109 protein-coding genes and 2 pseudogenes (1 of these 111 cut by a window edge) are annotated in these 113,764 nt (G+C 60.4%); 58 read left to right on the forward strand and 53 right to left on the reverse strand.

Annotation, left to right across the window (positions count from 1 at the left end):
- From GVL50_RS02240 to GVL50_RS02250, 3 genes are all read left to right on the forward strand, one after another.
- A partial coding sequence (locus GVL50_RS02240; protein ID WP_159811594.1) for a DUF3999 family protein occupies positions 1-190 on the forward strand: 190 nt, incomplete at its 5' end.
- A gap of 310 nt (positions 191-500) precedes the next feature.
- Entirely contained in the window at positions 501-1,511 is a 1,011-nt protein-coding gene (locus GVL50_RS02245) for a class 1 fructose-bisphosphatase (protein ID WP_007909265.1), read from the forward strand.
- 3 nt (positions 1,512-1,514) lie between these two features.
- On the forward strand, positions 1,515-2,117 hold the full coding sequence (locus GVL50_RS02250) for a DUF924 family protein (protein WP_159811595.1): 603 nt from the start codon (positions 1,515-1,517) through the stop codon (positions 2,115-2,117).
- 181 nt (positions 2,118-2,298) lie between these two features.
- Here the strand turns inward: GVL50_RS02250 and GVL50_RS29350 are convergent, their stop codons facing one another.
- Both GVL50_RS29350 and GVL50_RS29355 read right to left on the reverse strand, forming a co-directional pair.
- Positions 2,299-3,063, reverse strand: coding sequence for a methyl-accepting chemotaxis protein (locus GVL50_RS29350; RefSeq protein WP_371262350.1), 765 nt, complete (start codon positions 3,061-3,063; stop codon positions 2,299-2,301).
- Positions 3,064-3,156: 93 nt separating this feature from the next.
- Positions 3,157-4,191: pseudogene (locus GVL50_RS29355) on the reverse strand (cache domain-containing protein); the annotation flags it as partial.
- A 282-nt stretch (positions 4,192-4,473) separates the two neighbouring features.
- Here GVL50_RS29355 and GVL50_RS02260 point away from each other — a divergent pair.
- On the forward strand, positions 4,474-4,728 hold the full coding sequence (locus GVL50_RS02260) for a hypothetical protein (RefSeq protein WP_053116610.1): 255 nt from the start codon (positions 4,474-4,476) through the stop codon (positions 4,726-4,728).
- A gap of 30 nt (positions 4,729-4,758) precedes the next feature.
- Positions 4,759-5,328, forward strand: coding sequence for a lipocalin family protein (locus GVL50_RS02265; RefSeq protein WP_159811596.1), 570 nt, complete (start codon positions 4,759-4,761; stop codon positions 5,326-5,328).
- Between the two features lie 122 nt (positions 5,329-5,450).
- Here GVL50_RS02265 and GVL50_RS02270 read toward each other — a convergent pair whose 3' ends face one another.
- A complete protein-coding gene (locus tag GVL50_RS02270) occupies positions 5,451-6,815 on the reverse strand; it encodes a formimidoylglutamate deiminase (protein WP_159811597.1) in 1,365 nt (454 codons plus the stop codon).
- Between the two features lie 146 nt (positions 6,816-6,961).
- Here GVL50_RS02270 and hutC point away from each other — a divergent pair, with 146 nt between their 5' ends.
- From hutC to GVL50_RS02360, 18 genes are all read left to right on the forward strand, one after another.
- Positions 6,962-7,672, forward strand: a complete 711-nt coding sequence (gene hutC / locus GVL50_RS02275; RefSeq protein ID WP_163013658.1) for a histidine utilization repressor — start codon at positions 6,962-6,964, stop codon at positions 7,670-7,672.
- Between the two features lie 9 nt (positions 7,673-7,681).
- Entirely contained in the window at positions 7,682-8,251 is a 570-nt protein-coding gene (locus GVL50_RS02280; protein WP_159811598.1) for a HutD family protein, read from the forward strand.
- 464 nt (positions 8,252-8,715) lie between these two features.
- Positions 8,716-10,386: a urocanate hydratase gene (gene hutU / locus GVL50_RS02285; RefSeq protein ID WP_178124147.1), complete on the forward strand. Its 1,671-nt coding sequence runs from the start codon at positions 8,716-8,718 to the stop codon at positions 10,384-10,386.
- 163 nt (positions 10,387-10,549) lie between these two features.
- Positions 10,550-12,022: a cytosine permease gene (locus tag GVL50_RS02290; RefSeq protein ID WP_159811600.1), complete on the forward strand. Its 1,473-nt coding sequence runs from the start codon at positions 10,550-10,552 to the stop codon at positions 12,020-12,022.
- Between the two features lie 70 nt (positions 12,023-12,092).
- On the forward strand, positions 12,093-13,061 hold the full coding sequence (locus GVL50_RS02295) for an ABC transporter substrate-binding protein (protein WP_053116616.1): 969 nt from the start codon (positions 12,093-12,095) through the stop codon (positions 13,059-13,061).
- 83 nt (positions 13,062-13,144) lie between these two features.
- Entirely contained in the window at positions 13,145-13,996 is an 852-nt protein-coding gene (locus tag GVL50_RS02300) for a proline/glycine betaine ABC transporter permease (protein ID WP_008080600.1), read from the forward strand.
- Positions 13,993-14,823, forward strand: a complete 831-nt coding sequence (locus tag GVL50_RS02305; RefSeq protein WP_064117063.1) for a glycine betaine/L-proline ABC transporter ATP-binding protein — start codon at positions 13,993-13,995, stop codon at positions 14,821-14,823. Before GVL50_RS02300 ends, GVL50_RS02305 begins: the two co-directional genes overlap by 4 nt.
- A 139-nt stretch (positions 14,824-14,962) precedes the next feature.
- On the forward strand, positions 14,963-16,486 hold the full coding sequence (hutH, locus tag GVL50_RS02310) for a histidine ammonia-lyase (RefSeq protein WP_159811601.1): 1,524 nt from the start codon (positions 14,963-14,965) through the stop codon (positions 16,484-16,486).
- Between the two features lie 118 nt (positions 16,487-16,604).
- Positions 16,605-18,137 carry a histidine ammonia-lyase gene (hutH, locus tag GVL50_RS02315; RefSeq protein WP_159811602.1) on the forward strand — a complete coding sequence of 511 codons (1,533 nt, stop codon included), beginning with the start codon at positions 16,605-16,607 and terminating at the stop codon, positions 18,135-18,137.
- Positions 18,138-18,267: 130 nt separating this feature from the next.
- On the forward strand, positions 18,268-19,473 hold the full coding sequence (gene hutI, locus GVL50_RS02320) for an imidazolonepropionase (protein ID WP_159811603.1): 1,206 nt from the start codon (positions 18,268-18,270) through the stop codon (positions 19,471-19,473).
- 10 nt (positions 19,474-19,483) lie between these two features.
- The gene (hutG, locus tag GVL50_RS02325) at positions 19,484-20,287 is read left to right on the forward strand and encodes an N-formylglutamate deformylase (protein ID WP_159811604.1); all 804 of its coding nucleotides are present in this window, start codon (positions 19,484-19,486) and stop codon (positions 20,285-20,287) included.
- 251 nt (positions 20,288-20,538) lie between these two features.
- On the forward strand, positions 20,539-21,510 hold the full coding sequence (pip, locus tag GVL50_RS02330) for a prolyl aminopeptidase (RefSeq protein ID WP_053116622.1): 972 nt from the start codon (positions 20,539-20,541) through the stop codon (positions 21,508-21,510).
- Positions 21,507-21,944 (forward strand): D-aminoacyl-tRNA deacylase, encoded by a 438-nt coding sequence (gene dtd / locus GVL50_RS02335; RefSeq protein ID WP_159811605.1) that lies wholly within the window; start codon positions 21,507-21,509, stop codon positions 21,942-21,944. Before pip ends, dtd begins: the two co-directional genes overlap by 4 nt.
- A 366-nt stretch (positions 21,945-22,310) precedes the next feature.
- Positions 22,311-24,089, forward strand: a complete 1,779-nt coding sequence (locus GVL50_RS02340) for a glucan biosynthesis protein G (RefSeq protein WP_178124148.1) — start codon at positions 22,311-22,313, stop codon at positions 24,087-24,089.
- Positions 24,082-26,652, forward strand: a complete 2,571-nt coding sequence (gene mdoH, locus GVL50_RS02345) for a glucans biosynthesis glucosyltransferase MdoH (protein WP_159811607.1) — start codon at positions 24,082-24,084, stop codon at positions 26,650-26,652. The genes GVL50_RS02340 and mdoH overlap by 8 nt, the downstream gene beginning before the upstream one ends.
- 379 nt (positions 26,653-27,031) lie before the next feature.
- Positions 27,032-27,829, forward strand: coding sequence for a transporter substrate-binding domain-containing protein (locus GVL50_RS02350; RefSeq protein WP_034152980.1), 798 nt, complete (start codon positions 27,032-27,034; stop codon positions 27,827-27,829).
- A 138-nt stretch (positions 27,830-27,967) separates the two neighbouring features.
- On the forward strand, positions 27,968-28,927 hold the full coding sequence (locus GVL50_RS02355; protein WP_053116625.1) for an amino acid ABC transporter permease: 960 nt from the start codon (positions 27,968-27,970) through the stop codon (positions 28,925-28,927).
- Positions 28,920-29,654: an amino acid ABC transporter ATP-binding protein gene (locus tag GVL50_RS02360; protein WP_159811608.1), complete on the forward strand. Its 735-nt coding sequence runs from the start codon at positions 28,920-28,922 to the stop codon at positions 29,652-29,654. The genes GVL50_RS02355 and GVL50_RS02360 overlap by 8 nt, the downstream gene beginning before the upstream one ends.
- Before the next feature lie 123 nt (positions 29,655-29,777).
- Here the strand turns inward: GVL50_RS02360 and GVL50_RS29360 are convergent, their stop codons facing one another.
- The 11 genes and pseudogenes from GVL50_RS29360 to ubiE form a co-directional block, all read right to left on the reverse strand.
- Positions 29,778-30,650, reverse strand: a complete 873-nt coding sequence (locus GVL50_RS29360; protein ID WP_371262351.1) for a methyl-accepting chemotaxis protein — start codon at positions 30,648-30,650, stop codon at positions 29,778-29,780.
- Positions 30,633-31,694 (reverse strand): annotated as a pseudogene (locus GVL50_RS29365) (methyl-accepting chemotaxis protein); the annotation flags it as partial. The pseudogene GVL50_RS29365 and the gene GVL50_RS29360, both read right to left, overlap by 18 nt.
- Positions 31,695-31,954: 260 nt before the next feature.
- Positions 31,955-32,662 carry a 16S rRNA (uracil(1498)-N(3))-methyltransferase gene (locus GVL50_RS02370; RefSeq protein WP_159811610.1) on the reverse strand — a complete coding sequence of 236 codons (708 nt, stop codon included), beginning with the start codon at positions 32,660-32,662 and terminating at the stop codon, positions 31,955-31,957.
- Positions 32,659-33,450 carry a twin-arginine translocase subunit TatC gene (gene tatC, locus GVL50_RS02375; protein WP_008080622.1) on the reverse strand — a complete coding sequence of 264 codons (792 nt, stop codon included), beginning with the start codon at positions 33,448-33,450 and terminating at the stop codon, positions 32,659-32,661. The genes GVL50_RS02370 and tatC overlap by 4 nt, the downstream gene beginning before the upstream one ends.
- The gene (gene tatB / locus GVL50_RS02380) at positions 33,447-33,902 is read right to left on the reverse strand and encodes a Sec-independent protein translocase protein TatB (protein WP_159811611.1); all 456 of its coding nucleotides are present in this window, start codon (positions 33,900-33,902) and stop codon (positions 33,447-33,449) included. Before tatB ends, tatC begins: the two co-directional genes overlap by 4 nt.
- Positions 33,903-33,912: 10 nt before the next feature.
- Positions 33,913-34,194: a twin-arginine translocase TatA/TatE family subunit gene (locus tag GVL50_RS02385; RefSeq protein ID WP_003220847.1), complete on the reverse strand. Its 282-nt coding sequence runs from the start codon at positions 34,192-34,194 to the stop codon at positions 33,913-33,915.
- A 25-nt stretch (positions 34,195-34,219) separates the two neighbouring features.
- Positions 34,220-34,552: a phosphoribosyl-ATP diphosphatase gene (locus GVL50_RS02390; protein WP_007909355.1), complete on the reverse strand. Its 333-nt coding sequence runs from the start codon at positions 34,550-34,552 to the stop codon at positions 34,220-34,222.
- Positions 34,545-34,946 (reverse strand): phosphoribosyl-AMP cyclohydrolase, encoded by a 402-nt coding sequence (gene hisI, locus GVL50_RS02395; protein ID WP_007909357.1) that lies wholly within the window; start codon positions 34,944-34,946, stop codon positions 34,545-34,547. The genes GVL50_RS02390 and hisI overlap by 8 nt, the downstream gene beginning before the upstream one ends.
- 121 nt (positions 34,947-35,067) lie before the next feature.
- Positions 35,068-36,672 carry a ubiquinone biosynthesis regulatory protein kinase UbiB gene (ubiB, locus tag GVL50_RS02400; RefSeq protein WP_159811612.1) on the reverse strand — a complete coding sequence of 535 codons (1,605 nt, stop codon included), beginning with the start codon at positions 36,670-36,672 and terminating at the stop codon, positions 35,068-35,070.
- Entirely contained in the window at positions 36,669-37,292 is a 624-nt protein-coding gene (locus tag GVL50_RS02405) for an SCP2 domain-containing protein (RefSeq protein ID WP_159811613.1), read from the reverse strand. The genes ubiB and GVL50_RS02405 overlap by 4 nt, the downstream gene beginning before the upstream one ends.
- Positions 37,292-38,062 (reverse strand): bifunctional demethylmenaquinone methyltransferase/2-methoxy-6-polyprenyl-1,4-benzoquinol methylase UbiE, encoded by a 771-nt coding sequence (ubiE, locus tag GVL50_RS02410; RefSeq protein WP_008080626.1) that lies wholly within the window; start codon positions 38,060-38,062, stop codon positions 37,292-37,294. Before ubiE ends, GVL50_RS02405 begins: the two co-directional genes overlap by 1 nt.
- A 166-nt stretch (positions 38,063-38,228) precedes the next feature.
- On the opposite strand from ubiE, the gene GVL50_RS02415 reads away from it, so the two are divergent.
- The 3 genes from GVL50_RS02415 to GVL50_RS02425 all read left to right on the forward strand — a co-directional run bounded on the left by GVL50_RS02415 (position 38,229) and on the right by GVL50_RS02425 (position 40,096).
- On the forward strand, positions 38,229-38,504 hold the full coding sequence (locus tag GVL50_RS02415) for a polyhydroxyalkanoic acid system family protein (RefSeq protein WP_038360037.1): 276 nt from the start codon (positions 38,229-38,231) through the stop codon (positions 38,502-38,504).
- A 205-nt stretch (positions 38,505-38,709) separates the two neighbouring features.
- Entirely contained in the window at positions 38,710-39,132 is a 423-nt protein-coding gene (locus GVL50_RS02420; protein ID WP_008080629.1) for a phasin family protein, read from the forward strand.
- A gap of 10 nt (positions 39,133-39,142) precedes the next feature.
- Positions 39,143-40,096 (forward strand): phasin family protein, encoded by a 954-nt coding sequence (locus tag GVL50_RS02425; RefSeq protein ID WP_159811614.1) that lies wholly within the window; start codon positions 39,143-39,145, stop codon positions 40,094-40,096.
- A gap of 260 nt (positions 40,097-40,356) precedes the next feature.
- Here the strand turns inward: GVL50_RS02425 and GVL50_RS02430 are convergent, their stop codons facing one another.
- From GVL50_RS02430 to GVL50_RS02475, 10 genes are all read right to left on the reverse strand, one after another.
- Complete coding sequence (locus tag GVL50_RS02430) at positions 40,357-40,977, reverse strand: TetR/AcrR family transcriptional regulator (RefSeq protein ID WP_038360043.1); 621 nt, start codon at positions 40,975-40,977, stop codon at positions 40,357-40,359.
- A gap of 30 nt (positions 40,978-41,007) precedes the next feature.
- Positions 41,008-42,690, reverse strand: coding sequence for a class II poly(R)-hydroxyalkanoic acid synthase (gene phaC / locus GVL50_RS02435; protein WP_159811615.1), 1,683 nt, complete (start codon positions 42,688-42,690; stop codon positions 41,008-41,010).
- Positions 42,691-42,828: 138 nt separating this feature from the next.
- A complete protein-coding gene (gene phaZ / locus GVL50_RS02440; protein WP_007909378.1) occupies positions 42,829-43,683 on the reverse strand; it encodes a poly(3-hydroxyalkanoate) depolymerase in 855 nt (284 codons plus the stop codon).
- 143 nt (positions 43,684-43,826) lie between these two features.
- The gene (gene phaC, locus GVL50_RS02445) at positions 43,827-45,506 is read right to left on the reverse strand and encodes a class II poly(R)-hydroxyalkanoic acid synthase (RefSeq protein ID WP_159811616.1); all 1,680 of its coding nucleotides are present in this window, start codon (positions 45,504-45,506) and stop codon (positions 43,827-43,829) included.
- 258 nt (positions 45,507-45,764) lie between these two features.
- A complete protein-coding gene (locus GVL50_RS02450) occupies positions 45,765-46,142 on the reverse strand; it encodes a gamma-butyrobetaine hydroxylase-like domain-containing protein (RefSeq protein ID WP_159811617.1) in 378 nt (125 codons plus the stop codon).
- Between the two features lie 125 nt (positions 46,143-46,267).
- Positions 46,268-47,605: an HslU--HslV peptidase ATPase subunit gene (gene hslU / locus GVL50_RS02455; RefSeq protein WP_053116639.1), complete on the reverse strand. Its 1,338-nt coding sequence runs from the start codon at positions 47,603-47,605 to the stop codon at positions 46,268-46,270.
- A gap of 54 nt (positions 47,606-47,659) precedes the next feature.
- A complete protein-coding gene (hslV, locus tag GVL50_RS02460; protein ID WP_016984593.1) occupies positions 47,660-48,190 on the reverse strand; it encodes an ATP-dependent protease subunit HslV in 531 nt (176 codons plus the stop codon).
- 232 nt (positions 48,191-48,422) lie between these two features.
- Positions 48,423-49,127 carry an SPOR domain-containing protein gene (locus tag GVL50_RS02465; protein WP_159811618.1) on the reverse strand — a complete coding sequence of 235 codons (705 nt, stop codon included), beginning with the start codon at positions 49,125-49,127 and terminating at the stop codon, positions 48,423-48,425.
- 1 nt (position 49,128) lies between these two features.
- Positions 49,129-50,865: an arginine--tRNA ligase gene (gene argS / locus GVL50_RS02470; protein WP_159811619.1), complete on the reverse strand. Its 1,737-nt coding sequence runs from the start codon at positions 50,863-50,865 to the stop codon at positions 49,129-49,131.
- Positions 50,866-51,075: 210 nt separating this feature from the next.
- Complete coding sequence (locus GVL50_RS02475) at positions 51,076-53,295, reverse strand: primosomal protein N' (RefSeq protein WP_053116642.1); 2,220 nt, start codon at positions 53,293-53,295, stop codon at positions 51,076-51,078.
- A 287-nt stretch (positions 53,296-53,582) separates the two neighbouring features.
- Between GVL50_RS02475 and rpmE the strand changes: the two genes are divergently transcribed.
- The 3 genes from rpmE to GVL50_RS02490 all read left to right on the forward strand — a co-directional run bounded on the left by rpmE (position 53,583) and on the right by GVL50_RS02490 (position 56,077).
- The gene (gene rpmE / locus GVL50_RS02480) at positions 53,583-53,810 is read left to right on the forward strand and encodes a 50S ribosomal protein L31 (RefSeq protein ID WP_053116643.1); all 228 of its coding nucleotides are present in this window, start codon (positions 53,583-53,585) and stop codon (positions 53,808-53,810) included.
- A 14-nt stretch (positions 53,811-53,824) separates the two neighbouring features.
- On the forward strand, positions 53,825-54,625 hold the full coding sequence (locus GVL50_RS02485) for a thermonuclease family protein (RefSeq protein ID WP_159811620.1): 801 nt from the start codon (positions 53,825-53,827) through the stop codon (positions 54,623-54,625).
- Between the two features lie 183 nt (positions 54,626-54,808).
- Entirely contained in the window at positions 54,809-56,077 is a 1,269-nt protein-coding gene (locus GVL50_RS02490) for a malic enzyme-like NAD(P)-binding protein (protein WP_159811621.1), read from the forward strand.
- 322 nt (positions 56,078-56,399) lie between these two features.
- Here the strand turns inward: GVL50_RS02490 and GVL50_RS02495 are convergent, their stop codons facing one another.
- Positions 56,400-58,838, reverse strand: coding sequence for a penicillin-binding protein 1A (locus GVL50_RS02495; protein WP_371925897.1), 2,439 nt, complete (start codon positions 58,836-58,838; stop codon positions 56,400-56,402).
- Positions 58,839-59,056: 218 nt separating this feature from the next.
- On the opposite strand from GVL50_RS02495, the gene GVL50_RS02500 reads away from it, so the two are divergent.
- From GVL50_RS02500 to hemE, 11 genes are all read left to right on the forward strand, one after another.
- Positions 59,057-60,121 carry a pilus assembly protein PilM gene (locus GVL50_RS02500; RefSeq protein ID WP_053116647.1) on the forward strand — a complete coding sequence of 355 codons (1,065 nt, stop codon included), beginning with the start codon at positions 59,057-59,059 and terminating at the stop codon, positions 60,119-60,121.
- Positions 60,121-60,687 (forward strand): PilN domain-containing protein, encoded by a 567-nt coding sequence (locus GVL50_RS02505; protein WP_159811623.1) that lies wholly within the window; start codon positions 60,121-60,123, stop codon positions 60,685-60,687. Before GVL50_RS02500 ends, GVL50_RS02505 begins: the two co-directional genes overlap by 1 nt.
- Complete coding sequence (gene pilO, locus GVL50_RS02510; RefSeq protein ID WP_159811624.1) at positions 60,684-61,307, forward strand: type 4a pilus biogenesis protein PilO; 624 nt, start codon at positions 60,684-60,686, stop codon at positions 61,305-61,307. Before GVL50_RS02505 ends, pilO begins: the two co-directional genes overlap by 4 nt.
- Positions 61,304-61,831 carry a pilus assembly protein PilP gene (locus GVL50_RS02515; protein WP_159811625.1) on the forward strand — a complete coding sequence of 176 codons (528 nt, stop codon included), beginning with the start codon at positions 61,304-61,306 and terminating at the stop codon, positions 61,829-61,831. Before pilO ends, GVL50_RS02515 begins: the two co-directional genes overlap by 4 nt.
- A gap of 13 nt (positions 61,832-61,844) precedes the next feature.
- Positions 61,845-63,917: a type IV pilus secretin PilQ gene (gene pilQ, locus GVL50_RS02520; RefSeq protein ID WP_159811626.1), complete on the forward strand. Its 2,073-nt coding sequence runs from the start codon at positions 61,845-61,847 to the stop codon at positions 63,915-63,917.
- 4 nt (positions 63,918-63,921) lie between these two features.
- Positions 63,922-64,440: a shikimate kinase AroK gene (gene aroK / locus GVL50_RS02525; RefSeq protein WP_053116652.1), complete on the forward strand. Its 519-nt coding sequence runs from the start codon at positions 63,922-63,924 to the stop codon at positions 64,438-64,440.
- A 152-nt stretch (positions 64,441-64,592) separates the two neighbouring features.
- Positions 64,593-65,693: a 3-dehydroquinate synthase gene (gene aroB / locus GVL50_RS02530; protein WP_053116653.1), complete on the forward strand. Its 1,101-nt coding sequence runs from the start codon at positions 64,593-64,595 to the stop codon at positions 65,691-65,693.
- 10 nt (positions 65,694-65,703) lie between these two features.
- Entirely contained in the window at positions 65,704-67,296 is a 1,593-nt protein-coding gene (locus GVL50_RS02535) for an AAA family ATPase (protein ID WP_159811627.1), read from the forward strand.
- Between the two features lie 349 nt (positions 67,297-67,645).
- Positions 67,646-72,091 carry a glutamate synthase large subunit gene (gene gltB / locus GVL50_RS02540; protein WP_159811628.1) on the forward strand — a complete coding sequence of 1,482 codons (4,446 nt, stop codon included), beginning with the start codon at positions 67,646-67,648 and terminating at the stop codon, positions 72,089-72,091.
- Positions 72,092-72,124: 33 nt separating this feature from the next.
- Positions 72,125-73,543, forward strand: coding sequence for an FAD-dependent oxidoreductase (locus GVL50_RS02545; protein WP_158957521.1), 1,419 nt, complete (start codon positions 72,125-72,127; stop codon positions 73,541-73,543).
- Between the two features lie 252 nt (positions 73,544-73,795).
- Entirely contained in the window at positions 73,796-74,863 is a 1,068-nt protein-coding gene (hemE, locus tag GVL50_RS02550) for a uroporphyrinogen decarboxylase (RefSeq protein WP_053116656.1), read from the forward strand.
- Between the two features lie 176 nt (positions 74,864-75,039).
- On the opposite strand, the gene GVL50_RS28710 is transcribed toward hemE, so the two are convergent.
- Complete coding sequence (locus tag GVL50_RS28710) at positions 75,040-75,276, reverse strand: hypothetical protein (protein WP_178124144.1); 237 nt, start codon at positions 75,274-75,276, stop codon at positions 75,040-75,042.
- Here GVL50_RS28710 and gbpA point away from each other — a divergent pair.
- The 11 genes from gbpA to GVL50_RS02605 all read left to right on the forward strand — a co-directional run bounded on the left by gbpA (position 75,206) and on the right by GVL50_RS02605 (position 84,816).
- Complete coding sequence (gene gbpA, locus GVL50_RS02555) at positions 75,206-76,672, forward strand: N-acetylglucosamine-binding protein GbpA (RefSeq protein WP_159811629.1); 1,467 nt, start codon at positions 75,206-75,208, stop codon at positions 76,670-76,672. The two genes, GVL50_RS28710 and gbpA, sit on opposite strands and share 71 nt — an antisense overlap.
- 74 nt (positions 76,673-76,746) lie before the next feature.
- The gene (locus GVL50_RS02560) at positions 76,747-77,295 is read left to right on the forward strand and encodes a cytochrome b/b6 domain-containing protein (RefSeq protein WP_159811630.1); all 549 of its coding nucleotides are present in this window, start codon (positions 76,747-76,749) and stop codon (positions 77,293-77,295) included.
- Between the two features lie 7 nt (positions 77,296-77,302).
- Positions 77,303-77,803, forward strand: coding sequence for a type II secretion system protein N (locus tag GVL50_RS02565; protein WP_256671808.1), 501 nt, complete (start codon positions 77,303-77,305; stop codon positions 77,801-77,803).
- 8 nt (positions 77,804-77,811) lie between these two features.
- Positions 77,812-79,701 carry a type II secretion system secretin GspD gene (gspD, locus tag GVL50_RS02570; protein WP_159811631.1) on the forward strand — a complete coding sequence of 630 codons (1,890 nt, stop codon included), beginning with the start codon at positions 77,812-77,814 and terminating at the stop codon, positions 79,699-79,701.
- Entirely contained in the window at positions 79,698-81,164 is a 1,467-nt protein-coding gene (gene gspE / locus GVL50_RS02575; RefSeq protein ID WP_159811632.1) for a type II secretion system ATPase GspE, read from the forward strand. The genes gspD and gspE overlap by 4 nt, the downstream gene beginning before the upstream one ends.
- 3 nt (positions 81,165-81,167) lie before the next feature.
- The gene (gspF, locus tag GVL50_RS02580; RefSeq protein ID WP_159811633.1) at positions 81,168-82,367 is read left to right on the forward strand and encodes a type II secretion system inner membrane protein GspF; all 1,200 of its coding nucleotides are present in this window, start codon (positions 81,168-81,170) and stop codon (positions 82,365-82,367) included.
- A 3-nt stretch (positions 82,368-82,370) separates the two neighbouring features.
- Positions 82,371-82,829, forward strand: coding sequence for a type II secretion system major pseudopilin GspG (gspG, locus tag GVL50_RS02585; protein WP_159811634.1), 459 nt, complete (start codon positions 82,371-82,373; stop codon positions 82,827-82,829).
- On the forward strand, positions 82,829-83,296 hold the full coding sequence (gspH, locus tag GVL50_RS02590; RefSeq protein ID WP_159811635.1) for a type II secretion system minor pseudopilin GspH: 468 nt from the start codon (positions 82,829-82,831) through the stop codon (positions 83,294-83,296). Before gspG ends, gspH begins: the two co-directional genes overlap by 1 nt.
- Positions 83,289-83,666 carry a type II secretion system minor pseudopilin GspI gene (gene gspI, locus GVL50_RS02595; RefSeq protein WP_178124145.1) on the forward strand — a complete coding sequence of 126 codons (378 nt, stop codon included), beginning with the start codon at positions 83,289-83,291 and terminating at the stop codon, positions 83,664-83,666. The genes gspH and gspI overlap by 8 nt, the downstream gene beginning before the upstream one ends.
- Positions 83,663-84,154, forward strand: a complete 492-nt coding sequence (gene gspJ, locus GVL50_RS02600; RefSeq protein WP_159811636.1) for a type II secretion system minor pseudopilin GspJ — start codon at positions 83,663-83,665, stop codon at positions 84,152-84,154. Before gspI ends, gspJ begins: the two co-directional genes overlap by 4 nt.
- Positions 84,151-84,816: a general secretion pathway protein GspK gene (locus GVL50_RS02605; RefSeq protein WP_371925886.1), complete on the forward strand. Its 666-nt coding sequence runs from the start codon at positions 84,151-84,153 to the stop codon at positions 84,814-84,816. The genes gspJ and GVL50_RS02605 overlap by 4 nt, the downstream gene beginning before the upstream one ends.
- Here GVL50_RS02605 and GVL50_RS29370 read toward each other — a convergent pair.
- Entirely contained in the window at positions 84,806-84,958 is a 153-nt protein-coding gene (locus GVL50_RS29370; RefSeq protein WP_371925887.1) for a hypothetical protein, read from the reverse strand. The genes GVL50_RS02605 and GVL50_RS29370 overlap by 11 nt on opposite strands.
- 38 nt (positions 84,959-84,996) lie before the next feature.
- On the opposite strand from GVL50_RS29370, the gene gspL reads away from it, so the two are divergent.
- Positions 84,997-86,091 carry a type II secretion system protein GspL gene (gene gspL / locus GVL50_RS02610; RefSeq protein WP_159811637.1) on the forward strand — a complete coding sequence of 365 codons (1,095 nt, stop codon included), beginning with the start codon at positions 84,997-84,999 and terminating at the stop codon, positions 86,089-86,091.
- Entirely contained in the window at positions 86,088-86,534 is a 447-nt protein-coding gene (gene gspM / locus GVL50_RS02615; protein ID WP_159811638.1) for a type II secretion system protein GspM, read from the forward strand. The genes gspL and gspM overlap by 4 nt, the downstream gene beginning before the upstream one ends.
- Here gspM and GVL50_RS02620 read toward each other — a convergent pair.
- Positions 86,527-87,801 (reverse strand): MFS transporter, encoded by a 1,275-nt coding sequence (locus GVL50_RS02620; protein WP_159811639.1) that lies wholly within the window; start codon positions 87,799-87,801, stop codon positions 86,527-86,529. The two genes, gspM and GVL50_RS02620, sit on opposite strands and share 8 nt — an antisense overlap.
- Positions 87,802-87,919: 118 nt before the next feature.
- On the opposite strand from GVL50_RS02620, the gene GVL50_RS02625 reads away from it, so the two are divergent.
- Positions 87,920-88,822 (forward strand): LysR family transcriptional regulator, encoded by a 903-nt coding sequence (locus GVL50_RS02625; protein ID WP_159811640.1) that lies wholly within the window; start codon positions 87,920-87,922, stop codon positions 88,820-88,822.
- A gap of 94 nt (positions 88,823-88,916) precedes the next feature.
- Here the strand turns inward: GVL50_RS02625 and GVL50_RS02630 are convergent, their stop codons facing one another.
- Positions 88,917-89,354, reverse strand: a complete 438-nt coding sequence (locus tag GVL50_RS02630) for an excinuclease (protein ID WP_159811641.1) — start codon at positions 89,352-89,354, stop codon at positions 88,917-88,919.
- A 260-nt stretch (positions 89,355-89,614) separates the two neighbouring features.
- Between GVL50_RS02630 and GVL50_RS28715 the strand changes: the two genes are divergently transcribed.
- Positions 89,615-89,866, forward strand: a complete 252-nt coding sequence (locus tag GVL50_RS28715) for a DNA-binding protein (protein WP_178124146.1) — start codon at positions 89,615-89,617, stop codon at positions 89,864-89,866.
- Positions 89,867-90,042: 176 nt separating this feature from the next.
- Here the strand turns inward: GVL50_RS28715 and GVL50_RS02640 are convergent, their stop codons facing one another.
- The 21 genes from GVL50_RS02640 to GVL50_RS02740 form a co-directional block, all read right to left on the reverse strand.
- The gene (locus GVL50_RS02640) at positions 90,043-90,846 is read right to left on the reverse strand and encodes a hypothetical protein (protein ID WP_159811642.1); all 804 of its coding nucleotides are present in this window, start codon (positions 90,844-90,846) and stop codon (positions 90,043-90,045) included.
- Positions 90,847-90,871: 25 nt separating this feature from the next.
- A complete protein-coding gene (locus GVL50_RS02645; RefSeq protein WP_159811643.1) occupies positions 90,872-92,098 on the reverse strand; it encodes a beta-ketoacyl-ACP synthase in 1,227 nt (408 codons plus the stop codon).
- Positions 92,098-92,826 carry a 3-oxoacyl-ACP reductase FabG gene (gene fabG, locus GVL50_RS02650; RefSeq protein WP_034152945.1) on the reverse strand — a complete coding sequence of 243 codons (729 nt, stop codon included), beginning with the start codon at positions 92,824-92,826 and terminating at the stop codon, positions 92,098-92,100. Before fabG ends, GVL50_RS02645 begins: the two co-directional genes overlap by 1 nt.
- Positions 92,819-93,283, reverse strand: coding sequence for a hotdog family protein (locus tag GVL50_RS02655; protein ID WP_159811644.1), 465 nt, complete (start codon positions 93,281-93,283; stop codon positions 92,819-92,821). Before GVL50_RS02655 ends, fabG begins: the two co-directional genes overlap by 8 nt.
- On the reverse strand, positions 93,280-94,476 hold the full coding sequence (locus tag GVL50_RS02660) for a beta-ketoacyl-[acyl-carrier-protein] synthase family protein (protein ID WP_159811645.1): 1,197 nt from the start codon (positions 94,474-94,476) through the stop codon (positions 93,280-93,282). The genes GVL50_RS02655 and GVL50_RS02660 overlap by 4 nt, the downstream gene beginning before the upstream one ends.
- A complete protein-coding gene (locus GVL50_RS02665; protein ID WP_256671811.1) occupies positions 94,473-95,069 on the reverse strand; it encodes a hypothetical protein in 597 nt (198 codons plus the stop codon). Before GVL50_RS02665 ends, GVL50_RS02660 begins: the two co-directional genes overlap by 4 nt.
- Positions 95,069-95,794, reverse strand: a complete 726-nt coding sequence (locus tag GVL50_RS02670; protein WP_159811647.1) for a class I SAM-dependent methyltransferase — start codon at positions 95,792-95,794, stop codon at positions 95,069-95,071. The genes GVL50_RS02665 and GVL50_RS02670 overlap by 1 nt, the downstream gene beginning before the upstream one ends.
- Positions 95,791-97,038 (reverse strand): NAD(P)/FAD-dependent oxidoreductase, encoded by a 1,248-nt coding sequence (locus tag GVL50_RS02675; RefSeq protein ID WP_159811648.1) that lies wholly within the window; start codon positions 97,036-97,038, stop codon positions 95,791-95,793. Before GVL50_RS02675 ends, GVL50_RS02670 begins: the two co-directional genes overlap by 4 nt.
- Complete coding sequence (locus GVL50_RS02680; protein ID WP_159811649.1) at positions 97,025-98,188, reverse strand: sodium:proton antiporter; 1,164 nt, start codon at positions 98,186-98,188, stop codon at positions 97,025-97,027. The genes GVL50_RS02675 and GVL50_RS02680 overlap by 14 nt, the downstream gene beginning before the upstream one ends.
- Positions 98,185-100,524, reverse strand: coding sequence for an MMPL family transporter (locus GVL50_RS02685; protein WP_159811650.1), 2,340 nt, complete (start codon positions 100,522-100,524; stop codon positions 98,185-98,187). The genes GVL50_RS02680 and GVL50_RS02685 overlap by 4 nt, the downstream gene beginning before the upstream one ends.
- On the reverse strand, positions 100,508-101,110 hold the full coding sequence (locus tag GVL50_RS02690) for an outer membrane lipoprotein carrier protein LolA (RefSeq protein ID WP_159811651.1): 603 nt from the start codon (positions 101,108-101,110) through the stop codon (positions 100,508-100,510). Before GVL50_RS02690 ends, GVL50_RS02685 begins: the two co-directional genes overlap by 17 nt.
- Positions 101,107-101,532, reverse strand: coding sequence for a thioesterase family protein (locus GVL50_RS02695; protein ID WP_141127285.1), 426 nt, complete (start codon positions 101,530-101,532; stop codon positions 101,107-101,109). The genes GVL50_RS02690 and GVL50_RS02695 overlap by 4 nt, the downstream gene beginning before the upstream one ends.
- Complete coding sequence (gene hutH / locus GVL50_RS02700; protein ID WP_159811652.1) at positions 101,525-103,069, reverse strand: histidine ammonia-lyase; 1,545 nt, start codon at positions 103,067-103,069, stop codon at positions 101,525-101,527. Before hutH (GVL50_RS02700) ends, GVL50_RS02695 begins: the two co-directional genes overlap by 8 nt.
- Complete coding sequence (locus GVL50_RS02705; protein ID WP_053116682.1) at positions 103,050-103,997, reverse strand: glycosyl transferase; 948 nt, start codon at positions 103,995-103,997, stop codon at positions 103,050-103,052. Before GVL50_RS02705 ends, hutH (GVL50_RS02700) begins: the two co-directional genes overlap by 20 nt.
- Positions 103,994-104,728: a glycosyltransferase family 2 protein gene (locus GVL50_RS02710; RefSeq protein ID WP_053116683.1), complete on the reverse strand. Its 735-nt coding sequence runs from the start codon at positions 104,726-104,728 to the stop codon at positions 103,994-103,996. Before GVL50_RS02710 ends, GVL50_RS02705 begins: the two co-directional genes overlap by 4 nt.
- 77 nt (positions 104,729-104,805) lie before the next feature.
- On the reverse strand, positions 104,806-106,485 hold the full coding sequence (locus GVL50_RS02715) for an acyl-CoA synthetase family protein (protein ID WP_159811653.1): 1,680 nt from the start codon (positions 106,483-106,485) through the stop codon (positions 104,806-104,808).
- On the reverse strand, positions 106,482-107,027 hold the full coding sequence (locus tag GVL50_RS02720; protein ID WP_159811654.1) for a hypothetical protein: 546 nt from the start codon (positions 107,025-107,027) through the stop codon (positions 106,482-106,484). Before GVL50_RS02720 ends, GVL50_RS02715 begins: the two co-directional genes overlap by 4 nt.
- Entirely contained in the window at positions 107,024-107,278 is a 255-nt protein-coding gene (locus tag GVL50_RS02725; RefSeq protein ID WP_053116686.1) for an acyl carrier protein, read from the reverse strand. Before GVL50_RS02725 ends, GVL50_RS02720 begins: the two co-directional genes overlap by 4 nt.
- Positions 107,279-107,287: 9 nt before the next feature.
- The gene (locus GVL50_RS02730; protein ID WP_159811655.1) at positions 107,288-107,563 is read right to left on the reverse strand and encodes a phosphopantetheine-binding protein; all 276 of its coding nucleotides are present in this window, start codon (positions 107,561-107,563) and stop codon (positions 107,288-107,290) included.
- Positions 107,529-108,353 carry a 1-acyl-sn-glycerol-3-phosphate acyltransferase gene (locus GVL50_RS02735; protein WP_159811656.1) on the reverse strand — a complete coding sequence of 275 codons (825 nt, stop codon included), beginning with the start codon at positions 108,351-108,353 and terminating at the stop codon, positions 107,529-107,531. The genes GVL50_RS02730 and GVL50_RS02735 overlap by 35 nt, the downstream gene beginning before the upstream one ends.
- The gene (locus tag GVL50_RS02740) at positions 108,329-109,054 is read right to left on the reverse strand and encodes a beta-ketoacyl synthase chain length factor (protein WP_053116689.1); all 726 of its coding nucleotides are present in this window, start codon (positions 109,052-109,054) and stop codon (positions 108,329-108,331) included. Before GVL50_RS02740 ends, GVL50_RS02735 begins: the two co-directional genes overlap by 25 nt.
- A 356-nt stretch (positions 109,055-109,410) precedes the next feature.
- Between GVL50_RS02740 and GVL50_RS02745 the strand changes: the two genes are divergently transcribed.
- Complete coding sequence (locus GVL50_RS02745) at positions 109,411-110,181, forward strand: ParA family protein (protein WP_053116690.1); 771 nt, start codon at positions 109,411-109,413, stop codon at positions 110,179-110,181.
- 131 nt (positions 110,182-110,312) lie between these two features.
- Here the strand turns inward: GVL50_RS02745 and trxC are convergent, their stop codons facing one another.
- Positions 110,313-110,747 (reverse strand): thioredoxin TrxC, encoded by a 435-nt coding sequence (gene trxC, locus GVL50_RS02750; protein WP_159811657.1) that lies wholly within the window; start codon positions 110,745-110,747, stop codon positions 110,313-110,315.
- 235 nt (positions 110,748-110,982) lie between these two features.
- On the opposite strand from trxC, the gene GVL50_RS02755 reads away from it, so the two are divergent.
- Both GVL50_RS02755 and GVL50_RS02760 read left to right on the forward strand, forming a co-directional pair.
- Complete coding sequence (locus GVL50_RS02755) at positions 110,983-111,252, forward strand: AbrB/MazE/SpoVT family DNA-binding domain-containing protein (RefSeq protein ID WP_159811658.1); 270 nt, start codon at positions 110,983-110,985, stop codon at positions 111,250-111,252.
- Positions 111,252-111,614: a type II toxin-antitoxin system PemK/MazF family toxin gene (locus GVL50_RS02760; protein ID WP_159811659.1), complete on the forward strand. Its 363-nt coding sequence runs from the start codon at positions 111,252-111,254 to the stop codon at positions 111,612-111,614. Before GVL50_RS02755 ends, GVL50_RS02760 begins: the two co-directional genes overlap by 1 nt.
- A 6-nt stretch (positions 111,615-111,620) precedes the next feature.
- On the opposite strand, the gene selO is transcribed toward GVL50_RS02760, so the two are convergent.
- Together selO and mscK are read right to left on the reverse strand one after the other, a co-directional pair.
- The gene (gene selO, locus GVL50_RS02765) at positions 111,621-113,084 is read right to left on the reverse strand and encodes a protein adenylyltransferase SelO (protein WP_159811660.1); all 1,464 of its coding nucleotides are present in this window, start codon (positions 113,082-113,084) and stop codon (positions 111,621-111,623) included.
- 48 nt (positions 113,085-113,132) lie between these two features.
- Positions 113,133-113,764 carry the end of a mechanosensitive channel MscK gene (gene mscK, locus GVL50_RS02770; protein ID WP_159811661.1) on the reverse strand. 2,722 nt of this gene lie beyond the right edge of the window, so the window shows 632 of its 3,354 coding nt (coding positions 2,723-3,354); its start codon lies beyond the right edge, outside the window — the gene reads right to left on this strand; it ends in the stop codon at positions 113,133-113,135.

Here is a 113,764-nt window from a genome sequence, read left to right on the forward strand (position 1 = left end):
TATAAGAGACAGGGGTAAGGCTGTGGTTGGGGGGGAAGTGGTGGCGACGCAGACTTCGACGGCCACGACGGCGGCTGTGGCGGAGACCAATTGGAAGAAGATTGGTTTGTGGGCGGTGTTGTTGCTGAGTGTGGTGTTTTTGGGGGCGATGGCGTTTAGTTTGTTGCGTAAACCGCCAACCAGCAACTGAGAATGGCTGGCGCTGCGCGCCATTCGCGAGCAAGCCCGCTCCCACACTGGATTTGTGAACGACGCAGATCCAATGTGGGAGCGGGCTTGCTCGCGAAAGCGGTCTCTCAGTCAATACATACCCCAAACCGCTCAGCCTTCGTCGGATTTCGGACTACGCTAAATCCGCTACCTGAACTCTCCACCGACAATCACGTCTCATGCAGGCAATTACACCCCAACGCACGTTACCGGGCGTCTTCGCTCGCTACGGTTTCAGACTCCCTGTAAACTGCGCGGGTTTTTAGCCCCCCATTCCACCGGAGCCGTCCATGTCCCGCGTTACCCTGAGTCGCTATTTGATTGAGCAGACCCGCAGCAATAACACTCCTGCCGATCTGCGTTTCCTGATCGAAGTGGTCGCGCGTGCTTGCAAAGAAATCAGCCACGCCGTGTCCAAAGGCGCCCTGGGTGGTGTTCTGGGCAGCATGGGCACTGAAAACGTCCAAGGCGAAGTGCAGAAGAAACTCGACGTGATCTCCAACGAGATCCTGCTCGAAGCCAACGAATGGGGCGGTCACCTGGCCGGCATGGCGTCCGAAGAAATGGACAATGCCTACCAGATCCCGGGTAAATACCCGAAAGGCGCGTACCTGCTGGTATTCGACCCACTGGACGGCTCGTCGAACATCGACATCAACGCCCCGGTCGGCACCATCTTCTCGGTACTGCGTTGCCCGAACGAATACCTGAGCCAGAACGAGCCGCTGAACGAGAAAGCGTTCCTGCAGCCAGGCACTCAGCAAGTTGCCGCCGGTTACGCGATCTACGGCCCGCAAACCATGCTGGTACTGACCCTCGGCGACGGCGTCAAAGGCTTCACCCTGGACCGCGAAATGGGCAGCTTCGTGCTGACTCACGAAGACATCACCATTCCTGAATCGACCCAGGAATTCGCCATCAACATGTCCAACCAGCGTCACTGGGAAGCCCCGGTACAACGTTACGTTGGCGAACTGTTGGCCGGTGAAGAAGGTCCGCTGAAAAAGAACTACAACATGCGTTGGGTCGCGGCGATGGTTGCCGACGTACACCGCATCCTGACCCGTGGCGGTCTGTTCATGTACCCGCGCGACAGCCGTGAGCCATCCAAGCCAGGCAAACTGCGTCTGATGTACGAAGCCAACCCGATGTCGTTCCTCGTGGAACAAGCGGGCGGCGCGTCCACCGACGGTCACCAGCGCATCCTCGACATCCAGCCTGAAGGCCTGCACCAGCGCGTAGCGGTGTTCCTCGGCTCGAAAGAAGAAGTCGCCCGCGCGACGGCTTACCACAAGGAATAAACCATGACCGCGCCCTGGCAGCCGTTGCTCGATTGGTGGTTCGGACACGCCGAATCCCCGGACGACATTTCGGCTGACAAGGGCAAGTTGTGGTTCGGTAAGCGAGACAGCCAAGACCTCGAAGCGCAGACGCGTTTCGGGGTCTTTGTCGATCAGGCCCTGGCCGGCGAATTGACCGAGTGGACGCAACGTCCAGAAGGTTGGCTGGCGCTGGTGCTCCTGCTCGATCAATTGCCGCGAATGATTTTTCGCGACACCCCCAAAGCGTTTTCCGGTGATCTGCGCGCGCAGAAACTCGTCGCCCAAGGCATTGCCGCGGATTTTGATCGGCAGTTGAAGCCGATCCAGCGAGTGTTCATTTATCTGGTGTTCGAACACTGCGAAAACCTCGCGGTGCAGAACGAAGCCGTTTCCAGGTTTATCGAACTGGTGGCTGAACAGCCGGAAGCGCAGCGCGCGGTGTTTGCCGATAACCTGGATTATGCCGAACGGCATCAGAAAGTGATCGCACGGTTTGGCCGGTTTCCGCATCGCAATGCGCTGTTGGGGCGGGAGTCTACGGCTGAGGAGTTGGTGTTTCTTTCCGAACCTGGGTCGCGGTTTTAAAGGCTTGCCCTCACCCTAGCCCTCTCCCGGAGGGAGAGGGGACTGACCGAGGTGTCTGGGCTTGATACATCGACCTGAGATATCGAGTCGAACTCAGGTTTGAACAGCGCGAAGATCTGCTCCCTTTCCCCCTCGCCCCCTTGGGGGAGAGGGCTGGGGTGAGGGGGTAAAGCCCTTGAACTTAAATGCGGAAGCTACCCACCAATTGCTTCAACCGCGCCGCCTGCTGCTCCAGATCCGAGCAAGCTCGCAACGTCGCCTGCAAGTTCTCCACACCTTCCTGATTCAGCGTGTTGATCTCGTTGATATCGACATTGATCGACTCAACCACTGCCGTCTGCTCTTCAGTCGCGGTCGCCACCGACTGGTTCATCCCGTCAATCTCGCCGATACGCTGAGTAACGCTGCCCAAGCGCTCGCCGGCCTGGTTGGCAATGCCGACGCTGCTTTCGCTCTCGCGCTGGCTCTCGGTCATGATGCTGACCGCCTGACGTGCGCCGACCTGCAGTTCTTCGATCATCTTCTGCACTTGCTGCGCCGAGTCCTGCGTGCGATGCGCGAGGTTACGCACTTCATCGGCAACCACGGCGAAACCACGCCCGGCTTCACCGGCACGCGCTGCTTCGATCGCGGCGTTGAGCGCGAGCAAGTTGGTTTGCTGCGAGATGCTGGTGATCACTTCGAGAATCTGGCCGATGTTCACCGTGTTGGCGTTCAGGGTTTCGATGTTGCCGCAGGAGTCGCTGATCTTCGCCGACAGCTGTTGCATGGCCGAAATGGTTTTATCCACAACCTGCTGACCGTCCACCGCGAGGCTGCGCGCATCGCTCGAATGCTGCGAAGCGAGGGCGGCGTTCTGGGCGATTTCCTGCGCGGCGGCGCCGAGCTGATTGATCGCGGCGGCGACGCTGTTGGTGCGGGTGGCTTGCTGATCCGAGTTGTACATCGACGAGTTCGACGCCGCGACCACGCGCAGGGCGACTTCGTTGACCTGGCCGGTGGCCGAGGACACTTCGCGGATCGAGGTGTGGATGCGCTCGACAAAACGGTTGAACGAGGTGCCCAGCGCGCCGAACTCGTCGTTGCCGTGGATCACCAGACGTTTGGTCAGATCGCCTTCACCTTCGGCAATGTCATGCATGGCGCGGCCCATGGTCAGCAGCGGCTGCATCAACACGCGGATGAGCATGCCGAGCAGGGCGATGATGATCACTACGGCGATGACCATGGCGATCAGTGCCGAGGTGCGGAATTCGCTGAGCATGGCGAACGCGGTGTCTTTATCGAGCACCAGCGCCACGTACCAGTCGGCGGATGGCACACCGTTGACGTGGGTGAAGGAGATCAACTGCGTCTTGCCGTCGAACTCGACTTCCTTCAGGCCCGGAGTGACTTTCGGCGCACCGTTCGGGTAGGCCTCGGCGAGGGTCTTGAGCACCAGTTTGCTGTCCGGGTGAATCAGGATCTTGCCGTCGGCGCTGACGATGAACGCGTGGCCATGGCCGCCGAAGTTCAGCGAGTTGATGATCGCGCTGACGCTGGTCAGGTCGATGTCCGCGCCGGCGACGCCGAGCATCTGCCCTTGGCGCTGCACCGGGGTGGCGACGGTGATCACCAGTTTGCCCGAGGAGGCGGCGATGTACGGTTCGGTGACGATGGTCTGCTGCGCGCTGTTCGCCGCTTTATACCAGCCACGTGCGCGCGGGTCGTAATCCGGCGCGCGGTTGCCGGCAGGCACGGAGAACATCACGCCGTCAGCACCACCGAAGTAGCTGAGCTGGAAATTACCGGTGTAGGCGGGCAGGTCGATGATGCGTTTGAGGCTGGCCGGGGCGTTGCCGTCGACTACCACTTGCTGGGACATCGATTGCAGCAATTGAATGCGGCTTTCCAGCCAGGTCTGGATGTTGCTGGTGGTCAGGCTGCCCAGTTCCTGCATCGACGCTTCGGTGCTGGTGCTCAGAGCTTCGCGCTGTCGATAGTCGTTGAAGAAAATGAAACAGGCGAACGCAACGGCCACCACGAGGGCGGCAGCCAACAAAATCTTGTGGCTGAATTTCATGTTTCTGGTCATCGAATGAGCTACCGCGAAGGGGCTGATCAAGAAAGGGCGGCAATTTGCCACACAGGGAGGCTTTGCGCTGCTCTTGTTTCGACCGGGGCGCGCCAAAGATTAGGCCTTTTTTGCGAATTGCGACGAAATGCTCAAAAGCGCGACAAAGTGTCTGATTTATCGGCAAAAGCCAGACGAGCGGAGCAATAAATAGGCGTCCCGGGAGGGAACCAGACACCACTTTTCTCTTCTAAGCTTCTGGTTGGCCCCATGCCATCCCCCTTCCGTTCCAGGAGTTACACCATGTCGCTGCGATCTATCGCCCTTTTGTCGTTCTGCGTGCTGTTGGCCGCCTGCGGCAAGATCAATCAGGAAAACTACTCGAAGCTCTCGGCCGGCATGGCCAAGACCGAAGTGGAGACCTTGTTGGGCAAACCGACTGATTGCTCGGGCGCGCTCGGCATGTCCAGTTGCACCTGGGGCGACAAAAACAGCTTTATCAGCGTGCAGTACGCCGGTGACAAAGTGCTGATGTTTTCCGGCCAAGGCCTGAAGTAAACCGGGGCCTCGCGCCCACGGAGAAGAAAAATGAAGCGGTTATTGCTTGTCCTTTTTGCCGGCCTGGTACTGGCCGGCTGCGCCACTTCCGGCGTAGATCCGTTGGCGCCGAAGACCGTCAACAGCGTCAATCTCAAGCGTTACCAAGGGACCTGGTATGAGCTGGCGCGTTTGCCGATGTACTTCCAGCGCGACTGCGCGCAATCCGAAGCGCATTACACCCTCAAGCCTGACGGCAACGTCGCGGTGCTCAATCGTTGCCTGACCCCGCAATGGCAGTGGGAAGAAGTGAAGGGCACGGCTTATCCACAAGTGCCGGGCAAAACCGACAAATTGTGGGTCGAGTTCGATACTTGGTTCTCGCGTCTGATACCGGGTGTGGCGAAAGGCGAATACTGGGTGCTGTACGTCAGCGATGACTACAAGACCGCCATCGTCGGCGACCCGAGTCGCAAGTACATGTGGCTGCTGTCGCGCACGCCGACCGTTAACGGTGTGGTGCGTGAAGAACTGCTGAGCAAGGCGCGTCAGCAAGGCTATGACACCACGCGATTGATCTGGCGAGCGTCAGATCGGCAGATGGCCAAGACCTCGAATTAAGCATCGCCACAGATCAAATGTGGGAGCGGGCTTGCTCGCGAAAGCGGTGTATCAGTCAACATTTCAGTCGACTGATACGACCTCTTCGCGAGCAAGCCCGCTCCCACATTTTTTGTTTTGTGTCAGCCCAAAAGGTCGCGCAGGACTTGGGTGAACGCGCGGGCGCTGTCCTCTTCCCCGGCATGCCGGCCATCGCGCACAACCCACTGGCCATTGACCAAAACGTCACGCACCTGACGATCCCCTCCGGCAAACAACCAGCGATTCAAAATCCCGTCTCCGTTCGCCGTCGCCAGATACGGATCGTTGCCATCGAGCACAATCCAGTCCGCCCGTTTGCCAACCTCCAGCGCACCAATCGGCTGCCCCAGCGCTTGCGCGCCGCCATCCAGCGCCGCGTCATACAGCGTGCGCCCGACCATCGGCTGATCCGCGCCATACAAACGGTTACGGCGCTGATCACGCAGACGCTGGCCGTATTCCAGCCAACGCAATTCTTCCACCACACTCAGCGACACATGGCTGTCGGAACCAATACCCATGCGCCCACCCTGCGCGAGGAAATCCACCGCCGGGAAAATTCCGTCGCCCAGATTCGCTTCAGTGGTCAGGCACAGCCCGGCGATGGCGCGACTCTTGGCCATCAGCGTGACCTCTTCCGGATTGGCGTGGGTGGCATGCACCAGACACCAGCGCTGATCGACTTCGGCATGCTCGTACAGCCATTGCAGCGGACGCCGACCGCTCCAGCTCAGGCAGTCGTCGACTTCTTTCTGCTGTTCGGCGATGTGAATGTGAATCGGGCATTGCTTGTCGCTGGCCGCCAACACTTCGCTGATCTGCTGCGGCGTCACCGCGCGCAATGAGTGGAAGCACAGACCCAGCGACTGCGCCTTTTGCTGCGCCAACATTGGCTGCAAACGCGATTGCAGATTCAGGTAATTTTCGGTGCTGTTGATAAAACGGCGCTGGCCATCATTCGGCGTCTGGCCGCCAAAACCGGAGTGGCTGTAGAGCACCGGCAGCAAGGTCAGACCGATGCCGCTTTCACTCGCCGCCTGACTGATACGCAACGCCAGTTCAGCCGGATCGGCGTACGGCTGACCATTGCTGTCGTGGTGCACATAGTGGAATTCGGCCACCGAGGTGTAACCGGCCTTGAGCATTTCGATGTACAGCTGACGGGCGATCACACCGAGCTGATCCGGGCTGATTTTTCCGACGAGGCGATACATCAAATCGCGCCACGTCCAGAAACTGTCGTTCGGGTTGCCGGCCACTTCGGCCAGTCCGGCCATCGCCCGCTGGAAAGCATGGGAGTGCAGATTGGGCATCCCCGGCAGCAACGGCCCGCTCAGTCGTTCGGCGCCATCTGCGGTGGAGTCGGCCTGGATTTGGGTCAGCAGGCCCTCGGCGCTGACCTCAAGACGTACATTGTTGGCCCATCCGTTAGGCAGCAGCGCGCGTTCGGCAAAGAAGGCGGACATGGTTCAGCACCCCATCGTGTGTTATTTGTATATACATATACAGACGTTTGCCTGCCCGGTAAACTCCGGCAAGCTAGCCACTCTCATCCAATGAACAGGGATCAACCGTGCCGACTCCGCCTCCAGTCTCCCCGTTGGCCGCGAACATGGGCGACAGTCCGGCGCCCTTGTACGCCCGCGTCAAACAGATGATCACCCAGCAGATCGACAGCGGAAACTGGCCGCCGCACTACCGCGTGCCGTCCGAAAGCGAGCTGGTCAATCAACTCGGTTTCAGCCGCATGACCATCAACCGCGCCCTGCGCGAGATGACCGCCGACGGTCTGTTGGTGCGCATGCAAGGCGTCGGCACGTTTGTCGCCGAACCGAAGAGCCAGTCCGCGCTGTTCGAAGTGCACAACATTGCCGACGAAATCGCTTCCCGTGGCCATCGCCACACCTGCCAGGTGATCACCCTCGAAGAAGAGGCCGCCGGTTCAGAGCGTGCGCTGGCGCTGGATATGCGTGAAGGGCAGAAGGTCTTTCACTCGCTGATCGTGCATTACGAAAACGACATTCCGGTGCAAATTGAAGACCGTTTCGTCAACGCGCTGGTCGCGCCGGAATACCTCAAGCAGGACTTCACCCTGCAAACGCCTTACGCCTACCTGAACCAAGTGGCTCCGCTGACCGAGGGCGAGCATGTGGTTGAAGCGATTCTGGCCGAGCCGTCCGAATGCAAATTGCTGCAGATTGAGAAGGGTGAGCCTTGCTTGCTGATTCGTCGCCGCACGTGGTCGGGGCGTCAGCCGGTGACGGCGGCGCGATTGATTCACCCGGGTTCTCGTCATCGTCTGGAAGGTCGGTTTCATAAATAGAGAGCATAAATGAGTGAAGTGAAGGTTTTACGCGCGGAAGGCTACCCGCGCATGCCGTGGAAAAACGGCGGCGGCAGCACCGAGGAAATGACCCGTGATGCCGGTGCCGGGCTGGATGGTTTCGGCTGGCGCCTGTCGATTGCCGACATTGCCGAGTCCGGCGGTTTTTCCACCTTCGCCGGTTACCAACGAGTGATCACCGTGTTGCAAGGTGACGGCATGGTTCTGTGCGTCGATGGCGACGATACGCGGCCGCTGTTACCGCTCGACCCGTTTGCCTTCAGCGGTGAAAGCCAGGTTTCCTGCACGCTGCTCGGCGGTGCGATTCGCGACTTCAACCTGATCTACGCGCCGCAGCGGTACAGCGCGCGGTTGCAGTGGCTGGACGGTGAACAGCGGTTGTTCAGTTCGGCGGGGACGGTGCTGGTGTTCAGTGTCAGTGAGTTGCTGGAAGTGCAGGTTGGTCATTCCGCATCGCAACTCGGTCGCCATGATTGTCTGCAACTGGACGGTAACGCCGGACTGGTTGAAGTCACCACCAATGCCGCTTGCTGTGTCATTGAGCTGACGGCGCGCTGATTCAAAAATCTTAAAAGATCGCAGCCTTCGGCAGCTCCTACAGGGTGTACCTCAATCCCACTGTAGGAGCTGCCGAAGGCTGCGATCTTTTGCTTTTGGGATGTTCCCAACCCACGCACCAACTTGTTACCGAACGCCCCAGCGTGGCGCAAAATCACGCTTTCGTAACAATCCCCAACCCTCTCCATCAATACCCTCGAAATATTTCATCCACGCCAGAACCCTTGATTCAGAAGCTCTCCAGCCCTGCCCGCGGTTTTTCTTGAACAGCCCTCCAACAAGTTGGCCGCTTGATTGCATATGCTTGTATGTACAAGTAAAGACGTATGCGTATGAGTCGTTCGAGACTCTCCGCAGCGTCCACTGATTCGCTTGTCGCGCAGCGAAGCGCACAGGCTGCTTGCCCACTGCCAGGGTTGGTTTGAATTGATCGCTGAGGAGTCTCTTTCGTGACTGATAACAAAATGACTAAGTTTCGCGACGTCGAAATCCGTGCCGCCCGCGGCAACAAGCTGACCGCCAAGAGCTGGCTGACCGAAGCGCCGCTGCGCATGCTGATGAACAACCTCGACCCGGAAGTCGCCGAGAACCCGAAAGAGTTGGTGGTTTACGGTGGTATCGGTCGCGCTGCGCGTAACTGGGAGTGCTACGACAAAATCGTCGAGAGCCTGACCAACCTGAATGACGACGAGACCCTGCTGGTGCAATCCGGCAAGCCGGTCGGCGTATTCAAGACCCACAGCAACGCCCCGCGCGTACTGATCGCCAACTCCAACCTCGTCCCGCACTGGGCGAGCTGGGAGCACTTCAACGAACTCGACGCCAAAGGCCTGGCCATGTATGGCCAGATGACCGCCGGCAGCTGGATCTACATCGGCAGCCAGGGCATCGTTCAAGGCACCTACGAAACCTTCGTTGAAGCCGGTCGCCAGCACTACAACGACAACCTCACCGGCAAGTGGGTGTTGACCGCCGGTTTGGGCGGCATGGGCGGCGCACAACCGCTGGCGGCAACCCTGGCCGGCGCTTGCTCGCTGAACATCGAATGCCAGCAAGTGAGCATCGATTTCCGCCTGAAAAGCCGTTACGTCGACGAGCAAGCCAAAGACCTCGACGACGCCCTGGCGCGCATCTACAAATACACCAAAGAAGGCAAAGCGATCTCCATCGCGCTGCTGGGTAACGCCGCAGAAATCCTCCCGGAACTGGTCAAGCGCGGCGTGCGCCCGGACATGGTCACCGACCAGACCAGCGCCCACGACCCGCTCAACGGTTACCTGCCTGCCGGCTGGACTTGGGACGAATACCGCGCCCGCGCCAAGACCGAGCCCGCCGCTGTAATCAAAGCCGCCAAGCAGTCGATGGCCGTGCACGTTAAAGCGATGCTGGAATTCCAGAAGCAAGGCATTCCGACCTTCGACTACGGCAACAACATCCGTCAGATGGCGCAGGAAGAAGGCGTCGAAAACGCCTTCGACTTCCCGGGTTTCGTACCGGCTTACATCCGTCCGCTGTTCTGCCGTGGCATCGGCCCGTTCCGTTGGGCGGCACTGTCCGGTGATCCGCAAGACATCTACAAAACCGACGCCAAGGTCAAAGAGCTGATCCCCGACGACGCGCACCTGCACAACTGGCTGGACATGGCCCGCGAGCGCATCAGCTTCCAGGGTCTGCCGGCACGTATCTGTTGGGTCGGCCTGGGCCTGCGCGCCAAGCTCGGTCTGGCCTTCAACGAGATGGTGCGCAGCGGTGAGCTGTCGGCGCCGATCGTGATCGGTCGCGACCACCTCGACTCTGGCTCGGTGGCCAGTCCGAACCGTGAAACCGAATCGATGCAGGACGGTTCCGACGCTGTGTCCGACTGGCCACTGCTCAACGCTCTGCTGAACACCGCGAGCGGCGCGACCTGGGTTTCCCTGCACCACGGCGGCGGCGTTGGTATGGGCTTCTCGCAGCACTCGGGCATGGTGATTGTCTGCGACGGTACGGACGAGGCGGCCGAGCGCATCGCGCGCGTGCTGCACAACGACCCGGCCACCGGCGTCATGCGCCACGCCGATGCCGGTTACCAGATCGCCATCGACTGCGCCAAGGAACAGGGTCTGAACTTGCCGATGATCACCGGCGGCAAGTAACACGCTTTGGCTTTATGTGGGAGCGAGCTTGCTCGCGAAAGCAATCTGTCAGCCAGCACAGATGTTGAATGTGCTGGCCAATTCGCGAGCAAGCTCGCTCCCACAGAAAAGCAGCCCTACCGAAGCTCAGTGAACAATTAAAACAATCCACAGAGGTTGAATCATGGCTGTCAACACCGATCGTGCAAGCAACAAACCGTTGATCGAAAGGCGTTCGATCGACTACATCCCGGAAGCGGAAAGACACGGTCGTCTGTTCAGCCAATTCACCCTGTGGATGGGTGCCAACCTGCAAATCACCGCAATCGTCACCGGGGCCTTGGCCGTGGTGCTCGGTGGTGATGTGTTCTGGTCGTTGATCGGGCTGTTGATCGGTCAATTGCTCGGCGGTGGCGTGATGGCGCTGCATGCCGCGCAAGGGCCGAAACTCGGTTTGCCGCAGATGATCTCCAGCCGCGTGCAGTTCGGCGTGTATGGCGCGGCGATTCCCATCGTGTTGGTGTGCCTGATGTACCTGGGTTTCACCGCAACGGGGACGGTGCTTTCCGGTCAAGCGCTGGGCCAGTTGTTTAATGTCAGCGACAGCGTCGGCATCCTGATTTTCGCCAGTGTGATCGTGGTGGTCACGGTGCTCGGTTATCGGGTGATCCACTGGATCGGCCGTGTCGCCAGTGTCATTGGCGTGATTGCCTTCGTGTTTTTGTTCTGGCGGCTGATGAGCCAGACCGACGTCGGCGCACTTCTGCAAATCCGTCATTTCAGCTGGAGCAGTTTCCTCCTCGCGGTGTCGCTCGCGGCCTCCTGGCAGATCGCGTTCGGCCCGTACGTGGCTGACTATTCCCGTTACCTGCCGAGCAACACCTCGGCGGTGAAAACCTTCTTTGCCGCCGGTGCCGGTTCAGTGGTCGGCGCGCAAGTGGCGATGATCCTCGGCGTGTTCGCGGCGGCTTCGGCCAACGGCCAATTCGCCGGTCACGAAGTTGCCTACATCGTCGGTCTGGGCGGCACCGGAGCCACCGCTGCGCTGCTGTACTTCAGCATCGCATTCGGCAAGGTGACTATCTCGACGCTGAACTCCTACGGCAGCTTCATGTGCATCGCGACCATCATCAGTGGTTTCAAAGGCCACCTGACGGTTACGCGGATGCAGCGTCTGGTGTTCGTACTGGTGATCGTTGGCGCGGCGACCCTGATTGCGCTGCTAGGGCAGCATTCGTTCCTCGGTGCCTTCAAGTCTTTCATCCTGTTCCTGCTCGCGTTCTTCACCCCGTGGAGCGCGATCAACCTGGTGGATTACTACTGCATCACCCGTGAGCGCTACGACGTGCCGGCGCTGGCCGATCCGAACGGTCGCTACGGTCGCTGGAACCTGCTCGGCATCAGCGTCTATGTGTTCGGTGTGCTGGTGCAGCTGCCGTTCATCTCCACCAAGTTCTACACCGGCCCGCTGGTGGCGGCCCTCGGTGATGTGGATATTTCCTGGATCATCGGTCTGGTGCTGCCGGCCGTCGTCTACTACGTGTGCGCGAAAAAATGGCACAGCGCGGTACCCGATCAACTGATTCTGCCGGTCGAGCAGAACAGCGTTGTACAACCTAAAACAAGCGGGGCCGGACGCGCTGCGGCGCAGGCCTGATTTGGACGTGGACAGGGCTGGATGCCTCTTGACTGCCGAAAGCCAATTCATGATTAGGAGCGTCACAACAATGAAATCGAACAAGACCCTGCTGACCACATTGCTGTCCATGGGCCTGTTGGCCAGTGCCGGCGCGACCCAGGCCGCGGGCTGGTGCGAATCGGGCAAACCGGTGAAATTTGCCGGCCTGAACTGGGAAAGCGGCATGTTGCTGACCGACGTCCTGCAAGTTGTCTTGGAGAAAGGTTACGACTGCAAGGTCGACAGCCTGCCGGGCAATTCCATCACCATGGAAAACGCCCTGAGCAGCAACGATATTCAAGTGTTCGCCGAAGAGTGGGTCGGCCGCAGCGAGGTCTGGAACAAGGCCGAGAAGGCCGGCAAGGTCGTCGGTGTCGGCGCACCTGTGGTGGGCGCTGTGGAAGGCTGGTACGTGCCGCGCTACGTGATCGAAGGCGACGCCAAGCGCAAGCTGGAGCCGAAAGCACCGGACCTGAAAAACATCGCCGATCTGGGCAAGTACGCCGCCGTGTTCAAGGATCAGGAAGAGCCGTCCAAGGGCCGTTTCTACAACTGCCCGGCCGGCTGGACTTGTGAACTCGACAACAGCGAAATGCTGAAAAGCTACGGCCTCGAAAACAGCTACACCAACTTCCGCCCAGGCACCGGCCCGGCGCTGGATGCGGCAGTGCTGTCGAGCTACAAGCGTGGCGAGCCGATCCTGTTCTACTACTGGTCGCCAACCCCGCTGATGGGCCAGGTTGACCTGGTCAAACTGGAAGAAAAACCCGGCGTCGACAAGTCCGTGAGCATCAAGGTCGGCCTGTCCAAGACCTTCCACGACGAAGCCCCGGAGCTGGTCGCCGTGCTGGAAAAGGTCAACCTGCCGATCGACCTGCTGAACCAGAACCTGGGTCGCATGGCCAAGGAACGCATCGAGTCGCCAAAACTGGCGAAAATCTTCCTCAAGGAACATCCTGAAGTCTGGCATGCGTGGGTCAGTGACGACGCAGCCAAGAAAATCGACGCGGCGCTGTAGGTCGATACCTCCCGGCTAACCGCGAGGCAGGCCGGGAGATATGCCGTAAACGCTTGATTGAGATTTCTGATTGAGAGCCGCTTATGTTTCCCGAGAGCTTTACCTTTTCCATCGCCGACTGGGTCAACGGTTGGGTCGATTCGCTAGTCACCAATTACGGTGATGTGTTCCGCCATATCTCCGACACGCTGCTGTGGGCCATCGTCAACCTCGAAGGCATGCTGCGCGCAGCGCCGTGGTGGCTGATGCTGGCGATCGTCGGTGTGATCGCCTGGCACGCCACGCGCAAAGTGGTGACCACTGCGGTCATCGTCGGTTTGTTGTTCCTCGTGGGCGCGGTCGGCCTGTGGGACAAACTCATGCAAACGCTGGCGCTGATGATGGTCGCGACGATCATTTCGGTGCTGATCGGCATCCCGCTGGGGATTCTCTCGGCGCGCAGCAATCGCCTGCGCTCGGTGCTGATGCCGTTGCTCGACATCATGCAAACCATGCCAAGTTTCGTCTACCTGATTCCGGTGCTGATGCTGTTCGGCCTGGGCAAGGTGCCGGCGATTTTCGCTACCGTTATCTATGCTGCGCCACCGCTGATTCGCCTCACCGATCTGGGCATCCGCCAGGTTGACGGCGAAGTGATGGAAGCGATCAACGCGTTCGGCGCCAACCGCTGGCAGCAACTGTTCGGTGTGCAACTGCCGCTGGCCCTGCCGAGCATCATGGCTGGGATCAACCAGACCACCATGATGGCCCTGTCGATGGTGGTGATCGCCTCGATGATCGGCGCCCGTGGTCTGGGTGAAGATGTGCTGGTGGGGATTCAGACCCTCAACGTCGGACGTGGCCTTGAGGCCGGTCTGGCGATCGTGATTCTCGCAGTGGTCATCGACCGCATTACTCAGGCGTATGGTCGGCCACGGCATGAGGTGAGCAAATGAGCAACGCAACCGTGAGCAAGATCGAAGTCAAAAACGTCTTCAAGATTTTCGGCAACCGCGCCAAGGATGCGCTGGCCATGGTCGGCCAGGGCAAGACCAAGGATCAGGTGTTGAGCGAAACCGGTTGCGTGGTCGGCGTTAACGATCTTTCGTTGAGCATCGGCACCGGTGAAATCTTCGTGATCATGGGTCTGTCCGGCTCCGGCAAATCGACGCTGGTGCGTCACTTCAATCGGCTGATCGACCCGACCAGCGGCGCGATCCTCGTCGACGGTGTGGACATCCTGCAATACGACATGGACGCCCTGCGCGAATTTCGCCGGCACAAGATCAGCATGGTGTTCCAGAGCTTCGGCCTATTGCCGCACAAGACCGTACTCGACAACGTCGCCTACGGCCTGAAGGTGCGCGGCGAGAGCAAGCAAATGTGCGCGGAACGTGCGCTGCACTGGATCAACACCGTGGGCCTGAAGGGCTACGAAAACAAATACCCGCACCAGCTCTCCGGCGGCATGCGCCAGCGTGTTGGTTTGGCTCGGGCCTTGGCGGCAGACACCGACATCATTCTGATGGACGAAGCGTTCAGTGCGCTGGACCCGCTGATCCGCGCGGAGATGCAGGATCAGTTGCTGGAGCTGCAAAAGACGTTGCACAAGACCATCGTGTTTATCACCCACGACCTTGATGAGGCGGTGCGCATTGGTAACCGGATTGCGATTCTCAAGGATGGGCGGTTGATTCAGGTCGGCACGCCACGCGAGATTCTGCATTCGCCGGCGGATGAGTACGTTGACCGGTTTGTGCAGCGGCGTGCGGCAGTGGTCTGACGCTCGTTCCCACGCTCTGCGTGGGAATGCATCCCGTGACGCTCCGCGTCACCCTGCACAGAGCAGAAATCGGACGCGGAGCGTCCCAGGCGGCATTCCCACGCAGAGCGTGGGAACGATCTAACTCAAGAGGTTTTAGATGTCCCAGGCTGAAAAAATCGTTATCACCGGCGCTCCTCTGCGTTGGCAGGACGTGGTTGCTGTCGCCCGTCACGGCGCTCAACTGGAGCTGTCGAGCGACACCTGGGCGCGCATCGAAAATGCCCAGGCGATCGTTCAGCGCATCGTCGAAAGCGGCGAGCGCGCCTATGGCGTCAACACCGGTCTGGGCGGTTTGTCTAATGTTTCCCTGAAAGACCAACAACTCAGCCAGCTCTCGCGCAACACTTTGCTCAGCCATGCCTGCGGCGTCGGCCCGGTACTCGCCGACGAGCAGACCCGCGCGATCATCTGCGCCGCCATTCACAACTACAGCCACGGCAAATCCGGGCTGCATCGCCGGGTCGTCGAAGGGCTGCTGGCGCTGCTCAATCGTGGCATCACCCCGCAAGTGCCGTCGCAAGGTTCAGTCGGCTATCTGACGCACATGGCGCACATCGGCATCACGCTGCTCGGCGTCGGCAACGTCAGCTATCGCGGGCAGATTATCTCCGCACAACAAGCATTGGCCGAAGAGGGTCTGCAACCGGTGCAACTCGGCGCGAAAGACGGTTTGTGCCTGGTCAACGGCACGCCGTGCATGACCGGCCTCAGCTGTCTGGCGATTGCCGATGCCACGCGTCTGGTGCAGTGGGCCGACGTCATCGGTGCGATGAGTTTCGAAGCGCAGCGCGGCCAGATCGACGCGTTCGACGCCGAGATCATCGCGTTGAAACCGCACCCGGGCATGCAGCAGGTCGGAATCAATTTGCGCGCATTGCTCGATGGCAGTGAAGTGATTGCGTCGAGCAAAGGCATTCGCACTCAGGATGCGCTGAGTATCCGCTCGATCCCGCAGGTACACGGTGCCGCGCGCGATCAACTCGACCATGCGATCAAGCAGATCGAAGCCGAACTCAACGGCTGCACCGACAATCCGTTGCTGCTGGGCACGCCGGATAATTTCCGGGTGATGTCGCAAGCCAATCCGCACGGCCAATCGGTGGCGATGGCGGCGGATTTGCTGGCGATTGCCATGACTGAAATCGGCTCGATCGCCGAGCGTCGCCTCGATCGTCTGGTCAACCCGCATGTCAGTGGTCTGCCGGCATTTCTGGTGGCCAATCCGGGGGTGAACTCCGGGATGATGATCGTCCAGTACGTCGCTGCGTCGTTATGCGCGGAAAACCGTCAATTGGCGCAACCGGCGGTGCTCGACAACTACATCACTTCCGGTTTGCAGGAAGACCATCTGAGCATGGGCACCAACGCCGCGCTGAAGCTGCATCGCGCGCTGGAAAACTGCACGCAGATCCTCGCCATCGAATATCTGCTGGCGGCGCAGGCGTTTGAATTCCTCAAGGTACAACGCTTCGGCGCCGGCACTGACCGCGCGTGGCGACTGCTGCGTGAAACCGTCCCGGCCTACGATCAGGATCGCTGGCTGGCGCCGGATATTGCCGCCGCCGCGAGCGTGTTGAAAAACCCGAATCTGCTGCACAACGTTCTATCGAATTTGCATTGAAAAACTACCCTGCCAGCGTGCCAAGGCGCCGGATGCCCACAAGGCTGAAAGCGACGGATAACGGAATGCTCCGGAGCGAATGGCAAGTTAATAACAAACTCTCAAAAGGAGCATTTAAATGACTGCGCTGAACCTGATTCCCGGCCAACTGAGCCTGGCCCAACTGCGTGACGTCTACCAGAACCCGGTCAAGCTGACGCTCGACAACAGCGCCTCGGCGCAGATCGAAGCCAGCGTCGCTTGCGTCGAGCAGATCCTCGCCGAGAACCGCACCGCCTACGGCATCAACACCGGTTTCGGCCTGCTGGCCTCGACGCGCATCGCCAGCGAAGACCTGGAAAACCTGCAGCGCTCGCTGGTGTTGTCCCACGCCGCCGGTGTTGGCGTGCCGATCAGCGATGAGTTGGTGCGTCTGGTCATGGTGCTCAAGGTCAACAGCCTCAGCCGTGGTTTCTCCGGCATTCGCCGCGTGGTGATCGATGCGCTGATCGCGTTGATCAACGCCGAGGTTTATCCGCACATTCCATTGAAAGGTTCGGTCGGTGCTTCGGGCGATCTGGCGCCGTTGGCGCACATGTCGCTGGTGCTGCTGGGCGAGGGCAAGGCGCGCTACAAAGGCGAGTGGATGGAAGCGGTTGAAGCGCTGAAAGTCGCGGGTCTGACGCCGCTGACGTTGGCAGCGAAAGAAGGTCTGGCGCTGCTCAACGGTACTCAGGTTTCTACTGCATTCGCGCTGCGTGGGTTGTTTGAAGGTGAAGATTTGTTTGCCGGCGCGTTGGCGCTGGGCGGTCTGACGGTTGAAGCGGTTTTGGGTTCGCGTTCGCCGTTCGATGCACGCATTCATGCGGCGCGTGGCCAGAAAGGTCAGATCGATGCGGCTGCGGCTTATCGTGATCTGCTCGGTGAGCGCAGTGAAGTCTCCGATTCGCATCAGAATTGCGAGAAGGTTCAGGATCCGTACTCGCTGCGCTGCCAGCCGCAAGTCATGGGCGCCTGCCTGACCCAGTTCCGTCAGGCCGCTGAAGTGCTGGCGGTTGAAGCCAACGCGGTTTCCGATAACCCGTTGGTGTTTGCCGCTGAAGGCGACGTGATCTCTGGCGGTAACTTTCACGCCGAACCGGTGGCCATGGCCGCTGACAACATGGCGTTGGCCATTGCCGAAATCGGCTCGCTGAGCGAACGCCGCATCTCGCTGATGATGGACAAACACATGTCGCAACTGCCGCCGTTTCTGGTGGCCAATGGCGGCGTGAACTCCGGATTCATGATTGCGCAGGTGACCGCTGCGGCGTTGGCCAGCGAGAACAAAGCGTTGTCGCATCCGCATTCGGTGGACAGTCTGCCGACTTCGGCTAACCAGGAAGACCACGTTTCCATGGCACCGGCGGCGGGCAAGCGTCTGTGGGAAATGGCCGAAAACACGCGCGGGATTCTCGCAGTGGAATGGCTGGCGGCGGTGCAGGGGCTGGATCTGCGTAACGGTCTGAAGACCTCGGCGAAGCTGGAACAGGCGCGAGCGATTCTGCGTAAGGAAGTGCCGTTTTATGAGAAAGACCGGTTCTTCGCGCCGGACATCAATGCGGCGACTGAGTTGTTGGCTTCGCGCTGCCTGACCGATCTGGTTCCGGCGAAGCTTTTGCCTAGCCTTTAACCCACCCACTGATCGTTCCCACGCTCCGCGTGGGAATGCCTCAAGGGACGCTCCGCGTCCAGTGACGCGGAGCGTCACGGGCTGCATTCCCACGCAGAGCGTGGGAACGATCACAAGACGAGGATTTGGGATGAAAACCCTCTGGCAACACTGCCACGTCGCAACCATGGCGCAAGGCGTCTACTCGATCATCGAGGATGCGGCCATCGTGACGTCCGGTGCGCTCATCGAGTGGATCGGCCCGCGCAATCAACTGCCGTCCGGCGAATACCCGGCGGTCAATGATCTGCAAGGCGCGTGGGTCACCCCCGGCCTGATCGACTGCCACACCCACACGGTGTTCGGCGGCAACCGCAGCGGCGAATTTGAAAAGCGTCTGCAAGGCGTCAGCTATGCCGAGATCGCGGCGTCCGGCGGCGGCATCGCCAGCACCGTGCGCGCTACGCGTGAAGCGACGGAAGACGAGCTGTTCGCCAGCGCCGCCAAACGCCTGAAAAGCCTGATGCGCGACGGCGTGACCACGGTCGAAATGAAATCCGGCTACGGCCTCGATCTGGTCAACGAACGCAAAATCCTCCGGGTCATCCGTCGCCTCGAAAAACAGCTGCCGATCAGCGTGCGCAGCACTTGTCTGGCCGCCCACGCACTGCCGCCGGAGTACAAGGATCGCGCCGACGATTACATCGATCTGGTCTGCAACGAAATGCTCCCCGCGCTCGCCGCCGAAGGTCTGGTCGATGCCGTGGATGCGTTCTGCGAATACCTGGCCTTCTCGCCGGAGCAGGTCGAGCGCGTGTTTATCGCCGCGCAACAACTCGGTCTGCCGGTGAAGCTGCACGCCGAACAATTGTCCTCGCTGCACGGCTCCAGCCTCGCCGCGCGCTACAAGGCGTTGTCTGCCGATCATCTGGAGTTCATGGACGAGGCCGACGCCATCGCCATGGCCGAAGCCGATACCGTCGCCGTGCTGCTGCCGGGCGCGTTCTACTTTCTGCGCGAAACCCAGTTGCCGCCAATGGACGCCCTGCGCAAGCACAAGGTGAAAATCGCCATTGCCAGCGACCTCAACCCCGGCACTTCGCCGGCGCTGTCGTTGCGGCTGATGCTGAACATGGCCTGCACCTGTTTCCGCATGACCCCGGAAGAGGCCCTGGCCGGTGCGACGATTCATGCCGCGCAAGCACTGGGCATGGCCGACACTCACGGTTCGCTGGAAGTCGGCAAGGTCGCGGATTTCGTTGCCTGGCACATCGATCGTCCGGCGGATCTGGCCTATTGGCTGGGTGGTGATCTGGACAAACGCGTCGTCCGTCACGGCGTCGAATCAAGTCTGTAGGAGAGCGGTTGTGGATAAGGTTCTGAACTTCAAACAAGGTCGCGTGCCGCTGCTGATCAGCATGCCTCACGCTGGCGTACGCCTGACGCCTGCGGTGGAAGCCGGGTTGATCCCTGACGCGAAAAGCCTGCCGGACACTGACTGGCACATTCCGCAGCTGTACGACTTTGCCGAAGAGCTGGGCGCGAGCACGTTGGCGGCTGAGTATTCACGATTCGTCATCGATCTGAATCGACCGTCCGACGATAAGCCGCTATACGCCGGGGCGACCACCGGGCTGTATCCGGCGACGTTGTTCGATGGCATTCCGTTGTTCCGCGAAGGGCACGAACCGTCGAAGGAAGAACGCGCGACGTATCTGGAGCAGATCTGGACGCCGTATCACCGCACCCTGCAAGAAGAGCTGGCGCGATTGAAGGCCGAGTTCGGTTACGCGTTGCTGTTCGATGCGCACTCGATCCGTTCGATCATCCCGCACCTGTTCGACGGCAAGCTGCCGGACTTCAACCTCGGCACCTTCAACGGCGCCAGTTGTGATCCGCAACTGGCCAGTCAGCTCGAAGCAATCTGCGCCGGCCACAGCCACTACAGCCATGTGCTCAACGGCCGCTTCAAGGGGGGTCACATCACCCGGCATTACGGCAACCCGGCCGAGAACATCCACGCCGTGCAACTGGAGTTGTGCCAGAGCACCTACATGGAAGAGTTCGAACCGTTCCGCTATCGCGCCGACCTGGCCGAGCCGACGCAAGTCGTGCTCAAGGAACTGCTACAAGGCTATCTGGCCTGGGCAAAGTCTCACTACACCGGCTGATCCACCTTTGTAGGAGCTGCCGAAGGCTGCGATCTTTTGATCGTTCCCACGCTCCGCGTGGGAATGCCTCTTGGGACGCTCCGCGTCCAGTGACGCGGAGCGTCACGGGCTGCATTCCCACGCAGAGCGTGGGAACGATCAACGATCAGGCTCCGGAGCATGCTCATTGACGTAAATCGGGTTTATGATGCCCAACGGCAGAATAATAGAAGTCCCCCCAGGGATGACCTCGACCCCTTACGGAGCGCGCAATGCAGACTTTGTTTCCGCAGATCAAACCTCACGCCCGGCACGATCTGGCTGTCGATGACACCCACACGCTGTACGTCGACGAAAGCGGTTCACCGGAGGGTTTGCCGGTTGTGTTCATCCACGGCGGCCCCGGCGCCGGTTGCGACGCGCAGAGCCGGCGCTATTTCGATCCGAATCTGTATCGCATTGTGACCTTCGACCAGCGCGGTTGCGGTCGCTCCACGCCGCACGCCAGCCTGGAAAACAACACCACCTGGGATCTGGTCGCCGACCTTGAGCGCATCCGTAAACACTTGGGCATCGAAAAATGGGTGCTGTTCGGTGGCTCGTGGGGTTCGACGCTGGCGCTGGCCTACGCGCAAACTCATCCGGAACGTGTTCATGGTCTGATCCTGCGTGGGATCTTTCTCTGCCGTCCGCAGGAAATCGAGTGGTTCTATCAAGCCGGTGCCAGCCGTCTGTTCCCTGATTACTGGCAGGACTACATCGCGCCGATCCCGCTGGACGAACGCGACGATCTGCTCAGCGCTTTCCACAAACGCCTGATCGGCAATGACCAGATTGCGCAGATGCACGCGGCCAAAGCCTGGTCGACATGGGAAGGGCGTACCGCGACCCTGCGGCCGAACCCGCTGGTGGTCGATCGTTTCTCCGAGCCGCAGCGCGCGCTGTCGATTGCACGGATCGAATGCCACTATTTCACCAACAACGCGTTCCTTGAACCGAACCAGTTGATTCGCGACATGGGCAAGATCGCGCATTTGCCGGGCGTGATCATTCACGGTCGTTATGACGTGATCTGCCCGCTCGACAATGCCTGGGAACTGCATCAAGCCTGGCCGAACAGCGAATTGCAGGTGATCCGCGACGCCGGCCACGCCGCCTCCGAACCGGGCATCACCGATGCGCTGGTGCGTGCGGCCGGCAACATGGCGCGACGCCTGCTCGACCTGCCGCCCGAAGAAGCATGAAGGGCCTTTTGCAGCGCGTCAGTCGCGCGCGGGTCGAAGTGGCGGGCGAGGTGGTAGGCGCGGTCGATCAAGGTTTGCTGGTGCTGGTGGCGGTCGAACCCGACGACACGCGTGCCAGCGCCGACAAACTTCTGCATAAGCTGCTTAACTATCGGGTATTCAGCGACGCCGAGGGCAAGATGAACTTGTCCCTGGCGGATGTTGGCGGCGGGTTGCTGCTGGTCTCTCAGTTCACCCTCGCAGCCGACACCAAGAGCGGGCTGCGCCCGGGTTTTTCCAGCGCAGCACCTCCGGCCCTGGGCGAGGAATTGTTCGACTATCTATTAGGCAAAGCGAAACAGATGCATGGCACTGTGGCATCAGGTAGATTCGGCGCGGATATGCAGGTGCACCTGGTCAATGATGGCCCGGTAACCTTCCTGTTACAGACCTGAAAGCGCTTGAAACATCTTTTTAAGGGCGTTTCGACTGAAAACAGGCATTTTTCGCGATAAATACTTGGTTACCCCCGATGCTTTGTCATGCGGGCTACTAGATAATCGCGCGCTACGGGGATCAGCGTTCGTTGGTCCGTTTTGACTTAGGTAGAGACTTGTCCGGAGCCGATTGGGGAATCATTTTGCCCCAGCGGAGTCGGAACAATGCTCGCCAACTTGGCAAGAGTGTTCTGGAAGGTCGGTTTTTCACTGCCGAAAACCCTACAGGCACTTCATCTGGCCGTTGGTTTATTGATCTGTTTTCGGCGAGGGTTGCTCGTGATTGTTAGTCCCTGTAATGCAGCAAAATTGTCTGCCAAACGCATGCGAAGTGCTCTGGTAGCGGGCTCGGCGCTCCTGTGCCTGCTCAGCGCCGGTCAGCTTTGGGCGTTCAATCTTGACGATGTATCGGCCAAGGCAAAAGAGCTGGCCGGGCAGAAGTTCGAAGCCCCGCGCAGCAACCTGCCGAACGAGTTCCGCGACATGAAGTTCGCGGACTATCAAAAAATTCGCTTCCTCACCGAAAAGGCTGAGTGGGCTGATCAGAAGACCCCGTTCAAGTTGTCCTTCTATCACCAGGGCATGCACTTCGACACGCCGGTCAAAATCAACGAAATCACGGCGAACACCGTCGAAGAGATCAAATACGATCCGACCCGCTTCGATTTCGGCGACCTGAAATTCGATCCTAAGGCCACTGAACAACTGGGTTATGCCGGTTTCCGTGTGCTGTACCCGATCAACAAGGCCGACAAGCAAGACGAAATCATGACCATGCTCGGCGCGAGTTATTTCCGCGTTGTCGGCAAGGGCCACACCTACGGCCTCTCGGCCCGTGGTCTGGCGATTGATACCGCGCTGCCGTCGGGCGAAGAATTCCCGCGTTTCCGCGAGTTCTGGATTCAGCAGCCGAAGCCGGGCGACAAGCATCTGGTGATCTTCGCCTTGCTCGACTCGCCGCGCGCCACCGGTGCCTATCGTCTGATCCTGCGTCCGGGCAGCGACACCATTGTCGACGTCAAAGCGCAGATGTTCCTGCGTGACAAGGTCGGCAAACTGGGCATCGCACCGCTGACCAGCATGTTCCTGTTCGGCGCCAACCAGCCGTCGAAAGTCCTCAACTACCGTCGTGAACTGCACGACTCCAGCGGTCTGTCGATCCATGCCGGCAACGGCGAGTGGATCTGGCGTCCGCTGAACAATCCTAAACACCTGGCCGTGAGCAACTTCAGCGTCGAAAACCTGCGTGGTTTCGGTCTGCTGCAGCGTGGTCGCGACTTCAGCCACTACGAAGACCTCGACGATCGCTACGACAAGCGTCCAAGCGCCTGGATCGAGCCGAAGGGTGACTGGGGCAAAGGCACCGTTGATCTGGTAGAGATTCCGACCGCCGACGAAACCAACGACAACATCGTTGCGTTCTGGAGCCCGGAAAAAATGCCGGAGCCGGGCCAGCCGCTGGACTTCGCTTACCGCATGCACTGGACGATGGACGAAGCGGCGATTCACGCGCCGGACAGTGCCTGGGTCTCGCAGACTCTGCGTTCGACCGGTGACGTCAAGCAATCGAACCTGATCCGTCAGCCGGATGGCAGCGTTGCTTATCTGGTCGATTTCGAAGGTCCATCGCTGGCGGCCCTGGCCCCGGACGCTGACGTTCGCAGTCAGGTCAGCGTCGGCGACAACGCCGAACTGGTCGAGAACAGCGTGCGCTACAACCCGGAAACCAAGGGCTGGCGCTTGACCCTGCGGATGAAAATCAAAGACGCAGGCAAGTCGACCGAGATGCGTGCCGCACTGGTTCAGCCGGTGGTAACGGCTGATCTGGCCAAGTCGTCGGTACCGGCGTCCAACTCGTCCGTGGCCAAGGCCGACAAGGTTGCCGCCAAGCAACAAGAGAAAGAAGACAAGGAAGCCAAGGCAGCCGAGGCCAAACAGGCTCAACAGGCCGATGCCAAGCCCGCTGCAGATGCCAAGGACAAGGCCAACAAAGACGCCAAGCAGCCTGTAGCTGCGGACGCGGCCCCAGCCACACCGGAATCGGCGCCGACTGAAGAAGTCATCACCGAGACCTGGAGCTATCAGTTGCCTGCCGATGAGTAACTCTCAAGTACAGCCAGAGACTCTGTCCGAGTATCTGGCGCATCTGCCGATGACCGACGAGCAGCGCGCGGAACTCGCGGGCTGCCAGTCTTTCAGCGAGTTGCATGAACGCCTGTCGTCTTCGACGTTCGACGCCCCTGCCGAAGCCGCCCAGGCTTCGGTGGGCAAGCGCCTGACGCTGAGCACGGCTGAAGAGCTGGAAGAAGCGGAAATGCTGGTGCTCGACGCCAGCGGTCGGGTCAGCCTCAAGGCCACCCCGCCGATCCGCCGCACCAAGGTGGTTCCGGAGCCGTGGCGCACCAATATTCTGGTGCGTGGCTGGCGCCGTCTGACCGGTCGCACCAACCCGCCACAGCCGCCGAAGGACGAAAACGTTCTGCCGGCGGCGCGCTGGCGCACCGTTGGTTCGATCCGTCGCTATATTCTGCTGGTGCTGATGCTCGGCCAGACCATCGTTGCTGGCTGGTACATGAAAGGCATCATGCCGTACCAGGGCTGGTCGTTCGTCGATCTCGACGAAGTCCTGCACCAGCCGCTGCTGCAGACCGCCACGCAAGTGCTGCCGTATGCGCTGCAAACCAGCATCCTGATTCTCTTCGGGATTCTGTTCTGCTGGGTGTCGGCCGGTTTCTGGACGGCGCTGATGGGCTTCCTCGAGTTGCTCACCGGTCACGATAAATACCGTATCTCCGGCAAAAGCGCCGGCAACGAGCCGATTGCCAAGGACGCCCGTACCGCGTTGGTAATGCCGATCTGCAACGAAGACGTACCGCGCGTATTCGCCGGTCTGCGCGCTACGTTCGAATCGGTCGCGGCTACCGGTGATCTCGATCGCTTCGACTTTTTCGTCCTCAGCGACAGTAACGACACCGATATCTGCGTCGCCGAGCAACAGGCCTGGCTGGACGTCTGTCGCGAAGCCAAAGGCTTCGGCAAGATCTTCTACCGTCGTCGTCGCCGTCGGGTGAAGCGCAAGAGCGGCAACCTCGACGACTTTTGCCGTCGTTGGGGCGGTGACTACAAGTACATGGTTGTGCTCGACGCCGACTCGGTGATGAGCGGCGAGTGCCTGACCAGTCTGGCGCGCTTGATGGAAGCCACGCCGGACGCCGGGATCATCCAGACCGCGCCGCGTGCGTCGGGCATGGACACCCTGTATGCGCGCATGCAGCAGTTCGCGACCCGCGTGTACGGCCCGCTGTTTACCGCTGGCCTGCACTTTTGGCAGTTGGGTGAATCCCACTACTGGGGTCACAACGCGATCATCCGCATGAAGCCGTTTATCGACCACTGCGCCTTGGCGCCGTTGCCAGGTAAAGGGGCGTTCTCCGGTGCGATTCTGTCTCACGACTTCGTTGAAGCCGCGCTGATGCGCCGTGCCGGTTGGGGCGTGTGGATTGCCTACGACTTGCCGGGCAGCTACGAAGAACTGCCGCCGAACCTGCTCGACGAACTCAAGCGTGACCGTCGCTGGTGCCACGGCAACCTGATGAACTTCCGTCTGTTCCTGGTCAAAGGCATGCACCCGGTGCACCGTGCGGTGTTCCTGACCGGCGTGATGTCGTACCTGTCGGCGCCGTTGTGGTTCTTCTTCCTCGTGTTGTCGACCGCGCTGCTGGCGGTGAACACATTGATGGAGCCACAGTACTTCCTCGAACCACGTCAGCTTTATCCATTGTGGCCTCAATGGCACCCGGACAAGGCGATTGCGCTGTTCTCGACAACTATCGTGCTGCTGTTCCTGCCGAAACTGTTGAGCATCATCCTGATCTGGGCCAAGGGCGCGAAAGAGTTCGGCGGCAAGTTCAAGGTGACCCTGTCGATGCTGCTGGAGATGCTGTTCTCCATGCTGCTGGCGCCGGTGCGGATGATTTTCCACACGCGTTTCGTTCTGGCCGCGTTCCTCGGCTGGGCCGCGACTTGGAATTCACCGCAACGTGACGACGACTCGACACCTTGGAGCGAGGCGGTCAAACGCCACGGCCCGCAAACCCTGCTGGGCTTCTTCTGGGCGCTGCTGGTGGTCTGGCTGAACCCGAGCTTCCTCTGGTGGCTGGTGCCGATCGTCGGTTCGCTGATGCTGTCGATCCCGGTATCGGTGATCTCCAGCCGTGTCGGTCTGGGCTTGAAATCCCGTGACGAGAGCCTGTTCCTCATCCCTGAGGAATACAATCCGCCACAGGCGCTGCTGGCGACCGATCAGTACACCCACGAAAACCGTTACCACGCGCTCAACGACGGCTTCGTCCGCGCGGTGGTCGATCCGCAGCAGAACGCTTTGGCGTGCTCGCTGGCGACTTCCCGTCACGGTCAGGCCGAACCGATTGAATGGCTGCGTCAGGAACGTGTGCGTCACGCGCTGAAGGTCGGCCCTGCGGGGTTGAACAACCATGATCGTCTGCAACTGCTGAGCGATCCTGTTGCCCTGGCGCGTTTGCATGAGCAGGTCTGGGCGGAAGGTCACGCCGAGTGGCTGGATGCCTGGCGCGCTTCGGTGAAAGCCGATCCGCATGCGCCGTTGCTGCCGTTGCAACCGGTGAGCTTGCAGGCGCAACCGGCCTGATGAAGAAACCCCGCGATGTTGCGGGGTTTTTTTTGGCCTGCTGAAAAGCCCCTCACCCTAGCCCTCTCCCGGAGGGAGAGGGGACTGACCGAGTTGGATGTTCGAGATACGCCGACCTGATCTTGCTTTACCGAATCCATAATCGACTCGATTTTTCAGGTCGACGTTTAGCTCGAGACATCTCGGTCGGCTCCCTCTCCCTCCGGGAGAGGGCTGGGGTGAGGGGGAGCGATCTTGATTGTTAAACAAATCGTCCATTAAACCTTGTGCAAAAAAACGAGTGCGTTAGCATCCGTCCCCGAATTGGCGCGCCCGGGCTTTTTTGCCTGTTTCTGTCGGTTTTTCGCGCCGCACACGCAATGGTTTTGGGGACTTGAAGATGAAGAAGTATCTGTCGATGCTGCTGGTCGGCGTCACGGCACTGGTTGCAGTCAATGCGGCGCAGGCTGGCGCAATCGATGACGCGGTCAAGCGCGGCACGTTGAAAGTCGGTATGGATCCGACCTACATGCCGTTCGAAATGACCAACAAGCGCGGCGAAATCATCGGCTTCGAAGTCGACATTCTCAAAGCCATGTCCAAAGCCATGGGCGTCAAACTGGAACTGGTTTCGACCGGCTACGACGGCATCATCCCGGCGCTGATGACCGACAAGTTCGACATGATCGGCAGCGGCATGACCCTGACCCAGGAACGCAACCTGCGCCTGAACTTCAGCGAACCATTCATCGTTGTCGGCCAGACCTTGCTGATCCGCAAAGAGCTGGAAGGCACCATCAAGTCCTACAAAGACCTGAACACCGCGGACTACCGCATCACCTCCAAGCTCGGTACCACCGGTGAAATGGTTGCCAAGAAGCTGATCTCCAAAGCCAAGTACCACGGCTACGACAACGAGCAGGAAGCCGTGCTCGACGTGGTCAACGGCAAGGCTGACGCCTTCATCTACGACGCCCCGTACAACGTGGTCGCGGTGACCAAGGTCGGCGCCGGCAAACTGGTGTTCCTCGACAAGCCGTTTACCTACGAGCCTTTGGCGTTTGGTCTGAAGAAGGGCGATTACGACAGCCTCAACTTCATCAACAACTTCCTGCACCAGATCCACGAAGACGGCACCTACGATCGCATCCATGACAAGTGGTTCAAGAGCACCGAGTGGCTCAAGGACATGGAATAACGCGCATCCGCTGATCGTTCCCACGCTCTGCGTGGGAACGCATCCTGTGACGCTCCGCGTCACGATCAGGCAGGGACGCAGAGCGTCCCGAGCGGCATTCCCACGCAGAGCGTGGGAACGATCATCCGAGAACCTGCAATGAAACAGAAAAAAGCCCAATGGCCTTGGCACGTCCTCACCGTGCTGGTGCTGGTCGGCCTGGCCGGCGCGTTGTATTACGCGACGTCGCTGATGTCCTACGAATGGCGCTGGAACCGTGTGCCGCAGTACTTCGCCTATCAGGCCGAAGAAACCCAGCGCGCCGCTGACATTTCCACCGTCACCGAACTCGTGCGCAAGGGCAGCAGCGCGCAGGTCACCCTGCGCAACGACGCTGGTGACGAGCAGCACCTGACTGTCGACGAGAACAGCCTGCAATTCGCTCAGGGCGACGATGTGGCTGAAGGCGACGTCGTGGGTGTGACTCGCCATTGGGCGGCAGGGCCGCTGTTGTGGGGGCTGTGGACGACGCTTTGGCTGTCGGTAGTGTCCGGGATTCTCGGGTTGCTGATCGGTCTGGTCACTGGCCTCTGCCGTCTGTCGAACAACCCGACCTTGCGCGACCTCTCGACCATCTACGTCGAGCTGGTACGCGGCACGCCGCTGTTGGTGCAGATCTTCATTTTCTACTTCTTCATCGGCACGGTGATGAACCTGTCCCGCGAGTTCGCCGGGATCGCCGCGCTGTCGCTGTTCACCGGCGCCTACGTGGCCGAGATCATTCGTTCCGGTGTGCAATCGATCGCCCGTGGCCAGAACGAAGCGGCACGTTCGCTCGGTCTGAGTGCCGGTCAGTCGATGCGCCACGTGGTGCTGCCGCAAGCGCTGAAACGCGTGCTGCCGCCGCTGGCCGGGCAGTTCATCAGTCTGGTCAAGGACACCTCGCTGGTGTCGGTGATCGCCATCACCGAGCTGCTGAAAAGCGGCCGTGAAGTCATCACCACCTCGTTTTCGCCGTTCGAAATACTGTTCTGCGTCGCCGGTCTGTACCTGTTGATCAACCTGCCACTGTCGAAAATCGCCAGCCGGCTTGAGCGGAGGCTCGCGCAAAGTGATTGAAGTCCGCGAACTGGTAAAAGTCTTCGACACCCGTGGGCAAGTGGTGCGCGCGGTGGATAACGTCAGCACCACGGTCGCCAAGGGCGAAGTGCTGGTGGTGATCGGCCCGTCGGGTTCCGGCAAGTCGACCTTCCTGCGTTGCCTCAATGGCCTGGAGGAATTTAACTCGGGCTCGGTGAGCATCGACGGCCTGCAACTGGCCGACTCGAAAACCGACGTCAACGCCTACCGCCGCGAAGTCGGCATGGTCTTTCAGCATTTCAACCTGTTCCCGCACATGACCGTGCTGGAAAACCTCTGTCTGGCGCAGAAAGTCGTGCGCAAGCGCGGCAAGAAAGAGCGCGAAGCCAAGGCGATGGAGTTGCTGCAAAAGGTCGGAATTGCACAGAAGGCCAACGAGTTTCCGTCACGCCTGTCCGGCGGTCAGCAACAGCGCGTGGCAATTGCCCGGGCGCTGGCGATGGAGCCGAAGGTGATGTTGTTCGATGAACCGACTTCGGCGCTTGATCCGGAAATGGTCGGCGAAGTGCTGGATGTGATGAAGAACCTGGCCGTGGAAGGCATGACCATGGTCTGCGTGACCCACGAGATGGGTTTTGCTCGGGAAGTGGCGGGCCGGGTGTTGTTCTTTGATCACGGCAAATTGCTGGAAGATGCAGCGCCGGCGGAGTTCTTTGATGCGCCGAAGGATCCGCGCGCCCAGGCCTTCCTGCGTCAGGTCTTGTAGTAACTGATCGTTCCCACGCTCCGCGTGGGAATGCCGCCCGGGACGCTCCGCGTTCCTTTCATGCATGACGCGGAGCGTCACAGGATGCATTCCCACGCAGAGCGTGGGAATGATCTGTGGGGCTTATACCTTGAAGCGCCCGACCAGCATCTGCAGATGCGTCCCCAACCGCGCCAGCTCAACGCTGGACGCCGCGGTTTCTTCACTCGCCGCCGACGTCTGATCCGACACGTCCCGCACATTCAGCACGCTACGGTTGATCTCTTCCGCCACCGCGCTCTGCTGCTCGGCAGCCGCCGCAATCTGCTGGTTCATCGCCTGAATCGCCGACACCGTGCGGGTAATGCTTTCCAGCGAACCACCGGCGCGACGGGTCAGCTCGACGCTGCTGTCGGTCAATGTGCGGCTGTTGTCCATGATCGTCGCCACTTGCTGAGTGCCGTTTTGCAGGCCGACGATCAGCTCTTCAATTTCTTCGGTGGACTTCTGCGTGCGCTGGGCGAGGCTGCGCACTTCATCGGCAACCACCGCAAAACCACGTCCAGCCTCACCGGCACGTGCCGCTTCGATGGCTGCGTTGAGGGCCAGCAGGTTGGTTTGCTGAGCGACGGATTTGATCACGTCGAGGACGCTGCCAATCTTGTCGCTTTCGCGCTTGAGCTCGCCCATGGCTTCGGTGGAGTGACCGACTTCAACGGCCAAGCGTTCGATCTGCGCAATGGCTTCGCCAACGACTTTGTCACCTTCGCGGGCCTGTTGGTCAGCGGCGACGGCGGCTTCGGAGGCTTCCTCGGCGTTGCGCGCGACTTCCTGCACGGTGGCGGCCATTTCGTTCATGGCGGTGGCGACCTGGTCGGTCTCGATCTTCTGATTGTTGACCCCGGCGCTGGTCTGCTCGGTCACCGCCGAGAGTTCTTCAGCAGCGCTGGCGATCTGGGTGACGCCGTCGCTGATCCCGCCGATCAGCTCGCGCAGGCCTTGGGTCATGCTCTGCATCGAGCGTTGCAGTTGGCCGAGTTCGTCGCGGCGCTGCGAAACCAGGTTGTGGGTCAGGTCGCCAGCGGCCACGCGCTCGGCGACTTTCAGGGTCTGGTTCAGCGGGATGATGATCTGGCGGGTGATCGCCCACGCGGCCAGCAAGCCGAAAGCGATGGCGAGCAGGGTGGCGATGATCAGCATGTTTTTCGCGTGTGCGGCGTCGGTGTCACGCACCACGGTCTGGGAAATGGTCAGTTTTTTACTGGCATCGAGGAGGATATCGCCCTGGGCTGCCATGCGAGCAACGGCGCTCCCGCTGGCGGTTTGCGCGTCGCGGAACTGGCCGACGGCGGCGCGATAGGCCTTCATCGACTCGGCGGCTTGCTGCAGGTTGGCAGCGAACTGTTCCGGCAGTTTCGACGGCAGGCTCTCAAGGGATTTCAAAGCATTTTCGATGGCGTCGAGCGCGGGTTGCTCGGCATCGGCCTTGCCGCTGTAGGTGTAACCGCGCACTTGATAGCGCGCCTGTTGCAGCAGCTTGCTCAGATCAACCACGCTGTTGAATTGCGCGACGCTGTCACCTTGCAGCAGGCCCTTTTCAACTTCCGAGACTTTGGCCACGGCGTTGTCGGCATTCGCGCCGAGTTTGCTGCGCGCGTCTTCGCGGTGCGTGGTCGCCTGGATCATGTCGGCGAAAGCACGTTTGTACTCGGCGACGGCAGCCAGTTGCTGGTCGACCATGGCGATGTCGGCCGGTTGTTCGATCAGCGTGCGCGCGGTTTGCAGGCCGCTGTCGAGTTTGCTGAGCATGTCGTTGACCGCGCCCGGGCCTTGTTCGCCACGGCGTGCATCGTAGTCGACGCGGGCCAGACGCAAGTCTTTGCTGTACTCATTGAGGCTGGAAATAAACCCGAGCTTGTCGCCCCGGCTGATGATGCCGCTCATGCCGGACCAGCCGGTGAAGGTGATCAACAGCGTCAGCAAAAGCACCAGACCGAAGCCGATACCCAGCTTGCGTTTGACGCTGACATTCCCAAGATTCTCGGCTAACCAACGGTACATGCGACAACTCCCCGACCACAAATTGGACTTATGGGGAGCGTATCGGCCGGGTGATGGCAATCTGTAACACCATTTGTCCGGGAAGGCCCTGCGCTCTGGATCTGCTCACCTGCCGATTGCCGACCTGCTGATCTGCTGATCCGCTGATCTGTAGGAGCTGTCGAGTGAAACGAGGCTGCGATCTTTTGATCTTGCTTATAAAAAAACAACATCAAAAGATCGCAGCCTTCGGCAGCTCCTACACGGGGCGCGGTGTTCGTTTAGAACAGGCGGGCGAGGAGGGCGATGACGGCGGTTTCTACGCGCAGGATGCGCTCGCCCAGTTGCACCGGTTGCAGGCCGGACTTGGCCAGCAGGTCGATCTCGTAGGGAATCCAGCCGCCTTCAGGGCCGATGGCGAGGGTGACTGGTTCGCTGAGGGCGCGCGGGCACGGCGGATAGTTGCCGGGATGACCGACCAGACCGAGCGTGCCCTCAGTGATGGCGGGCAGGCGATCTTCAACGAACGGCTTGAAGCGTTTCTCGATGACGATCTCCGGCAATACCGTGTCGCGCGCCTGTTCGAGGCCGAGGATCAGTTGTTCACGGATAGCCGCCGGCTCAAGAAACGGCGTCTGCCAGAAGCTCTTCTCGACCCGATAGCTGTTGACCAGAATCACCTTCGCCACGCCCATGGTCGCCACGGTCTGAAACACCCGACGGAGCATTTTCGGACGCGGCAGCGCAAGCACGAGGGTTAGCGGCAATTTCGCCGGTGGCGGCTGATCGAGGGTGACGCGCAACTCAGCTTCACCTGCGTCCAGCCGCAGCAATTCAGCCGAGCCCATCAACCCGTCAATGCGCCCGACGCGCAGGCTGTCACCGACTTCCGAACGGTGAACTTCCTGCATATGGGTCAGGCGACGATCACGCAGCACCACGCGGTCGGCCGCAATGAAATCGGCTTCTTCGAGCAACAGCAGGTTCATGCCTGGGTCGCTGGCGGCTGGTCGTTGTGGTCGTCGGCCGGGGTTTCTTCCGGACGTTCGCGCTTGCTGATCAAACCACCGAACAGAATGCCGATTTCAAACAGCATCCACATCGGCACGGCCAGCAGGGTCTGCGAGAAGATGTCCGGCGGCGTCAGGATCATGCCGACCACGAAGCAGCCGATGATCACGTACGGGCGGATTTTCTTCAGGTATTTGACGTCGACGACACCGATCCACACCAGCAGCACCACGGCCACTGGAATCTCGAACGCCACGCCGAAGGCGAAGAACAGCGTCATGACGAAATCGAGGTAGCTGGCGATGTCGGTCATCATTTCCACGCCGGCCGGGGTGGCGGCAGCGAAGAACTTGAAGATCAGCGGGAATACGAAGTAATAGGCGAACGCCATGCCGGTGTAGAACAGCAGGATGCTCGACACCAGCAGCGGCACCGCGATGCGCTTCTCATGCTTGTACAGGCCCGGCGCGATAAAGCCCCAGATCTGATGCAGGATCACCGGGATCGCGAGGAACAGCGAGACCATCATCGTCAGTTTCAGCGGCGTCAGGAACGGCGACGACACGTCAGTGGCGATCATCGTCGCGCCGACCGGCAGGTACTGGCGTAGCGGCGTCGAGACGAAGGTGTAGATCTGCTGGGTGAAGGCGAACAGCCCGGCGAAGATGATGAAGATCGCCGCCACACAACGCAGCAGGCGGGTGCGCAACTCGGTGAGGTGCGAAACCAGCGGCATGTGCTGGTCGTTTTCGGGGAGATCGCTCATGGGGCTCGCGGCGGCAGAGTAGGGTCGTGAGGCGCTGGTGTGATCGGCGCGGCGGTTGGAGCTACGTGTTCGACCGAAGTTTCTGCAGGCGCGGGCAGCGGTTCTGTCGGCGCTACGACGGCGGCGGGCACAGGTGTCGGAGCAGGCGCAGTCGGCGCATGAATCGTCTGCTGACCCACATGCTCAACAGTCGTCGGCTCTTGCTGAACCGGCGAGAAAATCTTCCGCGCCTCTTGCTCCAGCGACAGAATATGCTCGTTGTGCAGTTGCCGACGGATCTCGTCGGCACCGATTTCACGTTCAACTTCCTGTTTGATCGCGTTGAAGCTGCGCTTCAGCCGTCCGACCCACAGGCCAGCGGTGCGCGCAGCGCCCGGCAGACGCTCGGGGCCCAGCACCAGCAGGGCGACGAGGCCGACGAGCAGCAGTTCAGAGAAGCTGATACCAAACATTAGTCAGTGCTCACACGTCTTTGCGGATCGGCTCTTCGACTTTCTGCGCCTGCACGTCAATGGTGTGCGGCGGGTTGGCCTGAGCGGTGGCTTGCGGCTGCACCGGTGGTACCGGTTGCGCAGGCGTCACGGTTGGATCAGCGGCAGGTTTTTCGTCGTCGTTCATGGCTTTGCGGAAGCCCTTGATCGACTCGCCAACGTCAGTGCCGAGGTTTTTCAGTTTCTTGGTGCCGAACACCAACACCACGACTACCAGAATGACGATCCAGTGTTTCCAGTCAAAAATGCCCATGTTGCTGTTCCTCTCAAAAAATTGTTCAGGCGGACGGACGCGAGGCTTTCTCGACGTGTCCAGACAGACCGAAGCGACGATCCAGTTCATCGAGCACAGCCTGCGGATGCTGCCCCAGTTGGGCGAGCATGACCATGCTGTGGAACCACAGGTCGGCGGTCTCGTAGATCACATCGCTGCAGTCGCCGCTGATGGCGGCGTCTTTGGCGGCAATAATGGTTTCGACCGACTCTTCGCCGACTTTCTCCAGAATTTTGTTCAAACCCTTGTGATACAGACTAGCTACATATGAGCTGTCGGCAGCTGCGCCTTTGCGCTCTTCGAGCACTTCGGCCAGGCGGGTCAGGGTGTCACTCATGTTTGTGTCCTGCGGAATAGATGGCGTGCGGGTCTTTGAGAACCGGATCGACGGTTTTCCAGTCGCCGTTTTCGAAGACACGATAAAAACAGCTTTGACGGCCGGTATGGCAAGCGATGTCGCCGATCTGTTCAACCATCAGGATGATCACGTCGGCGTCACAGTCCAGACGCATTTCATGCAGGGTCTGCACATGACCGGACTCTTCGCCCTTGCGCCACAGCTTGCCACGGGAGCGTGACCAGTAGATGGCACGGTTTTCCGCAGCGGTCAGTTCGAGCGCTTCGCGGTTCATCCAGGCCATCATCAATACACGTCCGGTCTTGTGATCCTGGGCAATCGCCGGCACCAGGCCATCAGCGTCCCATTTGATCTCGTCCAGCCAGTTTTTCATCTTCAATTCCTGACAGAAGCAGCTTCGAGTTGCGAGCTTCACGCTGCAAGTAAAAGCAGTTGCGGTGTGCTTGTAGCTTCAAGCTTGCAGCTCGCAGCTTATAACTTGCAGCTGATTCGTGCTATCGGCGAACGACCAGATACAAGCCGACTGCCACCATGATTCCGGCTGGCCAATGCCCCAATTCGTTTAGCGGGCCACCGATGGCGAGGATCACCCCGCCGGCCAGATGCGCGCAACCGAGCAGGCGCAGGAACCAGTCGTCCTTGCGTTTATGCCACGGTGGCGGCGGGTCGTAGGCGTGCGGCTGGGACATGCGTTCGAGCAGATCGCGGGCCATATTCGCCAGATGCGGCAACTGTTCAAACTGGCTCTGCACGTTGCCGAGCAAGGCTTTCGGGCTGACGCGCTCGCGCATCCAACGCTCGAGGAACGGCTGCGCGGTGTTCCACAGATCCAGATCCGGATACAACTGACGGCCGAGGCCTTCGATGTTCAGCAGGGTCTTTTGCAGGAGCACGAGTTGCGGCTGCACTTCCATGTTGAAACGGCGTGCGGTCTGGAACAGGCGCATCAGCACCTGGCCAAATGAAATATCTTTTAACGGTTTTTCGAAGATCGGTTCGCACACCGTACGGATTGCCGCTTCGAATTCGTTGAGTTTGGTTTCTGCCGGCACCCAGCCCGAATCGATGTGCAACTGCGCCACGCGACGGTAGTCACGCTTGAAGAAGGCGAACAGGTTGCGCGCCAGATAATCCTGGTCTTCCGGGGTCAGGCTGCCGACGATGCCGCAGTCGATCGCGATGTACTGCGGGCTCCACGGATTGACGGTGCTGACAAAAATGTTGCCCGGGTGCATGTCGGCGTGGAAAAAGCTGTCGCGGAACACCTGGGTGAAGAAGATCTCCACGCCGCGTTCGGCGAGCATTTTCATGTCGGTGCGCTGATCGGCGAGGGTCGCCAGATCCGTCACCTGAATGCCGTAGATGCGCTCCATCACCAGCACCTTCGGCCGGCACCAGTCCCAATAGACTTGCGGCACGTAGAGCAGCGGCGAACCTTCGAAGTTGCGCTTCAACTGGCTGGCGTTGGCCGCCTCGCGCAGCAGATCGAGTTCGTCATAAATGGTTTTTTCGTAGTCCTGCACCACGTCGACCGGGTGCAGCAGACGCGCGTCGGCCGAGAGCTTTTCAGCAGCGCGGGCGAGGATGAACAGCCACGCCAGATCCTGCGCGATGATCGGTCTCAGGCCCGGGCGGATAACCTTGACCACCACTTCTTCGCCGGTTTTCAGCTGCGCGGCATGCACCTGCGCCACCGACGCCGAGGCCAGCGGTTCGACGTCGAATCGGCTGAACACGTCGCTGATTTTCTTGCCGAGCTGTTCTTCGATCAACTTGATCGACAGCTGCGAATCGAACGGCGGCACGCGATCCTGCAAGCGCATCAGCTCATCGGCGATGTCTTCCGGCAGCAGGTCGCGGCGGGTCGAGAGAATCTGCCCGAACTTGATGAAAATCGGCCCGAGATCCTGCAACGCCAGACGCAAACGCGCGCCCCGGCTCAGATCCAGCGGCTTGCGTGGGAACCAGCGCCACGGCAGCACATAGCGCAGCGCCAGGAGGAACCAGGGCAGCGGCAGATCGAACAGCAGGTCATCGAGACGGTAGCGGATCACGACGCGCTGGATGCGCAACAGACGGCGGACGGCAAGCAGCTTCATGCGTTATCGCTTGGGTCGAGGGATCGGGAAAGGCGCTCGAAACGCGCCTCGAGACGTTCCAGATCAACTTTGATCCGGTCCAGTTCACTGAATCGCGCTTCGGCTTCGCGCTGCCCGACGAGGGTGCGCGATTCTTCAGCGAGGTATTCGGCGAGGTTCTGGTTGAGGCTGGCAAATCCTTGTTGATACCAGCGCGCGCGGCTGCGCAAGTGACCGCCAATCAGTTGCGTGGCGACCGGGCCGAGCCAGCGCGAGAGTTCGTACTCCCAGTCCAGCTCAAGGTCTTGCAGCACGCCGGCCAGCTCCAGCAGCACGCCGCTGTCACCATCGAGTTCGACTTCCGGGGCGTGCAGCACCGCGGTCTTGTCTTTGCTCACGGCCAGTTTGATCAGGCTCGAAGCCGGCGCACGCAGGGTGCAGTCGACACCGGTTTCCCAGTGCGAGGCCAGCATCAGACCTTCGTCGCTCGGCAAAATGAACAGTTGCAGCGCCGGGCTGCGGCAGTCGACGGCAATCACTTTGCCGGTCAAATGCGCCAGCCGCGGCAGCGCCGTGCTGTCGAGACGCAGCACCCGGTTGAGGCCGAGTTCAACGCTGGCGAGCAGCCCGGTAAGTAACATCAGGGCTTGATGCCACGGTGCAGGGCGACGATGCCTGCGGTCATGTTGTGATAGGTCACGCGGTCGAAACCGGCGTCGACCATCATCGACTTCAGGGTTTCCTGATTCGGGTGCATGCGGATCGATTCGGCCAGGTAGCGATAGCTTTCCGAGTCGTTGGTGATCAGCTTGCCCATCAGCGGCATGAAGGCGAACGAGTAGGCGTCGTAGGCTTTCGACATCAGCGCGTTGGTCGGCTTGGAGAATTCCAGCACCAACAGGCGACCGCCAGGCTTGAGCACACGCAGCATCGAACGCAGGGCGTCTTCTTTGTGCGTGACGTTGCGCAGGCCGAAGGCGATGGTCACGCAGTCGAAATGGTTGTCCGGGAACGGCAGCTTTTCGGCATCCGCCTGAACAAATTCGACGTTGCCGGCGACACCCAGATCCAGCAGGCGGTCACGACCGACCTTGAGCATGGATTCGTTGATGTCAGCCAAAACGACCTGACCGGTCGGGCCGACCAGGTGCGAGAATTTTTTGGTCAGGTCACCGGTACCGCCGGCGATGTCCAGCACGCGGTTACCGCTGCGCACGCCCGACAGTTCGATCGCGAAACGCTTCCACAAACGGTGCATGCCGCCCGACAGAAGGTCGTTCATCAGGTCGTACTTGGCGGCTACCGAGTGGAAAACCTCAGCGACTTTTTCCGCTTTCTGGCTTTCCGGAACGTTTTTGAAGCCGAAGTGAGTGGTGGGTTCGGCATCGCTGCCTTTGCGCTGATCAGTCATATCGCTGTCACCAAAAGAGAATGCGCGACATTCTAATCCCCAAGCCATGCTTTGTCTTGGAATGGCTAAAGGTAAGATGGGCAACCTTCGGGACGATTTGCCGCAGCGGCGGTCAAGATTTACCGACACATCTTTTTCGCCTCATTCAAAAAGCAGGAGTCAATCAATGGCCAAAATCACTGTTGAGCGTGCCCACAACCTGGGTAAGGAAGCCGCCCGCGAGAAGGCCGACAAGCTGGCGCAAAAACTCTCCGATCAATATGGCCTGGAGCCGCAATGGTCGGGCGACACCCTGAACCTCAAACGCTCGGGCGTGAAAGGCGCGGTGCATGTGGCGGACGATTCGATCAAGGTCGACGTCGAGCTGGGCCTGATGATGTCGGCCATGAGCGGCATGATCAAAGCCGAAATCGAAAAAGCCCTCGATAAAGCGCTGGTCTGAAAATCAAAAGATCGCAGCCTTCGGCAGCTCCTACAGGGGAATGTGTACCCCTGTAGGAGCTGCCGAAGGCTGCGATCTTTTCGTTCAGGCAACACCGATTTATGTCAGTTGTTAGGGTGCCGTTTCTAATTTTTCTACCTACTTTGTGCCTGAGCCCGACACTTTCGCGGGCAGTTCCTCAAACCTTCTGCGCGTGAGGTGCACCATGGCCAAAGTAATTTTGAAGAAAAAAATCGACGCTTCGACAACAGCTCTGAGCGACGTTAAATCCTATGCCCGCAAGATCTGGCTGGCAGGCCTGGGTGCCTATGCCAAGGTCGGCCAAGAGGGCAGCGACTACTTTCAAGAGCTGATCAAAGCTGGTCAAACTGTTGAAAAGAAAGGCAAAAAAGCCGTCACCGAAAAACTCGAAGCGGCCAACGCCGAGATCGATGAAGCGAAGGGCGAAGTGAGTTCTTTCAAAGGTCGCGTCGAAGTTCAACTCGACAAGGTCGAGAAGGCGTTCGACTCCCGTGTCGCAAGCGCCTTGAATCGTATCGGCATTCCGTCTAAACATGACGTTGAGACACTCTCTGCTAAGCTCGATGAGCTGACGGCATTGCTCGAACGCGTCGCGCGTAAATCTTAAGGAGAACGGGATGGCTGGTAAAAAGAACACCGATAAAGAAGGCAGCTCGTGGATCGGGAAAGTCGAAGACTACTCCCGCAAAATCTGGCTGGCTGGTTTAGGCGTGTACTCGAAGATCGACACTGACGGCAGCAAGCTCTTCGATACATTGGTCAAAGACGGCGAGAAAGCCGAGAAGCTCACCAAGTCTGCAGTCGGCAAAAAAGTCGATGCCGCCAAGGATTCCGCTTCGTCGGCCAAGTCGCGCATCAGCGGCGTGAAAGATCGCGCACTGGGCAAGTGGGACGAGCTGGAAGGGGCTTTCGACAAGCGCCTGAACAGCGCGATTTCGCGCCTGGGCGTACCGAGCCGCAATGAAGTCAAAGCGCTCAACAGCAAGGTCGACACACTGACCAAGCAGATCGAAAAACTCACCGGTCTGAAAGCTCAGCCTGTGGCGGCGAAAACGGCTGCGGCGAAACCTGCTGCTAAAACAGCTGCGGCTAAACCTGCTGCCAAAACCGCGGCCAAGCCACTGGTAAAAGCTGCGGCTAAACCTGCAGCAAAAGCAGCGGCCAAGCCGGCAGCGAAAGCTAAGGCCGCCGCTAAACCGGCTGCAAAAACTGCCGCCGCCAAGCCTGCCGCTAAAGCAGCTGCCAAACCGGTTGCCGCTAAGGCCGCTGCGAAACCATCCGCTAAACCTGCGACAAAAGCAGCAGCCAAACCGGCCGCCAAGCCAGCAGCGAAAACCGCTGCCGCTAAACCGGCTGCCAAACCTGCGGCCAAACCGGCAGCAGCGAAAAAACCCGCAGTGAAAAAACCGGCCGCGCCGAAAGCCGCAGCGCCGAAGCCAGCAGCACCTGCTGCAGCCAAACCTGCCACCCCGGCAGCTCCGGTAAGCGCGTCGAACTCCGCCGCCGCACCGACTCCAGTGGCAACCCCGACTGCTGCATCGACCCCGTCGACGCCAACCAGTCAGTCCTGATTTTTTCAGGACAAAACAAAACGCCCGGCCTGTGAAGGTCGGGCGTTTTTGTTTGTGGCGTTTTTGAAGCTGACCCTCACCCCAGCCCTCTCCCGGAGGGAGAGGGGGCCGACCGAGGTGTCTCAAGCTATACGCCGACCTGAAAGACCTTATCGATTATGGATTCGGCAAAACAGCCGCAGGTCGGCGTACATCTCAAACATCCCCCAATCAGTCCCCTCTCCCTCCGGGAGAGGGCTAGGGTAAGGGGGCTTTTGATTTCAGTCATGATCTTCAAGGTATTGCAGGGCCATACGTTCGGTGGCGACCTTCACCGGCGGCAGCAGGTGCGGTGCCACCAACATCATGATCTGGTACACGACCAACCGCACCTCACCCTCACGATCCAGAATCCGCTGATAATCCAGCGAAAACAGCAGTGTCATGGTGATCTGCTCCACCAACTGCCCCAACGCCTGGGTATCACTGACCAACTGCCCCGCTGCTTTCAACCGCGCCAGCAACGACGCCAGCGTACGCTTCAGCGCATTGAGCAGATGACGAATCCCCTTGGCCAGTTTCGGCAACCGGCCGGCCAGGTTCGACAAGTCCTGAAACAGGAACCGATACTGCGCCAACCGCTCCACAATCAAATGCAAAAACAGCCAGTAATCCTCCGGTGCCAGTTCCACATCCGAGGGCGGATCAAGCAGCGGCGCCAGTTCATTCTGGAAGCGTTCGAACAGCCCGAGAATCAGCGGTTCCTTGCCGTGGAAGTGGTAGTAGAGGTTGCCCGGGCTGATGCCCATTTCGTTGGCAACTTCCATGGTGGAGACGTTCGGCTCGCCCTTTTCGTTGAACAGTTGCAAAGCACATTCGAGAATCCGGTCGCGGGTTTTCATCCAGTCTTCTTAGAAAAGTTCGGTTAAGCGTCAGCGCACGCGCACGTAGGTACCGGGCGCTGCCTCCATCGGTGGATAGTTCGGGTTGCCGAGGGTGAACGAGGTTTCGTGCTGCGCGCCGGAGCGTTGCTGTATCCATTCCAGCCACTGCGGCCACCAACTGCCGTCGACGTGTTTGGCGTCGTAGTACCAGGCGCGCGGGTCGCTGCTCATCTTGGCGTTCTCGACGTACGCGGCTTTCGGGTTGCTCGGCGGGTTGAGAATGCTCTGCACATGGCCGCTGTTGGACAGCACGAAACGTCGCTCGCCACCGAGCAGCAAGGTCGAGCGATACACCGCATCCCACGGCGTGATGTGGTCGTTCATGCCGGCGACGCTGAAGCTGTCGACGGTGACTTTCTGTAAGTCGATCGGCGTGCCGCACACCTCAAGTCCGCCTGGATGGGTCAGTGGGTTGTGCTTGAAGAAGTCCAGCAAGTCACCGTGAAACGCGGCGGGCAGGCGGGTGTTGTCGTTGTTCCAGTAGAGAATGTCGAAGGCCGGCGGCTCTTTGCCCAACAGGTAGTTGTTGACGAAGTAGCTCCAGATCAAATCGTTGGGCCGCATCCACGCGAAGACTTTGGCCATGTCGCGACCGTCGAGCACGCCTTTCTGATACGAGCGACGCTTGGCCGCTTCGAGGGTTTGTTCATCGGCAAACAGCGTGGCCGAGGTTTCGATTTCACTGTCGAGCAGGCTGACCAGATAGGTCGCGCTGGAGACCCGGCGCAGCTGCCGCTTGGCCTGTAAGTGACCTTGCAGGGCGGCGATGGTCAGCCCGCCAGCGCAAGCGCCCATCAGATTGACCTCGCGGGCGCCGGTGATCGCCCGGCAAATATTCATCGCCTCTTCCACGGCTTCGACGTAGGTCGACAGGCCCCATTCGCGATGGCGCACGTCAGGGTTGCGCCAACTGATCATGAACGTCTGCAAACCGTTTTTCAGCGCGTACTGGACGAAGCTGTTCTGCGGGCTCAGGTCGAAAATGTAGTACTTGTTGATCTGCGGCGGCACCACCAATAGCGGCTTGGCGTACTGCTTTTCGCTCATCGGTTTGTACTGGATCAGCTCAAGCATCTCGTTGCGAAACACCACCGAGCCGGTAGTGGTCGCGACGGTTTTGCCGACTTCAAAAGCTTGCTTGGTCACTTGCCGTGGCAAGCCGTCGTTGTGCAATAAGTCATCGAACAAATGACTGAGACCGCGCACCAGACTGTGGCCGCCGGAGTTGAACAGCTCTTTGATCGCCAGCGGATTGAGCAAGGTGTTCGATGGCGCCACGGCGTCGTTGAGCAGGGTGAAGGCGAAGTGCGCGCGGGCGCGGTCTTCCGGGTTCATGTCGCTTTCGTCGATCCAGCTTTTGACCTGTTTCTGCCAGGCCAGATACGCCTGCAGGCTACGGCGGTAAAACGGGTTGAGGCTCCACGCCGGGTCAGCGAAACGGCTGTCGTTCGGATTGGTCGGGTGCAGGGTTTCACCGAGCAGGACGCGGCCCAACTGGCCGCCGAGCTTCAAGGCGTGTTTCGCGCTGTGCACCGGGTTACGCAAACCGTGGGCGGCCACGCTGCGCAGGGTCGAGAGCAAGTCGCGACCGCGCAATCCGGTGATCGCACTCTGTGCGTTAATGAACACGGCGGGACTGGGCACCACGCCCGTCGCTGGTTTGTCGCGCATGACTCAACACTCCTTCGTCTTCAGGCCAAAAACACACTCACCGAACCAGAACACCATAGACGCTGTTACGGGTTGCTGCTTGCGTGGCGTCCTGCCACGAATTGCGGGTAAAGCCCTGCATAAAGCCTGCCGCTGACCTTAGCCGCCGAGCGGTGTCGGGTGCGGGTGCATCACCGCGCGCTGCCGTTCCTCCTGGAGGAATTTCATGATGATCGGCGCCACGGCTTCGGCGCGGGTGATCAGGAACAGGTGGCCGTCATCGATGATGTGCAGCTGCGCGTTGGGAATGCGCCAGGCGAGCATGCGCATGTTGATCAGCGGGATCAGCGGATCGTCGTCGCCGGCCAGCACCAGCGTCGGCTGATGGATCTTGTGCAGCCAGTGAATGCTCGTCCAGCCGAGGCCTGCGAACAGTTGCCAGTAATAACCGAGCTTGCCCGCCGAACGCACTTTCGCCGCGTGGCTGGCGGCCAGGGTCGGGTCGCGACGGAACGAGCCGCCATAGATCAGCGGTGCGATGCGGATCACGTGCGAGGGCTGAATGTAGCGCCGTGGGCTGGCCATCATCCACAACACTTTCGGTTTGCCCGGCACCATCACCGCACCGGCAGCGGTTGCCGCCAGCACCAGTTTCTTGCAGCGTTCCGGATAGTCGTAGGCGAACTGCTGCGCGAGCGCACCGCCCCACGACACGCCGATAACGTTGACCTGGCCGTAGTCGAGGTAATCGAGCATCCGCGCCGTCAGTTTGGCCAGACCGGGAAAACGGTACGGCCGATTAGGCGTCGAGGAGCCACCGACACCGGGGACGTCGAAAGCGATCACTTCCAGATCCGGATCCAGCGCCGCGACAAACGGAAACACCAGCTCCAGGTTGGCGCCGATGCCGTTGAAAATCAGCAAGGGCGTCAAGTGAGGCTTGCCGGGGCGTACCGCCGTGCGGAGGGTCTGGCCATCCAGATCGACGGTACGGAATATGAACGGTTGCGGCATGCGTCAGGCCCTGTGGATTTAAATTCACCACACCCCATGTAGGAGCTGCCGAAGGCTGCGATCTTTTGATCTTTGTTTTTTAAAAATCAAAAATCAAAAGATCGCAGCCTGCGGCAGCTCCTACAGGGGAGGGGTGGTGTCAGTTACCGCTCGTGTACGTATGTGCCCGGCGAAGCTTCGCCCGCCGGATGTGCCTTGTTGCCCAGTTTCAGCGGGGCCTTTTTCAGGTTGCCCGAGCGCTCGGCCTGCCAGGCCTGCCAGTGCAGCCACCAGGAATCGGTATGCTTGGTCGAGTTCTCTTGCCAGTCATCGGCATTCGCGGCCATTTCTTCGCCGGTCATGTAGCGCGATTTCGGGTTGCCCGGCGGATTGAGGATGCTCTGGATGTGCCCGCTGCTCGACAGCACGAACTCCACCTTGCCACCGAACAACTGCGCCGACTTGTAGCAGGACTTCCACGGTGTGATGTGGTCGTTGGTGCCGGCCAGCGAGAAGATATCGGCGGTGACCTGCTTGAGGTCGATCGGCGTGCCGCACACTTCCAGTGCATTCGGGCGGATCAGTGGGTTGTTTTTGAACATCTCGATCAGGTCGCCGTGGAACGCCGCCGGCAACCGGGTGGTGTCGTTGTTCCAGAACAGAATGTCGAACACTGGCGGCTCGTTGCCGAGCAGGTAATTATTGACCCAGTAGTTCCAGATCAGGTCGTTCGGGCGCATCCAGGCGAAGACCTTGGCCATGTCTTTGCCTTCGAGCACGCCGGCCTGATACGAATGACGCTTGGCGGTCTCCAGGGTCTGCTCGTCGACAAACAGGGCGACGTCGCTGTCCAGCGTCGTGTCGAGCACGCTCACCAGTAGCGTGAGGGAGTTGACCTTCTTCTCGCCGATCGCCGCGTAGTGGCCGAGCAGGGCGGTGCAGGTGATGCCGCCGGAGCAGGCGCCGAGCATGTTGATGTCTTTGCTGCCGGTGATCGCGGTGACCACGTCGACCGCTTCTTTCAGCGCATCGATGTACGTCGACAGGCCCCACTCGCGCTGCGCCTTGGTCGGGTTGCGCCAGCTGACGATAAACGTCTGCACGTTATTGCGCAGGCAGAACCGCGCCAGACTCTTGTCCGGACTGAGGTCGAAAACGTAGAACTTGTTGATCTGTGGCGGCACCACCAGCAATGGACGCTCGTGGACTTGCTCGGTGATCGGCTTGTACTGGATCAGCTCCAGCACGTCGTTGCGAAACACCACCGCGCCTTCGGTGACGCCGAGGCTCTTGCCGACCTCGAATGCGCCCATGTTGACCTGGCTCGGCATGCCGCCGTTGTGTACCAGATCCTTGGCCAGATGCGAGAGGCCGTCGAGCAGGCTCTTGCCACCGGTTTCGAAGAAACGTTTGACCGCTGCGGGGTTGGCCGCCGAGTTGGTCGGGGCCATGGCTTCGGTCATCAGGTTGATCACGAAGTGGCCGCGCGCGATGTCTTTCGGTGAGAGGTTGCTGTCATCAATCCAGGAGTGGAGTTCCTTGCGCCACGCCAGATAGGTTTGCAGATAACGTTTGTAGAGCGGGTTCTGGCTCCACGCAGGATCGGCGAAGCGACGGTCATCGCCGGCCGGTTGCAGTTCGGATTTGCCGAACAACACGTTCTTCAGCTCAAGGCCGAAATGGGTGACGTGCTTGACGCTATGGATCGGTTGTTTGATGGCCTGTTTCAGCACCATACGAGCAGAGGCGAGCAGATCCTTTCCACGTAGCCCAACGACAGGATTAAGCCCCAAGGTGTTTTCCGAGGCTTGGTACTTCAAGTCATCGTTATTCTTGTTACTCATCTACGACGCTCCATTGTCCTGAGACGAGTACCCGGTTTTCTGCTGTGCAGTTCCACAGCCAATGCCAGGTACTACTGCTCGGGTGACCGTTAATTCTGCATAGCTGTTTTACAGTCGTAGTGCACTGCAGGGAACTTGCCAGCTCCATTGGTTACCCGAGTTTAATTTTTTTCGCAAGCGGGCCGATCCTCGGCCTCACAGCGGAGCATTCAAACAGATGAAGTTAGAAAATGCCCTCTAAAGAGCGCGAGGCTCGGACTAGAGCATCAGCTTGACGATCGACTCGTCGGGATCGCGGGTTTTTCCGGCGGCTTTGAGCTCGGCGAGATAATCGGCCCAGAGTGCGTCAAATCGTCGCCCCAGCTCGTAGAGGTATTCCCAGGTGAACAGACCACTGTCGTGACCGTCGTCGAAGGTCAGTTTCAGTGCGTACTGACCGGCCGGTTCTACTTTGCTCAGACCGACGTGAATCTTGCCGAATTGCAGAATCGGATTGCCGTGGCCCTGGACCTCGGCGGAGGGAGAATGCACGCGCAGAAATTCGGCGGGCAGGGTGTATTCCTCGCCGGACGCGTATTTAAGCGTCAGGGTTTTCGAGGCTTTGTGCAGTTTGATGTCGGTGGGGATAATAGTCATTGCAGGTCATCCGACTAGAGGAACACCCTGTAGGAGCTGCCGAAGGCTGCGATCTGTTGATCTTGTTTGTTAAAAATCAAAATCAAAAGATCGCAGCCTGCGGCAGCTCCTACAGGGAAGGTGACCTACAGGATATAACGGGACAGGTCTTCGTTCTCCGCCAATTCGCCGAGGTGGCTGTTGACGTATTCGGCGTCGATCAGAATCGGCTTCTCATCGTGGGTGCTGGCCATGTCGCCGGCGCTGAACGACACCTCTTCGAGCAGACGCTCAAGCAGGGTGTGCAGGCGACGGGCACCGATGTTCTCGGTTTTCTCGTTGACCTGCCAGGCGATCTCGGCGATGCGCTTGATGCCTTCCGGCTGGAACTGGATGTTCAGGCCTTCGGTTTTCAGCAGTGCGCAGTATTGCTCGGTGAGCGAAGCGTGAGGTTCGCTGAGGATGCGTTCGAAGTCCGATGGGCTCAGCGCTTTCAGTTCAACGCGGATCGGCAGACGACCTTGCAGCTCAGGCACCAGATCGCTCGGCTTGCTCAGGTGGAACGCACCGGACGCGATGAACAGGATGTGGTCGGTTTTCACCATGCCCAGTTTGGTGTTGACGGTGCAGCCTTCGATCAGCGGCAGCAAGTCGCGCTGCACGCCTTCACGGGAGACGTCGGCGCCGCCGACATTGCCACGCTTGGCGACTTTGTCGATTTCGTCGATGAACACAATGCCGTGCTGCTCAACCGCTTCCAGCGCTTTGGCTTTCAGCTCTTCTTCGTTGACCAGACGCCCGGCTTCTTCGTCACGCACCAGCTTCAGCGCTTCTTTGACCTTGAGCTTGCGGGACTTCTTCTTGCCCTTGCCCATGTTGGCGAACAACGACTGCAACTGGTTGGTCATTTCTTCCATGCCCGGTGGCGCGGAGATATCGACGCCGGCCACTTCGGCGACTTCGATTTCGATCTCCTTGTCATCCAGCTGACCTTCGCGCAGGCGCTTGCGGAACAGTTGACGGGTGTTGGAATCGGAACTTGGCGCTTCTTCATTGCTGAAGCCCATGCGTGCCGGCGGCAGCAGCGCGTCGAGGATACGATCCTCGGCAGCGTCTTCGGCGCGGTGGCGAACGCGGGTCATTTCCTGCTCGCGGAGCAACTTGAGCGCCGCGTCGGCCAGATCACGGATGATCGATTCGACGTCACGGCCGACGTAGCCGACTTCGGTGAATTTGGTCGCTTCGACTTTGATGAACGGCGCGTTGGCGAGTTTCGCCAGACGACGGGCGATCTCGGTTTTACCGACACCGGTCGGGCCGATCATCAGGATGTTCTTCGGGGTCACTTCAACGCGCAGCTCTTCAGGCAGCTGCATGCGGCGCCAGCGGTTGCGCAGGGCAATCGCGACGGCGCGCTTGGCATCGTCCTGGCCGATGATGTGGCGGTTAAGTTCGTGGACGATTTCGCGGGGAGTCATGGACATAGTAGTTGACGGTCCTCAAGCAAAAACAAGCCGTGGCACAGGGCCGCGTCAGGCTTATTCAGCGAGATCCTGCTCCTCAATGGTCTGAGTGTGGTTGGTGAATACACAGATGTCGCCGGCGATACCGAGGGCGGTTTCGACGATTTCGCGAGCCGACAGGTCGGTCTTTTTCAGCAGGGCGCTGGCCGCAGCCTGTGCGTAGCCGCCGCCGGAACCCATGGCGATCAGGCCGTCTTCGGGTTCGACCACGTCACCGTTGCCGGTGATGATCAGGGAAGCGTCTTTGTTGGCAACCGCGAGCATCGCTTCGAGGCGGCTCAGGGAGCGGTCGGTGCGCCATTCTTTGGCGAGTTCGACCGCGGCGCGCACCAGGTGGCCCTGATGTTTTTCAAGCTGGCCTTCGAAACGTTCGAAGAGGGTAAAGGCGTCGGCGGTGGCACCGGCAAAACCGGCGATGACCTGACCGTGGTACAGGCGACGAACTTTTTTCGCGTTGCCTTTCATCACGGTGTTGCCAAGAGAAACCTGGCCGTCGCCGCCCATGACGACTTTGCCGTGACGGCGGACTGAAACGATGGTGGTCAAGGGAAGAGTCTCCACACAGCGGGGCGAAAGTGCCTTATGCCCATTCATATGGGGGTGCTGGAGAGGATTTCAAGCATAGCGCGGGAGAGGAGACGAGCGGTGACCAACTGTAGGAGCTGCCGAAGGCTGCGATCTTTTGATCCTGATCTGAAAGCAAAATCAAAAGATCGCAGCCTTCGGCAGCTCCTACAGGAGGTTTGCCTCGCCTGTGGGAGCGGTTTTCTACGGAGGGTCAGCGGCTCTGGCGTTGTTGTAACAACAGATTGCTAAAACCGCTGCCCGCCAGTTGTTTCTGTGCGGTGGTCAGTTGTTCGCGGTTGCTGAACGGGCCGACCAGCACGCGGTACCAGGTTTCATCTTTCACCGTGCCCGATTCAACCGCGACCGCCTGGCCGAGCAGAATGATCTGCGCACGCACTTTGTCCGCGTCCGCCTCTTTGCGGAACGAACCGGCCTGGAGGAAGAACTTGGTCACGGGCGCCGCTTTCACCGGTGGTGCCGGTGGCGGGGTGATCCCGGCCAGCGCCGCCTGAGCACGCGCAGTGTCGATTTTCGCCGCTTCCGCCGGGGTCACCGGAGTGGTCGGCACTTGTGGCGTCGGCAGGGTTTTCTCCGGCACGGCGTCGGGCGGCACGATCACTTCCGATTCCGGCAGCAGGGTGTAGAAGTCGTACTTCGGTTTCACAGGCTGGGTCGGGCTCGGCGGGGTCTTGTTGGCCTCGGCGATCTTCGACGCTTTCTGCTGTTGCGCTTGCTCGACTTTCTCACGCTTGACCGTGTCGCTGCCCTTGCCCGGCTCCAGTTTCATCAGAAACACGATGAACGCGCCGACCGTCAGGCCGATGGCCATCCACAGCCAACCCGGAATCGGTTGCTTCGCAGGAGCTTGGTAACGGCTGGCGCCACGCTTGGGTGCAGGTTTTTTCTTGGCAGCCAACTTACATACGCTCCAGAGTTTCCAGACCCAACAGCTCCAGGCCTTGCTTGAGGGTGCGACCGGTCAGCGCGGCCAGACGCAGACGGCTCTGCATCTGGGCCGGCGTTTCGGCGGCGAGGATCGGGCAGTTCTCGTAGAAGCTGGAGAACAGACCGGCAACGTCATACAGATAAGTGCAGAGAATGTGCGGCGTGCCTTTGTCAGACACGTTGTTCAGCACTTCGCCGAACTGCGCCAGTTTCGCCGCCAGCTCTTGTTCATGCGCCGCTTCCAGCACGATCTGGCCGTCGACTTCGCTGAAGTCCTTGCCCAGTTTACGGAACACACCGGCGACGCGGGTGTAAGCGTAAAGCAGGTACGGCGCGGTGTTGCCTTCGAAATTCAGCATCAGATCGAAGTTGAAGCTGTAGTCGCTGGTGCGGTGCTTCGACAGGTCGGCATATTTCACCGCACCGATGCCGACGACTTTGGCGATGTTGCGCAGTTCGTCTTCGGCCAGCGTCGGGTTCTTTTCTTTCACGAGGTTGTAGGCACGTTCCTGCGCTTCGGTCAGCAGGTCGATCAGCTTCACGGTGCCGCCGTCGCGGGTCTTGAACGGACGGCCATCGGCGCCGTTCATGGTGCCGAAGCCCATGTGTTCCATCTCCATCGGATGGGTCACAAAACCGGCCTTGCGCGCCACGGCGAACACTTGCTGGAAGTGCAGGGCCTGACGCTGATCGACGAAGTACAGCGCGCGATCGGCTTTCAGTTTGCCGCTGCGGTAGCGCACGGCCGCCAGGTCAGTGGTGGCGTACAGGTAGCCACCGTCGGCCTTGACGATGATCACCGGCAGCGGGTCGCCGTCGGCGTTCTTGAACTCGTCGAGGAACACGCACTGGGCGCCGTTGCTCTCGACCAGCATGCCAGCGGCTTTCAAGTCGTTGACCACGTTGATCAGGTCGTCGTTGTAGGCGCTTTCGCCCATAACGTCTGCCATGGTCAGTTTGACGTTGAGCAGTTCGTAGATCTTCTGGCAGTGCGACAGCGAGATGTCCTTGAACTTCGTCCACAGCGCCAGGCAATCAGCATCGCCGGCCTGCAGCTTGACCACCAGACCACGGGCGCGGTCGGCGAATTCTTCGGATTCATCGAAACGTTGTTTGGCGGCGCGGTAGAAGTTTTCCAGATCCGACAGCTCGTCGCTGGTGATCGGGTTTTCCTGCAGATACGCCATCAGCATGCCGAACTGGGTGCCCCAGTCGCCGACGTGGTTCTGACGGATCACTTCATCGCCGAGGAATTCGAGGACGCGGGCCACGCCGTCGCCAATGATGGTCGAACGCAAGTGGCCGACGTGCATCTCTTTGGCCAGATTCGGTGCCGACAGGTCGACCACGGTGCGCTGCGCCGGGCCGGCCTTGCGCACGCCAACATGGGCATCAGCCAAGGCAGCGTCGAGACGCGAGGCCAAAGCCTGAGTGTTCTGGAAGAAGTTGATGAAGCCCGGGCCAGCGATTTCGGCTTTGGTGACGTTTTCGTCAGCCGGCAGCGCGGCGATGATTTTTTCCGCCAGATCGCGCGGCTTCATGCCCGCAGGCTTGGCCAGCATCATCGCGATGTTGCTGGCGAAATCGCCGTGGGTTTTGTCACGGGCGTTCTCCACCTGAATCGCCGGCGACAGGCCTTCAGGCAACACACCTTCGTTGACGAGTTGGGTGAGGGCTTGTTGGATCAGCTGGCGAATGGTGTCTTTCATGGTCTTCTCTTTCGACCGCAAGCGCGGCGGCGCATCGATGCGCGGGTGGAAAAACTGGGCATTATCCGTTGCGAAGACGGGCTTGCCAACCTTAGCAGGCAGGTTATGGATATGTGGTGACAATTAGGGCCTCTTCGCGAGCAAGCCCGCTCCCACAGGTACAGCGCCGTCCTTGTGGGAGCGGGCTTGCTCGCGAAGGCAATCCTCAGATCAATACAAATCGACGGGATCGACATCCAAGGACCAACGCACCGCCCGCCCGCTCGGCATCTGCTCCAGCGCCAACAGCCAACTGGTCAACAATCGGTGCAATGGCGCCCGCGCCGACGCCTGCAATAAAAGCTGCGCACGATAACGCCCGGCCCGTCGCTCCATCGGCGCCGGCACTGGTCCGAGCAATTCAATCCCGCTCAGATTCTGCTCCGCCAGCAAGCGCTCCGCCTCGCTGCACGCCTCATCGAGAAACCCTTCCGCCTGCCCCGGCTTGTGCGCCTCAGCGCGCAACAGTGCCAAATGCGCAAACGGCGGCAGCCCGGCCGCACGCCGTTCGCTCAAAGCCTGTTCGGCAAAGGCGAAGTAACCCTGCTCGGTGAGTTGCACCAATAAAGGATGGTCGGCCAGATGCGTTTGAATAATCACCTTGCCCGGCTCCTCTGCCCGGCCCGCGCGCCCGGCCACCTGCACAATCAACTGCGCCATGCGCTCGCTGGCGCGGAAGTCGCCGGAGAACAGCCCGCCGTCGGCATCGAGGATCGACACCAGCGTCACCCGTGGAAAGTGGTGACCCTTGGCGAGCATCTGCGTGCCGACCAAAATGCACGGCTGGCCCTTCTGAATCGTCGCGAACAGCTGATTCATCGCGTCCTTGCGCGAGGTGCTGTCGCGGTCGACGCGCAGCACCGGATAGTCGGGAAACAGAATCGCCAGCCGTTCCTCGGCGCGCTCGGTGCCGGCGCCCACCGGACGCAAATCGACCTTGTTGCACTTCGGGCACTGGCGCGGCGTGCGCTCGACGTAGCCGCAATGGTGGCAGCGCAACTCGCCATAACGCTGATGCACGGTCATCCGCGCATCGCAACGCGAACACTCGGACATCCAGCCGCAATCGTGGCACAGCAGCGTCGGCGCGAAACCGCGACGGTTGAGGAACACCAGCACCTGCTGGCCGTTGGCGAGGGTCTGGCCGATGGCTTGTTGCATCGGCCCGGAAATCCCGCTGTCGAGTGGACGGCTTTTTACATCCAGGCGTAGGAAGCGTGGCTGCTTGGCGCCACCGGCACGCTCATTCAGGCGTAGGAGGCCGTAACGTCCGGTGTAGGCGTTGTGCAGACTTTCCAGCGAAGGCGTGGCGGAGCCGAGCACGATCGGGATGTTTTCCTGCCGCGCACGCACCAGCGCCAGATCGCGGGCGTGGTAGCGCAAACCTTCCTGCTGTTTATAAGAACCGTCGTGCTCCTCGTCGATGATGATCAGGCCGGGATTTTTCATTGGCGTGAACAGCGCCGAACGGGTGCCGATAATAATGTCGGCCTCGCCATCACGGGCGGCGAGCCAGGCTTCGAGGCGCTCGCGATCATTGACCGCCGAGTGCAACAGGGCGATGCGCGCGTTGAAGCGTTGCTCGAAGCGCGCCAGGGTCTGCGGGCCGAGGTTGATCTCCGGGATCAGCACCAGTGCCTGCTTGCCGGCTTCGAGGGTTTCGCGGATCAACTGTAAATAGACTTCGGTCTTGCCGCTGCCGGTGACGCCGGCCAGCAGGAAGGCGTGATAACTGTCGAAACCGGCGCGAATCGCTTCGTACGCGGCGCGTTGCTCGCTGTTCAGCGGCAGCTCCGGTTGCGCCAGCCAATGTTCATGGCGCAAGCCCGGTGCATGGCGGCGGATCTCGACTTGCACCAGACCTTTGGCCAGCAGCAGGTCGAGGCTGTCTTTGCTCAGCATCAGTTTGCTCAGCAACTGATGCGCGACGCCGTGCGGGTGCTGGGCCAATGTGGCGAGCGCTTCACGCTGACGCGGCGCGCGGGCGATACGCGGATCATCAAGGCTGGCACCGGGGGCGGCTGACCAGAAACGTTCCTGACGCGCCTCGGCCAGTTCGCCCTGACGCAACAGCACCGGCAGCGCCCAGCTCAAGGTGTCGCCGAGGCTGTGCTGATAATACTGCGACGTCCACAGGCACAGCTTGAACAGCGCTGGCGGTAGCGGCGGCGTCGTGTCGAGCAGGGCCAGCGCCGGTTTGAGTTTCTCCACCGGCACTTCGCTGGTGTCAGTGACCTCGACCAGAATGCCGATCATCTCGCGCCGGCCAAACGGTACGCGCAAACGCATGCCCGGCTGCAATTGCTCGCGCAGCACGCCGGCCGGCGCTCGATAATCGAACAGGCGGCGCAGGGGCGAAGGCAAAGCGAGGCGCAGAATGGCGTCGGGCACGCGGGGGGATCTCTATCAACACAAAAAGAAGGCTGAGCGCAGATCAATTGTGGGAGCGGGCTTGCTCGCGAATGCGGCGTGTCAGGCGCTAAATCATTGACTGGCACAACGCATTCGCGAGCAAGCCCGCTCCCACAGGGGAATGCGTTCAAGGTCGGGAGCCTAGCAGACGGTCGGTCTCGGTGACAGCTTGCGTGATTTAAAAGGTCTGGTAGAATCCGCGGCCTAATTACGTGCGGTATTCAACAATAGTGTTGGATGGCGGCACGCAGCCTGAGGAAGACATCATGAAAGCTGATATTCATCCAACATACGAAGTCACCGCAGTTACCTGCAGCTGTGGCAACAAGTTCGAAACTCGTTCGAACCTGGCCAAGCCTCTGGCGATCGACGTTTGCAACGAATGCCACCCGTTCTACACCGGTAAGCAAAAGACTCTGGACACTGGCGGCCGCGTTCAGCGCTTCGCAGACCGTTTCGGTGCTTTCGGCAAGAAGCCTGCTGCTGCAGAGTAAAGTTGAAAGGCCCGATGGGCTTTTCCTCATTGCTGAAAAAGGCGTCCCTTGTGGGCGCCTTTTTTGTGTCTGCGATTTGGCTGTCCGCCGCGCAAGCTTTCTGCCCCACGCCCGAAGGGCTGACCCGCGTCACGGTGCAACGCGTGGTCGATGGCGACACCGTTCGGTTAAGCGACGGGCGCAGTGTGCGGATGATCGGCCTCAACACACCTGAGCTGGGCAAGCAGGGCCGCAGTGACGAGCCGTTCGCGGTGGCGGCGCGCAAACGTCTGGAATCATTAGTGGCCGACAGCAATGGACAGCTCGGTTTGCGCCTCGGCAAGCAGACGAAAGATCACTACGGCCGCACGCTCGCGCACCTCTACAGCGCCAGCGGCGCCAATCTTGAAGCGCAGATGCTCGCCGATGGCCTCGGCTTTCAGGTCGCGGTCGCGCCGAATATCGATTTGGTTACGTGTCAGCAAGCCGCCGAGCGCAGTGCGCGAAAGGCAAGCCGTGGCGTCTGGCGGCAGTCGCCGGTGCTGAAAGCGGCGCGGATCCAGCGTTCCGGTTTCGCCGTGGTCAGTGGCCGTGTGAGCAAGGTTCAGCGCAATCGTGGCGGAACCTGGATCGAGTTGCAGGGTGCGCTTGTATTGCGCGTTGCACCCAATCTGGTCGGACAATTCGACAATGCCCGGTTGCAGGCGTTGAAGGGCAAGCAGATCGAGGTGCGCGGCTGGATTGTCGATCGATCACGGCGCGGCGGCTTGAATCAAGGTCAGCCACACTGGCTACTTCCGCTGACAGATTCGTCGATGTTGCAAAGCACTCGCTGAAATAAAATTGTAGACATTTTTTCTGTCGATTGTGAACAGTCCAGCCCTTGTGCGCCGTGGCTCTTGGCCCAAAGTCGTAGGGCAGGGCGCTTGACAGGGGTGACCGCTCAGTCTTGTGGGGACTTTGCGAGGCGCGTATCCTCGCTGACCAGTCTGTCCAACAGTAAAAAGCGGAATGCCAAAATGTCTGATCTGAAAACTGCCGCTCTCGAATATCATGCCAATCCTCGTCCAGGGAAGCTGAGTGTCGAGCTCACCAAGGCCACTGCTACCGCTCGCGACTTGTCGCTGGCTTATAGCCCCGGCGTAGCTGAACCAGTGCGTGAGATCGCTCGCGATCCTGAACTGGCCTACAAATACACCGGCAAGGGCAACCTGGTTGCAGTCATTTCCGATGGCACCGCGATTCTCGGCCTGGGTAACCTCGGCCCGTTGGCGTCCAAGCCAGTGATGGAAGGTAAAGGCGTGCTGTTCAAGCGCTTCGCCGGCATCGACGTATTCGACATCGAAGTCGACTCCGAAAGCCCGCAAGCCTTCATCGACACCGTAAAACGCATCTCCATCACTTTCGGTGGCATCAACCTGGAAGACATCAAGGCACCAGAGTGCTTTGAGATCGAACGTGCTCTGATCGAGCAGTGCGACATTCCGGTATTCCACGATGACCAGCACGGCACCGCGATCGTGACCGCTGCCGGCATGATCAACGCCCTGGAAATCGCAGGCAAAACCCTGCCAGACGCCAAGATCGTTTGCCTGGGCGCCGGCGCTGCCGCCATCTCCTGCATGAAGTTGCTGGTGAGCATGGGCGCTCGCATCGAAAACATCTTCATGGTTGACCGTACCGGCGTGATCCACTCCGGCCGTGACGACCTGAACCAGTACAAAGCGGTATTCGCTCACGCCACCGAGAAGCGCAGCCTGGCTGACGCTCTGCAAGGCGCTGACGTGTTCGTTGGCCTGTCCGGCCCGAACCTGCTGAGCCCTGAAGGCCTGCTGTCGATGGCGGCCAACCCGATCGTGTTCGCGTGCTCGAACCCGGATCCGGAAATCTCCCCGGAACTGGCACACGCCACCCGTAACGACGTGATCATGGCCACCGGCCGTTCGGACTACCCGAACCAGGTCAACAACGTACTGGGCTTCCCGTTCATCTTCCGTGGTGCCCTGGACGTTCGCGCCAAGCGCATCAACGAAGAAATGAAAGTGGCTGCCGCCAACGCCCTGCGTGAACTGGCCAAACTGCCAGTGCCACAGGACGTGTGCGATGCCTACGGCGGTGCTCCGCTGGAATTCGGTCGTGAGTACATCATTCCGAAGCCAATGGACAAGCGCCTGATCACCCTGATCTCCGACGCTGTGGCCAAGGCTGCTATCGAGACTGGTGTGGCAACCCTGCCGTATCCGAAGAACTACCCGCTGAAAAGCGTGGATGACGTGTTCAACGGCTAAGCCGTTGTAACGCCTCAACCGAAAGCCCTGGCTCGTGAGAGTCGGGGCTTTTTTATTGTCTGGAGATCAAGGGCTCCCTCACCCTAGCCCTCTCCCGGAGGGAGAGGGGACCGATTGGGGGATGCTGGGGAGTGACGCCGACATGAAAGTGTTGTGTTGAATCCATAGGCGCTGATGCACTTTCAGGTCGGTGTATCTCGTGAATTTTCCACGGTCAGTCCCCTCTCCCTCCGGGAGAGGGCTAGGGTGAGGGGCTCTTGATCTTCAGGCAATAAAAAGCCCCGCACTTCAACCGAAGGCGGGGCTTTTCAGTGCCGCTGGATCAGAACAAGTCGATCGGCGCCTGTTCATCCGCCGGCAACGGGCTGCCTGGCACAGCGCCGTTACCCAGCTCATTCACCGATGGCGGGGTATCCTCAGCCTTGAACAGCTCGAAGTACGCCCCCGGCGTGCTCGGCGTCGCCGCACGGCCACTCACCGGATCCACGCGCAAGCTCAGCAAGCCTTCCGGCTCAGGCTGCACGTGCGGTGGCTTGTCCTTCAGCGCCGCCGACATGTAATTCATCCAGATTGGCAGTGCCACCGTGCCACCGAACTCGCGACGACCAAGGCTTTCCGGCTGGTCGAAGCCCGTCCAGACCGTGGTCACGTAATCGGCGTTGTACCCGGAGAACCAGGCATCCTTCGATTCGTTGGTGGTACCGGTTTTGCCGGCGATGTCGCTGCGACCCATGGCCAGCGCGCGACGGCCGGTGCCGAGCTTGATTACGTCCTGCAACATGCTGTTGAGGATGTACGTGGTGCGGCCATCAACGATGCGCTCGGCGACGGCAGGCGTTTGCGGTGCCGCCGCAGTGCCCGGTGCTTCACCCGGCGTAGCGTTGACCGTGATCGCGTCAGTGTGCGGCGCGGCAATGCCGTCCGTTGCTGCAGCGCCCTGCGGGACGGTCGGCGGGTTGGCGACGAACAGCGTGTCGCCGTTACGGCTTTCGATCTTGTCGATCACATAAGGCGTGATCTTGTAGCCACCGTTGGCGAACGTGCTCCAGCCGGTCGCGATCTCCATTGGCGTCAGCGTCGCAGTACCCAGTGCCAGTGAAAGGTTCGGCGGCAGATCCTGCTTGTTGAAGCCGAAGCGCGTGATGTAATCGATGGTCTTGCTCACGCCCATCGCTTGCAGCAAACGGATCGACACCAGGTTGCGCGATTTGTACAAACCTTCACGCAAGCGGATCGGGCCGAGGAAGGTGTTGGTGTCGTTCTTCGGACGCCAGACCTTGTCCAGGTACTCGTCGACAAACACGATCGGCGCGTCGTTGACCAGCGTCGCGGCGGTGTAGCCGCTGTCCAGCGCGGCGCTATAAACGAATGGCTTGAAGCTCGAACCCGGCTGACGCTTGGCCTGCATGGCGCGGTTGTAGTTGCTCTGCTCGAAAGCGAAACCACCGACCAGCGAGCGGATTGCGCCGTTCTGCGGATCCAGCGAGACCAGCGCGCCTTGCGCCTGCGGGATCTGGCTGAATTTCAGCGAATTGTCTTTCTGACGCTGCACACGAACCAGATCGCCAACCTGCGCAACATCCGACGGCTGACGCGGATTCGGGCCCATGCTGTTGGTATTGAGGAACGGCCGCGCCCATTTCATGGTGTCCCAGGCCACGTGTTCTTCACCGGTGCGGGTCAGCACTTGCAGGCCGTTCTTGTCGACTTGCGTGACGATCGCCGGTTCGAGGCTGCTGATGGTGCGTTGTTTGGTCAGCTCGCTGGCCCAGGCTTCGCGGGTTTTGCCCGGCAGGCGCGACTCGGGGCCACGGTAGCCGTGACGCTGGTCGTAGGTCATCAAGCCTTCGTGCAGCGCGGTGTTGGCCATTTCCTGCAGATTGCTCGGTACCGTGGTGGTGACGCGGAAACCTTCGGTATAGGCGTCGCTGCCATAACGGCCGACCATTTCGGCACGGGCCATTTCGGCGATGTACGGTGCGTTCACTTCCGGGGTCGGCACGTGATAACTGGCGTTCAGCGGCTCGTTGATCGCAGCGGTGTAATCCGCTTCGGTGATCTTGCCGAGCTTGTACATGCGCCCGAGGATCCAGTCGCGGCGTTCTTTACTGCGCGTCGGGTTGGCCAGCGGATTGAAGCGCGACGGGGCTTTCGGCAGGCCGGCGATCATCGCCATCTGCGCCAGGCTGATGTCGCGGATCGACTTGCCGTAATACACCTGCGCCGCCGCCTCGATGCCGTAGGCGCGGTTACCCAGATAGATCTTGTTCACGTACAGCTCAAGGATTTCGTCCTTGGTCAGCTGTCGCTCGATCTGCAGGGCCAGGAGGATTTCAGTGGTTTTGCGCGAGAAGCTGCGTTCGCTGGTCAGGAAGAAGTTCTTCGCCACCTGCATGGTGATGGTGCTGCCGCCGGACTGAATGTGGCCGCTTTTGACCAATTGCGTCGCGGCGCGCATCAGGCTGCTCGGATCGACGCCATAGTGATTGGCGAAATTGTCGTCTTCAGCACTTAGTAACGCATTAATGAAATTGGGGGGAATGTCGGCGAAACGGATCGGAGTCCGGCGCATTTCGCCAAATTCTGCGATCAACTTGTTGTCGCTGCTGTAGACCCGCAATGGAATCTGCAACTGAATGCTTCTCAGGGCCTCCACAGAAGGCAAACCCGGACTAAGGTAAAGATAGGCGCCGCTGAGACCTAAAAGCAGTCCGCAGAAAACGGCGACGATGGACCAACCGAAAAATTTCAGCAGACGAATCAAGGCGTTTGGACATCCAGGGCAAAGAATGAATTTGGCGACGGGGTTCCGGCTACACACAGAACGCCCGCGCAGGCAGTAAAAAGCGGAAAAAATCGCTGGGCATTATAAGCACTTTTCCGTCGGAGGCGTCATTGGCGCGTCTGTCAAGGTGGGGTCAGGGAACGCAATGCGTATTACAGAGTCCGTAACTCACGGAAAGTCATAGGGAATTGGTAGTGCTAGGACTCTTCAATAAAAAGACCAATACGTTACTGGGGATCGACATCAGCTCCACCTCGGTAAAACTGCTGGAGCTGAGCCGTCAGGGCGATCGCTACCGGGTCGAGGCGTATGCGGTAGAGCCGTTGCCGGCGAATGCCGTGGTCGAAAAAAACATCGCCGAACTCGAAGGCGTGGGCCAAGCCCTCAGCCGGGTGCTGGTCAAGGCGCGCACCGGGCTCAAGAGCGTGGCGGTGGCGGTGGCCGGATCAGCGGTGATCACCAAAGTCATCGAAATGGACGCCGGACTTTCCGACGACGAACTGGAAAACCAGCTCAAAATCGAAGCCGACCAATACATTCCCTATCCCTTGGATGAAGTCGCCATCGATTTCGAAGTCCAGGGCGTATCGCCGCGCAACCCGGAACGGGTCAATGTACTGCTGGCCGCCTGTCGCAAGGAAAACGTCGAAGTCCGTGAAGCAGCGCTGGCCCTCGCCGGGCTCACTGCGCGGGTGGTGGACGTCGAGGCCTATGCGCTGGAGCGCTCGTTTGGCCTGCTCTCCACGCAACTCGCCGCCTCGCAAGAGCGCCTCACCGTGGCAGTGGTCGACATCGGCGCGACCATGACCACCCTCAGCGTTTTGCACAACGGCAAAATCATTTATACCCGCGAGCAACTGTTCGGCGGGCGTCAGCTGACTGAGGAAATCCAGCGCCGTTACGGCCTGACCGTCGAACAGGCGGGGCTGGCGAAGAAGCAGGGCGGCTTGCCCGACGATTACGTCAGCGAAGTCCTGCAACCGTTTCGCGAAGCGCTGGTGCAGCAAGTTTCGCGCTCGCTGCAGTTTTTCTTCGCCTCCGGGCAGTACAACGCCGTCGATCACATTCTGCTGGCCGGCGGCACGGCGTCGGTGCCGGGGCTCGATCGCCTCATCGAACAGCGCTTGAATACGCCGACGCAAGTGGCCAATCCGTTTTCCGATATGTCCCTGAGCAGCAAGGTCAACGCTGGCGCTCTGGCGAGTGATGCGCCGGCCCTGATGATTGCCTGCGGGCTCGCGCTCAGGAGTTTTGACTGATGGCGCGGATCAACCTTTTACCGTGGCGCGAGGAGCGCCGTGAAGAGCGGCGCAAACGCTTCCTGCTGGCGCTGACCGGCGTCATCGTCGGTTCGGTGGGCGCGGTGTTCATCGCCGATCAGGTGATCAGCGCGGCGATCGATCGACAAGTGGCGCGCAACGATTACATCGGCAAACAAATTGCCGTGGTCGACGAACGGATCAAACAGATCAGTGAGCTCAAGGCCCATCGCCAGCAACTGGTCGAACGCATGCGCATCATCCAAGACTTGCAGGGCAACCGGCAGGTCAGCGGGCGGATCTTCGATCAACTGGCGCGGACGCTGCCCGACGGCGTGTATTTCACCCAAGTGAAAATGCTCGGCAAAACCCTGTCCATCAGTGGCGCGGCGGAGTCGAACAACCGTGTCTCCGAGTTGATGCGCAATCTTGACGCCTCCGACTGGTTCGATGCGCCGAGCCTCAATGAAGTCAAAGCCACCTCCGCCGATCAGGTGGAACAGGCCAACGTCTTCCAGCTGACCGTTCGTCAGACGCAGCCGAAGACGGCGGAGGACGAGCCATGAAGCCGTCCGAATGGCTGGAGAGCCTGCGCAGCATCGACTTCAACGATCTCGACACCAGCAACATCGGCTCGTGGCCAGCGGCGGTAAAAGCCATGGCCGGCGCATTGCTGATGATTCTGGTGCTCGCGCTGGGCTACAACTTTTTCATCAGCGACATGCAAGACCAACTCGAACTCAAGCGCGAAGAGGAAGCCACGCTCAAGGAGCAGTTCGCCAGCAAGGCGCATGTCTCGGCCAATCTCGAGCTGTACACCCAACAGATGAAGGAGATGGAAAACTCCTTCGGTGTGCTGTTGCGGCAGCTGCCCAGCGACACCGAAGTGCCGGGCCTGCTCGAAGACATCACCCGCACCGGTCTGGGCAGCGGTCTGGAATTCGAAGAGATCAAATTGCTGCCGGAGGTTACCCAGCAGTTCTACATCGAGTTGCCGATCCAGATCACCGTAACTGGCGCCTATCACGATCTCGCGACTTTCGTCAGCGGCGTCGCCGGGTTGCCGCGCATCGTCACCCTGCATGATTTCGAACTGGCGCCAGCCAATCCGGAAGGCGGGACGAAGCTGCGCATGAACATCCTCGCCAAGACGTACCGCTATAACGACAAGGGGCTGCAAAAATGAGCCCGCCACGCTATTTGGCCCTGTCGATAGCCCTGCTCGCGCTCAATGGTTGTGGTGGCGGCAATGACTTCAGCGACCTTGATGCCTACATGAATGAAGTGCGGCTGCGCCCGCCGGGGAAAATTGAACCAACCCCGACATTCCGGTCTTACCCCACATTCACTTACAGCGCCGCCAACCTGCGCAGCCCGTTCTCGCGTCAGGTGCGCATCGATCTGGCCGGGCAAAAACAGGGTTCGCGCAACGTCAAACCCGACCCCAATCGGGTCAAGCAATACCTCGAAGGTTTCAACATCGAGCAGTTTGAAATGGTCGGCACCATCTCCAATGCCGGCGGCTCTTTTGCGCTGTTGCGCGGAGCCGGCGGCGTGCACCGGATGAAGGTCGGCGACTACCTGGGGCGCAATGACGGACGCATCGTCTCGATCAGCGCGACCCAGGTCGATGTGGTCGAGATCGTTCCCGACGGCGAAGGGGCCTGGCTGGAACGTCCGCGCACCATTCCTTTGAAAGAGCACTCATAGTGGAAGTCGAACAATGAACAGGATTTTCTCCACCCTCGGTTTTTCGCTATGGATAGCGTTGTTGTCGCCGATGGTTATTGCGGCCAATCTGAAGACGCTGGACGTGGCGGCCTTGCCGGGTGACCGCGTCGAGCTGAAGCTGTCGTTCGACGGCCCGCCACCGCAGCCCAAGGGCTATACCACTGAATCGCCGGCGCGGATTGCTCTGGACTTGCCCGGGGTTGCCAGCCAGTTGGCCAGCAAGAATCTCGATCTAGGCAGCGGTAATGCGCGCACGGCGACGGTGGTTGAGGCCAAGGATCGCACGCGACTGATCGTCAGCCTGACGCAACTGGCGCCGTATGACACGCGGGTCGAGGGCAATAATTTGTTCGTGGTGGTGGGGCAAGGTGCTCCGGCCGCAGCACCGCGTCCCGTTGCCGCGCCGCGCATTACGCCTGTTGCGGTACCGATAAAACCTTATGTCGCAAAAACCAAAGTCATTCGCGGCGTCGACTTTCAACGCGGCACAGCGGGCGAAGGCAATGTGGTGATTGATTTGTCCGACCCGACCATCGCCCCGGATATTCAGGAGCATGACGGCAAAATCATCCTCAGCTTCGCCCGCACGCAATTGCCGGAAAAGCTGCGCGTACGCCTCGACGTCAAGGATTTCGCCACCCCGGTGCAGTTCGTCAATTCCAGCGTCAGCGGCGATCGCGCGATCATCACCGTCGAGCCCGGCGGCACTTACGACTATTCAACTTTCCAGACCGACAACAAACTGACCGTCAGCGTTCGGCCGATGACCGTCGACGATCTGCAAAAGCGCAACGCTGATCGCCAGGCTTACGTCGGTGAAAAGCTCTCGCTGAATTTCCAGGACATCGATGTGCGCTCGGTGCTGCAACTGATCGCCGATTTCACCAACCTCAATCTGGTCGCCAGTGACACAGTGCAGGGCGGCATTACCTTGCGCCTGCAAAACGTGCCTTGGGATCAGGCATTGGATCTGGTGCTGAAAACCAAAGGGCTGGATAAACGCAAAATCGGCAACGTGCTGCTGGTCGCGCCCGCCGATGAAATCGCCGCCCGTGAACGCCAGGAACTGGAGTCGCAAAAGCAGATCGCCGAACTGGCGCCGCTGCGTCGTGAGTTGCTGCAAGTGAATTACGCCAAGGCAGCAGACATCGCCAAGCTGTTCCAGTCGGTGACCAGCGCCGAGGCGAAAATCGACGAGCGTGGTTCGATCACCGTCGATGAGCGCACCAACAACATCATTGCCTACCAGACCCAGGATCGCCTCGACGAGCTGCGACGGATCGTGGCGCAACTGGATATTCCGGTGCGTCAGGTGATGATCGAGGCGCGAATCGTTGAGGCCAACGTCGATTACGACAAAAGCCTCGGCGTGCGCTGGGGCGGTTCAATCCAGAACAAGGGCAACTGGAACGCCTCCGGGGTTAACGGTTCATCGACCACCATCGGCACGCCGGGCAGCACCAGCACCAACTCGCCGTTCGTCGATATGGGCACGGTCGGCAATACCTCGGGGATCGGCATCGCCTTTATTACTGACAACGTCTTGCTCGATCTCGAACTGACGGCGATGGAAAAGACCGGCAACGGTGAAATCGTTTCGCAACCGAAGGTTGTTACTTCCGACAAGGAAACCGCGAAGATCCTCAAGGGCACCGAGATTCCGTATCAGGAAGCCAGCTCCAGCGGCGCGACTTCGGTGTCGTTCAAAGAGGCGTCTTTGTCGCTGGAAGTGACGCCGCAGATCACCCCCGATAACCGCATCATCATGGAGGTCAAGGTCACCAAGGATGAGCCGGATTACCTGAACAAAGTGCAGGATGTGCCGCCGATCAAGAAAAACGAGGTCAACGCCAAGGTGCTGGTCAATGACGGCGAAACCATCGTGATTGGTGGTGTTTTCTCAAATACTCAAAGCAAGGTCGTAGATAAGGTGCCATTTCTTGGCGATGTGCCGTATCTTGGCCGCCTTTTCCGGCGTGATGTGGTTTCGGAGAAAAAATCCGAGCTGCTGGTATTTCTCACTCCGCGTATCATGAATAACCAGGCGATTGCTGTGAGTCGTTGATTCTGTGCGAAATTTGATTCTTGTAGGACCGATGGGCGCTGGTAAAAGCACCATCGGCCGGTTGCTGGCCAAAGAGCTGCGCCTGCCGTTCAAAGATTCCGACAAGGAAATTGAACTGCGCACGGGCGCCAATATCCCGTGGATCTTCGATAAGGAAGGCGAGCCCGGCTTTCGAGACCGTGAGCAGGCGATGATCGCCGAGCTGTGCGAGTTCGATGGCGTGGTGCTGGCGACCGGCGGCGGCGCGGTGATGCGTGATGCCAATCGCAAGGCTCTGCATGAGGGCGGGCGGGTGGTCTATTTGCACGCCTCCGTCGAACAGCAGGTCGGCCGCACCTCGCGCGATCGCAATCGGCCGTTGCTGCGCACCGCCAATCCCGAGAAAACCCTGCGTGATTTGCTGGCGATCCGTGATCCGCTGTATCGGGAAATCGCCGATCTGGTGGTGGAAACCGACGAACGGCCGCCGCGCATGGTAGTGCTCGACATTCTCGAACGTCTGGCGCAGCTTCCTCCCCGTTAAAGCATCGCTCGAAATGCGCTATCCTCGGCGTCCTGTCACAACCCGTCGCGGTTGTGGCGGCTGGCGGGCGAGCGGCGTCATACCCGCTATAGGCCGCAGATAACCAATAATTCAGGGCAGGATGCCTGCTTCCATCTTCACTGTGGGGACACATGCAGACACTCAAGGTCGATCTAGGCGAGCGCAGCTACCCGATTCATATTGGCGAAGGTTTGTTGGATCAGCCCGAGTTGCTGGCGCCGCATATCCATGGGCGGCAGGTGGCAATCATCTCCAACGAGACCGTTGCGCCGCTCTATCTCGAACGTCTGACCCGCAGCCTCGCGCAGTTCTCGGTGATCTCCGTGGTGCTGCCGGACGGCGAAGCCTTCAAGAACTGGGAAACCCTGCAACTGATCTTCGACGGTCTGCTGACCGCGCGTCATGACCGCCGCACCACCGTGATCGCCCTCGGCGGCGGTGTGATCGGCGACATGGCCGGTTTCGCCGCCGCCTGCTATCAGCGCGGCGTCGACTTCATTCAGATCCCGACGACGTTGCTGTCCCAGGTCGATTCGTCGGTGGGCGGCAAAACCGGTATCAACCATCCGCTGGGCAAGAACATGGTCGGCGCGTTCTATCAGCCGAACGTGGTGCTGATCGATACCGCCTCGCTGAAAACCCTGCCCGAGCGTGAACTGTCCGCCGGTCTGGCAGAGGTCATCAAGTACGGTCTGATCTGCGACGAACCGTTCCTCGGCTGGCTCGAAGACAACGTCGACGCCCTGCGTGCGCTGGATCAAAAAGCCCTGACTTACGCCATCGAGCGTTCCTGCGCGGCCAAGGCTGCGGTGGTCGGCGCCGATGAGAAAGAAACCGGCGTGCGCGCCACCCTCAATCTCGGCCACACCTTCGGTCACGCCATCGAGACCCACATGGGCTATGGTGTCTGGTTGCATGGTGAGGCCGTCGCAGCTGGCACGGTGATGGCGCTGGAAATGTCCGCGCGTCTGGGCTGGATCAGCGAAGCGGAACGTGATCGCGGCATTCGTCTGTTCCAGCGCGCCGGTCTGCCGGTGGTGCCGCCGACAGAAATGACCGAAGCCGATTTTCTTGAACACATGGCAATCGACAAAAAAGTGATCGACGGTCGTCTGCGCCTGGTGCTGCTGCGCCGGATGGGCGAAGCGGTAGTGACCGCCGATTATCCGAAAGAGGTTCTACAGGCCACGCTGGGAGCGGATTACCGCGCCCTGGCTCAGCTTAAAGGTTGAAAAGATTCCAATGACTAGTTTGCATGCCGACGAGGCGTTCCTCGGCCATTTCCAGTTAAGCCACGACCCCTTCGCGCCACGAGTGCCGGGTTTTAAATTCTTCCCGGCCCAGCGCAAACCAGTGTTGGGTCAGTTGCATCATCTGGCGCGTTACAGTCAGTTGTTGCTGGTCGTCACTGGCCCGCAAGGCAGCGGCAAGACCTTGCTACGTCAGGCACTGGTCGCCAGCACCAATAAGCAATCGGTACAGAGCGTGGTGGTTTCCGCCCGTGGCGCCGGTGATGCGGCCGGTGTGCTGCGTCAGGTTGCCCAGGCGCTGAACGTCGCTCAGGCCGAAGTTGGCGCGATTCTGGATCAGGTGGTGCAACTCGCGCTGACGGGTCAGGAAGTCTATCTGCTGGTGGATGACGCCGAGCAGCTCGACGAATCCGCCCTCGAAGCGCTGATGGCGCTGGGGGCCGGCGCACCGGAAGGTCGCCCGCACGTATTCCTGTTTGGTGAGTCGTCGCTGATCGCGCAACTCGAGGCGTTGCACCTTGAGGAAGAGCGTTTCCACGTCATCGAACTGCAGCCGTACACCGAAGAAGAGACCCGCGAGTATCTCGACCAACGGCTCGAAGGTGCAGGCCGTGGTGTCGAACTTTTCACCGCGGATCAGATCTCTGATATTCACGAAAGCGCCGAGGGTTGGCCAGGCAACATCAACCAGGTCGCTCGCGATGCACTGATCGAAGTCATGATTGCCAGCCGCTCTGCGGTCAAGCGTCCAAGTATGGGGTTCAACATGCCGAAGAAACACGTATTGGCGATTTCTGCCGTCGTTGTGGTTGCGGTCGCCGCCGCCTGGCTGATGCCGGGTCGCAACAAGACACCTACCACCGGCGCTCCTGCCAATGAACAGGCGCAGTTGCCTTTGGGTCAGGGCGGGGCGAACGGGGCTAATCCTTCCGTCGAATTCGCTGGCAACACCCAACCGATGCCGCTGCCGCTGGTCGGCAACTCGCAACCGGTCATGCGTGGCCCGTTGGCTGAAGCCGCCGGTGGCATCACCGAAGGCGACGACGGCGTGCCGGTCGAAGGTTCCAGCGCCACACCGCCGACCGTCACCACTTCCGCACCTCCGGCAGGCGTTCCGGCTGGCCCTGCGCCAACACCGGCTCCAGCCCCGGCCGCGAAGCCGACGCCAGCGCCAACCCAAATTGCTACCGCCAAGCCTGCTCCGGCAGCGCCTGCAGCGAAACCGGCTCCAGCGCCGGCCAAGCCAGCCGCTGCAGCCAAGCCTGCCGAGAAGCCGGTCACCGTGGCCAAAGCCGCCGGTGGCAGCTGGTACGCCGGTCAGCCGACCGGTAACTACGTGGTGCAGATCCTCGGCACCAGCTCGGAAACTGCCGCGCAAAACTTCGTCAAGGAGCAGGGCGGCGAGTACCGTTATTTCAAGAAAGTCCTCAACGGCAAGCCGCTTTACGTGATCACTTATGGCAACTTCGCCAATCGTGACGCGGCCGTTTCTGCCATCAAGGCCTTGCCAGCGAAGGTTCAGGCTGGTAAACCTTGGCCTCGCACTGTCGCCAGCGTCCAACAAGAACTGGCAACAACTCGCTGAAGATTCGGCGGCCTTACCCAGGCCGCCTCTCCAAGCACCTCAAAATTTCTACGAGTGCGCGCTTCCTTCCAGGTCGCGTGCCTTGTGGTGTCTGCGTCACAGTAGTCTTTGAGTCGTTGCGGTCAAAATTAAAAAAGTTTTGACTAGCACAGCAGATCGCTTTAAACCTTTCACAAATGCGACATGAATTTGCGACATTTCGTCGTCAAATTTGTGAGCCTCTGTGTCGCTGTGTACAATGACCACCCTTTTGCCCCCGCTAAGCCGGCGTACGTTCGGCGCGGATCGCAAGTGGTTGAATTGAAAAGAAATTTGCCTCGACAAGAGGCAGCCTGGTGAGAAAGTGTCTATGAAAGCAGGTCTGTACCAACCAGATGAATTCAAGGATAACTGCGGTTTCGGCCTGATAGCCCATATGCAGGGCGAGCCCAGTCATACCCTTTTGCAAACGGCCATCGAGGCCCTGACCTGCATGACCCACCGCGGTGGGATTAATGCCGACGGCAAGACCGGTGACGGTTGCGGTCTGCTGATTCAGAAGCCTGACGCGTTCCTGCGAGCCATTGCCCAGGAAACCTTCAGCGTCGAGCTGCCCAAGCAATATGCGGTGGGCATGGTCTTCTTCAACCAGGATCCGGCCAAGGCCGAAGCCGCTCGCGAAAACATGAACCGCGAGATCCTCGCTGAAGGCCTGCAGTTGATCGGCTGGCGCAAAGTGCCCATCGACACCAGCGTCCTCGGCCGCCTGGCCCTTGAGCGCCTGCCGCAAATCGAGCAGGTGTACATCGGCGGCGAAGGCCTGAGCGATCAGGACATGGCCGTGAAGCTGTTCAGTGCGCGTCGTCGTTCGTCGGTGTCCAACGCCGTCGACTCCGACCACTACATCTGCAGCTTTTCGCACAAGACCATCATCTATAAAGGCCTGATGATGCCGGCCGATCTGGCCGCATTTTATCCAGACCTGAGTGACGAGCGCCTGCAAACCGCGATCTGCGTGTTCCACCAGCGCTTCTCCACCAACACCTTGCCGAAATGGCCGCTGGCTCAGCCATTCCGCTTCCTCGCCCACAACGGCGAGATCAACACCATCACCGGTAACCGCAACTGGGCGCAGGCCCGTCGCACCAAGTTCACTAACGATCTGATGGATCTGGAAGAACTCGGCCCGCTGGTTAACCGTGTCGGTTCCGACTCTTCCAGCATGGACAACATGCTCGAACTGATGGTCACCGGTGGCATCGACCTGTTCCGTGGCGTGCGAATGATTATTCCGCCGGCGTGGCAGAACGTTGAAACCATGGATCCGGATCTGCGTGCGTTCTACGAGTACAACTCGATGCACATGGAACCGTGGGACGGCCCGGCCGGCGTGGTAATGACCGACGGTCGTTACGCGGTGTGCCTGCTCGACCGTAACGGTCTGCGCCCGGCGCGTTGGGTCACCACCACCAACGGTTTCATCACCCTCGCGTCGGAAATCGGCGTGTGGGACTACAAGCCGGAAGATGTGATTGCCAAAGGTCGTGTCGGCCCTGGCCAGATCTTCGCCGTGGACACCGAAACCGGGCAGATCCTCGACACCGACGCGATCGATAACCGTCTGAAGTCCCGTCATCCGTACAAGCAATGGCTGCGCAAGAACGCTCTGCGCATCCAGGCGACCATGGAAGACAACGATCACGGTTCGGCGTTTTACGACGTCGATCAGCTCAAACAGTACATGAAGATGTATCAGGTCACGTTCGAAGAGCGCGATCAGGTCCTGCGTCCGCTCGGCGAGCAAGGCTACGAAGCCGTGGGCTCGATGGGCGACGACACGCCGATGGCCGTGCTCTCGCAGCGCGTGCGCACGCCGTACGACTATTTCCGTCAGCAGTTCGCGCAGGTTACCAACCCGCCGATCGACCCGCTGCGTGAAGCGATCGTGATGTCGCTGGAAATCTGCCTCGGTGCCGAGCGCAACATTTTCCAGGAGTCGCCGGAACACGCCTCGCGCGTGATCCTCAGCTCGCCGGTGATCTCGCCGGCCAAGTGGCGCTCGTTGATGAACCTCGACCGTCCGGGTTTCGAACGGGCGATCATCGACCTCAACTACGACGAAAGCGTTGGCCTCGAAGCGGCGATCCGCAACGTTGCCGATCAGGCTGAAGAAGCCGTGCGCGCCGGTCGTACCCAGATCGTCCTGAGCGACCGCCATATCGCCCCGGGCAAGCTGCCGATCCATGCTTCGCTGGCGACCGGTGCCGTGCACCACCGCCTGACCGAAAAAGGCCTGCGTTGCGATTCCAACATCCTTGTTGAAACTGCGACCGCCCGTGACCCGCATCACTTTGCGGTGCTGATCGGTTTCGGCGCCTCGGCGGTCTATCCGTTCCTCGCGTACGAAGTGCTGGGCGACCTGATCCGTACCGGTGAAGTGCTGGGCGACCTCTATGAGGTGTTCAAAAACTACCGCAAAGGCATCACCAAAGGTCTGCTGAAGATCCTCTCGAAGATGGGTATCTCGACCATCGCCTCCTACCGCGGAGCACAATTGTTCGAAGCGATCGGCCTGTCCGAAGAAGTCTGCGACCTGAGCTTCCGTGGTGTGCCGAGCCGCATCAAGGGTGCGCGTTTCGTCGACATCGAAGCCGAGCAGAAAGCACTCGCCAGCGAAGCCTGGAGTCCGCGCAAGCCGATCCAGCAGGGCGGTCTGCTGAAGTTCGTCCACGGTGGCGAATATCACGCGTACAACCCGGACGTGGTCAACACCCTGCAAGCTGCCGTGCAACAGGGCGACTACACCAAGTTCAAGGAATACACCTCGCTGGTGGACAACCGTCCGGTGTCGATGATCCGCGACCTGTTCAAGGTCAAGACCCTCGACACGCCGCTGGACATCAGTGAAATCGAACCGCTGGAATCGGTACTCAAGCGCTTCGACTCCGCCGGTATCTCGCTGGGCGCCTTGTCGCCGGAAGCTCACGAAGCCCTGGCCGAAGCCATGAACCGCCTCGGTGCGCGTTCCAACTCCGGCGAAGGTGGTGAAGACCCGGCGCGTTACGGCACCATCAAGAGCTCGAAAATCAAGCAGGTTGCGACTGGCCGTTTCGGCGTGACCCCGGAATATCTGGTCAACGCCGAAGTGCTGCAGATCAAAGTCGCGCAAGGCGCCAAGCCGGGCGAGGGCGGGCAACTGCCGGGCGGTAAAGTGAACGGGCTGATCGCCAAGCTGCGTTACGCAGTGCCGGGCGTGACCCTGATTTCGCCGCCGCCGCACCACGACATCTACTCGATCGAAGACTTGTCGCAGCTGATTTTCGACCTCAAGCAAGTCAACCCGAAGGCACTGGTTTCGGTAAAACTGGTAGCGGAAGCAGGCGTCGGCACCATCGCTGCCGGTGTGGCCAAGGCCTATGCGGACTTGATCACCATCTCCGGCTACGACGGCGGCACCGGTGCTTCGCCGCTGACTTCGATCAAATACGCCGGCGCACCGTGGGAACTCGGCCTCGCCGAAACCCACCAGACTCTGCGCGGCAACGACCTGCGCGGCAAAGTCCGGGTGCAGACCGACGGTGGCCTGAAAACCGGCCTCGACGTGATCAAGGCTGCAATCCTCGGCGCTGAAAGCTTCGGCTTCGGTACTGCGCCAATGATCGCGCTGGGCTGCAAATACCTGCGTATCTGCCACCTGAACAACTGCGCCACCGGCGTTGCGACGCAGAACGAGAAGCTGCGTAAAGACCACTACATCGGCACCGTCGACATGGTGGTGAATTTCTTCACCTACGTCGCCGAAGAAACCCGTGAGTGGCTGGCCAAGCTCGGCGTGCGCTCCCTCGAAGAGCTGATCGGTCGTACCGATCTGCTGGAAATCCTCGAAGGCCAGACCGCCAAGCAAAACCACCTCGATCTGACGCCGCTGTTGGGCAGCGATCACATCCCGGCGGACAAGCCACAGTTCTGCGGTGTTGAGCGCAACCCGCCGTTCGACAAAGGCCTGCTGGCCGAGAAAATGGTCGAGATGGCCTCGTCGGCGATCAACGACATGAGCGGCGCCGAATTTGATCTGGATATCTGCAACTGCGACCGTTCGATCGGCGCGCGGATCTCCGGCGAAATCGCGCGCAAGCACGGCAACCAGGGCATGGCGAAAGCGCCAATCACCTTCCGCTTCAAGGGCACTGCCGGTCAGAGCTTCGGTGTGTGGAACGCCGGCGGTCTGAACATGTACCTCGAAGGCGACGCCAACGACTACGTCGGCAAAGGCATGACCGGTGGCAAACTGACCATCGTGCCGCCGAAGGGCAGCGTTTATAAGACTCAGGACAGCGCCATCATCGGCAACACCTGCCTGTACGGCGCGACGGGCGGCAAGCTGTTCGCCGCCGGCACCGCAGGTGAGCGTTTCGCTGTGCGTAACTCCGGTGCCCACACGGTTGTGGAAGGCACTGGTGATCACTGCTGTGAGTACATGACCGGTGGTTTTGTCTGCGTTCTGGGCAAGACCGGTTACAACTTCGGCTCTGGCATGACCGGTGGTTTCGCCTACGTGCTCGATCAGGACAACGCCTTCGTTGACCGGGTCAACCACGAACTGGTGGAAATCCAGCGGATCAGCGGCGAGGCGATGGAAGCCTATCGCAGCCACCTGCAAAACGTGCTGAACGAGTACGTCGCGGAAACCGACAGCGAGTGGGGTCGTGAACTCGCCGAAAACCTCGATGACTATCTGCGCCGTTTCTGGCTGGTCAAGCCTAAGGCTGCCAACCTGAAATCGTTGCTTTCCAGCACTCGTGCCAACCCGCAGTGATATGCGCCTGAAGAGTTTGATGAGGTTTTAACAATGGCTGAACGTCTGAATAACGACTTCCAGTTCATCGATGTCGGGCGCAAAGATCCGAAGAAGAAACTGTTGCGTCAACGCAAGAAAGAGTTCGTCGAAATCTACGAACCGTTCAAACCCCAGCAGTCGGCCGATCAGGCCCACCGCTGCCTGGGTTGCGGCAACCCGTATTGCGAATGGAAGTGCCCGGTGCACAACTTCATTCCGAACTGGCTGAAACTGGTGGCCGAGGGCAACATCCTTCAGGCCGCCGAGCTGTCGCACCAGACCAACACCCTGCCGGAAGTCTGCGGCCGGGTGTGTCCGCAGGATCGTCTGTGCGAGGGTGCCTGCACCCTTAACGACGGCTTCGGCGCGGTGACCATCGGTTCGGTCGAGAAGTACATCACCGACACCGCGTTCGCCATGGGCTGGCGCCCGGACATGTCCAAGGTCAAACCGACCGGCAAACGTGTCGCGATCATCGGCGCGGGCCCGGCGGGTCTGGGTTGTGCCGACGTGCTGGTACGCGGTGGCGTGACCCCGGTGGTGTTCGACAAGAACCCGGAAATCGGCGGTCTGCTGACCTTCGGCATCCCCGAGTTCAAGCTGGAAAAGACCGTGCTGAGCAATCGCCGCGAAGTCTTCACCGGCATGGGCATCGAGTTCCGTCTCAATACCGAAGTCGGCAAAGACGTGACCATGGAACAACTGCTCGCCGAGTACGATGCGGTGTTCATGGGCATGGGCACTTACACCTATATGAAGGGCGGTTTTGCCGGTGAGGATCTGCCGGGCGTTTATGACGCACTGGACTTCCTGATCGCCAACGTCAACCGCAACCTGGGCTTTGAAAAGTCGCCGGAAGATTTCGTCGACATGAAAGGCAAAAAGGTCGTGGTACTCGGCGGCGGCGACACGGCGATGGACTGCAACCGCACCTCGATCCGTCAGGGCGCCAAATCGGTGACCTGCGCTTATCGTCGTGACGAAGCGAACATGCCCGGCTCGCGCAAAGAGGTGAAAAACGCCAAGGAAGAAGGCGTGAAATTCCTCTACAACCGCCAGCCGATCGCTATCGTCGGTGAAGAAAAGGTCGAAGGCGTTAAAGTGGTCGAGACCCGTCTCGGCGAACCGGACGCCCGTGGCCGTCGCAGCCCAGAGCCGATCCCGGGTTCCGAAGAGATCATCCCGGCCGACGCCGTGGTCATCGCGTTCGGCTTCCGCCCGAGCCCGGCACCGTGGTTCGAACAGTTCGAAATCCAGACCGACAGCCAGGGCCGCGTCGTTGCGCCTGAGCAAGGTCAGTACAAGCACCAGACCAGCAACCCGAAAATCTTTGCCGGTGGTGACATGGTGCGCGGTTCCGACCTGGTGGTAACGGCGATCTTCGAAGGCCGCAACGCCGCCGAAGGGATCCTTGATTACCTGGGTGTCTGATTACATTTCAACCTGAAATGCGATCAAAAATGTGGGAGCGGGCTTGCTCGCGAAGAGGGCGTGTCAGCCGGCGGATATGTTGCCTGACACACCGCTTTCGCGAGCAAGCCCGCTCCCACAGTTGTTTCTCGGTGTTGCTGATAGCGCATTCCAAGGCAATAAATTGACCCGATAGACAAAAGGCTGACCTGCATCCGTGCCTTTTGCGTCGCGCTCTGAGAAAATGCCCGCACTTTTTTTCCGGATGCCGACATGACTGCCCTGAAGAACGACCGTTTCCTCCGCGCCCTGCTCAAGCAACCCGTAGACGTCACCCCTGTGTGGATGATGCGTCAGGCCGGTCGCTACTTGCCGGAATACCGCGCCAGCCGCGCCCAGGCCGGTGATTTCATGAGCCTGTGCATGAATCCGGAATTCGCCTGCGAAGTCACCATGCAACCGCTCGACCGCTATCCACAACTGGACGCGGCGATCCTGTTTTCCGACATCCTCACCATCCCCGATGCCATGGGCCAAGGCCTGTACTTCGAGACCGGTGAAGGTCCGCGCTTCAAAAAAGTCGTCAGCACCCTCGCCGATATCGAAGCGCTGCCGATCCCTGATCCGCACAAAGACCTCGGCTACGTCATGGACGCGGTCAGCACCATCCGTCGCGAATTGAACGGCCGTGTGCCGCTGATCGGTTTCTCCGGCAGCCCTTGGACACTCGCGACCTACATGGTTGAAGGCGGCTCGTCGAAAGACTTCCGCAAGACCAAAGCGATGCTCTACGACAACCCGCAAGCCATGCACCTGCTGCTGGATAAACTGGCGCAGTCGGTGACCTCGTACCTCAACGGCCAGATCATGGCCGGTGCGCAAGCGGTGCAGATCTTCGATACCTGGGGCGGCAACCTGTCGGCGGCGGCGTATCAGGAATTCTCGCTGGCCTACATGAAGAAAATCGTCAGCGGTCTGATCCGCGAAAACGACGGTCGCAAAGTGCCAGTGATCCTCTTCACCAAAAATGGCGGCCTGTGGCTGGAAAGCATCGCCGACGCAGGTGCTGACGCACTGGGCCTAGACTGGACGTGCGACATCGGCAACGCCCGCGCCCGCGTTGGCGACAAGGTTGCCCTGCAAGGCAACATGGATCCGACCGTGCTTTACGCAAAACCGGAAGCGATCCGCACCGAAGTCGGACGTATTCTGGCCAGCTACGGCAAGGGCAGCGGTCACGTGTTCAACCTCGGCCATGGCATCACCCCGGAAGTCGATCCGGAACACGCCGGCGCTTTCCTGCGTGCGGTGCATGAGTTGTCGGCGCAGTACCACGAATAACGCTGCAACGTCTGTACAAAAAAACCTGTCCCGTGTCATGCGGGGCAGGTTTTTTTATGCCGCGTAATGTCCCCCCAATCATTCTCTTGTCCCTTCGGAGGGGGCTAGGGTGAGGGGCTCTTGAGGGTGAGGATGAATAGTTTCCTGTTGTAAGAATTCTTTCCTTAGTTGTCGGATTAGTTTCCGTGGCGACTATTCCTGCTACACCCGGTGATTACTCCTACATAGAAGTTTTCCCTATCCACGTAAGGTTTCAGGCGTGTGTTCGGCATGGCGTCGAGCACCGTATTAGAGCCTGGCGCGATGCCGGGCTCGCTTATTTGATATGAGCCTGGAATAACAATGAAAAAACCAATTTTTAAAAGGAGTGCGTTGGCAACGTGCACTTCTTCTTTGATTTTACTGTCGGCCATGCTGGGTTCTTCGGGCGCAGTAGCCCATGGTTATGTAGAGGTGCCGCCATCGCGCGCGTTGCTGTGCCAGAAGGGTGTAAACACCGGTTGTGGTGGTGCGCAATACGAGCCACAAAGTGTTGGCGAAACCTTTCAGGGTTTTCCGGCCGGTGTGGGTGGTGGCACGGGCCAAGGGCCGGTTGATGGCAGGATCGCTAGCGGTGGCAATGAACTGTTCACTGCTCTGGACGTGCAGTCCGCCACACGCTGGCAGCTAACCGACATCAAAGAGCGCACGCTGGATTTCCAGTGGCATTACAAAGCGCCACACCCGGTGGAATACCATCAATATTTCATTACCCGTAACGGCTGGAACCCGAATGAAGCGTTGAAACGCACTTCGTTCGAGAGCATGCCTTTTTGCGAGGTCGCGGGTGATTTTCAGATGCCTGTGCCAGGCACCAAGCATCGCTGCAGTATCCCGGAAGACAAAAACGGTCAGCACGTGATCCTCGCGATCTGGGGCGTCAGTGATACCAAAATGGCCTTCCACAATGTCCTCGACGTAAACATCATTGCCGAGCCGTCCCTGCCAGGTGGCTGGTCGTCCGTCGGCGCCATCGCGCCATCGACGCCGCTGCTGGCTGGTGACAAGGTCAAGGCACGCGCCTTCACCGCGACGGGCGAAAGTGCTTCCTACAGCGTCGAAATCTCGATCGACAACGCTGAAGACGCCGAGCCGCAAAACTGGTCGTTCAAACTCGCCGAGCAGATCAACCAGTCGCAGACCCTGATCCGCGCCGGCGTTCGTGATGAAAACGGCAACATCGAAGCGATTCGCGGCAGCAACACGCTGTACGCACAAAAAGACAGCGGCGTCGTTCGCTACGAAGTGCAACTGCTGATGAAAGAAGACGCCGGCGCGCGTTTGTCCGTGGCCTCGCAACAAGCCGAATACGTGCTCGACAAAGGTAAAACCAAAGTCGATTTCAGCCTGATGTCGAACCGCAAAATGAACGTCGAAGCCAACCTGTTCAACGAGCAGAACAAGCTGGTCGGCACCACCACCGCGCAAGCGGACAGCGGTGCAACCTGGCTGGCCATGGACATTCGCAGCAACCCCGGCCCGCACACGCTGACCCTGGTTGGCACCACGCTGGATGGCCGCACCACCCGTCAAGACACCCAGCCTGTCAACGTCACCGGTGAAGGCGCCGGTGCCGATTACGACTTCCTGTTCCCGGAAGGTCTCAGCGACTACACCGCTGGTACCAAGGTGCTGCAACCGAAAACCAACGAGGTCTTCGAGTGCAAGCCGTTCCCGGCATCCGGCTATTGCAAGCAGTACAAGCCTGAGGCGAACGGTTTTGAGCCGGGCGTCGGCGAGCACTCGCATGCGGCGTGGAACAAGCTCTAAGGCTCGTCCCGTGTAATTGCGTCAGACGACCACCGAGGTCGTCTGACCGCTGATGATTTTCAGGGGCGATTCGAATGACGCTTTCAATTTATTCCAAGCAACAAATGCTGCTGCACTGGGTGTCGGCGGCGGTGATTCTGTGGACGCTGGTCACCGGGTTTTATGTGGCCAACGTCAATGTGGCCAATGACACCAAACAGTGGGTGGCCGGCGTCAATGTGTCGCTGACCACGCTGTTCATCCCTGTGTTTTGCTGGCGGCTGGTGGTGTTTGTCAGCCACCTGCGACATGAGCGCATGGCGCAGTTTTCCTCGGCAAAAATGCTCGTGATGTTTGTCCATCGGCTGATCTATTTGCTGGTGGCAGTGGTGCTGGTGAGCGGGGTGCTGATGATGGATCGACCGATCCCTGTGTTCGGCCTGTTCGAATTCCCGCAGCCGCTGAGCGATGTGGCGCTGACGGACGGCTTTTTCGTGCTGCACATCTGGGCCTGCACCGCGTTGGCAGTGCTGGTAGCGATGCACATTGGCGCGGTGGTTCTGCACGAGTTGCGCGGTTACCGCGTGCTGCGACGCATGTCGTGGCGCTCGCGCGTTCGCCAGGCCTGTGGGCGTATCGGATGAACCGTCGGTGAGATTTTTTTTGCTGTTGGGACTGTGGGCGCTGCCGTTCGCCTGTGCAGCGTTTCTCGCTTGGCAGGAGTGGGCGTTTCGCAGTGCGCAACGTCTTCCAGCACCGGTCGCTGTGCCGATGCCGACGGCACCTGCACCTTTGAACACCGCCGCAGTGGCAACGGTGTTCGGGCTCGCCGCGCCCAGCGCACTTCGACCAAGCGCCGAATCGCTGACTCTGCAAGCGACGTTCGCCGTCGACAGTGGCCTGTCGAAAGCCCTGATAAGCGCTGCCCAAGGCGCGCGGTTATATCGGGTTGGCGACGACTTGCCGGGCGGCAGCGTATTGCGTCGAGTCGAGGCACAACACGTGGTGTTGTGGAACAAGGGGCGGGAGGAATCATTGCTTCTCGCGCCCTCTGCCAGCGTATTCCTCAAGCGCTCGCCCGCATCCGTCGATGCACCCGCCGCAGACATTTCCGCACGTTTTCTACGCCCGCTGAACGGGCAGTCAGAGTGATCTCATTGATGAACAACTTGAACGGCGCGCACGCTCTGCGCACCTTGTTGGTTTGCGCCGTGCTGGCGACGCCGCTCCTCAATCGCCCTGCATACGCCGAGGAACAGCGCTGGCAGTTGGCGATGAATCAGGCCGAACTGCGCGACATCGTCGAAGAGATCTCGGCGATTCTCGGCACCACCGTCGTACTCGACCCGCGTGTGTCGGGACGCGTCACCGTCATGTCCCGTCAGGCGCTGGATCGTGAGGGCGTGCGGCGCTTGTTCTACTCGGTGCTGGACGCGCACAACTTCACCGTGATCGATGAGGGCGACCGCATCCTCATCACTCCCGTGGCAGACGTGAAAACCCGCGCCGGCCAATCGGTCAATGAGCGCGCCACCCCCGCGCAATTCATCACCCAAGTCATCGAACTGAACACCAGCAGCGCCGCCGATCTGTCTGCGCTGATTCGCCCGTTGGTGTCGGCCAACGGCTACCTAGGCCCGTCCGTTTCGGCCAATGCCTTGGTGATCACCGACACCGGCGCCAACGTCAAACGCATCGCCCAGGTGGTGCGCCAACTCGACGGCGGTCAGCAAGATCAGCACGCTGTGGTAGCGCTGCGTTTTGCCCAGGCCAGCGACGTCGCCACGGTGATCGAATCCTCGCTGGGCAAGCGCAATGCCGACTCGCTGATTCAAGTGCTGGCCGACGTCAGAACCAATCGCTTGATCGTCATCGACCCGCTCGCCGTGCGCCAGCGTTTGACCGAGCTGATTCGCCAACTCGACGTGCCGGCCACCGCCAGCCTCGACACCGCGCGGGTCATCCGTTTGCGCCACAGCGATGCCAAGCAACTCGCGCAGGTGCTGGAAAGCATGGGCCAGAATCGCAAACAACCCACAGCTGGCAGCGGCAAAGAAGCGTCCGCCGCGACGCCGTTCATGCTCAAGGCCGACGAAAGTCAGAATGCGCTGGTGCTGATCGCCGATCCGGCTCAGGTCAGAACCATCGAGAACATCGTCCGCGAGCTCGATCAGCCCCGCGCGCAAGTGCTGATCCACGCCGCCATTGTCGAAATCTCCGGCGACATCGCCGATGCCGTGGGCGTGCAGTGGGGCTTGAGTACGGGCGACGCGAAGGGCTTTATCAACTTTCCCGGCACCGACATTCCCATCGTCGGTGGCTTGAAGTTCGACGAGAAAAAATCGGCGCCTGACGGCGCGATTCTGCAGTTGGGCGGCGACCGTTTCGGCGCGTTGATTTCGGCGCTGGCGAGCAATACGCGGAGCAATCTGCTGTCCACGCCGAGCCTGCTGACCCTCGACAATCAGCAAGCGGAAATCATCGTCGGGCAGAACGTGCCGTTCAAGACCGGCTCCTACTCGACCAACAGCAGCGGCGCGGATAACCCGTTCACCACGGTCGAGCGCAAAGACGTCGGCATCAGCCTGAAGATCAAACCTTACATCAACGAAGGCTCGACCCTGCGTCTGGAAGTCGAGCAGGAAGTCTCGGACATCGCGCCTTCGGTGTCGGGCATCGATTCCTCGGATCTGATCACCAACAAGCGCGCGCTGAAAAGCACGATTCTCGCCGACGACGGCGAAATCATCGTGATTGGCGGGCTGATCCGCGACAGCGTGCGCACGCAGAAAAGCGGTGTGCCGCTGCTGCGCGACATTCCCTATGTTGGCGCGCTGTTTCGCTGGAGCCGCGACACCCAGACCAAAAGCAATCTGATGGTGTTCCTGCGCCCGACCATCGTACGCAGCCGCGAAGATCTCTCCGGGATCAGCCAGCAGCGTTACGACACCTTGCGCGACCTCAGTCAGCCCAAGGCCGGGGAGAGCAACTCGCTGATGCTGCCGGCCGAGGCGCGGCATTTGTTTGAGCCCGCGACGGTGGCGCCATGAGTGCTCCACTGGAAATCCTGCCGTTCGGTTTCGCCCGGCGGTTTGGCGTGCTGCTGGACGCTGCGGGCTCCCGCCTGCTCATACGCGCCGACACGTCGCTGACCGCACTGGCCGAAGTGCGTCGCTTATGTGCTCGCGAACTGTCAATCGAGGTGCTTGAGCCAGAGCCTTTTGCCGCGCGTCTGGCCGCCACCTATCGCGAAGGCCAGAGCGCCGCGCAACAGGTCGCGCAAGGGCTGGACGATGAACTGGATCTGCTCAGCCTCGCCGAGCAGGTGCCGCAAACCGCCGACCTGCTCGAGCAACAGGGCGATGCGCCGGTGATCCGCCTGATCAACGCACTGCTCAGCGAAGCGGTGCGCGCACAGGCCTCGGACGTCCATCTGGAAACCTTCGAGCACTACCTGTCGGTGCGCATGCGCGTCGACGGTCAGTTGCGCGAGATGCTCAGGCCCAGACGCGAACTGGCGACGTTGCTGGTGTCGCGGATCAAAGTCATGGCGCGGCTCGACATCGCCGAAAAACGTGTGCCGCAGGACGGCCGGATTGCCTTGCGTCTGGCCGGGCACGAAGTCGATGTGCGCGTCTCGACACTGCCGTCGGCGCACGGCGAGCGGGTGGTGCTGCGCTTGCTCGACAAGCAGGCCGGACGTCTGGAACTGCAACGTCTGGGCATGCCGGACGACACCCTCGCCAGCCTGCAAAACCTGCTCGCCAAACCTCACGGGATTTTACTGGTGACCGGGCCGACCGGATCGGGCAAAACCACCAGTTTGTATGCGGCTTTGAGCAGCCTGAACGATCCGTCGCGCAACATTCTTACGGTCGAGGATCCGATCGAATATCACCTGCCGGGGATCGGCCAAATGCCGGTCAATCCGAAAGTCGAGATGACTTTCGCGCGGGGCTTGCGCGCCATTCTGCGGCAGGATCCGGACGTGGTGATGGTCGGTGAAATCCGTGATCGAGAGACCGCGCAAATTGCTGTGCAGGCTTCGTTGACCGGGCATCTGGTGCTGTCGACGTTGCACACCAACAGCGCGGTCGGCGCAGTGACGCGGCTGGTCGACATGGGCGTGGACGCTTACTTGCTGGCCTCGTCGCTGGTCGGTGTGCTTGCGCAACGCTTGTTGCGCACGTTGTGTGTGCATTGCAAGGCGCCGTACTTCGCTGATGACGAGACTTGCCTGCGTCTGGATTTGCAACCCACGCAGACCGTGGCGTTGTTTCGGCCGCAGGGCTGTGAGCATTGCCAGCACGGTTATCGCGGACGCATTGGCATCTATGAATTGATCAGCATCACCGAACCGGTGGCAGCGTTGATTCATCGAGGCGCCAGCGAGCGCGAACTGATCGACGCCACGCGCAAGGATTCGCGCAGTCTGTTTGAGGCCGGTCGGCAACGTGTGCTCGATGGCGTCACCAGCGTCGATGAGTGGCTGCGCGTGACGCAGGAGGACTGAGCGATGCCGACTTTCGATTACCGCGCTGACAACGCGCAAGGCCATCGCTGCCGAGGCCGGCTCGAAGCCGAAAATCCAAGGCACGCGCGGCAGCTGTTGCGAGAGCGGGGACTGTGGCCGTTTCAACTCAAGGAGCTGCGCGGTGAACAGGGTGCGAGGCGTGCCGGCCGTTTGAGCGCTAGTGATCTGGCGCTGCTGACGTTGCAGCTGTCGACGCTGGTGCAGGCCGGTTTGCCGCTGGAAGAAGCGCTGGAAGTGGTCGCGCGACAAACCAGCAAACGGCGCGTTGCCGGATTGTTGTGGGCGGTACGTGGTCGAGTCATGGAAGGCCATGCGCTGGCCGTCGCGTTAAGCCAGTTTCCTGCGGCGTTTCCCGAATTGTTCCGCGCCACGGTGGCGGCGGGTGAGCGCTCGGGCCATCTCGGTCATGTGCTGGAGCAACTGGCCGCTTACACCCAGGCGCGGCAGGCATCGCGACAAAAGATTCAGATGGCGCTGATCTATCCGTCGATTCTGATGTTCGCCAGCGTGGCCATCGTCGGTTTTCTGCTCGGCTACGTGGTGCCGGACGTGGTGAACATTTTCGTCGACAGCGGCCAGCCGTTGCCTTGGCTGACCCGCGCATTGATCAGCCTCAGCGACGGTGTACGTCAGTTCGGTCTGGTGTTTTTTGGTGGCGCGCTGGCGCTGTTTAGTGGCTGGCGCTGGAGTTTGCGGCAACCGCTCTGGCGACTGCGCTGGCATGCGCTGGCATTGAATATTCCGCTGATCGGCACGCTTCTGCGCGCCATGGAAGCGGCGCGATTCGCCAGCACTCTGGCGATCCTCGGCAAGAGCGCTGTGCCCTTGGTCGATGCACTGGAAATCGCCGCCGCTGTCATCGGCAATCAGACCATCCGCGCACGCATGAGTGAGGTCGCCCGCTCGGTGCGCGAAGGCTCGACGCTGACCCGCAGCCTGGAACGCAGTGGCGATATCCCGCCGATGATGCTGCACATGATCGCCAGCGGTGAACGCGCCGGCGAGCTCGACGCCATGCTCGCCCGCGCCGCCGAACAACAGGAAGCCAGCCTCGCTGCGCGCATCGCCTTGATGGTGAGTTTGTTCGAGCCGGCGATGCTGCTGGTGATGGGCGCGGTGGTGTTGCTGATCGTCCTCGCCATCCTCCTTCCGATCCTCAGTCTCAACCAATTGGTGAATTGATCCATGGCTCTTTTGCACAGAAAAACAGCGACCGCGCAGCGCGGTTTCACCCTGATCGAAATCATGGTCGTGGTGGTGATCATCGGCATCCTCGGCGCGATTGTTGTGCCGCAATTCATGAGCCGGCCGGATCAGGCGAAAACCACCGCGGCGAAGATCGACATTCAGGCGATCGCCACGGCGCTGGAGATGTACCGCCTCGACAACGCGCGGTATCCGACCACGCAGCAGGGGCTGGAAGCGTTGGTGAAACGTCCGAGCGGCACCCCGGCGGCGCGCAACTGGAATCCTGCGGGATATCTGAAAAGTCTGGCGCGCGATCCGTGGGGCACGCCGTATCAATACCTCAACCCCGGCACCCGTGCGGTGGGCGGCGGTTACGACTTGTATTCGCTGGGCTCCGATGGCGTCAGCGGCGGTGACGGCCACGCTGCCGATATCGGCAACTGGGCCATCGACTGATGCGCCAGCGCTGCCGGGGTTTCACCTTGCTGGAATTGATGGTGGTCATGGTGCTGATCGGCGTGCTGCTGGGTTTGGTCAGCCTGGTGGGCGGGAGCAATCCGGCGCAAGTGGCGCGGCAGGAGGCGAGCCGGATTGCGCGGGTGATCGAGCAGTTTCGCGAACGGGCGGTGCTGGAAGGGCGCGAGTTTGGTGTGGGGTTTAGCCAGGAGGGTTATCGCGTTCTGCAGCTTGGCGAGCGGGGTTGGTCGCCTTTAATGGCTTTGCAAACATGGCCGCCGGAGCTGCAGCCGCGACTTGCTGTGGAGGGCCTGCCGGTACGCTTGGCGAGCAGCGCAGAAATGCCGCAATTGTTGATTCTGAGCAGCGATGAAATCAGCGCGTTTACTTTGCAGTTGGCAAGCCGTGAGCGGGTTTGGGCGAGTCTGTCTTCGGACGGTTTGAGCGAGGTCTCGCTTGATGAGTGACCGACCGCTGATCAAGCGCATGCGAGGTTTCACGCTGCTGGAAGTCATGGTCGCGCTGACGGTTTTCGCCGTACTCGCAGCAGCGATTCTTTCGGCAAGTCGTTACGTGGTGCAGCAGAGTGGTGCGGCTGAGCGACGGTTGTTTGCCGCGTGGTTGGCGGATAACCATTTGAACGAACTGCGCCTGCAACGCACGTGGGTCGCCGGACAACAGCAGCAGATCGTGCACATGGATCGCCGCGAATGGCGGTTACGTCAGCATCTGCGCGAGGTCGATGTATCGGGGCTGTTCACGGTGGAGCTCGAAGTCAGTCTCGCCGACAGCGATCAACCGTTGTATCGCACGACTGCGCGGTTGCAGCCGCCATGAATAACCAGCGCGGATTCACCTTGCTGGAACTGGTGATCGCGATGGCGATTTTCGCCGTGCTCGGTCTCGCCAGTTGGCGCCTGTTCGATAGCGTGGTGCGCGTGCAACAGGCGACGGCGAGTCATGAGCGCGCTTTCAGAAGTCTGCAACGCGCGGTGGCGGTGATCGAGCGCGATCTGCTGCACATCGCCGAACAGCCGGTGGTGTTGAATGCCGGGCAACTGAGCGTGCAACGCAGTAACTGGCGCAATCCGCTGGATCAACCGCGCAGCGAACGTCAGGAGCTGACGTATCGCTTGCTCGGCGACGTGTTGTGGCGCGAGAGCCGTGCCGAGGGCTCGCTGACCGTGCAGCGGCAGAAGTTGCTGGAGGATGTCATCGATCTGCGTTGGCGCCTGCTTGATGATTCTGCGATGGAGTTTCAGCTCTCGACTCGACGCTATGACGGCATTCGCCGGGTGCTGCTGTTGCCGGGAGCCTTGCCATGAAACACCGGCAACAGGGGTTGGCGCTGATCAGTGTGATGCTGGTGTTGAGCCTCGCTCTGCTGATCACCAGCGGCCTATTGCGCAGTCATCGACTGGCCTTGCAGAGCAGCGCGCAACAGCTGCAAACCTTGCATTTGCGTCAGTTGGCGGTGAGCGGAGAAATCTGGGCGCTACGGCGTTTGCACAAGGCTTTTGTTGAACAGCAGAACCACGCCGAGATGATCCGCGACTGGCCGCAAATCACTCCTGAACCGGGCAGCGAAGACGCGCAAGTCGAGGTGCAGATCGAAGACCTGTCGGCGCGTTTCAATCTCAATGCATTGCTGCATCAAGGGCAGATCGATGCGGTGACGCTTGAGCGCTGGGCGCGGTTGCTCGAATTGCTGGAGCTGCCCGCGTTGCGACCGAGTCAGGTCGGATTGTTATCCGAGGTGAGCCAATTGCGACTGCTGCCGGGTTTCGATGCGGCAACGCTACGACGCCTAGAACCATGGGTTTCGCTGCTGCCCACGGATGCTGCGCTGAATATCAACACGGTACCGGCGCTGTTGCTGCGCGTGCTGGGGGATCGAACCCGAAGTTGCCGACGCCCTCGTTCACCAGCGTTCGACAACCTCATGGCCCAGCGTTCAAGCCTTCAGCGTCGATCCATTAATCGCTGATGCAGGAATCAATACCCATGGGCTCGGCGTCGACAGTCGCTGGCATCGCATCAGCGTGCGCGTGGTGCAAGACCAGCACGTGCTGACGCTGAGCACTGACGTCGAGTTCGTCGTAAAAACCGCCCAGCTGAAAGTCCTGCAACGTCGTTTACTTTCCTCCCGCGGCCTCGAGATAACGCAATGAAAAACTGGCTTTACCTGACCGCCGAAGGGCTTGCAGACCTGTCGTCTGACTGGCCATGTTGCCTGTGGTCGCACACCGGCGAACGCCAATCGATGCCGCTGCATCAAGCCGCACAAGTACTGCGCGGACAAAAAATCGACCTGTTACTGCCCATCGAATCCTGCAGCTGGCTGCGCAGCGAACCCTGGCCCGGGCGCCGTGCGCCGGCCGCGCAGGCGCTGGCATTTGCTGTGGAAGAGCAGCTTGGCGAAGCGCTCGACACTGTGCATTTGAGCGTTGGCAAAGCGGACGCCGAGCGACGTTATCCGCTGATGGTCATCGCTCGTGAGCGCCTGGCCGCGGTGTTGTCGCTGCTCGGTGAAAGTGGTCTGCAAGTGCGCTCGGTGTTTGTCGATGCCGACTTGTTGCCCACGGATCAGCCGATCGGCACCCGCTGGTTCGGACGCTGGTTGCTGGGCGGGGCGTTGCCGGCGCGGCTCGCAGTCACGGACGAGGGTTTGGTCGCGCTGAACGGCGTGTTGCCCGAGGACATGGTTTGGGTCGATGAGCCGGATGAACAGGCATTGCTGGCAGAAGGTTTTCGACAAGCGATCAATCTGCGTCATGGCGAGTTTTCGCCACGGCATTCGCCGTTGCCTTGGCGTTCGCTGGCGGCGGTGCTATTGACCTTTTTGTTGCTGGGCGTAGGCGCCAGCGAAACGCGGTTCCGTTTCCTTGACGGCGAAACCCGGCGTCTCGCCGAGCACAATGAACAGCGCTTCAAAACACTGTATCCACAACACGGGCAAATCGTCGATCTGACCGCGCAGATGCGGGCGATTCAGGGTTTGCCAGCGCAGTCTCGCGACACTCAGGTTGCGGCGCTGGTCAGGTTGATCGAGCAGGTGATTGGCGCGAGTCAGGTCGAGGTCAAGCGCATCGATTTTGCCGAGGTCGATGGCTGGAAAGTGCAACTGACGGCCAACAGTTTTGCCGAGCTTGAGCAGTTGCGTGAACGCGGGCGTCAGCAAGGTCTGGCGATCAAGATTGATGGCGCGAGCAAGATAGGCGATCGGGTGACGGCGACGCTGACGTGGGAGGCGGGCGTATGAAGTCTGATGATTATGTTCAGCGTTGGCGGCGTTTATCGCGCCGTGAGCGTGGGTTGATCCTGCTGCTGATGGCGGGGTTGCTGGGTGGTGCGGTGTTTACCTGGATCTGGCAACCAAGCGTGCAACGGCTCGAAGCGCTCGAGCGCCAACATCATCAGCAACAGGCTTTTGCAATTCAACTGGATCGCACTCAGCCACCAAGCAGTTCGGCGTTCGACGCGACTCAGCCGTTGTCGTTAAGGATCAGCGAAAGCCTCAACTCGACCGGGCTTGAGGTGCAGCAAATGGACAGCGATAACGAGCAGATCCGTCTGACCCTTAGCGGCCCGCCCGAGCCATTGTTGCTCTGGCTGGACAGGCTTGAACGTGACGGCGTGGTGCTGCAATCGCTGAGCCTGGAGCCGCGCGACAATCTGCTGGAAGCGCGGCTACAGCTCAGATAGTCGCGCCAGTCAGGGGCGGCAGTTTCGCCAGTTTTAATGCCACCAACAGCGCGATCAGCAATAGCGCGCCGATGAACAACCCGATGCCGTTCCAGCCACCAAGGTGCCAGAACACCCCGCCTGCGGTGCCTGCGATGCTCGAGCCGGCGTAGTAGCTGAACAGGTACAGCGACGACGCCTGGCCTTTGGCTTTGAGCGCGCGGCGGCCGATCCAGCTGCTGGCCACCGAGTGCGCACCGAAGAAACCGAAAGTGAAAATCAGCATGCCGACAATCACCAGCGGCAACGGCGTGAACAGGGTCAACGCGAGGCCGACGAACATCAGCGCAATGGTCGCCCAGAGCACTTTGCGACGGCCAAGTTTGTCGGCCAGCGAACCGATTTTCGCCGAGCTGTAGATGCCCGACAGGTACACCACCGAGAGCAAACCCACAAAGACTTGATCAAGGTTGTACGGCGCCGCCAGCAAGCGATAACCGATGTAGTTGAACAGCGTGACAAACGCGCCCATCAACACGAACGCTTCGAGAAACAGCAGCGGCAGACCAGCGTCGCGAAAGTGCATGGTGAAACCGTCGAGCAGGCTGCGCGGGTGCAGCGAGCGCGAGCGAAAATTGCGCGACTCCGGAAGAATCTTCCAAAACACCGCTGCGGCAATCATCGCCAGACCGCCGATCACCAGCATCGCCGTGTGCCAGCTGACGAAGTCGATCAACACGCCGGTGATCAAGCGCCCGCTCATTCCGCCAATCGCGTTGCCGCCGATGTACAAACCCATCGCCAGGCCGATGTGCTGCGGGTGAATTTCTTCGCTCAGATAAGTCATCGCAACGGCGGCCAAACCGCTCAGCGACAGGCCGATCAGCGCACGCATGATCAGCACGCCTTCCCAACTCGGCATCATTGCACTGGCCATGGTGCAAATCGCTGCGGCGAAAAGCGCAGTCACCATCACCGGTTTACGCCCGACCCGATCAGAAATCGGTCCGGTGATCAGCAGACCAATAGCGAGCATGCCGGTGGCGACCGAGAGGATCAGACTGCTCTGCGCGGCGTTGATCGAATATTCGTGGGACAGCAGCGGCATCATCGGCTGCACGCAATACAACAGCGCAAAGGTCGCGAAGCCGCCGCTGAACAGCGCCAGCACCGTGCGCATGAACATCGGCGTGCCTTTTTCGATGTAGATCTCTTGCAGCTCGGCGACGACATCGTCGGCTGCAGCAGGCGGAACTTCATGGGCAAGGGGCGCGACAGCAGTTTTCACTTCAGACCTCGGAGGGCACAGCCAGGCAGGCAATGAAAAAATCATATAGCTGGCTAATGTTTCTATCCAATATATTGTTCGACCTGTTTGATAGCTTTTACGACCTAATGGGGTTTTCATGGAATTGCGTCATCTGCGCTACTTCATCGCCGTCGCCGAAGAACTGCATTTCGGCCGCGCTGCACAGGTGTTGGGCATCTCGCAGCCGCCGCTGAGCCAACAGATTCAGGCGCTGGAACAGGAAGTCGGCGCGCGGCTGTTCGAACGTACCAATCGTCGGGTCGAACTGAGCGAGGCCGGGAGATTGTTTCTCGAAGAGGCGCGGCTGGTGCTGGCGCAGGTCGATAAGGCAGCGGATGTTGCCCGACGTGCACAACTCGGTGAACTGGGCGAATTGAAGATTGGCTTCACCTCGTCGGCACCGTTCAACTCGACGATTCCGCAGGCGATATTTTCCTTTCGGCAGCGTTTTCCGGCAGTGCACCTGAACCTGCGCGAGATGAGCAGCACGATGGTTGCCGATGCGTTGGTCGATGAGTCGATTGAAGTCGGCATCATGCGCCCGCTTGGATTGCCGGATTCGCTGAGCGTGGTCGAGTTGATGCGCGAACCGTTGGTCGCGGTGCTCAGCTCGAAACATCCGCTGGCGCAGGGCTCGGAGGAGGGCTTGTTTCTCGCGGCGTTGGCGCATGAGCCATTCGTGTTCTTTCCGCGTAGTTACGGCAGTGGTCTATATGCGCAGTTATTGAGCCTGGCGCGTGACGCGGGGTTCAGCCCGCACTTTGCGCAGGAGGCGGGGGAGGCGATGACCATCATCGGCCTGGTGGCGGCGGGGTTGGGCGTGTCGGTGATGCCGGCGTCGTACCAGCGCATGCGTATTGATGGCGTGGTCTATCGGCCGTTGCTCGATCCGGAAGCGGTGACGGCGGTGTGGCTGGTGCAGCGCAAGGATCAGAAGTCGCCGATGGCCAAGGCGTTTGTTGAACTGCTGACGCGTAAGGTTGAGCCATTGAATGTGTGATGGCTGCCGGCCTCTTCGCGAGCAAGCTCTGCTCCTACAGATTTTGTAGGAGCAAGGCTTGCCTGCGATGGCGTCCGCTCAAACACCAGATTTGTCAGGGCAACCGCACCAAATCCCCCTTCAACGCCACCCGCGTCACAAAAATCCCCGCCCGACACTCATAAGTATTCAAATCCTTGCGCACATGCTCGTCGTAATAACTGACGATATTGGTCACCGCATTCGCCCCGACCCGCTTGGCATCGGCCTGCAGCTTGATCAGATTCGACTGCAACACCCACTCGCAGGAATCGTGATCACTCTTGTTGAAACCGTTGGTGCTCAAATCACTGACCACACCCCGGCGCAGCAACTGCTGAGTGCCCTGCGGCCCATTACCGACCAGATAAAACTTCACACTGCCATCCAGCCGCCCGGCGCGAATCGCATCCGAAAGCACGGTTTCGAACGGCATGTACATGAGGTTGGTGGCATGGCTGGCGCTGGGCAGCAGGCCGAAAAGCGCGGCGGCGATCATGGCTTTCACTTGCATGGTCATCTCCTTGACGATGAAAGAGAACCGCGAGTGCTCGACCGACCGGGCCCGCCGTTCTGGCAGGCGCGATGCGAAGGCCTGCGAGAACGAGTGTAGATGCTGAAAGAAATATTTGTGGTTAGGGGACAAGCTGGTGCGTGATTCCTGGACTACAGAGAGTCAGTGTTTTGCCTACAGAAATTCAGGAAACAGCTGTCTTGAGCTAATAGCTGAGCGCCGCTAGTTTGTCAGGTGTCAGTAATCATCCAAAAGTAGCCATGACTGAAGAATTCAAAAATTGGGACTCTGCCGATTATTTGCTGACGGATGAGGACTTTGAGGCTTATCTGGAAGTCTGTTTGGAAGAGGCCGGCGGCGATGCTGCGATTATTGTTAAAGCGTATGAAACGATTGAGCGCGCGCGTCGAAGACTTCAGCCACTAAGTGTTCCCTTTGGGGCTTGTGAGACTCTGAGGAATTCTGGTCAACCAGCCATCTCAGAGCCAGACAGGGAGTCGACCTGTTTGTGAAAGTGCACCCCTGTGGCGAGGGGATTTATCCCCGATCGGCGGCGCAGCCGTCGTAAAACCAGTGAATTCGGTACGTCTGATGCTCCGAGTTCTCAGTTTTGGGGCCGCTACGCGACCCATCGGGGATAAATCCCCTCGCCACAGGAATGCAGCCATTCAGCCACTGAGCCACTCAGTCAGTCGACGTGAGCAAGGTCACCCCTCAACGCCACGCTCGACACCACCATCCCCGCTCGGCACTGAAACTTCTCGGTGTCTTTGTACAGATCCCGCTGATCCACGCTGGCGATGTTGATCACCGCGTTGGCGTCGGCTTTTTTCGCGGCGTTCTGCAGGGTGGCCAGTGCCGATTGCAGGGCCCAGAAGCAGGCATCTTCGTCGGATTTGTTTGAGCCGTTGGTTTTGCGGCTGCTGCTCACGGTGTCGAGTTTTCGCACTTGCTTGGGCAGGGTTTCGCCAGCGAGGTAGAACTTGACGCTGCCGTCGAGCAGGCCGGCGTCGGTGGCGCGTTTGACGCCTTCACGGAAGCTCAGGTAGGTCGGTTCGTCAGCGCCTTGTTTGATGATGCCAAGGTTGTTGACCGCTTCGATGTCCGGGTTGATCGACAGCTCTTTGAGCACGTTGTCGCGCAGCCGGTTGACCCAGCGGTTGTAGTTGCCGTGGATCTTGCCGTCCTTGGCGTCGAGGCCGTAGCTGCTGCGGTAGTCGATTTCGAACGAGGTCGGGGTAAACGGGATATCGACTTCGGCGTGATGGCGACCGCGTACGGTGATCGCCGCTTTGATCATGCCCGGGCGCACCGATTGCACCACCCACTGACGATCGTTCAGCGCGGTGACGATGGCGCGGCTCATCTGTTGCTGGGTGAAACCGAGGTTCGGCGAAAACTCTTCTTTAGCGTTGTACACCGGTTTGCTGGTGCAACCGCCGAGCACAAAGGCCAGGGCCAGCAGTGCGGCGATGCGGTGAAACTGAGTCATTCCTTCTACTCCAAACGTATTGCGGTCAGTGCCAGCGGCGGAAAATCAACGAGGTGTTGACGCCACCAAAAGCGAAATTGTTGTTCATCACAAACTCGTGGTGCATCTGGCGGAATTCGCCGCGCAGGTAATCGAGCTTGCCGCAGTGCGGATCGACCTCGTCGAGGTTGAGCGTGTGCACGTACTGGTCGCGGTTGAGCATTTCGATGCTGAACCACGACTCCAGCGCCCCGCAGGCCCCGAGCGTGTGACCGAGGAAGCTTTTCTGCGAGCTGATCGGCATGCGTTCGCCGAACAAACTGCTGGTGGCTATTGTTTCGGCAATGTCGCCCTGTTCTGTAGCCGTGCCGTGACCATTTACATAACCGATGGCGTCCGGTGTCAGCCCGGCGTCTTCCAGCGCCAGCTCCATGGCGCGGCGCATGGTCACTTGCTCGGGGCGGGTGGTGTGCTGGCCGTCGGCGTTGCTGCCGAAACCGACGATCTCGGCGTGGATGTGCGCACCGCGTGCGAGGGCGTGTTCTAGCTCCTCGAGTACCAGCATGCCGCCGCCTTCACCGATCACCAGACCGTCGCGGCCCTTGTCATACGGGCGCGGACTGGTCTGCGGTGCATCGTTTTTCAGGCTGGTGGCGTAGAGCGCGTCGAAGACCATCGCTTCGGTCGGGCAAAGTTCTTCGGCACCGCCGGCAAGCATCAGCGGCAAACGGCCAAACTTGATCGCCTCGTAGGCATAACCGATGCCCTGGCTGCCGCTGGTGCAGGCGCTGGACGTCGGGATCAGGCGCCCGGTGAGGCCGAAGAAGATGCTGATATTCGCGGCGGTGGTGTGCGGCATCATCCGCACGTAGGAGTTGGCATTGAGGCCTTCGGCGACCGAGTTGAGCAGCATGTTGCCGAACGCTTTGATCTCGTCGGTGCTGCCGGTCGACGAGCCGCAAGCGACGCCCATCCGGCCGTCTTTGATCATCGCGTCGCCGAGCAAGCCAGCATCGGCCAAGGCCTTTTCCGCTGCGCCGACTGCCAGTCGCGAAACCCGGCCCATGCTGCGCAGCTGCTTGCGCGTCCAGTGCGCCGGCACAACGAAATCATCGATTGGCCCGGCCAGACGCGTGTTGAGTTCGCTGAAGCGATCCCACTCGTCCATCCGGCGAATGCCGCTGCGGTTGGCCGCGAAATTACCGGCGATGGTCTGCCAGTCGCTGCCCAGCGAAGTGATGCCGGCCATGCCGGTGACGACGACGCGCTTCATCAGCACAAGCCTCCGTTGACCGCCAAGACCTGGCGGGTGATGTACGAGGCTTCCGCCGACATCAGGAAATTCACCGCACTGGCCACCTCTTCAGGGGTGCCCATGCGTTGCGCGGGGATCATTTTCATCAGTTCTTCCACCGGCACGTTTTCGTCGAGCATCGCCGTGTCGATCAGGCCCGGCGCGACGCAGTTAACGGTGATTTTGCGCTTGCCCAGCTCGATCGCCAACGCCTTTGCAGCGCCGATCACGCCAGCCTTGGAAGCGCTGTAATTGACCTGGCCACGGTTGCCGATCAGCCCCGACACCGAGGTGATGCAGACAATGCGACCGGCGGCGCGGCGGCGGATCATTGGCATCATCACCGGGTGCAGAACGTTGTAGAAACCGTCGAGGTTGGTGCGCAGCACCACGTCCCAATCATCGTCGCTCAGCGCCGGAAACGCGCCGTCGCGGGTCAGCCCGGCATTCAACACCACACCGTAATAGGCGCCGTGGGTTTCGACGTCAGCTTCGAGAATGGTTTTGCAGGTTTCGCGGTCGGCGACGTCGAATTGCAGGATGCGCGCCTTGCGCCCCAGCGCTTCGATTTCAGCCTGAACGCCTTGCGCCTCGGTCACGCCGCTGCGGCAATGCAAGACGATGTCGTGCCCGGCCTGCGCGAGGCGCAAGGCAATGGCGCGGCCGATGCCACGGCTGGAGCCGGTGACCAGTACGGATTCAGTCATCGTTCGACTCCTTTGTCTGTTGCAGATATTGAGTGGCTTCGGGCGGGCGAAACACGTTGAGCCGGGCGCTGGCATGAATGCCCTCGCCGTGGATATGGCATTCGAAGACGCCCATGCCGTTGTCGTCTTCCAGCGAGCGCAGGCCATGAATGGTCAGCTCGGTGCCGGCGGGAAACGCTTCGACATTGCACTCGAATTTGCGTGTGCCGAGCAAAAAACCCAGCTCCACCGGATTGCCTTTTTGTCGCGCGTGGCAACCGGCAAACGCGGCGACGCTTTGCGCCATCAGTTCGACGCCGACCCACGCCGGCAGGCTGCCGTCGGGCAGGTTGAACAGGCCTTCGGACTTGACCGTGAGGCGGGTGTAAATCTGCTCATCGTCGAAGCGCTCGATGCTGTCGATCAGAATCATGTCGCCGGCATGGGGCAGCAGTTCGGCGAGCGGCCAGTCGGTCATGGGGCGTCTCCGAGAATCAGGCTGACGTTGTTGCCGCCGAAGGCAAACGAATTGCTCATCAGGTAGCGGGGAGCAATGGACGTCAGGCGTTCGCTGGCGGTCACCCACTTCAGCGCTGGCAGCGCGGGATCGGCATGACCGTCCCAGACGTGTGGCGGCAACGCGTGATCCGGGTTGTCGGCGCTCAGGCTCAGCCAGCAAAACGCCGCTTCCAGCGCACCGGCCGCGCCGAGGGTGTGGCCGGTCATCGGTTTGGTCGACGAACAGGCGACGCCTTCGGGAAAAAGCGTGGCGACGGCCAGACTTTCCATGGCGTCGTTGTGTTGGGTGGCGGTGCCGTGCAGGTTCAGATAGCTGATTTGCGAGGTTTGCAGATGCGCGCGGTTCAGGGCTTTGTGCATCGCTTGCAGGGCGCCGCGACCGCTCGGCTCCGGCGCGGAAATATGGTGCGCATCCGAGCTGGCGCCGGCGCCGAGCAGGGCAATGGTCGGGCCGTCGAGAGCTTGTTTGCTCATGACGAACAACACCGCTGCTTCGCCGATATTGATGCCGTTGCGGTTGGCCGAGAACGGATTGCAGCGTTCGTCCGACACCGCTTCCAGCGACGAAAAACCGTTCAACGTCAGCTTGCACAAACTGTCGACGCCGCCGCACAACACCGCGTCGCACAAGCCCAGATCGAGCAGGCGCTGGGCACTCATCAAGGCGCGGGCGCTGGAGGTGCAAGCGGTGGAAATCACGTAGGCCGGGCCGCTCAGTTGCAGCCAGTCGGCGAGGAAATTCGCTGGCGCGCCGAGTTCCTGCTGACGGTAATCGTATTCCGCCGGGAACTGCTGCTCGCGAATATAGTGCGCCAGGCCACGGCTGGCCTCGTCGATGCCCGAGGTGCTGGTGCCGAGCACCACACCGATGCGGTCGCGGCCGTAAGTCTGGATCGCTTGATCGATGTCATCGCGAATCTGCAGTGCCGCTTCCAGCAACAACTGATTGTTGCGGCTGCTTTGATCGGCGAGTGCTAGCGGTATCGGCGCCAGTTCACCGTGTACGGCGGCCACCGGCAATTCACGCTCCGCCACCCAGCCGGATTCGCGGCGCATACCCGAGCAGTCGCCGGCGAACAGGTTGCGCGCGACTTCGGCCTTGTCGCGGCCCAGCGCGCAAATCACGCCGAGGGCATTCAGGTAAGCGGTCATGGCGTCGAGTCACCGAGCGGAGAAACGCGATAGTGCGGGCCTTGGGGCAGGTTCAATTCGAAGCTCAACGGTTGTGAATAACGGATGTCCCAGCGCGCTGGCAAGGAACGTTGCCCGGTCTGCTGTTGGGCAGAAGGGTAATTGCGCAACAGCTCGGCGGACGGGGTCAGGGCGAACAATAGCGCGGCGAACAGCTCGCGGGCCTCCGGGTTCGGCGGCAGCAGACCATCGGCCTGCCAGCGACCGTCGATCAATTGCTGACGCGCCTGAGGAATACCCAGCGGATCCATCATCGACCAGCGAATACCCGGGCCTTCGCGCTGGATAACCAGCAGCCAGTCCTGGCGTTGCTCGGCTTGCTGGCGTTCGATGTGCAGTTGCAACGGCAGCGGCAACGTCGGGTTGCCCGCCGGCAGCGGCGCCTGGCTGGCGCAGGCACTTAACAGAAATATTGCGCCGACCATCACCATCCGCAGCACTGCGGAAACTGTAGGAGTGAGCCTGCTCGCGATAGCGGTCATACATTCAAAATAAAGGTTAGCTGACCCACCGCTATCGCGAGCAGGCTCACTCCTACAGGTAATGGGGTACATCAGGAAGCCTCTGCCAATGGCTTACGCGCGACAACGTTCACCAACGTTTCCTCTCGCTGCCCAAAAGGTTTCGGTTTGAGCACCCCAAACCGCTCCAGCAAGCCAAAATCCTTCGACCGGCTCCACCACAAATACGGGTACGACACATTGCGCTCGGCAAACTCAAACCCTTGCCCGCGAATCATCTCCAAATACTGCGCCGCACTCTTCTGCACATGCATCGGATGGCGGAACAGCCAGCGAATCACCCAGGTATCAATGTAAGCCTCGGTGGATTCGGCAAACAGCAGATAACCGCCCGGTTTCAACACGCGATAAAACTCGGCCAGCGCTTTTTCCTGTTCAACCAGATGATGAAAGGTCTGATGACAGAGCAGCAGATCAACACTCGCGTCCGGCACATTCAGCGTCGCGCAATCGCTGCCGATCAGCTCAACATCGAGGCCCAGACGCGTAGCCTCTTCGCCGCTCAACTCCAGGCTGTGCGGATCGGCGTCAACACCGATCAAACGCTGTGGGGCGAAGGTCTGGCGCAGGTGGCCGAACGACTTGCCCTGACCGCAACCGGCGTCGAGCAGCACCGGATGCTCCGGCAGCGCTTCGCTGAACAGTCCGCGCAAATCATTGATCGCCACGCGCAACACGTGGTGCTGCCAGGTGTGGCTGCGCAGGAACCAGAAACCGAAGCGGGTTTCCTCGACGTAGCTGTCGCTCAAGTAATTCATGTGGCGTCCTTTGCACAGAGTTCGGAAATCATCTTCAAGCGGCGGCGGGCTTCGCTGACGAACGGGTTACGTTCGTCCCAGGCGTAACCGGCGAGGATCGAGCTGATCATGCGGCGGATGTCGGCCTGGCTGTCTTCATAAAAAATCACGTCCTGAAAGGTGCCGGCGTACCAGCCCTCGACGTAGCAGCGGAACGTGTCGACGCCGCGTTTCAGCGGTTCGGCGAACTCGCGTTGCCAGTCGACCGCTTCACCTTGCAACTGACGGTGCAGCACGGCGGCGGCCATGCTCGCCGAACGCATGGCGATGGTCACGCCGGAAGAGAACACCGGGTCGAGAAATTCGGCGGCGTTGCCGAGCAAGGCAAAACCCGGCCCGTGCAGGGTTTTCACGTTCGCCGCGTAGCCGCCGAGGGTGCGCGCCGGGGTGTCCCAGACAGCGTTGTTCAGCACGCCGGCAAGGCTCCGGGTTTCAGCGATGAAGCTGCGCAGGCAGGCATCGAGATCGGCGTCACGGCCCTTGAAGTGTGCTTCGGCCGCGACCACGCCCACCGAGCAGCGGCCGTTGCTGAACGGGATCGTCCAGAACCAGACATCGCGATGTTCGGGATGGGTGGTGACGAGGATTTTTTCGCGGTCGAAGGTCGGGTTGTCGATGTGATCTTCGACGTGGGTAAACACCGCTTGGCGCACCGGAAAATTCGACGGTGCTTCCAGATCCAGCAGTCGCGAAAGCACACGGCCGTAGCCGCTGGCATCTAGGACGAAATCCGCTTCGACGCGGTATTCACGGCCGTCCTCGCGACGCACGTCGAGTTGCGGTTTCGGCCGGTCGAAATCGACACTGACGATGGCATCGCCGTAACGGATTTCCACACCTTGCAGCGCGGCTTGGTCGGCCAGCAGTTTATCGAAGTCGGCACGCTGCACCTGGAACGTGGTGGGCTTGCCGTCGGTAAAGGTGTCGCCGAAATCGAAGGCGCTGTAGCGCGCGCCCCACGCGAAAGCAGCACCGTTTTTACGCTGAAATCCGGCGGCATTTACTGCGTCGAGCATGCCCGCTTCTTCGACAAAATCGAGGCAATGGCACAGCAGGCTTTCGCCGATGGAGAAACGCGGAAAGTGCTGGCGTTCGATCACCAGCACATCGTGGCCCTGGCGTTTGAGCAGGGCGGCAGCGATGGCGCCGGACGGGCCGGCGCCGATGATCACGACCTGACGGGATTCCATTTCAACGATTGGCACGTGAACTCCGGGGCAGGTGGTTTTTGATGTCCAGCGGTGCACGGTGCAGGCCGATCAGCGCCGGCAGCAGCGTCGCCATCAGGCCCATCAGCATCAGCGCGAAGTACAGCGCCGGGGTGATGAGCTGTTGTTGCAAGAGCAAATTGAGAAAGACGATCTCGCTCAGGCCGCGAATGTTCAGCAGTACGCTTTCACGCCAGCGGCTGGCGCCTTCGAACGAGGCGCCGGCCCAGCCGAGGCCGAGCCAGTTGCCGAGCAGTTTACTGGCAATCGGCAACAGCAGCAGCGCCGCCCATTGCAGCGGGCCGAGGCTGGCGAGGGCGCTGTGCACGTCGATCTGCACGATGCCGAAGGTGAGGATCAGCGGGATCGCGATCCACGTCTGCAAACGGTTCATCCAGCGCGCCGGCAACGGCAGCACCAACGGGATTTTCAGCGCGGCCATGCACAGCAAATAACCGATGCCGAAAATCAGCGCGTTGAGTTTGTAATGCTCGGCCATCACCAGCAGGGCGAAGAAACCGAGGCTGTAGGTCAACGGTCGGCGCACGCCGAACAGGCGCAGCACCAACGGCACACAAGCGAGCCCCAGCGGCAGCAACAGGCTGCTCAAGTGCAGGCTGCCTTGGGCGAGGCCGAACAGCGTCCAGCAAGTCAGATCGATGAGGATCGCGGTTTGCACCAGACGCCGGGTGGCGGCGCGCGGGTAATCGATGTGGCGCAAGTACAGGTACAGCACCGGAATCGCGGTAATTGCGAACACCAGGCCGATCGCCAGCGAGTTGAGCCACGGTTGCGCCGGCAGCAACCAATAAGCCGCCGCCAGTCCGCAGACGAATGGCACGAGAAAACTCGGCAGGGCGATTTTCACGCTCTGCCGATCCAGTTTCAGATCGATCACATCACTGAGGATGTGCCCGAGCAGCAAGGCAAAACTCAGGCTGTAGAGGTTTTTCAGCCACTCCGGCGCGATCAGTTCCGCACCGCTCAGTTGCCAGCCCGGTTCGATCCAGAAGTACATCAGCAGCGGCAGGCCGAAGCTCGCCAGCAGCAACTGGCTGACAATCGGGATCAGGCCGAAATATCGACCGACACGGGTCGCGACGGCGAACAGCGCCAAGGCCAGCAGCCAAAAGCCGGCGACCATCACGCTGCCGACTCCGCGACGGTTGCCGTGTGGGCGTGACGCCCGGCCCACGGTGCGAGCATGAAACTGAAGGCCAACCCAAGGCTGACCGACAAACCGAAATTGCTCACCGCCGGTGTGCTGGAAACCGCGAGCAAACCAAACGACAGCCATGTCGTCAGCGCCGCCAGCAACGTGCCGAGCAGGCTCACCGCGGCGCCGCCAACCTGTTCACGCATAAGGATCGCGTAATCGACGCTGATCGCCGTCACCAGCAGCAGGCCAAACAGGCTGAACAGGGTCAGCGGCTGACCGAGCCAGCCCAGACTGGCCAGACTGCACAGCGCCGCGAGCAAGGGCAGGGCGACGATGCGCAGCGCACCGCCGAGGCCGAACGGCAGCATCAGCACCAGCACGATCAACGCGCAGGAGGCGAGTTTCAGCTCCGCGGCGCTGATCTGCGTGGCGGCGAAAACGTCGTTCAATTCACCGAGGCGATCGACCAGTTGCACCCCCGGCAGATCCAGCGCCTGCACGCGCAACAGTGCCGGATTGTTCAGGCCTTGCAGGCTGGTCATCGCCGCCACGCCGTCTTCGGTCGGGCCGAGCCAGAGCGTGCGATAAGGTTCGCCGAGCGGGCCGGCAAGGGCGGTGTCGATATCTTCCGCTGGCACGGTTTGCAGCTGTTGCAGCTCGCTTTGCAGCGCAGCGAGCGGCACGCCGAGGTCGAGCAGCGGCTGCCAGTATTGCGGCAGTTGGTTCAGCGCCTGACGGACTTTTTCCTGCTCGCTCGGCGGGCTGACCAGTTGATCGAGGGCCAGATAGCCTTGCAGCTTGTCGAGGTTGACCAGTTGTTCCAGGCGCTCGCTCAGCGCTGCCTGACGCTCGAGCAATTGCTGCTGATTGGCGGCGCGTACGAGGAAAAACTGGCTGGTCGGCTGGTAACCGGTGATGCGCGCGATGGTCTGCGCCTCATCGGTCAGACGCTGCGGCGCGCCGACCCATTGGCGAATGTCGTTCTTGCTTTGTAGCTGCACCAGACCGCCAACACAGAAGGCGATCAACAGCGCCAACAGCACTGGCGTGCGCACGCGTTCGAGGAGTTTTTCCCGCAGCGTGATCAAGCGCTCGGCGAGCGTCAGCGGCCACTGCGCCGGGCGTAACTCGAGGTTGTTGAGCAGCGCCGGCAGCAGGCACACCGCTGACAGATAAGCGCCGAGCAACCCGGCCGCAGAGAACACGGCGATTTGCGTCAGCGCCGGGAACGGCGTCCACGCCAGCGCCAGATAACCGATGGCGCTGGTGATCAGGCTCAAGGTCAGCCCGGACAGGGTCAGGCGCAAGGCCGGCCAACTGCGCCACGGCTTCAGGCTCCAGCTCTTCGACAGGTAGTGCAGCGGATAATCCACCGCCACGCCGATCAGACTGGAGCCGAGCACCAACGTCATCACGTGCATATGGCCGAACAGCGCCACGCACGCGACAGCCCCGAAAAGCATGCCGACCAACACCGGCACAAATGCCAGCAGCACACGCCAGCGCCGAAACGCCAGCAGCAGCAACAGCAGAATGCCGACCGTTGCACCGCCGCCAACCCAGGTCATTTCGCGCGTCGCTTGCTGCTGACCGTTGGCCGCGTAAAGCAGACCGCTGGCGGCCAGTAATTGCACGTCATTTTTCGCCGCTTGTTCACGGCTGTGCTGCAGCAGATCCGCCACTTTCAGCGGCAGGTTCATGTCGAAAGCGTCGGCAGTGGTGCGCGCGCGCAGCAGCACCCAGCTCTTGCCGTCGGCATCGGCAATCAACGCGCCGCTGCCGATGTCGAGTTGCACCGAACCGTGTTGCGGCTGGCTGTTCTGGATACGCCCGGTCAGGCCCAGCCAATCGTCCGGACTCGGTACCAGGCTGAAACCGCTGAACGGATCGAACAGCGCCTGCACCCGCTGATGAATAAATACATCGGGATGTTCGGTGAGCAGTTGCTGATCGTCCGCCGAGAGCATCGCCAGGCGACCTTGCAGCAATTGCGTGCGCAGCGCCGGCAGATCCGCTTGCAGGTTCCACTGCACTTTCTCGAACAGACCGCTGGCCTGCCATTGCTCGCCGAGCTTCTGCGCCATGTTGACCGCTTGCTGGCGATCGGCGTGGCCGACCAGCACCAGCATTTCGCGATTCAGCGGTTCCTGCATGCGCTGTTCGGCGCGCAGTTCGAGGGCGTCCGGGTTAGTGCCGGGCACCAGCTCCATCAGGTTTGCCGACAGCGGCGCACCGTCGCGCCACTGCCAACCGGCCAGCGCAACAACAGCGAGCAGCAGCATCAGAAACAGCCAGGGCAGCCTGCGTTCACTCGGCAAAGTCATGTTGCTCCGTGTCGCTCAGCGGTTGGGCGGCGCTGCTGTCCTGCATGCGCAGCACGGTGCTGTCGCCCTGGCTTTCCAGCAGTTCGATGGTTTGCACCAAGGCGCCGCCGTCGATGTTGATTTGTTTGAACACTTGCTTGAGCAGCAGCGAACGCGGGGTCAGTGACAGTTTCCACTGCTGCGCGTCGCCGCTCAGGGCCAGTTCGAAATCCCGTTGCAGGCCGCTGCTGTCACCTTGCAGCACCGCGAGAAACAGCCGGTTCTGATCGGCGCCGGCGCTCTTGTTTGGCAGCATTTGCCAGCCATTGTCGTCGCGGCGAGCGATGCCGTTGGCGGTGATGCGATAGTCCTGTTGCAACGGGGTTTTCAGCAGCCAGAGCAGGCCGTGATTCTTCGCCAGCACAAAACTGCCCTTGCTGATCAGCGGTTGCGGCAGGGCGCGCAGGTGTTTTTCCTGAATGAACTGGCCGTGGATCACGTCCGGTTTCGCCAGTTGTGCGCTGAGTTGTTGCAGGTCGAAGGCGTTGGCCAGTGCCGACATGGTCAGCAGCGCCAGAACGCTCAGGGTTTTCACAAAAACATTCATCGCAGCATCCTTTCCACGGCGTCGGTGAAGACTTTCGGTGAGGCCAGCTGCATTTCGCGGCTGCTGACTTCGACGGCGACCTGCACCGAGCTGGCGCGAGTCAGGCGTTCGCCGCTGTGCAGGTCGGTGATCAGGTAATTGATCTTCAGACGGTTTTCCCATTCGACCAGACTGGCGCGCACATTCAGGCGCTGCCCAAACACCGCGCCGCGCACGTAGCGCAATTGCAGGTCGATGATCGGCCAGGCGTAACCGGACTCGACCATGTGCGTGTAGTTGTGGCCGATTTTGTCCAGTAGCGCGCAGCGCGCCACTTCCAGATACTTGACGTAATGCCCGTGCCAAACCACGTGCATGGTGTCGACGTCAAAAAACGGCACAAGGATTTCGGTGTCCGCGTGAAGCACTCCGGCGCTACGCATGCAGCCTCCAGTGTTGTGCGGCGATGCGTTGCAGGCACAGGCGCAGTTCGCCTTCCAGCGCACGATCCTCAATGACCGGCGGGAAGTCTTTGGCCAACTCTTCGTGCATTGCCGCCAGCGACGGTGGCAGCGATCGTGCGTCTTCGGCCTGAGCGCGCAACCACACGCCTTGATTGGCGGCGAGTAGAGTGGCGGCGGCGACTTGTTCGGTCAGCTCCAGCACGCGAATCGCATCGCGGGCGGCGATGGTGCCCATGCTCACTTTGTCTTGGTTGTGGCACTCGGTGGAGCGCGAGAACACGCTGGCCGGCATGGTGTTTTTCAGCGCTTCGGCGGTCCAGGCGCTGGTGCCGATCTGCACAGCCTTGAAGCCATGGTTGAGCATCGCGCGATCCGCCGGAGCGCCCGACAAGTTGCTCGGCAAACCATGGTTGTAGCGTTCGTCGACCAACAGCGCGAGTTGCCGGTCGAGCAGGTCGGCGACGTTGGCCACCAGGTTTTTCAGGCTGTCCATGGCGAACGCGATGTGGCCGCCGTAGAAGTGCCCGCCGTGCAAAACGCGCTCGGCTTCGGCGTCGATGATCGGGTTGTCGTTGGCGCTGTTCAGTTCGATTTCAATGAACGACCGCAGCCAGTTCAGGCTGTCGGCCAACACGCCGAGCACGTGCGGGGCGCAGCGCAGCGAGTAGCGATCCTGCAAGCGATGCAGTGGCGCGGTCGGTGCGTCGATCGCCAGATCCTTGCGCAGCCACGCGGCAACCTGCATTTGCCCCGGATGCGGTTTGGCGGCGAACAGACGTTCGTCGAAATGCTCAGGATTGCCTTGCAGCGCGACGACGTTGAGCGCGGTGATGCGTGTGGCCAGTTGCAGCAGATAATCGGCGCGGGCGAACGCCAGACAAGCGAGGCCGGTCATCACGGCGGTGCCGTTCATCAGCGCCAAGGCTTCTTTCGGGCGCAGCACCAAAGGTGTCCAGCCGAGTTCGCGATGCACATCGGCAGCCTGACGGCGTTCGCCACGGAACATCACTTCACGCTCGCCGGAAAGTGTCGCGGCAACGTAGGACAGCGGGGTCAGATCGCCGCTGGCGCCGACCGAACCTTCTTCAGGAATCAGCGGCAGAATGTCGTATTCGAGAAACGCGTGCAGACGCTCGAGCAGTTCCACGCGCACCCCGGAAACGCCGTGGCACAACGACTGCAAACGCGCCGCCAACACCGCGCGGGTTGCTTGCGCGTCGAGCAGTTTGCCGAGGCCGCAACCGTGGAACGTGTAGAGATGACGCGGCAACGCTTCGACGTGATGCAGCGGCACCGCGACCACGCAGGAATCACCGTAGCCGGTGGTCACGCCGTAAATCACGCCTTCCTTGTCCAGCAGCGAATCGAGGAACCGCGCGCCTTTGGCGATGCGCTCGCGATACTCAGGGTCGCTCTGCAACTGCACGGGCGCCTGACGATTGGCCAAGGCCAGCACGTCTTCGATGCGCAAAGGGCGTTCGCCGAAGGTTACCGGCTCATGGGTTGGCGTCGTCATCGGTCTTCCAGAAAGGGTAAAAGTTGAACCATTGGCGCGGTGCTTCGAGGCAATAGTGACTCAGGCGCTGGGCATAGCGGGTGGCCCACTGATGAATGACCTGCTCGCGCTCGCTGCGCTTCCAGGTTACCGCGTCGGCGAACGGTTCGAGGGTCAGGCGATAGTGGCCGTCCGCTTGTTTCAGGCACATCAGCAGATTGACCGGGCATTTCAGCAGGCCGGCCAGCAGCCACGGACCTTGCGGAAACGGCGCCGGGTGACCGAGAAAATCCACGGTCACGCTGCGCCCGCCGTGCAGCGGCACGCGGTCGCCGGCAATCGCCAGCCACTCGCCGCGCTCAAGACGTTCGTGCAGTTGCAGCATGATCACCGGGTCGAGTTCGCTGACCTGAATCAGGCGCAGATTGGTCGCTCCAGCCTCGCCCAGCAAACGGTTGAATTGCTCGGCGTGCTTGGTGTGCACCAGCACGTTCATGGTGACCTTTTCGCCGATCTCCGCCAGCGCGCGGCAGACTTCGAGATTGCCCAGATGCGCGCCGACCAGCAGTTGCCCGCGTGTGCCGCGCAACTGATTACGCAGCAGCGCCGGGTCGATGATTTCGATCTGTTCAATGCTGAGCTTGCCGTTCCACACGTCGAGTTTGTCGAGCATGGAGTCGGCGAACGCCATGAACTGACTGAACACGCGCCAGTGGCTTGGGCGCAAGTCATCGCGCTGGCTCCACTCGGCCAGACGTTGCTGGAATTGCCAGGCACTGCGCCGCGCGGTGCGACCGAACAGGAAAAAGTACAAAACGATGCCGTAGAGCAACGGGCTGAGCAGGCGTCGACCGAGGACTTTGGCGGCGAACGCGGTGAATTTCATCAGCAGGAAACTGCCGCGTTCTTCGCGGTCGGCCCAGTGCTTCTTGTCGGTTTCGCCGGTCATGCGCGCCACCGTCGCCAGAGGATCACGGGAAAGCGCAGCAACATGCCGAAGAACAGCCGTGTGTGCATGCTCGAAATCAGCGCGTTGTCGTGGAACAGGCGGAAGTGCGACACGCCGTCCAGCGGGTAATGCACGCTGGTTTGCAGCCAGCGCATCGGCTGATTCCGCCACGCCAGGCGGACGAGGATGTCCGAGTCGAAATCCATGCGTTTGCCGACTTTTCTTGAGTCGATCACCGCCAGCGTCGGGGTCAGCGGATAGACGCGAAAGCCGCACATCGAGTCGCGGATTTGCAGCGACAGCGTATTGATCCACACCATGACGTGGGTCAGGTAGCGCGCGTACAACCGGCCCTTGGGCACGCTGTCGTCGAACAGCGGATAGCCGCAGATCATGGCGTTGGGATGTGCGCGGGATTCTTCAACGAAGCGGGCGACGTCGTGCAAGTCGTGCTGGCCATCGGCGTCGACCTGCAAGGCATGGGTGAAACCCAGCAGCGCGGCTTCACGCAGACCGGTCATCACCGCACCGCCCTTGCCTTGGTTGGCGGTCAGGCGCACCAGATGCACGTTGTCGCGTTCGGCCAGAGCATCGAGGACTTTTGCGCAGGAGGGCTTGCTGGCGTCGTCGACCAGAATGCATGGCAGATCTTGCGCAAGCAGAGCATCGACCACGGTGCCTATCGCAGATTCGTGGTTATAAACCGGGATCACGGCGCAAGGGTTATGCATAACAGTTCTCCATTGGAAAACCGCGATCCCTGTAGGAGCGAGCCTGCTCGCGATTGAGTGCGCAGCACTCACCAAAGTCAATCATGCTCTACACCCAAAAGAATCCGCCCACTGGAGCACGTCGCCGTGTCATTGCGATAAGCGAAATACACCTTGCTGCGCTCCGGATCAAAGCGCAAGTGCAGCTGAATTTCATCCCCCGGCCGCACCAGTTGCTGGAACTTCAGCACTTCCATCCCGGCAAACGGCCCGCTCAGATTCAGCAACTGCCGCCCAAGGTTCAGTGCCCATTCCACCTGAACCACGCCCGGCAACACCGGTGCCTTGGGGAAGTGACCACTGAAATAAGCCAGATCCAGCGGCACGCTCAGTTGCAAACTCCATTCACCCTCAATCTCGACCTGCGACAGCACTTCCGGCGCTTTCGGACGCGGCGCCATCAACAGTGCTTCAACCTCGGCCTGGGGCTGTTTGCCCTGGCTGTTCAGCGGCAATTGCCGCACCAACCGCCAGCGTCGCGGCAGGGCCAGAGCTTCACAGTGTTGGCGCAAATGCTGGCGCAAAGTTTCGGTGAGACTGCGGCGGCCATGTTCACGCAACGCAAACAACCCCGAATCGCTGAGCACCAGCAAGGCCCCAAGGGACGCGCGGTTTTCCTGCACCACGCCAAGCCGCGCTTCGGCAACCCAGTCGTGAGCGACCAAGGCCTGTTCCAGCATCGGCAGAGAGATGCGTTTTTCTTCGAGTTTAACGATGCGATCCAGCCGTCCCAACAACTCGAAACGACCATCGGCAGCAATGCGCGCCGCGTCGGCGGTGTGTTCGACATGGCCGGCAGGCAGATAAGGCGAAGCGATCAACAGCGCGCCCTCTCTGTCTTGACTCAATTGGACACCGGCGAACGGTTGCCACAGTTGTTCACCCTGACGCCAGGCAATGCCGCCGGTTTCCGAGCTGCCGAGGATTTCCGTCGGCCATTGCTGCAAGCGTTTTTGCAGACTTTGCGCAGCCTCAAGCGGCAACGCGCCACCCGAGGAAAATACCCGCCGCACCGTGCTCAATGCAGGCCAATCAAGGTTGTCGCCCATGCGTTTGAGCAGCGCCGGGCTCGCGACCCAGGCGAAGGTCGGTTGTTCGCGGCTGGCGCGCTGCATGTCTTCCGGGAAGGCCAGTTGCTTGCGCACAAACGGGCGCCCGGCGCACAGCGGCCACAACACGCGAAACAGCAAACCATAGATGTGTTGAGTGGCGACGCTGCCGATGATGCAGGCTTCAGCAAGCTCCGCGCCCCACAGTTGCTCCAGCGCTTCAACTTCATTGGCCAGTTGGCGCAGGGTTTTGTCGATACGCTTGGGTTCGCCGCTGGAGCCGGAAGTACACAGGCTCAGCTGACATTGATCGAGATCCAGCGCCGCAGCGGGCAATGCCCGCTGCTGAAAGTCAGTCAGGTGCGCGTCTTCGGCGTGATCGGTCAGCCACAGATCGACTTCGCTCGACCAGCGCTGGCGAGTTTGCGGTTGCAAGTCCGACGGCAACAACACGCTGACGCCGGCGCGCCACGCTCCGAGCAGGGCGATGGCGAGATCGGCGGCGTCTTCCAGGTGCACGGCGAGGCGCTTAACGCCCTGCGCTTGCAGGCCGGCGGCAACGCTCAGCGCCTGTTCGCACAGTTGCGCGTGATCGAGTGCCGGCGCAGCGCAAATCGCCCGCGCCGGCAGGGCCTTGAGCAACAACTGCTCAAGTTTTATCCAGTTCATGTACGGCCTCTTACCCGTTGTCGTATTAGCCATTCAATGGCAAACATCAGGCCGATCAATCCGTAGGAGATCAGGCCGGTGTACAACATCCACCAATTCAGCGGCGCCCACAGGGTCAGGAGGGCGGCGCACAAACCGTTGCAAAAGAAAAACACGCTCCAGGCCACGGTGACCTTGCGTGTGTAGCGAATTGCGATGTCTGGCAGCTCTGGTTCACGCAACCGCGCCAGTCGCTCGACCATCGGCGGCCCGTATTTCAGGCTCAGGCTGAACAGCACCAGCATGAAACCGCTGATCAGCACCGGGTACCAACGCAGCAACAGCGGACTGTCGAACAGCGCCAGCAACAGGCAGAACACGATCGCCACGCAAGCCATCCACAGGCTGCCGGGTTTGCGCTCGCCGGTCAGGGCGCGCGCGAGCCACAAGCCGCCCAATAGCAGACCGAACTGCCACGGGGCGAAGTGCTCCATGCCGAAATACACCGCAAAGGGGTACAGCAGACCGGCCAGCAGCAGGCCCAGGCCGATCAATCGGCTCATGCGGCCGGTTGAACCAGACGGTAAACCGCCTCGACCACGTCACCGACGGTGCGCACGGTCTTGAACTCTTCGGCGGCGATTTTCTTGCCGGTCTGGCGTTTGATGTGATCGATCAGATCGACCGCGTCGATGCTATCGATTTCCAGATCCTGATACAGGTTGGAATCCAGGCTCACGCGGGCCGGATCCAGTTCGAACAGCTCGACCAAGGCATCGCGCAGGGTGTTGAAAATGTCGTCACGAGTTTGCATGGTCCGGTCTCAAGCTGCCTGTTTTGCCGTGACGAAGGCCGCAAGGCTCGCCACGTTGGTGAAATGGTTACGGGTGTCTTTGGCGTCGGCGTCGATTTTGATGCCGTACTTTTTCTGGATCGCCAGACCCAATTCCAGCGCGTCGACGGAATCCAGGCCCAGGCCTTCACCGAACAGCGTTTGTTCGTCACCGATGTCGTCGGCGCTGATGTCTTCGAGGCCGAGGGCATCGATGATCAGCAGTTTGATGTCACGCACCAGGCAAGGGGTGTTCAGTTCGCTCATCTTCGGCGAGCTCCTTGATAAAGTAAGAATGCAAATAATCGTTGAGCTTGCGCGAGGCTTGCGGGGCGGGCCCCTGCGCGGCGAAGGTCTGTGGATCTATATCGGCCCCGACCCGAAAACTGAAGTGCACACGACGGCGCGGGATGCGATACCACGGCTCGGCTTTGGTCAGGGTGGTCGGGTTGACCTTGATGATCACGGGTGTGAGGATTTTCGCACCGCGCAGGGCAATGGCTGCGGCGCCCCGATGAAAGGCAGGCGGCTGGCCCGGCTGAGTGCGGGTGCCTTCGGGGAAAATGATCAGGCTCTGGCCGCTTTGCAATGATTCTGCGGCGGCGTCGAGCATGTCCATGCTGCCGTCATTACTGATGTATTCGGTACGGCGCAGCGGGCCACGGGTGAAGGGGTTTTCCCACAGGCTTTTCTTCACCACGCAATTGGCCTGGCGCACCAGGCCGATCAGAAACACCACGTCGATCAGCGACGGATGGTTGGCGATGATCATTTGCCCCGGTCGGCCGAGGCGTTCGGCGCCTTGAATGTCGTAGGTCAGCACGCCGGTGCGGGCCATGAACTGCACAAAAAACCAGAACAGCCGACTGACCATCTGCCGCGCACGCTGGCGATGAACCAGCGCGTCGCCGGGCAGGCAGCCGAGAATCGGGAATACCACCAGGCGCAGGCACAGCCCGCCGAGCCCGAACAGGGCGAAGCTTGCGGCGGTGGCCAGCAACCGCCAGTAATAGGCGTCGCGGTTTTTCTCGGTCACGGGTTGCGTTGCCAGGTCCATACACGATTTTTCCAGGCATGTTGGCAAAGGGTTTGCTGGCCGAGCAGGGTACGCAACAGATTGAGCGCGTGGGGCCAGTCCGATTTGGACAGTGCTTGCGGGGTGCTGTTCAGGGTCAGCCGCCAGTCGGTACCGGGGGTGAGCAGCAGGCCGAGCGCGTAAGGGAACGGCACGTCATCGATCCACTGCGAATAGGCTTGCGGCGGTTGTTCCTCGGTGATCACCAGCAACACGGCCGGGGCGCCTTCATTCAGCAGTGCCGCCGCTTCGAGCATGCCGTGTTCGAGGCCGTCGCCCGCTGCGGCAAGGGCGGTCATTTCGCTGGTTTCGCCGCGCATGATCGACCACAGACCGATGATCGCGTTGTGCACTGACAGGCTGAACTGGGTGGGGGATAGCGGCTGGTCGGTGGCCAGATCGCTGAGAATTTCGTACGTTCGCGGGGTTTCGCCGTGGCGCGAGACAAATACCAACGGCAGGTTTTCCCGCCCGTCGGCGAGTGGCCAGCCAACGCTGAACGCCATCCGCGCCAGTCGACTGAGACGGCGCCGCTGCATGGCCGGTAAAAACGACACATCGGGCGCGGCATCACTGCTCTGAAGCACGACCGGTTGTCGGCTCCAGGCCTGCCAGGCGTCCACGCTGTCGAGCCCGGGAGCCCACGCGCGCCATTGGGCGATGTTGAAGTTGATCACGGACATTCATCCCGCCCCTGCGGGCTTTTGTTGACGCATTTAGCCACCAAAGCCGCAGCGGACTTGGCGTGGCGCTTGGCGCCGGGTGGCGCGCATTATCCCGGTGCGACGGGCGTGTAGCAAATGCTGGTTACATTTTGCGCAATGAAATGTACTGGCTGGTTCGCGGTAAAACTGTCATTTGGCCATTATCCAGATTGGCGCGGGCCTGTCTGTCGGGGATCTCGTCAATCGTCGGCAGTTTTTACTGAGACTGCAGACGGAAGTTTGCACCTGACTGTGTAGTCCATGTCCGATGAGGTAGCGAAGCGAGGCCGCGCGCATCTACACTCGGTCATTCTTTGATACACGGAGGTTTTGTCATGCGGCGCGTGGTGTTCAATCAGAAAGGTGGTGTAGGCAAATCCAGCATTGCCTGCAATCTGGCGGCGGTCAGTGCCAGCGAGGGTTATCGCACGTTGTTGGTGGATCTCGATGCCCAGGCCAACTCCACTCAGTATCTGACCGGGCTTACCGGCGACGACATCCCGATGGGCATTGCCGATTTCTTCAAGCAGACGCTGTCTTCCGGGCCGTTCTCGAAGAAAAACCAGGCGGATATCTACGAAACCCCGTTCGACAACCTGCACATCATCACCGCCACCGCCGAACTGGCCGACTTGCAGCCCAAACTTGAGGCCAAGCACAAGATCAACAAGCTGCGTAAGTTGCTTGATGAGCTGTCCGAGGATTACGACCGGATCTACCTCGATACGCCGCCGGCGCTGAACTTTTACGCGGTATCAGCGCTGATTGCCGCTGATCGTGTGCTGATTCCCTTCGATTGCGACAGTTTCTCGCGTCAGGCCTTGTATGGGCTGATCGCGGAAATCGAAGAGTTGAAAGAGGATCACAACGAAGGTCTGGAAGTTGAAGGCATCGTGGTCAACCAGTTCCAGGCCCGGGCCAGCCTGCCGCAGCAGATTCTCGATGAGTTGATTGCCGAGGGATTGCCGGTGCTGCCGGTGTACCTGACCAGCTCGGTGCGCATGCGCGAATCCCATCAGGCCAGCACGCCGCTGATCCACCTCGATCCGCGACACAAACTGACCCAGCAATTTGTCGAACTGCACAACCTGATCGAAGGGCACTGATCTTTCAAACAATCCACAAATCCCCTGTGGGAGCGAGCCTGCTCGCGAAGAGGTCGGTACTTTCAACACATATGTTGACTGAACGGACGCTTTCGCGAGCAGGCTCGCTCCCACATTCGATCTACGGTGTGTCAGATGCCTTGGCTACGCAGCCACGCCAGCAACTGCGGCAGCGGCAACGCGCCACTCTGCCGTGCCAGCTCTTTGCCGTTCTTGAACAGAATCAAACTCGGAATCGAGCGAATCCCCAACTGCGCCGACAACTGCTGATTCGCCTCGCTATCCAGCTTGGCCAACCGGCACTTGCCCGCCAACTGCACCGCCGCCTGCTCGAACACCGGCGCAAACGACTTGCACGGCCCACACCACTCCGCCCAGACATCCACCAGCAACGGCAGATCACCCTTGATCTGACTGGCGTAATCGCCTTGCTTGAGTTCGAAGGGTTTGCTCAATAGCACCGGGGATTTGCAGCGACCGCATTTCGGTTGATCGGCGAGGCGCTCGGGCGGGATGCGGTTGAGGCCGTTGCAGGCGGGGCAGGGGATGAGGAGTGGGTTGGTCATGATGGGTTCTCTAATAGGCAGTCTATAGAGCTGATTTGGAGTCGATCTGCCAATTTATCAATGTCTCAACTGCTCACAGTTTTCTCAAAGCATTCCGGGATCGGTGGCTAGTCTGAAGGCCAATTCAGCGTTTTACGCTTGTCGTGAGGAGATCGCTTTGTCTTTATCTGCGTGCTACTTTTGTTGCACTAACCGAGAGTTCGATGATCTCTCTGCATCAAATCGGAGCGACATAATGTCCGTAACTTCCAAAATTCGCCGCCAAGGTGGCGCTGCCATCATTACAATTCCGCCGACGCTGTTGAAGCTATTGCATTTAGAGGTGGGGGCACAGCTTGAACTCAACGTCGTTGACGGTGAATTGATTGCCCGTCCCGCTGCGCCTCCTGCTCGTAAGCGTTATAGCTTGTCCGAGTTACTCGAAGGCGCAGAGGAATTGCAGAAACTGAACGTCCAGACTGCTGAAGCTCTTGATGGTGGCCCTGTTGGCCGGGAGCTGGGTTGATGGTGCGCAGACAGCCTCCACAGCGGGGTGACGTCTACTGGATTGATCCAAATCCCGTCGCAGGGCGGGAAATGAAGGACAGGCATCGCTTTGTGGTGATTACGCCCAGAGAAATCAACGCATTGGGTGTAAGCATGACGGTGCCTGTTACTAGTGGTGGGAATTTCAGCCGGAATTTGGGTTTGGCAGTGGCCATTACTGGCCACGAAACCAATGGAGTAGCGGTGTGTAATCAGGTTCGGAGTTTTGACATCGAACAACGGGTGCGAGACGGCACGGCCAAATTCATTGAGCGACTGGATGACGTGACAATGTCTGACATTGTCGACCGTGTGATCAGTGCAATCGATCCGCTAAGCTGAAACGCCTCACGAAGAACAACTAATCTCCAAATGCTTCCCCCACTCCGGTGGCCGCTCGGCATAACCTTCCATCCCCGGCTGTTCTTCAAACGGTTTGCTCAGCACCGCGTGCAGCCGGCGTACCTCTGAGTAATCCCCTTGCTCCGCCGCGTCGATAGCTTTTTGCGCCAAATAATTACGCAGGATGTACAGCGGGTTAACCGCGTGCATCTGCGCGCGGCGCTGTTCTTGATCAGGAACGCCATCGCGGGCAACCCGGGCGACGTAGCGTTCGCCCCAGGCGTCGAAGCCTTTGATGTCGACGAAGTCGTCGCGCAACTGAGCGACTGCCTGCTGAGGTGAGTCCTCGCCAAGTCGACGGAAGAACAGCGTGTAGTCGACGCCGCTGTTCTGCATCAGTTGCAGCAGATCTTCGAGCAGTTTCTGGTCGTCGTCTTCTGCGCTGGTGAAGCCGAAGCGGCGGCGCATCAGGTCGAGGTAGTGCGCCTGGAACAGTGGCAGGTACAAGCCGAGGGTTTCGCGCAGGGCTTCGACGCTGATGAATGGCGTCAGTGCCTGGGCCAATGCGCTGAGGTTCCACTGGCCGACCGGCACCTGATTGCTTAACGAGTAGCGGCCCTGATCATCCGAGTGGTTGCAGATGAAGTTAGCGTCGAAGTCGTCGAGGAAGGCGAATGGGCCGAAGTCGAAGGTGATGCCGAGGATCGACATGTTGTCGGTGTTCATTACCCCGTGGCAGAAGCCGTAGGCCTGCCATTTGGCGATCAGTTCGGCGTTGCGCTCGACGATCTCGCGGAACATCGCCAGATACGGTTCCGGCTGCTCAAGGCATTCCGGGAAATGCATGGCCAGCACGTGCTCGCCGAGTGCTTTCTGCTGTTCGGGGCGTTTGGTGTAATAGAAATATTCGAAGTGGCCGAAGCGGATATGGCTCGGCGCCAGACGCAGCACCATCGCCGCGCGTTCCTGTTTTTCGCGCCAGACCGGGGTGTCGGAGCCAATCACGCAGGCTGCGCGTGAGGATGGAATATTCAGCCCGAACAGCGCTTCGGAGGCGAGGAACTCGCGGATCGACGAGCGCAGCACCGCGCGACCATCGCCCATGCGCGAAAACGGCGTCTGACCAGCGCCCTTGAGGTGCAAGTCCCAATGCTCGCCCGCTGCGTTGTAGACCTCGCCCAGCAGCAGTCCGCGACCATCACCCAGTTGCGGCGTATAGCCGCCGAACTGATGCCCGGAATAGACCATCGCGCGCGGCTCGGCATCGGCCCACAGCTTGTGGCCGCCAAACAGTTCGGCAAATTCCTCGGTTTCAGCGGTGGCTGGGTCGAGATCCAGCAACGCCAGCGCCGCCGGGCTGGCAACCACCAGACGCGGATTGTCGATCGGCTCGGGCAGCACGTGGGCGGAAAACGCGTCACCGAGGCGGGCGAAGCGATTGTCGAAGGTCAGTTCGTCGAGGGCTTTCAAGGGCCTGCTCCAGCAGAATGTCCGAGCATTCTGCTGGGAATAGACCGGTTAGTCGAGTTTGGCCGGCGGCGGCTCTTGCAACGGTTTCTGATCGTCGGCGACCGGCACGATGGTTTTCGTCTCCGGTTCGATCGGCACCATCTTGTATTCCTGACCGTGCAGATTCTTCAGGTACACCTCCATCTGCCGGAACGAGATGTTGATGTGCTGCTTCTTGAACTCGCGGTTGATGAAGCGGTTGACCTCATCGAGCACCGGGTTGCGGTCGCCGAGGTCGCGCACGTGCATGCGCAACTCATGGTCGAGGGTGCTTTCGCCGAAGTTGAGGAAATACACGTGCGGCTCGGGTTCCTTGAGCACGCGCGGATTCTCGCGGGCAGCCTTGAGCAGCAGTTCCTTGACCAGATCCAGATCGGAGCCGTAATCGACGCCGAGTTTCAGCGTGACGCGGGTGATGGTGTCGGTCAGCGACCAGTTGATCAACTGCCCGGTAATGAACGTCTTGTTCGGAACAATGATGTCCTTGCGGTCGAAGTCGGTGATGGTCGTGGCGCGGATGCGGATCTTGCTCACCGTGCCCGACAGGTTGCCGATGGTGATGGTGTCACCGATCCGCACCGGGCGTTCGAAGAGGATCATGATGCCGGAGATGAAGTTCGCAAAGATCTCCTGCATACCGA

The organism is Pseudomonas sp. 18058 (assembly GCF_902706155.1).
Taxonomy (GTDB): Bacteria; Pseudomonadota; Gammaproteobacteria; order Pseudomonadales; family Pseudomonadaceae; genus Aquipseudomonas; species Aquipseudomonas rustica.

Excerpts from the sequence above, each read along its gene's own strand:
- GVL50_RS02245 (WP_007909265.1), top strand. The coding sequence starts at position 501 with ATGTCCCGCGTTACCCTGAGTCGCTATTTGATTGAGCAGACCCGCAGC.
- GVL50_RS02250 (WP_159811595.1), top strand. The coding sequence starts at position 1,515 with ATGACCGCGCCCTGGCAGCCGTTGCTCGATTGGTGGTTCGGACACGCC.
- GVL50_RS29350 (WP_371262350.1), bottom strand. The coding sequence starts at position 3,063 with ATGTACAACTCGGATCAGCAAGCCACCCGCACCAACAGCGTCGCCGCC.
- GVL50_RS02260 (WP_053116610.1), top strand. The coding sequence starts at position 4,474 with ATGTCGCTGCGATCTATCGCCCTTTTGTCGTTCTGCGTGCTGTTGGCC.
- GVL50_RS02265 (WP_159811596.1), top strand. The coding sequence starts at position 4,759 with ATGAAGCGGTTATTGCTTGTCCTTTTTGCCGGCCTGGTACTGGCCGGC.
- GVL50_RS02270 (WP_159811597.1), bottom strand. The coding sequence starts at position 6,815 with ATGTCCGCCTTCTTTGCCGAACGCGCGCTGCTGCCTAACGGATGGGCC.
- hutC (WP_163013658.1), top strand. The coding sequence starts at position 6,962 with ATGGGCGACAGTCCGGCGCCCTTGTACGCCCGCGTCAAACAGATGATC.
- GVL50_RS02280 (WP_159811598.1), top strand. The coding sequence starts at position 7,682 with ATGAGTGAAGTGAAGGTTTTACGCGCGGAAGGCTACCCGCGCATGCCG.
- hutU (WP_178124147.1), top strand. The coding sequence starts at position 8,716 with ATGACTAAGTTTCGCGACGTCGAAATCCGTGCCGCCCGCGGCAACAAG.
- GVL50_RS02290 (WP_159811600.1), top strand. The coding sequence starts at position 10,550 with ATGGCTGTCAACACCGATCGTGCAAGCAACAAACCGTTGATCGAAAGG.
- GVL50_RS02295 (WP_053116616.1), top strand. The coding sequence starts at position 12,093 with ATGAAATCGAACAAGACCCTGCTGACCACATTGCTGTCCATGGGCCTG.
- GVL50_RS02300 (WP_008080600.1), top strand. The coding sequence starts at position 13,145 with ATGTTTCCCGAGAGCTTTACCTTTTCCATCGCCGACTGGGTCAACGGT.
- GVL50_RS02305 (WP_064117063.1), top strand. The coding sequence starts at position 13,993 with ATGAGCAACGCAACCGTGAGCAAGATCGAAGTCAAAAACGTCTTCAAG.
- hutH (WP_159811601.1), top strand. The coding sequence starts at position 14,963 with ATGTCCCAGGCTGAAAAAATCGTTATCACCGGCGCTCCTCTGCGTTGG.
- hutH (WP_159811602.1), top strand. The coding sequence starts at position 16,605 with ATGACTGCGCTGAACCTGATTCCCGGCCAACTGAGCCTGGCCCAACTG.
- hutI (WP_159811603.1), top strand. The coding sequence starts at position 18,268 with ATGAAAACCCTCTGGCAACACTGCCACGTCGCAACCATGGCGCAAGGC.
- pip (WP_053116622.1), top strand. The coding sequence starts at position 20,539 with ATGCAGACTTTGTTTCCGCAGATCAAACCTCACGCCCGGCACGATCTG.
- dtd (WP_159811605.1), top strand. The coding sequence starts at position 21,507 with ATGAAGGGCCTTTTGCAGCGCGTCAGTCGCGCGCGGGTCGAAGTGGCG.
- GVL50_RS02340 (WP_178124148.1), top strand. The coding sequence starts at position 22,311 with ATGCGAAGTGCTCTGGTAGCGGGCTCGGCGCTCCTGTGCCTGCTCAGC.
- mdoH (WP_159811607.1), top strand. The coding sequence starts at position 24,082 with ATGAGTAACTCTCAAGTACAGCCAGAGACTCTGTCCGAGTATCTGGCG.
- GVL50_RS02350 (WP_034152980.1), top strand. The coding sequence starts at position 27,032 with ATGAAGAAGTATCTGTCGATGCTGCTGGTCGGCGTCACGGCACTGGTT.
- GVL50_RS02355 (WP_053116625.1), top strand. The coding sequence starts at position 27,968 with ATGAAACAGAAAAAAGCCCAATGGCCTTGGCACGTCCTCACCGTGCTG.
- GVL50_RS29360 (WP_371262351.1), bottom strand. The coding sequence starts at position 30,650 with ATGCAGAGCATGACCCAAGGCCTGCGCGAGCTGATCGGCGGGATCAGC.
- GVL50_RS02370 (WP_159811610.1), bottom strand. The coding sequence starts at position 32,662 with ATGAACCTGCTGTTGCTCGAAGAAGCCGATTTCATTGCGGCCGACCGC.
- tatC (WP_008080622.1), bottom strand. The coding sequence starts at position 33,450 with ATGAGCGATCTCCCCGAAAACGACCAGCACATGCCGCTGGTTTCGCAC.
- tatB (WP_159811611.1), bottom strand. The coding sequence starts at position 33,902 with ATGTTTGGTATCAGCTTCTCTGAACTGCTGCTCGTCGGCCTCGTCGCC.
- GVL50_RS02385 (WP_003220847.1), bottom strand. The coding sequence starts at position 34,194 with ATGGGCATTTTTGACTGGAAACACTGGATCGTCATTCTGGTAGTCGTG.
- GVL50_RS02390 (WP_007909355.1), bottom strand. The coding sequence starts at position 34,552 with ATGAGTGACACCCTGACCCGCCTGGCCGAAGTGCTCGAAGAGCGCAAA.
- hisI (WP_007909357.1), bottom strand. The coding sequence starts at position 34,946 with ATGAAAAACTGGCTGGACGAGATCAAATGGGACGCTGATGGCCTGGTG.
- ubiB (WP_159811612.1), bottom strand. The coding sequence starts at position 36,672 with ATGAAGCTGCTTGCCGTCCGCCGTCTGTTGCGCATCCAGCGCGTCGTG.
- GVL50_RS02405 (WP_159811613.1), bottom strand. The coding sequence starts at position 37,292 with ATGTTACTTACCGGGCTGCTCGCCAGCGTTGAACTCGGCCTCAACCGG.
- ubiE (WP_008080626.1), bottom strand. The coding sequence starts at position 38,062 with ATGACTGATCAGCGCAAAGGCAGCGATGCCGAACCCACCACTCACTTC.
- GVL50_RS02415 (WP_038360037.1), top strand. The coding sequence starts at position 38,229 with ATGGCCAAAATCACTGTTGAGCGTGCCCACAACCTGGGTAAGGAAGCC.
- GVL50_RS02420 (WP_008080629.1), top strand. The coding sequence starts at position 38,710 with ATGGCCAAAGTAATTTTGAAGAAAAAAATCGACGCTTCGACAACAGCT.
- GVL50_RS02425 (WP_159811614.1), top strand. The coding sequence starts at position 39,143 with ATGGCTGGTAAAAAGAACACCGATAAAGAAGGCAGCTCGTGGATCGGG.
- GVL50_RS02430 (WP_038360043.1), bottom strand. The coding sequence starts at position 40,977 with ATGAAAACCCGCGACCGGATTCTCGAATGTGCTTTGCAACTGTTCAAC.
- phaC (WP_159811615.1), bottom strand. The coding sequence starts at position 42,690 with ATGCGCGACAAACCAGCGACGGGCGTGGTGCCCAGTCCCGCCGTGTTC.
- phaZ (WP_007909378.1), bottom strand. The coding sequence starts at position 43,683 with ATGCCGCAACCGTTCATATTCCGTACCGTCGATCTGGATGGCCAGACC.
- phaC (WP_159811616.1), bottom strand. The coding sequence starts at position 45,506 with ATGAGTAACAAGAATAACGATGACTTGAAGTACCAAGCCTCGGAAAAC.
- GVL50_RS02450 (WP_159811617.1), bottom strand. The coding sequence starts at position 46,142 with ATGACTATTATCCCCACCGACATCAAACTGCACAAAGCCTCGAAAACC.
- hslU (WP_053116639.1), bottom strand. The coding sequence starts at position 47,605 with ATGTCCATGACTCCCCGCGAAATCGTCCACGAACTTAACCGCCACATC.
- argS (WP_159811619.1), bottom strand. The coding sequence starts at position 50,865 with ATGAAAGACACCATTCGCCAGCTGATCCAACAAGCCCTCACCCAACTC.
- rpmE (WP_053116643.1), top strand. The coding sequence starts at position 53,583 with ATGAAAGCTGATATTCATCCAACATACGAAGTCACCGCAGTTACCTGC.
- GVL50_RS02485 (WP_159811620.1), top strand. The coding sequence starts at position 53,825 with ATGGGCTTTTCCTCATTGCTGAAAAAGGCGTCCCTTGTGGGCGCCTTT.
- GVL50_RS02490 (WP_159811621.1), top strand. The coding sequence starts at position 54,809 with ATGTCTGATCTGAAAACTGCCGCTCTCGAATATCATGCCAATCCTCGT.
- GVL50_RS02505 (WP_159811623.1), top strand. The coding sequence starts at position 60,121 with ATGGCGCGGATCAACCTTTTACCGTGGCGCGAGGAGCGCCGTGAAGAG.
- pilO (WP_159811624.1), top strand. The coding sequence starts at position 60,684 with ATGAAGCCGTCCGAATGGCTGGAGAGCCTGCGCAGCATCGACTTCAAC.
- GVL50_RS02515 (WP_159811625.1), top strand. The coding sequence starts at position 61,304 with ATGAGCCCGCCACGCTATTTGGCCCTGTCGATAGCCCTGCTCGCGCTC.
- pilQ (WP_159811626.1), top strand. The coding sequence starts at position 61,845 with ATGAACAGGATTTTCTCCACCCTCGGTTTTTCGCTATGGATAGCGTTG.
- aroB (WP_053116653.1), top strand. The coding sequence starts at position 64,593 with ATGCAGACACTCAAGGTCGATCTAGGCGAGCGCAGCTACCCGATTCAT.
- GVL50_RS02535 (WP_159811627.1), top strand. The coding sequence starts at position 65,704 with ATGACTAGTTTGCATGCCGACGAGGCGTTCCTCGGCCATTTCCAGTTA.
- gltB (WP_159811628.1), top strand. The coding sequence starts at position 67,646 with ATGAAAGCAGGTCTGTACCAACCAGATGAATTCAAGGATAACTGCGGT.
- GVL50_RS02545 (WP_158957521.1), top strand. The coding sequence starts at position 72,125 with ATGGCTGAACGTCTGAATAACGACTTCCAGTTCATCGATGTCGGGCGC.
- hemE (WP_053116656.1), top strand. The coding sequence starts at position 73,796 with ATGACTGCCCTGAAGAACGACCGTTTCCTCCGCGCCCTGCTCAAGCAA.
- gbpA (WP_159811629.1), top strand. The coding sequence starts at position 75,206 with ATGAAAAAACCAATTTTTAAAAGGAGTGCGTTGGCAACGTGCACTTCT.
- GVL50_RS28710 (WP_178124144.1), bottom strand. The coding sequence starts at position 75,276 with ATGGCCGACAGTAAAATCAAAGAAGAAGTGCACGTTGCCAACGCACTC.
- GVL50_RS02560 (WP_159811630.1), top strand. The coding sequence starts at position 76,747 with ATGACGCTTTCAATTTATTCCAAGCAACAAATGCTGCTGCACTGGGTG.
- gspD (WP_159811631.1), top strand. The coding sequence starts at position 77,812 with ATGAACAACTTGAACGGCGCGCACGCTCTGCGCACCTTGTTGGTTTGC.
- gspE (WP_159811632.1), top strand. The coding sequence starts at position 79,698 with ATGAGTGCTCCACTGGAAATCCTGCCGTTCGGTTTCGCCCGGCGGTTT.
- gspF (WP_159811633.1), top strand. The coding sequence starts at position 81,168 with ATGCCGACTTTCGATTACCGCGCTGACAACGCGCAAGGCCATCGCTGC.
- gspG (WP_159811634.1), top strand. The coding sequence starts at position 82,371 with ATGGCTCTTTTGCACAGAAAAACAGCGACCGCGCAGCGCGGTTTCACC.
- gspH (WP_159811635.1), top strand. The coding sequence starts at position 82,829 with ATGCGCCAGCGCTGCCGGGGTTTCACCTTGCTGGAATTGATGGTGGTC.
- gspI (WP_178124145.1), top strand. The coding sequence starts at position 83,289 with ATGAGTGACCGACCGCTGATCAAGCGCATGCGAGGTTTCACGCTGCTG.
- gspJ (WP_159811636.1), top strand. The coding sequence starts at position 83,663 with ATGAATAACCAGCGCGGATTCACCTTGCTGGAACTGGTGATCGCGATG.
- GVL50_RS02605 (WP_371925886.1), top strand. The coding sequence starts at position 84,151 with ATGAAACACCGGCAACAGGGGTTGGCGCTGATCAGTGTGATGCTGGTG.
- gspL (WP_159811637.1), top strand. The coding sequence starts at position 84,997 with ATGAAAAACTGGCTTTACCTGACCGCCGAAGGGCTTGCAGACCTGTCG.
- gspM (WP_159811638.1), top strand. The coding sequence starts at position 86,088 with ATGAAGTCTGATGATTATGTTCAGCGTTGGCGGCGTTTATCGCGCCGT.
- GVL50_RS02625 (WP_159811640.1), top strand. The coding sequence starts at position 87,920 with ATGGAATTGCGTCATCTGCGCTACTTCATCGCCGTCGCCGAAGAACTG.
- GVL50_RS02630 (WP_159811641.1), bottom strand. The coding sequence starts at position 89,354 with ATGCAAGTGAAAGCCATGATCGCCGCCGCGCTTTTCGGCCTGCTGCCC.
- GVL50_RS28715 (WP_178124146.1), top strand. The coding sequence starts at position 89,615 with ATGACTGAAGAATTCAAAAATTGGGACTCTGCCGATTATTTGCTGACG.
- GVL50_RS02640 (WP_159811642.1), bottom strand. The coding sequence starts at position 90,846 with ATGACTCAGTTTCACCGCATCGCCGCACTGCTGGCCCTGGCCTTTGTG.
- GVL50_RS02645 (WP_159811643.1), bottom strand. The coding sequence starts at position 92,098 with ATGAAGCGCGTCGTCGTCACCGGCATGGCCGGCATCACTTCGCTGGGC.
- fabG (WP_034152945.1), bottom strand. The coding sequence starts at position 92,826 with ATGACTGAATCCGTACTGGTCACCGGCTCCAGCCGTGGCATCGGCCGC.
- GVL50_RS02655 (WP_159811644.1), bottom strand. The coding sequence starts at position 93,283 with ATGACCGACTGGCCGCTCGCCGAACTGCTGCCCCATGCCGGCGACATG.
- GVL50_RS02660 (WP_159811645.1), bottom strand. The coding sequence starts at position 94,476 with ATGACCGCTTACCTGAATGCCCTCGGCGTGATTTGCGCGCTGGGCCGC.
- GVL50_RS02665 (WP_256671811.1), bottom strand. The coding sequence starts at position 95,069 with ATGTACCCCATTACCTGTAGGAGTGAGCCTGCTCGCGATAGCGGTGGG.
- GVL50_RS02670 (WP_159811647.1), bottom strand. The coding sequence starts at position 95,794 with ATGAATTACTTGAGCGACAGCTACGTCGAGGAAACCCGCTTCGGTTTC.
- GVL50_RS02685 (WP_159811650.1), bottom strand. The coding sequence starts at position 100,524 with ATGACTTTGCCGAGTGAACGCAGGCTGCCCTGGCTGTTTCTGATGCTG.
- GVL50_RS02690 (WP_159811651.1), bottom strand. The coding sequence starts at position 101,110 with ATGAATGTTTTTGTGAAAACCCTGAGCGTTCTGGCGCTGCTGACCATG.
- GVL50_RS02695 (WP_141127285.1), bottom strand. The coding sequence starts at position 101,532 with ATGCGTAGCGCCGGAGTGCTTCACGCGGACACCGAAATCCTTGTGCCG.
- hutH (WP_159811652.1), bottom strand. The coding sequence starts at position 103,069 with ATGACGACGCCAACCCATGAGCCGGTAACCTTCGGCGAACGCCCTTTG.
- GVL50_RS02705 (WP_053116682.1), bottom strand. The coding sequence starts at position 103,997 with ATGACCGGCGAAACCGACAAGAAGCACTGGGCCGACCGCGAAGAACGC.
- GVL50_RS02710 (WP_053116683.1), bottom strand. The coding sequence starts at position 104,728 with ATGCATAACCCTTGCGCCGTGATCCCGGTTTATAACCACGAATCTGCG.
- GVL50_RS02715 (WP_159811653.1), bottom strand. The coding sequence starts at position 106,485 with ATGAACTGGATAAAACTTGAGCAGTTGTTGCTCAAGGCCCTGCCGGCG.
- GVL50_RS02720 (WP_159811654.1), bottom strand. The coding sequence starts at position 107,027 with ATGAGCCGATTGATCGGCCTGGGCCTGCTGCTGGCCGGTCTGCTGTAC.
- GVL50_RS02725 (WP_053116686.1), bottom strand. The coding sequence starts at position 107,278 with ATGCAAACTCGTGACGACATTTTCAACACCCTGCGCGATGCCTTGGTC.
- GVL50_RS02730 (WP_159811655.1), bottom strand. The coding sequence starts at position 107,563 with ATGAGCGAACTGAACACCCCTTGCCTGGTGCGTGACATCAAACTGCTG.
- GVL50_RS02735 (WP_159811656.1), bottom strand. The coding sequence starts at position 108,353 with ATGGACCTGGCAACGCAACCCGTGACCGAGAAAAACCGCGACGCCTAT.
- GVL50_RS02740 (WP_053116689.1), bottom strand. The coding sequence starts at position 109,054 with ATGTCCGTGATCAACTTCAACATCGCCCAATGGCGCGCGTGGGCTCCC.
- GVL50_RS02745 (WP_053116690.1), top strand. The coding sequence starts at position 109,411 with ATGCGGCGCGTGGTGTTCAATCAGAAAGGTGGTGTAGGCAAATCCAGC.
- trxC (WP_159811657.1), bottom strand. The coding sequence starts at position 110,747 with ATGACCAACCCACTCCTCATCCCCTGCCCCGCCTGCAACGGCCTCAAC.
- GVL50_RS02755 (WP_159811658.1), top strand. The coding sequence starts at position 110,983 with ATGTCCGTAACTTCCAAAATTCGCCGCCAAGGTGGCGCTGCCATCATT.
- GVL50_RS02760 (WP_159811659.1), top strand. The coding sequence starts at position 111,252 with ATGGTGCGCAGACAGCCTCCACAGCGGGGTGACGTCTACTGGATTGAT.